At 52.8% G+C, this 115,343-nt stretch carries 101 protein-coding genes (2 of these 101 running past the window's edge); 47 read left to right on the forward strand and 54 right to left on the reverse strand.

Going from position 1 to position 115,343, the window contains the following annotated elements; all coding sequences use genetic code 11:
* Both FHP88_RS04385 and FHP88_RS04390 read left to right on the forward strand, forming a co-directional pair.
* Window positions 1-366: the final stretch of an efflux RND transporter periplasmic adaptor subunit gene (locus FHP88_RS04385; RefSeq protein WP_144357798.1), read on the forward strand. It extends 678 nt beyond the left edge of the window; 366 of the gene's 1,044 nt are visible here — the last part of the coding sequence; its start codon lies beyond the left edge, outside the window; the stop codon is at window positions 364-366.
* The gene (locus FHP88_RS04390; protein ID WP_144357799.1) at window positions 359-3,580 is read left to right on the forward strand and encodes an efflux RND transporter permease subunit; all 3,222 of its coding nucleotides are present in this window, start codon (window positions 359-361) and stop codon (window positions 3,578-3,580) included. Before FHP88_RS04385 ends, FHP88_RS04390 begins: the two co-directional genes overlap by 8 nt.
* Before the next feature lie 6 nt (window positions 3,581-3,586).
* Here FHP88_RS04390 and FHP88_RS04395 read toward each other — a convergent pair whose 3' ends face one another.
* Entirely contained in the window at window positions 3,587-4,786 is a 1,200-nt protein-coding gene (locus FHP88_RS04395) for a TraB/GumN family protein (RefSeq protein ID WP_144357800.1), read from the reverse strand.
* A 178-nt stretch (window positions 4,787-4,964) separates the two neighbouring features.
* Here FHP88_RS04395 and FHP88_RS04400 point away from each other — a divergent pair, with 178 nt between their 5' ends.
* Genes FHP88_RS04400 through FHP88_RS04410 form a run of 3 tightly spaced genes read left to right on the forward strand, consistent with a single transcriptional unit; the run spans window position 4,965 to window position 7,153 of the window.
* Window positions 4,965-5,381: a hypothetical protein gene (locus FHP88_RS04400; RefSeq protein WP_144357801.1), complete on the forward strand. Its 417-nt coding sequence runs from the start codon at window positions 4,965-4,967 to the stop codon at window positions 5,379-5,381.
* Window positions 5,345-6,487 carry an AI-2E family transporter gene (locus tag FHP88_RS04405; RefSeq protein ID WP_144357802.1) on the forward strand — a complete coding sequence of 381 codons (1,143 nt, stop codon included), beginning with the start codon at window positions 5,345-5,347 and terminating at the stop codon, window positions 6,485-6,487. Before FHP88_RS04400 ends, FHP88_RS04405 begins: the two co-directional genes overlap by 37 nt.
* Before the next feature lie 6 nt (window positions 6,488-6,493).
* Entirely contained in the window at window positions 6,494-7,153 is a 660-nt protein-coding gene (locus FHP88_RS04410) for a hypothetical protein (RefSeq protein ID WP_144357803.1), read from the forward strand.
* Window positions 7,154-7,226: 73 nt separating this feature from the next.
* On the opposite strand, the gene FHP88_RS04415 is transcribed toward FHP88_RS04410, so the two are convergent.
* Window positions 7,227-11,090: a DUF3683 domain-containing protein gene (locus tag FHP88_RS04415; RefSeq protein WP_144357804.1), complete on the reverse strand. Its 3,864-nt coding sequence runs from the start codon at window positions 11,088-11,090 to the stop codon at window positions 7,227-7,229.
* Window positions 11,091-11,349: 259 nt separating this feature from the next.
* Here FHP88_RS04415 and FHP88_RS04420 point away from each other — a divergent pair, with 259 nt between their 5' ends.
* On the forward strand, window positions 11,350-12,321 hold the full coding sequence (locus FHP88_RS04420) for a 2-hydroxyacid dehydrogenase (protein WP_144357805.1): 972 nt from the start codon (window positions 11,350-11,352) through the stop codon (window positions 12,319-12,321).
* A gap of 41 nt (window positions 12,322-12,362) precedes the next feature.
* On the opposite strand, the gene FHP88_RS04425 is transcribed toward FHP88_RS04420, so the two are convergent.
* The 4 genes from FHP88_RS04425 to FHP88_RS04440 all read right to left on the reverse strand — a co-directional run bounded on the left by FHP88_RS04425 (window position 12,363) and on the right by FHP88_RS04440 (window position 16,544).
* A complete protein-coding gene (locus FHP88_RS04425) occupies window positions 12,363-12,692 on the reverse strand; it encodes a PilZ domain-containing protein (RefSeq protein WP_144357806.1) in 330 nt (109 codons plus the stop codon).
* Window positions 12,693-12,890: 198 nt separating this feature from the next.
* Complete coding sequence (locus FHP88_RS04430) at window positions 12,891-13,544, reverse strand: methyltransferase family protein (protein ID WP_144357807.1); 654 nt, start codon at window positions 13,542-13,544, stop codon at window positions 12,891-12,893.
* 94 nt (window positions 13,545-13,638) lie between these two features.
* A complete protein-coding gene (gene ppk2 / locus FHP88_RS04435) occupies window positions 13,639-14,598 on the reverse strand; it encodes a polyphosphate kinase 2 (protein ID WP_144357808.1) in 960 nt (319 codons plus the stop codon).
* Between the two features lie 182 nt (window positions 14,599-14,780).
* The gene (locus FHP88_RS04440) at window positions 14,781-16,544 is read right to left on the reverse strand and encodes a chloride channel protein (RefSeq protein ID WP_144357809.1); all 1,764 of its coding nucleotides are present in this window, start codon (window positions 16,542-16,544) and stop codon (window positions 14,781-14,783) included.
* A gap of 110 nt (window positions 16,545-16,654) precedes the next feature.
* Between FHP88_RS04440 and FHP88_RS04445 the strand changes: the two genes are divergently transcribed.
* The 4 genes from FHP88_RS04445 (at window position 16,655) to FHP88_RS04460 (ending at window position 20,334) form a co-directional block, all read left to right on the forward strand.
* The gene (locus FHP88_RS04445; protein WP_144357810.1) at window positions 16,655-17,368 is read left to right on the forward strand and encodes a class I SAM-dependent methyltransferase; all 714 of its coding nucleotides are present in this window, start codon (window positions 16,655-16,657) and stop codon (window positions 17,366-17,368) included.
* Between the two features lie 123 nt (window positions 17,369-17,491).
* Window positions 17,492-17,746, forward strand: coding sequence for a FeoA domain-containing protein (locus tag FHP88_RS04450; protein WP_144357811.1), 255 nt, complete (start codon window positions 17,492-17,494; stop codon window positions 17,744-17,746).
* 45 nt (window positions 17,747-17,791) lie between these two features.
* Window positions 17,792-20,104 (forward strand): Fe(2+) transporter permease subunit FeoB, encoded by a 2,313-nt coding sequence (gene feoB, locus FHP88_RS04455; protein WP_260843157.1) that lies wholly within the window; start codon window positions 17,792-17,794, stop codon window positions 20,102-20,104.
* Window positions 20,101-20,334: a FeoC-like transcriptional regulator gene (locus FHP88_RS04460; protein WP_144357813.1), complete on the forward strand. Its 234-nt coding sequence runs from the start codon at window positions 20,101-20,103 to the stop codon at window positions 20,332-20,334. The genes feoB and FHP88_RS04460 overlap by 4 nt, the downstream gene beginning before the upstream one ends.
* Before the next feature lie 17 nt (window positions 20,335-20,351).
* On the opposite strand, the gene FHP88_RS04465 is transcribed toward FHP88_RS04460, so the two are convergent.
* The 3 genes from FHP88_RS04465 to FHP88_RS04475 all read right to left on the reverse strand — a co-directional run bounded on the left by FHP88_RS04465 (window position 20,352) and on the right by FHP88_RS04475 (window position 25,071).
* Window positions 20,352-20,969 carry an SPOR domain-containing protein gene (locus tag FHP88_RS04465; protein ID WP_144357814.1) on the reverse strand — a complete coding sequence of 206 codons (618 nt, stop codon included), beginning with the start codon at window positions 20,967-20,969 and terminating at the stop codon, window positions 20,352-20,354.
* Window positions 20,969-22,729 carry an arginine--tRNA ligase gene (argS, locus tag FHP88_RS04470; RefSeq protein WP_144357815.1) on the reverse strand — a complete coding sequence of 587 codons (1,761 nt, stop codon included), beginning with the start codon at window positions 22,727-22,729 and terminating at the stop codon, window positions 20,969-20,971. The genes FHP88_RS04465 and argS overlap by 1 nt, the downstream gene beginning before the upstream one ends.
* Before the next feature lie 137 nt (window positions 22,730-22,866).
* A complete protein-coding gene (locus tag FHP88_RS04475) occupies window positions 22,867-25,071 on the reverse strand; it encodes a primosomal protein N' (protein ID WP_144357816.1) in 2,205 nt (734 codons plus the stop codon).
* Between the two features lie 552 nt (window positions 25,072-25,623).
* On the opposite strand from FHP88_RS04475, the gene FHP88_RS04480 reads away from it, so the two are divergent.
* Together FHP88_RS04480 and FHP88_RS04485 are read left to right on the forward strand one after the other, a co-directional pair.
* Window positions 25,624-26,235: an HNH endonuclease gene (locus FHP88_RS04480; protein WP_144358230.1), complete on the forward strand. Its 612-nt coding sequence runs from the start codon at window positions 25,624-25,626 to the stop codon at window positions 26,233-26,235.
* Complete coding sequence (locus FHP88_RS04485) at window positions 26,232-27,113, forward strand: fructosamine kinase family protein (protein ID WP_144357817.1); 882 nt, start codon at window positions 26,232-26,234, stop codon at window positions 27,111-27,113. The genes FHP88_RS04480 and FHP88_RS04485 overlap by 4 nt, the downstream gene beginning before the upstream one ends.
* A 49-nt stretch (window positions 27,114-27,162) precedes the next feature.
* Here FHP88_RS04485 and FHP88_RS04490 read toward each other — a convergent pair whose 3' ends face one another.
* From FHP88_RS04490 to FHP88_RS04515, 6 genes are all read right to left on the reverse strand, one after another.
* Window positions 27,163-27,942 (reverse strand): amino acid ABC transporter ATP-binding protein, encoded by a 780-nt coding sequence (locus FHP88_RS04490; protein WP_144357818.1) that lies wholly within the window; start codon window positions 27,940-27,942, stop codon window positions 27,163-27,165.
* 36 nt (window positions 27,943-27,978) lie between these two features.
* Entirely contained in the window at window positions 27,979-29,079 is a 1,101-nt protein-coding gene (locus tag FHP88_RS04495) for an amino acid ABC transporter permease (protein WP_144357819.1), read from the reverse strand.
* A 3-nt stretch (window positions 29,080-29,082) separates the two neighbouring features.
* Window positions 29,083-30,273 carry an amino acid ABC transporter permease gene (locus FHP88_RS04500; RefSeq protein ID WP_144357820.1) on the reverse strand — a complete coding sequence of 397 codons (1,191 nt, stop codon included), beginning with the start codon at window positions 30,271-30,273 and terminating at the stop codon, window positions 29,083-29,085.
* A gap of 83 nt (window positions 30,274-30,356) precedes the next feature.
* Window positions 30,357-31,376 carry an amino acid ABC transporter substrate-binding protein gene (locus tag FHP88_RS04505; RefSeq protein WP_144357821.1) on the reverse strand — a complete coding sequence of 340 codons (1,020 nt, stop codon included), beginning with the start codon at window positions 31,374-31,376 and terminating at the stop codon, window positions 30,357-30,359.
* Between the two features lie 451 nt (window positions 31,377-31,827).
* Complete coding sequence (locus FHP88_RS04510) at window positions 31,828-32,298, reverse strand: PaaI family thioesterase (RefSeq protein ID WP_144357822.1); 471 nt, start codon at window positions 32,296-32,298, stop codon at window positions 31,828-31,830.
* 67 nt (window positions 32,299-32,365) lie between these two features.
* Window positions 32,366-33,157, reverse strand: a complete 792-nt coding sequence (locus FHP88_RS04515; RefSeq protein WP_144357823.1) for an alpha/beta fold hydrolase — start codon at window positions 33,155-33,157, stop codon at window positions 32,366-32,368.
* A 209-nt stretch (window positions 33,158-33,366) separates the two neighbouring features.
* Between FHP88_RS04515 and rpe the strand changes: the two genes are divergently transcribed.
* Together rpe and FHP88_RS04525 are read left to right on the forward strand one after the other, a co-directional pair.
* Window positions 33,367-34,053: a ribulose-phosphate 3-epimerase gene (rpe, locus tag FHP88_RS04520; RefSeq protein WP_144357824.1), complete on the forward strand. Its 687-nt coding sequence runs from the start codon at window positions 33,367-33,369 to the stop codon at window positions 34,051-34,053.
* Window positions 34,050-34,730, forward strand: a complete 681-nt coding sequence (locus tag FHP88_RS04525) for a phosphoglycolate phosphatase (protein WP_260843159.1) — start codon at window positions 34,050-34,052, stop codon at window positions 34,728-34,730. The genes rpe and FHP88_RS04525 overlap by 4 nt, the downstream gene beginning before the upstream one ends.
* Here FHP88_RS04525 and FHP88_RS04530 read toward each other — a convergent pair.
* Complete coding sequence (locus FHP88_RS04530; RefSeq protein WP_144357825.1) at window positions 34,719-36,875, reverse strand: EAL domain-containing protein; 2,157 nt, start codon at window positions 36,873-36,875, stop codon at window positions 34,719-34,721. The genes FHP88_RS04525 and FHP88_RS04530 overlap by 12 nt on opposite strands.
* A gap of 1 nt (window position 36,876) precedes the next feature.
* Window positions 36,877-37,431 carry a heme NO-binding domain-containing protein gene (locus tag FHP88_RS04535; protein WP_144357826.1) on the reverse strand — a complete coding sequence of 185 codons (555 nt, stop codon included), beginning with the start codon at window positions 37,429-37,431 and terminating at the stop codon, window positions 36,877-36,879.
* Window positions 37,432-37,786: 355 nt separating this feature from the next.
* Here FHP88_RS04535 and trpE point away from each other — a divergent pair, with 355 nt between their 5' ends.
* The 3 genes from trpE to trpD are packed head-to-tail and all read left to right on the forward strand — an operon-like array spanning window position 37,787 to window position 40,917.
* Window positions 37,787-39,280, forward strand: coding sequence for an anthranilate synthase component I (trpE, locus tag FHP88_RS04540; RefSeq protein ID WP_144357827.1), 1,494 nt, complete (start codon window positions 37,787-37,789; stop codon window positions 39,278-39,280).
* Between the two features lie 2 nt (window positions 39,281-39,282).
* Entirely contained in the window at window positions 39,283-39,864 is a 582-nt protein-coding gene (locus FHP88_RS04545) for an anthranilate synthase component II (protein WP_144357828.1), read from the forward strand.
* Between the two features lie 30 nt (window positions 39,865-39,894).
* Entirely contained in the window at window positions 39,895-40,917 is a 1,023-nt protein-coding gene (gene trpD / locus FHP88_RS04550; RefSeq protein WP_144357829.1) for an anthranilate phosphoribosyltransferase, read from the forward strand.
* A 65-nt stretch (window positions 40,918-40,982) separates the two neighbouring features.
* Here trpD and FHP88_RS04555 read toward each other — a convergent pair whose 3' ends face one another.
* Complete coding sequence (locus tag FHP88_RS04555; RefSeq protein ID WP_144357830.1) at window positions 40,983-41,876, reverse strand: HDOD domain-containing protein; 894 nt, start codon at window positions 41,874-41,876, stop codon at window positions 40,983-40,985.
* A 185-nt stretch (window positions 41,877-42,061) separates the two neighbouring features.
* On the opposite strand from FHP88_RS04555, the gene FHP88_RS04560 reads away from it, so the two are divergent.
* The 5 genes from FHP88_RS04560 to FHP88_RS04580 all read left to right on the forward strand — a co-directional run bounded on the left by FHP88_RS04560 (window position 42,062) and on the right by FHP88_RS04580 (window position 47,300).
* On the forward strand, window positions 42,062-42,388 hold the full coding sequence (locus FHP88_RS04560) for an AF1514 family protein (RefSeq protein WP_186297604.1): 327 nt from the start codon (window positions 42,062-42,064) through the stop codon (window positions 42,386-42,388).
* A 47-nt stretch (window positions 42,389-42,435) separates the two neighbouring features.
* Window positions 42,436-43,347, forward strand: coding sequence for a cysteine synthase A (gene cysK / locus FHP88_RS04565; protein ID WP_144357831.1), 912 nt, complete (start codon window positions 42,436-42,438; stop codon window positions 43,345-43,347).
* A 90-nt stretch (window positions 43,348-43,437) separates the two neighbouring features.
* Window positions 43,438-44,685 (forward strand): HD-GYP domain-containing protein, encoded by a 1,248-nt coding sequence (locus tag FHP88_RS04570; protein ID WP_144357832.1) that lies wholly within the window; start codon window positions 43,438-43,440, stop codon window positions 44,683-44,685.
* 4 nt (window positions 44,686-44,689) lie between these two features.
* The gene (locus FHP88_RS04575) at window positions 44,690-45,955 is read left to right on the forward strand and encodes a putative bifunctional diguanylate cyclase/phosphodiesterase (protein ID WP_144357833.1); all 1,266 of its coding nucleotides are present in this window, start codon (window positions 44,690-44,692) and stop codon (window positions 45,953-45,955) included.
* 61 nt (window positions 45,956-46,016) lie between these two features.
* Window positions 46,017-47,300 carry an HD-GYP domain-containing protein gene (locus FHP88_RS04580; RefSeq protein WP_144357834.1) on the forward strand — a complete coding sequence of 428 codons (1,284 nt, stop codon included), beginning with the start codon at window positions 46,017-46,019 and terminating at the stop codon, window positions 47,298-47,300.
* Between the two features lie 100 nt (window positions 47,301-47,400).
* Here the strand turns inward: FHP88_RS04580 and FHP88_RS04585 are convergent, their stop codons facing one another.
* A complete protein-coding gene (locus tag FHP88_RS04585; protein WP_144357835.1) occupies window positions 47,401-47,829 on the reverse strand; it encodes an acyl-CoA thioesterase in 429 nt (142 codons plus the stop codon).
* A gap of 158 nt (window positions 47,830-47,987) precedes the next feature.
* Between FHP88_RS04585 and FHP88_RS04590 the strand changes: the two genes are divergently transcribed.
* A complete protein-coding gene (locus tag FHP88_RS04590; RefSeq protein ID WP_144357836.1) occupies window positions 47,988-48,191 on the forward strand; it encodes a 2-hydroxymuconate tautomerase family protein in 204 nt (67 codons plus the stop codon).
* A 36-nt stretch (window positions 48,192-48,227) separates the two neighbouring features.
* Here FHP88_RS04590 and greB read toward each other — a convergent pair whose 3' ends face one another.
* The gene (gene greB / locus FHP88_RS04595) at window positions 48,228-48,728 is read right to left on the reverse strand and encodes a transcription elongation factor GreB (RefSeq protein WP_144357837.1); all 501 of its coding nucleotides are present in this window, start codon (window positions 48,726-48,728) and stop codon (window positions 48,228-48,230) included.
* Window positions 48,729-48,833: 105 nt separating this feature from the next.
* On the opposite strand from greB, the gene trpC reads away from it, so the two are divergent.
* Window positions 48,834-49,634, forward strand: coding sequence for an indole-3-glycerol phosphate synthase TrpC (trpC, locus tag FHP88_RS04600; protein ID WP_144357838.1), 801 nt, complete (start codon window positions 48,834-48,836; stop codon window positions 49,632-49,634).
* A 50-nt stretch (window positions 49,635-49,684) separates the two neighbouring features.
* Here the strand turns inward: trpC and FHP88_RS04605 are convergent, their stop codons facing one another.
* Window positions 49,685-50,206, reverse strand: a complete 522-nt coding sequence (locus tag FHP88_RS04605) for an invasion associated locus B family protein (protein ID WP_186297606.1) — start codon at window positions 50,204-50,206, stop codon at window positions 49,685-49,687.
* A 208-nt stretch (window positions 50,207-50,414) separates the two neighbouring features.
* On the opposite strand from FHP88_RS04605, the gene FHP88_RS04610 reads away from it, so the two are divergent.
* The 4 genes from FHP88_RS04610 to FHP88_RS04625 all read left to right on the forward strand — a co-directional run bounded on the left by FHP88_RS04610 (window position 50,415) and on the right by FHP88_RS04625 (window position 55,326).
* Window positions 50,415-52,463: an elongation factor G gene (locus FHP88_RS04610; protein WP_144357840.1), complete on the forward strand. Its 2,049-nt coding sequence runs from the start codon at window positions 50,415-50,417 to the stop codon at window positions 52,461-52,463.
* Window positions 52,464-52,504: 41 nt separating this feature from the next.
* Entirely contained in the window at window positions 52,505-53,374 is an 870-nt protein-coding gene (hslO, locus tag FHP88_RS04615) for an Hsp33 family molecular chaperone HslO (RefSeq protein WP_144357841.1), read from the forward strand.
* A gap of 31 nt (window positions 53,375-53,405) precedes the next feature.
* Window positions 53,406-54,083: an SIMPL domain-containing protein gene (locus tag FHP88_RS04620; protein WP_186297607.1), complete on the forward strand. Its 678-nt coding sequence runs from the start codon at window positions 53,406-53,408 to the stop codon at window positions 54,081-54,083.
* 193 nt (window positions 54,084-54,276) lie between these two features.
* Window positions 54,277-55,326, forward strand: a complete 1,050-nt coding sequence (locus tag FHP88_RS04625) for a GGDEF domain-containing protein (protein WP_144357843.1) — start codon at window positions 54,277-54,279, stop codon at window positions 55,324-55,326.
* Window positions 55,327-55,357: 31 nt separating this feature from the next.
* Here the strand turns inward: FHP88_RS04625 and msrA are convergent, their stop codons facing one another.
* Window positions 55,358-55,933 carry a peptide-methionine (S)-S-oxide reductase MsrA gene (msrA, locus tag FHP88_RS04630; RefSeq protein WP_144357844.1) on the reverse strand — a complete coding sequence of 192 codons (576 nt, stop codon included), beginning with the start codon at window positions 55,931-55,933 and terminating at the stop codon, window positions 55,358-55,360.
* A gap of 98 nt (window positions 55,934-56,031) precedes the next feature.
* On the opposite strand from msrA, the gene FHP88_RS04635 reads away from it, so the two are divergent.
* Entirely contained in the window at window positions 56,032-57,333 is a 1,302-nt protein-coding gene (locus FHP88_RS04635) for a TAXI family TRAP transporter solute-binding subunit (RefSeq protein WP_186297608.1), read from the forward strand.
* Here the strand turns inward: FHP88_RS04635 and FHP88_RS04640 are convergent, their stop codons facing one another.
* Genes FHP88_RS04640 through FHP88_RS04650 form a run of 3 tightly spaced genes read right to left on the reverse strand, consistent with a single transcriptional unit; the run spans window position 57,334 to window position 58,815 of the window.
* A complete protein-coding gene (locus tag FHP88_RS04640) occupies window positions 57,334-57,558 on the reverse strand; it encodes a hypothetical protein (protein ID WP_144357846.1) in 225 nt (74 codons plus the stop codon). It abuts the gene before it with no gap.
* A 41-nt stretch (window positions 57,559-57,599) separates the two neighbouring features.
* A complete protein-coding gene (locus FHP88_RS04645; RefSeq protein ID WP_144357847.1) occupies window positions 57,600-57,956 on the reverse strand; it encodes a TraR/DksA family transcriptional regulator in 357 nt (118 codons plus the stop codon).
* Window positions 57,943-58,815 carry an HpcH/HpaI aldolase/citrate lyase family protein gene (locus tag FHP88_RS04650; protein WP_144357848.1) on the reverse strand — a complete coding sequence of 291 codons (873 nt, stop codon included), beginning with the start codon at window positions 58,813-58,815 and terminating at the stop codon, window positions 57,943-57,945. Before FHP88_RS04650 ends, FHP88_RS04645 begins: the two co-directional genes overlap by 14 nt.
* 170 nt (window positions 58,816-58,985) lie before the next feature.
* On the opposite strand from FHP88_RS04650, the gene FHP88_RS04655 reads away from it, so the two are divergent.
* Both FHP88_RS04655 and FHP88_RS04660 read left to right on the forward strand, forming a co-directional pair.
* Entirely contained in the window at window positions 58,986-59,969 is a 984-nt protein-coding gene (locus tag FHP88_RS04655; RefSeq protein ID WP_144357849.1) for an ACP S-malonyltransferase, read from the forward strand.
* A gap of 270 nt (window positions 59,970-60,239) precedes the next feature.
* A complete protein-coding gene (locus FHP88_RS04660) occupies window positions 60,240-61,982 on the forward strand; it encodes an EAL domain-containing protein (RefSeq protein WP_260843160.1) in 1,743 nt (580 codons plus the stop codon).
* A gap of 12 nt (window positions 61,983-61,994) precedes the next feature.
* On the opposite strand, the gene FHP88_RS04665 is transcribed toward FHP88_RS04660, so the two are convergent.
* The 12 genes from FHP88_RS04665 to FHP88_RS04720 form a co-directional block, all read right to left on the reverse strand.
* Window positions 61,995-63,149 (reverse strand): HD domain-containing phosphohydrolase, encoded by a 1,155-nt coding sequence (locus tag FHP88_RS04665; RefSeq protein WP_186297609.1) that lies wholly within the window; start codon window positions 63,147-63,149, stop codon window positions 61,995-61,997.
* Complete coding sequence (locus tag FHP88_RS04670) at window positions 63,149-64,360, reverse strand: response regulator (protein WP_144357851.1); 1,212 nt, start codon at window positions 64,358-64,360, stop codon at window positions 63,149-63,151. Before FHP88_RS04670 ends, FHP88_RS04665 begins: the two co-directional genes overlap by 1 nt.
* Window position 64,361: 1 nt before the next feature.
* Window positions 64,362-65,945 (reverse strand): sensor histidine kinase, encoded by a 1,584-nt coding sequence (locus FHP88_RS04675; RefSeq protein WP_144357852.1) that lies wholly within the window; start codon window positions 65,943-65,945, stop codon window positions 64,362-64,364.
* A complete protein-coding gene (locus FHP88_RS04680) occupies window positions 65,942-68,128 on the reverse strand; it encodes a PAS domain-containing protein (protein WP_144357853.1) in 2,187 nt (728 codons plus the stop codon). Before FHP88_RS04680 ends, FHP88_RS04675 begins: the two co-directional genes overlap by 4 nt.
* Before the next feature lie 235 nt (window positions 68,129-68,363).
* Entirely contained in the window at window positions 68,364-68,810 is a 447-nt protein-coding gene (locus FHP88_RS04685; RefSeq protein WP_144357854.1) for a YiiD C-terminal domain-containing protein, read from the reverse strand.
* Window positions 68,807-69,457, reverse strand: coding sequence for a carbonate dehydratase (gene can, locus FHP88_RS04690; protein ID WP_144357855.1), 651 nt, complete (start codon window positions 69,455-69,457; stop codon window positions 68,807-68,809). Before can ends, FHP88_RS04685 begins: the two co-directional genes overlap by 4 nt.
* 75 nt (window positions 69,458-69,532) lie before the next feature.
* Window positions 69,533-69,931 (reverse strand): methylmalonyl-CoA epimerase, encoded by a 399-nt coding sequence (mce, locus tag FHP88_RS04695; protein WP_144357856.1) that lies wholly within the window; start codon window positions 69,929-69,931, stop codon window positions 69,533-69,535.
* 40 nt (window positions 69,932-69,971) lie between these two features.
* Window positions 69,972-70,970 (reverse strand): methylmalonyl Co-A mutase-associated GTPase MeaB, encoded by a 999-nt coding sequence (gene meaB, locus FHP88_RS04700; RefSeq protein ID WP_144357857.1) that lies wholly within the window; start codon window positions 70,968-70,970, stop codon window positions 69,972-69,974.
* 6 nt (window positions 70,971-70,976) lie between these two features.
* Window positions 70,977-72,959: an acetyl-CoA carboxylase biotin carboxylase subunit gene (locus FHP88_RS04705; RefSeq protein ID WP_144357858.1), complete on the reverse strand. Its 1,983-nt coding sequence runs from the start codon at window positions 72,957-72,959 to the stop codon at window positions 70,977-70,979.
* 136 nt (window positions 72,960-73,095) lie between these two features.
* The gene (locus FHP88_RS04710; protein WP_144357859.1) at window positions 73,096-74,628 is read right to left on the reverse strand and encodes an acyl-CoA carboxylase subunit beta; all 1,533 of its coding nucleotides are present in this window, start codon (window positions 74,626-74,628) and stop codon (window positions 73,096-73,098) included.
* Window positions 74,629-74,706: 78 nt separating this feature from the next.
* Window positions 74,707-76,857, reverse strand: coding sequence for a methylmalonyl-CoA mutase (gene scpA / locus FHP88_RS04715; RefSeq protein WP_144357860.1), 2,151 nt, complete (start codon window positions 76,855-76,857; stop codon window positions 74,707-74,709).
* A gap of 97 nt (window positions 76,858-76,954) precedes the next feature.
* Window positions 76,955-78,850 carry a propionyl-CoA synthetase gene (locus tag FHP88_RS04720; protein WP_144357861.1) on the reverse strand — a complete coding sequence of 632 codons (1,896 nt, stop codon included), beginning with the start codon at window positions 78,848-78,850 and terminating at the stop codon, window positions 76,955-76,957.
* A gap of 378 nt (window positions 78,851-79,228) precedes the next feature.
* On the opposite strand from FHP88_RS04720, the gene FHP88_RS04725 reads away from it, so the two are divergent.
* On the forward strand, window positions 79,229-80,113 hold the full coding sequence (locus tag FHP88_RS04725; RefSeq protein ID WP_144357862.1) for an isocitrate lyase/PEP mutase family protein: 885 nt from the start codon (window positions 79,229-79,231) through the stop codon (window positions 80,111-80,113).
* A 68-nt stretch (window positions 80,114-80,181) separates the two neighbouring features.
* Window positions 80,182-80,628 (forward strand): hypothetical protein, encoded by a 447-nt coding sequence (locus tag FHP88_RS04730; RefSeq protein WP_144357863.1) that lies wholly within the window; start codon window positions 80,182-80,184, stop codon window positions 80,626-80,628.
* A 2-nt stretch (window positions 80,629-80,630) separates the two neighbouring features.
* Here FHP88_RS04730 and FHP88_RS04735 read toward each other — a convergent pair whose 3' ends face one another.
* Together FHP88_RS04735 and FHP88_RS04740 are read right to left on the reverse strand one after the other, a co-directional pair.
* A complete protein-coding gene (locus tag FHP88_RS04735) occupies window positions 80,631-81,380 on the reverse strand; it encodes an OmpA/MotB family protein (RefSeq protein WP_260843161.1) in 750 nt (249 codons plus the stop codon).
* Entirely contained in the window at window positions 81,377-82,249 is an 873-nt protein-coding gene (locus FHP88_RS04740; protein WP_144357864.1) for a motility protein A, read from the reverse strand. Before FHP88_RS04740 ends, FHP88_RS04735 begins: the two co-directional genes overlap by 4 nt.
* A 214-nt stretch (window positions 82,250-82,463) precedes the next feature.
* Here FHP88_RS04740 and FHP88_RS04745 point away from each other — a divergent pair, with 214 nt between their 5' ends.
* Together FHP88_RS04745 and FHP88_RS04750 are read left to right on the forward strand one after the other, a co-directional pair.
* Window positions 82,464-82,895 (forward strand): CBS domain-containing protein, encoded by a 432-nt coding sequence (locus FHP88_RS04745; protein ID WP_144357865.1) that lies wholly within the window; start codon window positions 82,464-82,466, stop codon window positions 82,893-82,895.
* 82 nt (window positions 82,896-82,977) lie between these two features.
* A complete protein-coding gene (locus FHP88_RS04750) occupies window positions 82,978-83,640 on the forward strand; it encodes an endonuclease I family protein (RefSeq protein WP_144357866.1) in 663 nt (220 codons plus the stop codon).
* Here FHP88_RS04750 and FHP88_RS04755 read toward each other — a convergent pair.
* The 7 genes from FHP88_RS04755 to FHP88_RS04785 form a co-directional block, all read right to left on the reverse strand.
* Window positions 83,637-84,263 carry a DsbA family protein gene (locus tag FHP88_RS04755; protein ID WP_144357867.1) on the reverse strand — a complete coding sequence of 209 codons (627 nt, stop codon included), beginning with the start codon at window positions 84,261-84,263 and terminating at the stop codon, window positions 83,637-83,639. The two genes, FHP88_RS04750 and FHP88_RS04755, sit on opposite strands and share 4 nt — an antisense overlap.
* Before the next feature lie 26 nt (window positions 84,264-84,289).
* Window positions 84,290-87,283 carry a transporter substrate-binding domain-containing protein gene (locus FHP88_RS04760; protein WP_144357868.1) on the reverse strand — a complete coding sequence of 998 codons (2,994 nt, stop codon included), beginning with the start codon at window positions 87,281-87,283 and terminating at the stop codon, window positions 84,290-84,292.
* 91 nt (window positions 87,284-87,374) lie between these two features.
* Window positions 87,375-88,697: a hypothetical protein gene (locus FHP88_RS04765; protein WP_144357869.1), complete on the reverse strand. Its 1,323-nt coding sequence runs from the start codon at window positions 88,695-88,697 to the stop codon at window positions 87,375-87,377.
* A 35-nt stretch (window positions 88,698-88,732) separates the two neighbouring features.
* Window positions 88,733-89,836 (reverse strand): prephenate dehydrogenase/arogenate dehydrogenase family protein, encoded by a 1,104-nt coding sequence (locus tag FHP88_RS04770; RefSeq protein ID WP_144357870.1) that lies wholly within the window; start codon window positions 89,834-89,836, stop codon window positions 88,733-88,735.
* A gap of 90 nt (window positions 89,837-89,926) precedes the next feature.
* Window positions 89,927-90,541: a flavin reductase family protein gene (locus FHP88_RS04775; protein ID WP_144357871.1), complete on the reverse strand. Its 615-nt coding sequence runs from the start codon at window positions 90,539-90,541 to the stop codon at window positions 89,927-89,929.
* Window positions 90,531-91,706: an alkaline phosphatase family protein gene (locus tag FHP88_RS04780; protein ID WP_144357872.1), complete on the reverse strand. Its 1,176-nt coding sequence runs from the start codon at window positions 91,704-91,706 to the stop codon at window positions 90,531-90,533. The genes FHP88_RS04775 and FHP88_RS04780 overlap by 11 nt, the downstream gene beginning before the upstream one ends.
* Before the next feature lie 3 nt (window positions 91,707-91,709).
* Window positions 91,710-92,141 carry an FKBP-type peptidyl-prolyl cis-trans isomerase gene (locus FHP88_RS04785; RefSeq protein ID WP_144357873.1) on the reverse strand — a complete coding sequence of 144 codons (432 nt, stop codon included), beginning with the start codon at window positions 92,139-92,141 and terminating at the stop codon, window positions 91,710-91,712.
* A gap of 178 nt (window positions 92,142-92,319) precedes the next feature.
* Between FHP88_RS04785 and FHP88_RS04790 the strand changes: the two genes are divergently transcribed.
* A complete protein-coding gene (locus FHP88_RS04790) occupies window positions 92,320-92,922 on the forward strand; it encodes a TrmH family RNA methyltransferase (protein ID WP_144357874.1) in 603 nt (200 codons plus the stop codon).
* Here the strand turns inward: FHP88_RS04790 and FHP88_RS04795 are convergent.
* The gene (locus FHP88_RS04795) at window positions 92,919-94,583 is read right to left on the reverse strand and encodes a PAS domain S-box protein (protein WP_144357875.1); all 1,665 of its coding nucleotides are present in this window, start codon (window positions 94,581-94,583) and stop codon (window positions 92,919-92,921) included. The two genes, FHP88_RS04790 and FHP88_RS04795, sit on opposite strands and share 4 nt — an antisense overlap.
* 190 nt (window positions 94,584-94,773) lie before the next feature.
* On the opposite strand from FHP88_RS04795, the gene metH reads away from it, so the two are divergent.
* Window positions 94,774-98,466 (forward strand): methionine synthase, encoded by a 3,693-nt coding sequence (metH, locus tag FHP88_RS04800; protein ID WP_144357876.1) that lies wholly within the window; start codon window positions 94,774-94,776, stop codon window positions 98,464-98,466.
* Here the strand turns inward: metH and FHP88_RS04805 are convergent.
* Both FHP88_RS04805 and FHP88_RS04810 read right to left on the reverse strand, forming a co-directional pair.
* On the reverse strand, window positions 98,451-99,323 hold the full coding sequence (locus FHP88_RS04805; protein WP_186297610.1) for an alpha/beta fold hydrolase: 873 nt from the start codon (window positions 99,321-99,323) through the stop codon (window positions 98,451-98,453). The two genes, metH and FHP88_RS04805, sit on opposite strands and share 16 nt — an antisense overlap.
* 5 nt (window positions 99,324-99,328) lie before the next feature.
* On the reverse strand, window positions 99,329-100,477 hold the full coding sequence (locus FHP88_RS04810; RefSeq protein ID WP_144357878.1) for a helix-turn-helix transcriptional regulator: 1,149 nt from the start codon (window positions 100,475-100,477) through the stop codon (window positions 99,329-99,331).
* Between the two features lie 217 nt (window positions 100,478-100,694).
* Between FHP88_RS04810 and FHP88_RS04815 the strand changes: the two genes are divergently transcribed.
* Window positions 100,695-104,132, forward strand: coding sequence for a hypothetical protein (locus FHP88_RS04815; RefSeq protein WP_144357879.1), 3,438 nt, complete (start codon window positions 100,695-100,697; stop codon window positions 104,130-104,132).
* Between the two features lie 48 nt (window positions 104,133-104,180).
* Here the strand turns inward: FHP88_RS04815 and FHP88_RS19510 are convergent, their stop codons facing one another.
* Entirely contained in the window at window positions 104,181-104,291 is a 111-nt protein-coding gene (locus FHP88_RS19510) for a hypothetical protein (RefSeq protein ID WP_186297611.1), read from the reverse strand.
* 377 nt (window positions 104,292-104,668) lie between these two features.
* On the opposite strand from FHP88_RS19510, the gene FHP88_RS04820 reads away from it, so the two are divergent.
* On the forward strand, window positions 104,669-105,133 hold the full coding sequence (locus tag FHP88_RS04820; protein ID WP_144357880.1) for a peroxiredoxin: 465 nt from the start codon (window positions 104,669-104,671) through the stop codon (window positions 105,131-105,133).
* Here FHP88_RS04820 and FHP88_RS04825 read toward each other — a convergent pair.
* On the reverse strand, window positions 105,116-105,817 hold the full coding sequence (locus FHP88_RS04825; RefSeq protein ID WP_144357881.1) for a pseudouridine synthase: 702 nt from the start codon (window positions 105,815-105,817) through the stop codon (window positions 105,116-105,118). The two genes, FHP88_RS04820 and FHP88_RS04825, sit on opposite strands and share 18 nt — an antisense overlap.
* Before the next feature lie 90 nt (window positions 105,818-105,907).
* Here FHP88_RS04825 and FHP88_RS04830 point away from each other — a divergent pair, with 90 nt between their 5' ends.
* The 8 genes from FHP88_RS04830 to FHP88_RS04865 all read left to right on the forward strand — a co-directional run bounded on the left by FHP88_RS04830 (window position 105,908) and on the right by FHP88_RS04865 (window position 113,101).
* Entirely contained in the window at window positions 105,908-108,229 is a 2,322-nt protein-coding gene (locus FHP88_RS04830; RefSeq protein WP_144357882.1) for a hybrid sensor histidine kinase/response regulator, read from the forward strand.
* Window positions 108,229-109,107: a response regulator gene (locus FHP88_RS04835; RefSeq protein ID WP_144358235.1), complete on the forward strand. Its 879-nt coding sequence runs from the start codon at window positions 108,229-108,231 to the stop codon at window positions 109,105-109,107. The genes FHP88_RS04830 and FHP88_RS04835 overlap by 1 nt, the downstream gene beginning before the upstream one ends.
* Window positions 109,108-109,126: 19 nt before the next feature.
* Window positions 109,127-109,468 (forward strand): ArsR/SmtB family transcription factor, encoded by a 342-nt coding sequence (locus FHP88_RS04840; RefSeq protein ID WP_144357883.1) that lies wholly within the window; start codon window positions 109,127-109,129, stop codon window positions 109,466-109,468.
* A gap of 52 nt (window positions 109,469-109,520) precedes the next feature.
* On the forward strand, window positions 109,521-110,624 hold the full coding sequence (gene zapE / locus FHP88_RS04845) for a cell division protein ZapE (RefSeq protein WP_144357884.1): 1,104 nt from the start codon (window positions 109,521-109,523) through the stop codon (window positions 110,622-110,624).
* Window positions 110,621-110,821 (forward strand): SlyX family protein, encoded by a 201-nt coding sequence (locus FHP88_RS04850; RefSeq protein ID WP_144357885.1) that lies wholly within the window; start codon window positions 110,621-110,623, stop codon window positions 110,819-110,821. The genes zapE and FHP88_RS04850 overlap by 4 nt, the downstream gene beginning before the upstream one ends.
* 115 nt (window positions 110,822-110,936) lie before the next feature.
* Window positions 110,937-111,155, forward strand: coding sequence for a hypothetical protein (locus tag FHP88_RS04855; protein WP_144357886.1), 219 nt, complete (start codon window positions 110,937-110,939; stop codon window positions 111,153-111,155).
* Window positions 111,143-111,790 (forward strand): hypothetical protein, encoded by a 648-nt coding sequence (locus FHP88_RS04860; RefSeq protein WP_144357887.1) that lies wholly within the window; start codon window positions 111,143-111,145, stop codon window positions 111,788-111,790. The genes FHP88_RS04855 and FHP88_RS04860 overlap by 13 nt, the downstream gene beginning before the upstream one ends.
* Before the next feature lie 219 nt (window positions 111,791-112,009).
* Window positions 112,010-113,101, forward strand: coding sequence for an Opr family porin (locus FHP88_RS04865; RefSeq protein ID WP_186297612.1), 1,092 nt, complete (start codon window positions 112,010-112,012; stop codon window positions 113,099-113,101).
* Window positions 113,102-113,170: 69 nt separating this feature from the next.
* On the opposite strand, the gene hemE is transcribed toward FHP88_RS04865, so the two are convergent.
* The 3 genes from hemE to FHP88_RS04880 all read right to left on the reverse strand — a co-directional run.
* Window positions 113,171-114,268, reverse strand: a complete 1,098-nt coding sequence (gene hemE / locus FHP88_RS04870) for a uroporphyrinogen decarboxylase (protein ID WP_144357889.1) — start codon at window positions 114,266-114,268, stop codon at window positions 113,171-113,173.
* Between the two features lie 152 nt (window positions 114,269-114,420).
* Window positions 114,421-114,945, reverse strand: coding sequence for an iron transporter (locus tag FHP88_RS04875; protein ID WP_144357890.1), 525 nt, complete (start codon window positions 114,943-114,945; stop codon window positions 114,421-114,423).
* An 87-nt stretch (window positions 114,946-115,032) separates the two neighbouring features.
* Window positions 115,033-115,343 carry the final stretch of a 4Fe-4S binding protein gene (locus FHP88_RS04880; protein WP_260843162.1) on the reverse strand. The gene runs 1,144 nt beyond the window's last position, so the window shows 311 of its 1,455 coding nt (coding positions 1,145-1,455); the start codon falls outside the window, past its right edge; its stop codon occupies window positions 115,033-115,035.

A 115,343-nucleotide genomic window follows, 5' to 3' on the forward strand; every position in this document is an offset into this window, starting at 1 on the left:
GAGTCCGTCACCATTTTCCCCTTTGCAGACCCCTCAGGTGGGACTTTCAAGGTACGACTGAAGCTCCCTGCCGGTATCACCGACCTGTTTCCAGGTATGCTGGTAAAAACAATTTTTGAAATTGGCCAAACAGAAGCCCTGCTGATTCCCGCCTCCAGCGTGATCTATCGCAGCGAAGTAACGGCCGTCTATGTTGTTGACGCGGATAACAGACCCTTACTGCGACACATCCAGGCGGGACAAAAACGGAATGGCGACAGGATCACCGTGCTTTCAGGTCTGGATGCAGACGAAAGGGTCGCCCTCGACCCGATAAAAGCCGGTAGCTTGTTAATGCTCCAAAGCAAAGGGATTGCCAATGAGTAAGCTGGGTATATCGGGTAGCATAGCCGCACGATTTCTCACTACAGAAATTACTCCGCTACTGGCCCTGGTAGGTCTATTGCTCGGCCTCTTCGCCATTCTGGTGACGCCCCGCGAAGAAGAGCCCCAGATCAATGTTACCTTTGCCAACGTCTTTATCCCCTTCCCCGGTGCTACCGCCACCGAAATTGAAAATCTCGTCGCGACGCCTGCCGAACAGGTGCTCTCAGAGATAGAAGACATCAAGCATATCTACTCGACCTCACGACCCGGCATGGCGGTTCTTACACTGCAGTATCGAGTAGGTGTGGACCGTACGGACGCCATTGTTCGCTTGTATAATAAAATATTTTCAAATCAGGATTGGTTACCCAACAATCTGGGCGTGGGGCAACCCATCATCAAGCCGAAGGGCATTGACGATGTACCTATCGTCACACTGACACTTCATTCAGAAAATCCTTCCACCGGCGCCTACGAACTGGGTCAGGTAGCCCATGCGATTGAGGCGGAACTAAAGCGGGTACCAGGTACCCGCGACATCTATACGCTTGGCGCACCAACCCGGGTTATTAGCGTTCGGCTCGACCCACAGGCCCTGAACGGTTATGGCATTGATCTGAACCAGCTCAGGCGAGCACTCCAGTCTGGCAACAGCGTCAGGGATGATATGACGATCACCCGTGATAACCATGAGATTCTGATCCAAGCAGGAGCCTTTCTCACCAACAGTGAAGAGATCGGTGACCTGGTGGTTGCCAGCCATCAAGACCGACTGGTCTATCTGCGTGATGTAGCAGAGATCCGTCACGGGCCTGATCAGCCGGATCAATATGTCTGGCTGGGCGCCGGACCAGGCGCTGCAGAGAAACAGCTCAATCTGACCACGACCACCCCTGCAGTCACCATTGCCATTGCCAAGAAACCGGGCACCAACGCCGTGGAAATTGCCCGCGCCGTTATTGAGCGCTTCGAGCAGCTGAAAGGCACATTCATACCCAGTGATATCAAGGCCACAGTGACTCGAAACTATGGTGAAACAGCCGATACCAAGGCGAAACAGTTGATCAGCAAACTGATATTCGCCACCGCCTCAGTCATTCTGTTGGTGTTGATTGCACTGGGCTGGCGAGAGGCACTGATCGTAGGGGCGGCAGTAGTCGTAACCCTCGCTATTACACTGTTTGCCTCCTGGGCCTGGGGATTCACCCTGAACAGGGTCTCCCTGTTTGCCCTGATCTTTTCTATCGGCATACTGGTAGATGATGCCATTGTGGTGGTTGAGAACATCCATCGCCATCTGGCTCTCGGTGCCAGAAATCTGTTAGAGGCCATCCCGGCGGCGGTCGATGAAGTGGGCGGACCGACCATCCTGGCCACCTTTACGGTGATTGCCGCCTTGCTGCCGATGGCCTTTGTAACGGGGCTCATGGGGCCTTATATGAGTCCCATACCGATTAACGCATCACTCGGCATGCTGATCTCCCTTGCTGTCGCCTTTATCTTTACCCCCTGGCTAACACATAAAGCACTGCATCGGATCAGTCACAAAATCGGTGCACATGCGCCGGAAGATAACAACGCTACCTGGATAGGCCGGCTGTTTAATCACATCATGCCACCCTTCCTACAGGGAAGCCGGGGGCGAGCCATGCGCTGGCTTCTGCTTCTCTCTGTACTGGTGCTGATTGGTGGCTCATTTGCGCTGGTAGCCAACCAGTCCGTAGTTCTCAAGATGCTGCCTTTTGATAATAAATCTGAGTTTCAGGTCGTACTCGACATGCCAGAAGGCACCAGCCTGGAGCAGACAACGCGTGTGCTGGACAGCATGGGACGATACCTGGGGGGAGTCTCTGAAGTGACCGATTATCAGGTCTATGCCGGCACCTCCGCCCCGATCAGTTTTAATGGCCTGGTACGGCAATACTACCTGCGCAAAGGCGCCAATCTGGGTGACATACAGGTGAATCTGCTGGATAAGCACCTGCGAGAACGTAAAAGTCATGAGGTGGCACTCTCTGTGAGGGCGCCGCTGCAAGCAATCGCTACCCGGTTCGGCGGTAACGCGAAGATCGTCGAACTGCCACCCGGCCCCCCGGTGCACGCGCCTTTAGTTGGTGAAGTATACGGGATCGATTACACGGGGCAGATTGCCCAAGCCAAGGCGCTGCGTAACCTGTTTGAAGCCACGGCGGACATTGTCGATGTCGATGACTCGGTAGAACACCCTTCAGAGAAAATATTGCTTCAGGTCGATCGTGCAAAAGCCGCCCGGTTGGGCATCGCACAATCAGAGATTACCCGGACGCTTGGCATGCTGCTAGCCGGTGAGGATGTCAGCTATCTACACGGGGAAAATCTTAAATACGCCGTACCCATTCGGGTTGAATATCATCCGGGAGACAAAACCGATATCACACAACTGCTAACCCTGCGTATTGCCGCTGAGAACGGGCGCCACATTCCATTATCCGAGGTGGTGACACCGATAGAGACCCATCGGGCACATGCCATCTACCACAAAGATCTGTTGCCGGTAGTTTATGTCACAGGCGATATGGCGGGAGAGACTGACAGCCCGCTGTATGGGCTGTTCGCTATTTCGGATCAACTTCAACAGCAGGATGGTCTGCAACAATGGTTTCTCAGCCAACCGGAAAACCCCTATGAATACAGCCTGAAATGGGACGGTGAATGGCAAGTGACCTATGAAACCTTCCGGGATATGGGCATCGCTTACAGCGTGGGTTTGCTTTTGATCTATCTGCTGGTGGTGGCCCAATTCCGCTCCTATCTGGTACCGCTGGTTATCATGGCGCCGATTCCACTTACCCTGATCGGCATCCTGCCCGGACATGCGCTGCTCGATCGTCAGTTCACGGCCACATCAATGATTGGCATGATCGCGCTAGCGGGGATTATCGTCCGCAACTCCATACTGTTGGTGGATTTTATCAATCAGCAGGTACGCGATGGGATGGCGCTGGAGAAGGCCGTTGTACTCTCGGCCGTGGTGCGCTCAAAACCGATCGTCCTTACTGCGCTGGCCGCTATGGCGGGTGCCTTCTTTATCCTGGATGACCCGATCTTCAGCGGCTTGGCCGTGGCACTGATCTTTGGTCTGCTGGTATCGACGCTGCTGACCCTGATCGTGATTCCGGTGGTCTATTTTGCGGCCATGCAGAACCGGGTTGAGCAGATCAAGGCAACGGGGTAATTCGGATCAGCCGGCCAATCGATCAAAGATCCTGAAACCCGCCAGATAGGTACCGGCAGCAGAACCCAGAGTACTGAACAGAAACACCAGCAGCGTGCGGGAGACCCGATTACGCCACCACCCCTTGATTTCGGTAGTGTCATGTTTGAGTCTGCTGAAATCGCCCACTTCGGGTTTACGCAGATAAATCTCCACAGCCGCCGTCACCATACCTGCGCCGACTGTGGGATTGAGTGAGGTGATAGGTGCTGCAACAAAGGCCGTTAAAACAGTCAGTGGATGCGCCGCCGCAATCAATGCGCCGAGCGCTGAGAGAACGCCGTTAATCAATACCCAATCCATGATCAGTTGCCAGCCCAGTTCCGGACTGCGCATAAACCCAATGGCAAAACCGGTGACAATCAGCGCCACAATCAGCCAGGGAATTACCTTGGGCCAGCGACTTGGTACCGGCAGGTGATCAAGCTTTTCGATCACGCGCTCTGGTCTGGGCATACCCTCTGTCAGGTATTGGTTTATCCCCTTAAGGTGCCCTGCACCCACCACCGCTAGTATATTCTCAGGCGACTGCGTCTTTGCCTCCTGCAACAGCCTTGCTGCCATGTAGCGGTCACGCTCATCAATCAAGGGTAAAAAAAGATCCTGACGATCTTCCGCAAACTCGGCGAAGGTATGCTCCAGCATATCGCCCTCTTTCAGCCCTTCAATATCTGCTTCGCTAACCTCTTCACGGGAAAACAGGCTACCCAACAGTCCGGCAAACAATCCAAAGCGCTTCCACCAGGGTACGTTATGCAGCACCCGTCGGAGGGTCACGCCAATCTCCCGATCAATCAGTAAGATGGGCTTATGATGGGCCTGGGCATGACGAATGGCTGCCAACTGCTCAGCCCCTGGCTCTATACCAAACTGCTCAGCCAATCGTTGCTGATAAGCCCCTAGAGCCAGATTGGCCGCCACCATACTGGCCTTGCCTTCGCGGATCACTTTAAACAGATCCATACGGGCGAGCGCATCCGGGTCCAGGATGGCATGGTAACGGCTGGGACAGAGCTCGACCGCCACGGCATCATACTGGCCACTCTCCAGCAACGCTTCTACCTTTTCGGCACTGACACGGGAGACATGAGCCGTCCCCAATAGCGTCACCTTACTGCCGTCGATCTGTACCTCTTTCAACGGTTCCTGTTCTACGCACTCTGTCATTAATTCGCTCCTTAACCAGCGGCGCATCATAACCTCTCTCCTGTTATTTGTCTTATCCGTGCCACTGGAAAGCGTTTCTGTCCTGCCCACCGTGAACCATTTGGCTGATTGAATAATGGCCACGTACATTTTTCAGATGATCCGGGTTAAACTGCCGGGAACACATGAGGAGTAAACGATGAACGGAACCGTCCTGAGAACCGTTGGATTGCTGTTAGTGGTGGCCCTGCTGAGCGGGTGCAAAACCCTGAATATGATGCAGGATAAAAAGGAGGAGTCTCTTCAAGAGACGCTGAAGAATTACCGGACAGCCATTCGCTGGGGCTATCCCGGCCAAGCCTACAACTACCTGCACAAGGATCTTGCTGAAAAGGCCGTCATTCCCGCAAACCTGAATAACATCAGTATTACTGACTACAAGGTGGTGCAGCCACCCGACCTGGTTTCAGAAAAGCAGGCCAGTCAAACCGCTGTCATCAGCTATATCTTCGATGACCGCCAGGTTGAGAAAAGTCTGACCGATCGACAGCTTTGGGAGTTCAATGAGGAAACAACTTCATGGACCCGCATCAACCCAATCCCAGAGTATCAGTAGTGGGGGATCTGGGCCGGACACCCGGTGGTGGACGCATCCTGCTAATCACTGCAGCCTTCGTCATTGTTGTCGCCGGGATGCGGGAGGCGCAGAGTGTGTTGGTGCCATTTCTGCTCTCGGGCTTCATCGCTATCATTGCAGCACCCGCCCTGTTATTCCTGCGTGCCTACAAGGTACCCTCCATCATCGCCATCATTCTGGTGATACTCGCCATCGCCTCTACGGGCCTGTTGCTGGGGGTATTGGTAGGTAATGCGGTCGATGACTTTTCCACCCAGCTCCCGACCTATCAGGCAAAACTCAAGACCCTCACCAATGACGGACTGACCTGGCTCTCCGGCGTGGGCGTACCTGTACCCCAGGAGATACTCTCCAAGCTGCTGGATCCCGCCAAGGCAATGTCTATGGCTGCCCAAGGATTAAGCAGTTTGGGTGGACTACTGACCAACACCTTCCTGATACTTTTGACTGTGGTTTTTATCCTGCTGGAGGCCTCCAGCTTCCCAGCAAAACTCCACCGTATTCTGGATAATCCGGAGCAGTCATTCGTCCACTTTGATCAGTTCATTGAGAACATCAAACGCTACATGGCGATCAAGACCGGTACCAGCCTGCTGACCGGTATCATAATCTACGTCTGGCTGCTGGTCGTTGGAGTCGACTATCCTGTCCTCTGGGGTGTCATCGCCTTTTTTCTCAACTATGTGCCTAATATCGGCTCCATCATTGCGGCCATACCCGCTCTGCTTCTGGCATTGATTCAATTAGGTCCCGCAGGAACCGCCTGGGCGGGTCTTGGTTACATCCTCGCGAACAATTTAGTCGGTAATGTGATCGAGCCCCGCTTCATGGGCAAAGGGTTGGGACTCTCCAGCCTGGTCGTGTTTCTTTCCCTGGTGTTTTGGGGTTGGGTGCTCGGTTCGGTGGGCATGTTCCTATCGGTACCGCTGACCATGACCATCAAGATCGCCCTGGACAGTAACGACGATACCCGCTGGCTAGCTATTTTGCTTGGCCCAGAGATTGAGGATGAACCCTCCACACCCGGAAAAGGTGGCCTGCTCAAAGGCTGGCGCCTGCCCTATAAACCCAACAATGACGAGTAGTAGCTTATGCCATTGAGATTAAGTCAGATTCCAGGAAAACGTGAGCGTCACCTGATCCGCAAACAGGACAATCCACTCTTCCCTGAGGCTGAACGCACACTGACAGAAGCCATGTTAGATGAAGCTCAACGACTGGATCATGAAGAGCTGGTCACCTTCATCACTGAGTTCAGAGCCCTGGTTCATGAAGCCGTTAAATTGCCGACCAATGCAGAGAGTGAGCTGATACTCTCCATCAAGGAGAGACTGGACCAGGCTTACGAGCAGGCCTCCAGGATGGTCGATGATCAGCAGGAGACAAAAGAGGCTATTGGAAAGCTGGTAACCGTCATCATGCATGCTGTAAAAAAAGGGGCAGGCAGCGACAAGGTAGCGTTACAGGAACTTGCTGATGAAGAGGCGGCCAGAGCCGCCCATTATGCACTGCTGGATTATCCCTTGGTGGCCGACTTGCTAGACCCGGATTCTGCAATATCAGGGGCCGACTTGGCACCCACATTGCTGTCATCGACCGCTGATGCACTGCAGGCCGCCTGTTCGCTGTTTGACGGAACCCAAATGACCGCATTGATTGAAACTGCCAAACAGTTACTGGATCAAACACCCGATGCACCCGAGGAGGCGCATGGCAGACTGCAGGAGATGATTCGGCACCGGAATAACTAATCCCGGTATACCTGAGGCGGTTTAGACTTAACCCAGGTTTTCGTGTGGGCACAAAAAGGTGCCCACTCTCACCTTAGAGCAGCACCCGTTCGATACCACCTTTGAGTACACGCTCGACAAAGGTTTTTTGCCAATCATCGCCTAATCGGTTCTTGGCCAGCTCTTCCACAATGTAGGAGACTTCCAGACCCGTCTCATCTTTATACCGATTGAGCCCCTGGGTGCAGGCCGGGCAAGTGGTAAGCATTTTCACGTTGCCTTCCACTGCATGCTCATTCCCGGTGAGTTCCTTGATACCCTGCTCAAGCTCTTCCACCTTGCGGTAACGGAGCTGGCTGGCGATATCCGGTCTGGCGGTTCCCAAAGTACCTGCCTCACCGCAACAGCGATCAGACAGCAACACCTTCTTATCCATCAGCTTGGATGCTACATCCGTTGGATTGTATTGCTTGATTGGGCTATGGCAGGGATCGTGATAGAGGTATTCCGTACTATTAGCCCCTTCCAACACGACACCTTTCTCCATCAAATACTCATGGATATCCATCAGTCGACAGCCGGGGAAAATCTTCTCAAACTCATATTTCATGAGCTGATCAATACAGGTGCCGCAAGAGACGATTACTGTCTTGATATCCATATAGTTCAGGGTATTGGCGACACGGTGGAATAGCACACGATTACCCGTAGTGATCTCCTGCCCTTTAGCATATTGACCAGCGGCCGTTTGCGGATAACCGCAGCAGAGATAGCCCGGTGGTAAAACCACCTCGTTGCCCAACTCATAGAGCATGGCAATCGTCGCCAGCCCCACATCACTGAATAACCGCTCCGAACCACAGCCAGGGAAATAGAAGATGGCATCCGATTCATCCGTGACGCGGGCAGGATCACGGAATATAGGGATCATTCCGTCCTCCTCAATACCCAACAGGGCACGCGTAGTCTTCTTCGGCAACGCCACCCGAATGGGGCGCCGCACCAACTCCACGATCAGTGATTTGGGTTCAGGCTTTCCCGTAGTGCTTTTGGGTATCTGCTTACCCCGGCCTAACATGCCGGCACGTTTGAACAGTTCATGTCCCAACGCCAACCCCTTGAACCCCCACTCCAGCATGCCTTTGCGCAGGCTGCGAATCGTGCGAGGATCGGTGGTATTAAGGAATGACATGGCCGCCCAAGTACCGATATTGCGGCGCTTCTTTCCCTGTTCGGTAAGGATCTTACGCATCCGCACGGTTACATCACCGAAGTCGATATTGACGGGGCAGGGATTGAGACACTTGTGGCAGATGGTGCAGTGATCCGCCACATCATTCATCTCTTCAAAGTGGCGCATTGAGATACCGCGCCGGGTCTGCTCCTCATAGAGAAATGCCTCGATCATCAATCCGGTACCGAGAATCTTGTTGCGAGGCGAATAGAGGAGATTGGCCCTTGGTACATGGGTCATACAGACGGGCTTGCACTTTCCACAACGCAGACAGTGCTTCACATCGTCATTCAGCTCACCCAGTTCACTCGCTTCCAGGATGATGGCCTCTTGCTGTACCAAACGCAGTGACGGGGTATAGGCACTGTCCAGATTAGATCCCGGCATCAACTTGCCACGATTGAAATTTCGACCAGGATCTACCTGCTCCTTATAGGCCACAAAATCACGCAGCTTGTCCTCTTCGAGAAACTGGATCTTGGTCAAACCGATGCCATGCTCACCTGAGATCACACCATCCAGAGATTTGGCAAGATGCATAATCCGCTCGACCATGCGTTCGGACTCATGCAGCATCTCATAGTTATGCGAATGCACCGGTATATTGGTATGCACATTACCGTCCCCCGCATGCATATGCAGGGCGACAAACAGTCGTGCATCACGAATTTCGGCATGCACGGCGTTGAGACGCGCCTGCACGGCCAGCATATCCTGGCCATCGAAGATCTCGTTCAGTCGTGCCGCCACCTCTTTGCGATAGTTCTGCACCAGGTCACGCCGCAGCATCATGTCGAGCAGGCTGTCGCCGGGCAGTAATCGATTCAGCTCCTTGTCCCGCAGCAACCCCTGAAAATGTTCGGCGGGCGCCTCCAGGTTTTCCAGAATGGTGCGCCAGCGCTGTTCGGCGGTTACAACCACTTCACAGGCCGCAGACCGTTTGGCCTGAAGAATGGCGCGACTCTCTTCGGACTCTTCATACTCCTCGGGCAGGCGCAACTCAGGCATGCCCCCCTGTAGATAGGTAAGCACCGCCTGCATGATCTTCAGCTTATTGCTGATCGACTGCTCGATATTGATCTGCTCAATACCGCGACTGTATTCGGCCAACCGCTCCAACGGGATGACCACATCCTCATTCACCTTGAAGGCGTTGGTATGGGCAGAGATGGCCGCCGTTCGGCTGCGATCCAGCCAGAACCTTCGGCGAGCCTCAGGACTGACCGCGATAAAACCCTCACCTTCACGCGCATTCACCAACCTGACGACTTCCGAGGCGGCTTTAGCCACTGCATCTTCATCATCAGCGATCAAATCAGTAATCAGGACCATCTTTGGCCGTTCGCGACGGGGGGCTTTTGTGCTGTATTTGACCGCTTTGATATAACGCTCATCCAGATGTTCCAGACCAACCATCTGGACACCTTCAGCCTGGGCGATGCTGTCCCGGATCTCGATAATAGCCGGGACCGCCTTGGAGAGATCAGACCCGAAAAATTCCATACAGACTGTTCGCACATGAGCCGGCATACGGTGCAGAATGAAACGCGCTGAAGTAATCAGTCCGTCACACCCCTCCTTCTGAACACCGGGTAGTCCAGAGAGAAATTTGTCTGTGACATCCTTACCGAGACCCGCCTTACGGAAGCTGGAACCGAGCATTTCGAGGATCTGTGGCTCACCTGCCAGCGTTTTACCATCGGTCTGATAACGGCTAATCCGAAAGCTGACGTTCTCCTGTTCGTGTATTTTGCCCAGATTGTGATTCAGGCGCTCAACTTCCAACCAACTCGCATCCGGCATCACCATACGCCAGGAAGCGAGGTTATCCAGGGTCGTGCCCCACAATACCGCCTTCTTGCCACCCGCATTCATGGCAATATTGCCACCGATGGTGGAGGCGTTCTGGGAGGTTGGATCAACCGCAAAAGCCAGCCCCTGGAGAGCGGCCAGATCGGAAACCCGTTTGGTCACCACACCCGCACCCACATGAACCGTAGGCACCGGCGCCTCAACGCCCGGCAGAGATGAGAGTTCCACCTCGCCCATCTGCTCCAATTTCTCGGTATTGATGACGGCGCAATAGGGATCAAGAGGTACGGCAGAACCGGTATAACCGGTACCGCCGCCCCGTGGAATAATGGTCAGTCCGCACTCAATACAGGACTTAACAATCGCCGCTACTTCAGACTCATGGTCAGGACAGATCACCACAAATGGGACTTCAACACGCCAGTCGGTTGCATCCGTCGCGTGGGATACGCGAGCAAGCCCACCAAAATCGATATTGTCCCGGCGGGTAATTTTCGACAGCGTGCGGCTGACCTGGCGCCGCAGATCGTGGTTACGTTGAAAACAGGCGGAGAACTTCTCTACCGCGATTCGCGCAGAGGCTAGCAAGCGAATGGCTTCCTCATTACCGTTAGTGCGTGCCTCGAATTGATCCAGGCGATGCTTCAGAGCATCAATCAGCGCACCCCGGCGACCGACATCCATCAACAGATCGTCCTGCAGATAGGGATTTCGCACCACGACCCACATATCACCCAACACTTCATAAAGCATGCGTGCCGATCGGCCAGTACGCCGACTGCCACGCAGTGTTTCAATCACCTGCCACATCTCCTCTCCGAGAAAACGAATGACGATTTCTCGATCTGAAAATGAGGTGTAGTTATAGGGTATCTCGCGGATACGCTGGGGTTCAGTTGCAGCTTCAGCCATAGAATCTTTTAACTCGGCAGAGGGGGTCACTCATGGTGCCATCGATTGAAAAGCGTCTGTTTAACGGGTGACGTTCAGAAGAACCGATGATTTTAGCTCAAACTAGACAAAAACAGTAGGTCTTATCCAACATCACACCTGACAAACCCATTAAAATCATAGGGTAAGTTGAAAGTAATAATTGCCTATAAAAGAGGTCGCTCACGCCATTCATTGGTAAAATCAACGGTAGCGGAAATATACAGACCAGGAGTTCAGCATGCCACAGGCCAAAGCCGTCTTTCTCGATACCAGCACCCTGGATAAGAATGACCTGAATCTAGCCGGCCTGACCGGGACGCCCTTCGACTGGCAACTGTTTCCCAGCACTTCACCGGCCCAGACCGCCGCACGGATCAAGGGCGCACAGCTGATTGTCAGCAACAAGGTGGTCATTGATCGCCCTTTGATGGAAAACGCCCCAGAGCTCAAATTGATCTGTCTGACAGCCACAGGCACTAATAATGTCGATCTCGCCGCAGCCGCTGAGTTGGGCATTGGGGTCACAAACGTCACGGGCTATGGCACTGCTACAGTGGTACAACACACCTTCAGCCTTATATTGGCCCTCTCTACCCGCCTGATCGATTACCAAGCCGCCATCAAACGCGGTGACTGGCAACGCAGTGACACCTTCTGCCTCACTGACTTTCCAATCCGGGAGATTGCGGGAAAGTGCCTGGGTATCGTTGGTTTCGGAACACTCGGAAGGGGCGTGGCACGGATCGCTGAAGCCTTTGATATGACCATACTACTGGCACAACGCCCAGGCGGAGGCGCTCGGGAGGGACGACTTCCTCTCCATGAATTGCTGCCCCAGGTTGATATCCTCACGCTGCATTGCCCACTCACAACGGATACGCAGGGGTTGATTAGCACAAAGGAGTTGGCGCTGATGCGATCAGATGCCCTGCTGATCAACACCGCCCGCGGTGGCATTGTGGATGAAGAGGCCCTGGCCCTGGCACTCAGAGCCGGTCAGATTGGCGGCGCAGGTGTGGATGTACTGACCCAAGAACCGCCACGTGATGACAACCCGCTCCTGCAGACCGATATCCCCAATCTCATCGTTACGCCCCACAATGCCTGGGCCAGCAGAGAAGCGCGGCAGCGACTACTCGACGGCGTCACCCATAATATTCTGGATTTTCTAGCAGGGGGCACCGCTAATCGGGTTGAAGGCCATTTCTAGAAAGCAGCGGGCTTTAGATGCCCGCTTTGTTATTTTGGCGATCAGGGGAAATCAGGACCGACTTCCTCCACTGGAAGCATGCGCTCAATGCTGCAGGCAACTGCATAGCCACCCTTTTCATCTTCTGCCGCTGAGCAACGAATCACCTTCACCACCGCATGCAGGGGAGGCGTGATATCTTTGATGGGTCGTATTTCCACATTGAGGGTCGCGTCCGCATCCACTGCGCTTTCTGTGCGCAGATGCAATCCTCCCGCACTGAGATCTTTAACCACAGCATTTTGTACGGAACCAGCATCGATTACGCGATACCGAGCAGAGCAATCGACCGCCATGCGATAAAAGTCCCGCTTCTCAGAATAGTCCTGCATTACTCACCCCTGTTAAAGTTCTATCAGAGCCCAGGAACATCCCGCACCTGACCCTAAAATAACTGATAATGACACTATGCCAATTGTCGGCAAGCAAACCTGTCGATACGCTCACATCTCCAGAACAGTAATCAACGGGCAACCTCCCTAATGGGGCGACCAATTCAACCGATACTGAAGGGCCAATGATCTCTTTTTTTACTCGGATGACTCTCGCATCAGTGCCTCGGCCTCACTTTTCCTCAGATATCGCCAGGGAAGAGGGAACAGGGCAGGCACCCTGTCACGATAAGTGCGATAGCGATCGCCGTGAAAAACCATCAGTTTCCGCTCTTCTAGCCGCAATCCAACAACAAAGTAACCTGTCATCATCAAGCTGGAAATCAGAAATACCGCATCCATATCCCGCGTCCAGATAATAACCAGCCCCAAACAATACCAAGGGTGCCTAACAAAACGGTGCAGCGGAGAAATATAGAAACGCTCTTGATCCTCAACCTGACGGGCTCGTTCACGCCACTGGCGCAGACCGAGAAATTCACTGCCGTCATAATAGCGTAACGACCATGCAAAACCCGCCAGCGCTAGCAGCGCCAACCCGTTAGCAATGAACCAACCTATGCCACTCCACTGCCAAAGGTAGGGGCCCCTCCAGAGATAGATCAATAGCAGCGGGGGTAATAGAGCAATACCAGCCAACAGATTGAACATCAGGCGATAGAGCGGCATATACTGAGGCCAATGATTGGCTACCCAGTGCTTAAACTTCAATGAAGCGACAAGGGAGTGGAGCAACCCGTAGAGTATCCAGGTACCGCACACCGCCACAATTTGGACTACGCTAAGTTCCATGCATTACCGACCACGCCATCAGTGATATGCAAAACCGGCCAAAATGACCGGCTTTGCTACAAGCCCCTGCCTATGGGTGCTGTCATAATGTGAATCAATGGGTAAACTTCCCCTTCTTCAACATCTGCGCCTCCATGATCTCCAACTCCCTTGAACCTGACACCAAAACCTCGGGGTCAGGGACAAAATTCAACTTAGGATTCAGCCGCTCATAGGGCACCGCATTGAGAACCATCTTAATGGCGTTCAGCCGGGCCTTATGCTTGTCATTGGAACGTATGATCGTCCAGGGCGCATGCGTCGTATTGGTTTTACGCAGCATCTCATACTTCACATTAGTGAAATCATCCCAGCGTTCCTGGGCCTGCACATCCACCTCACTCAACTTCCACTGACGAAGGGGGTCATTTTTACGCCGATTAAACCGGCGCGCCTGCTCTGCCTTGGTGACACTGAAATAGAGCTTGATCAGAATCGTACCCTGTCGCACCAGATCCTTCTCAAAACCACTCACACCGAGCATGAAGTTTTTATACTCGTCATCGCTACAGAAACCAAACACCGGCTCAACCATAGCGCGGTTGTACCAGCTTCGATCAAACAGCACGACCTCACCACCCCGTGGAAATTGTTGGACATATTTCTGGAAGAACCACTGGGTCTTCTCATGCTCGGTCGGTTTCCCCAGAGCCACCACCCGGTAATGTTTCTCATTCATATACCGCGTGACACGGCGGATGGTGCCACCTTTCCCTGCAGCATCCCGACCCTCAAACAGAATAATCATGCGTGTACTGGTTTTTTCCAGATACTGCTGCATTTTTATCAACTCTGCCTGATAAGGCTTTAACTCCTCTTCCCGACTGAATTGGCGCAGCGCCTTACTCTTTTCGGCCTTGAGTTGAGCCACGCTCTTTTTAAGTTGCTGAACCTGGGACTCAAGCTTTTGTTGATTCGTATCTTCAACCTGGGGAGTGGGCTTCTTGGTATCAACCACACTAAGATCTGTAGGCGTTTTCTCTTCTGTTTTACTCTGTTTCTTCTCTTCAGCCATAAACACTTACCCCGTAATATAAATAGCTCCTCTTCCGGGCACCGAAACACCCAGAGCACTTAATTTAATACTACGCCTCGATACACTGAGCTGCACTTGCAACAGGCTGTTAACCGGACTTCTTTTGCGCTACATCAACAACGCTAATATTGATAGCCCAACGGTATAGAAAAAACGCCTATTCAGATTTTGTAGGCCGTCTCCACTAGGTCCCTCGTTAGAATGCCATAGACCCTCTTGATCCCAGGGGCCGTCATGCGTTCCACATAAAGCGCCTCTGCTCCACGTTGAAAAAGCGCCATCGCCTCATGCAACGTCGCTTGAAGATAGATAGGCTTACTATCCATTCGATGTGCAGGGATAGCCAGAAGATCGACCTCCTCGTCATCCGGTAGATCGACCTCTATCTGTAGATAACGGACCAGATCCACCGCCTGCATGAGACTGATCGGTCCATCATCTCCCTGTATCAGCAACCAGTCAGGTTCAGCCTTCAGTAGCTCATGGGCCTTTCCTCTGCTAAGCAAACGATCTGGCCGCGCGAAGCGTTTATGCATCACACTGGCCACACCGACACGACGCAAAGCCAGCATCACCGGGTTGGTATCAAAATCTTTTCCTATAGCCCGCAGTAAAGTAAGAAACAGCGACTGTTGCCGGAAAACCTCACTTGCCGTCAACGAAGCCACCACAATCACCAGCATTCCAGGCATGATAATTTGCGGCGAGCGGGTCAACTCCATCATAGCGGTCAACGCCGCCAAGGGTGCCTGGAGGGTTGCGCCCATCATTGCCCCCATGCCAAGCAAGGCATAGAACCCTACATCCAAGGTATCGTGATGAAACAGGGTTGTAACAACTTGACCGGTCAAACTCCCTAAGCAGGCACCCAAAAATAGTAATGGCCCAATATTACCCCCTGGTATACCCAGCCCCAGAGAGGCGATAGTCGCGAGAAATTTTGCCACTAAGACCAGCAACAACACACCGAGACCGATCTCTCCCAGCAGGGCACTGTTAACGGTGTCATAGCCAATGCCCATTACCTGTGGCACCACTGTGGCACATACTCCCAGCAATAGCCCTGCGATCAAAATACGCTGCCAGAAGGGTCTATTCATGGAGCGCTCGGCCGTTATCCTCATCATAAAGATAAACAGGGCCGCCACTGCACCCACTATCAGCCCAAGCACCAAAACAATTGGGATATCACTCAACGAACCCATAACCAGCGTCGGGATCTCAAATGCGGGTGTATCGCCAAAGACCAGTATAGAAACCCCCGTAGCGGTTACCGCTGACAGGATAACCGGGATAAAGCTGGCCAGTGAGTACTCCATCATTACCACTTCAAGTGAGAAGATCACACCCGCCAGCGGGGTATTAAATGACGCGGCAATACCCGCGGCCGTGCCACAGCCCAGCAAGGTGCGGATACTATTATTCGGCAAACTCAAATACTGCCCCAACAAACTTCCGGTAGCCGCACCCAAGAGGATATGCGGTCCTTCACGTCCCACTGAGTGGCCGCTAATAATAGCTACCGTAGCCCCAACAAATTGAAGTAACAATGCACGCAAGGTCAGATAGCCTTGATGATAGGCCATCCGTTCCATTACATAACTCACACCCAGGACTGTAGTCCCTTTGGCAAAATGATAAAAAAACCAGATGATGAACAGAGCACCTGCAATGGGCAACAGAAAGCGGAGCCAGGGAGCCAGACCCTCATAATTCTCTGACAACCCTCCGGGCAGAAAGCCGGCTTGTGTCTGTTCCACAACCACCCGGAACAGAACGATCAGCCCACCTGCCAAGAGACCCGTAAGCAGACCCAGCAAGGCCAGATGGATCAGTGCATCTGGGCGGGAAAGGTGGAGACGCATTTGATCCAGCTGCTCTGATACCCAAAGCCTGGCTCGTTGTTTCAGATTGTGTTTTCTCATTGTGTTGTCAAACACCTGGCATCATCCTATCGACAAAAGTGGAGCGTGGCGCTGATGACTCGGTGATAATAACGTCCACACCTAAACATGCGAAAAAGAGGACGCACCACATGAAGATTGACGACCCCGATAATTACCAGACTGCCACAGAACTGGACATTATTCAGCAGCTGCTCCCTCTGCAGGACAGCCTGATACTGGAACTGGGGTGCGGACGCGCTTGGATGACAAGGCAACTCGCCGAACGTTTTCACCCACGTCAGATCATCGCTACAGAAGTGGATAGCATACAGCATGAAAAGAATCTGCTGATAGATGACCTGCCGACTGTCACATTCTGTCTGGGTGGTGCTGAAGCGATTGAACAGGATGACAACAGCATCGATGTGGTACTGATGCTCAAATCACTCCACCATGTCCCGATGCCCCTGATGGCGCAAGGACTCTCTGAGATAGCGCGCGTACTTAAGCCGGGGGGAGTGGCCTATATTTCAGAACCCGTCTATGCAGGTGAATTCAACGATATCCTCCGCCTCTTCCATGATGAAAAACAGGTTCGTATCGCCGCCTTTGACGCGCTGAAAAACGTGGTGGAGAAGGGCAAACTCGAGCTGATTGAGCAGCGCTTCTTCAATGCGCCCGGTCACTACAAGGATTTTGCCGAATTTGATGACCGCATGATTCAAGTCACACACACCAACCACCAGATTGACGACATTACCTATCGGCGAATTCGCAATGCCTTCAACCGTCACATGACCTCAGAGGGCGCCCACTTCCTAAAACCCTCCCGTGTCGACCTGCTGCGTAAACCAATCAACTGATCTTGATCAGCCGGAGGCAAATTTCCATACATAAATGATGCTTTTTTTGGGTTGATCAGTTGTTACTGATATACATCGATGCTAAAGTGTAACACTAATCATTCTTATTGAGATGTAGCAGTAATGGACACCGCCCTTTCATTGGACAACCCCATGACCCTGGACCACATTCCCGCTGGTCAGCACGCCCGTATTACCAAAATTCAGGGAGATCGAGGACTGGCCCGACGCTTACTGGGACTCGGCTTACGTGTCGGTTCCGAGATCAGCGTCTTACAACAGCGCAATAGGGGCGTGGTCGTGGCCACTGCCGGAACCCGGGTAGCCCTCGGAAGCAGCGTTGCCGACAAGCTGCTGATGCAACCGCTCAATCGCTAACACCTGCCCAGTGACCGGGGCTTAAGCCGGTCAGCGGAGAAGATCGTGATCACCATCGCCCTGGGGGGCAACCCCAATTGTGGGAAATCAGCCCTATTTAACGCCTTCACCGGTATCCGCCAAAAGACTGGCAATTGGCCGGGCGTCACCGTAGACCGCAAAGAAGGACGTTTTCACCTACAGGGTGAAGATATAGCGATAGTTGATCTTCCCGGCATCTACTCTCTGGATGCCTCCTCCATCGATGAGCAGGTTACCCGCGATTACCTACTCTCCCGCGACGCTCAACTGATTATTAATGTGTTGGACGCCTCCAATTTAGAGCGCAATCTCTATTTCACCGTGCAATTACGGGAGATGGGGATTCCCATTATTGTCGCTCTGAACATGATGGATGTGGCCCGAAAGCGGGGCATTGAAGTGGATATTGAGCTGCTCAGTCAGGAGCTTGGCTGCCCGGTCATACCCGTTGTTGCTGTTACCGGTGAAGGCCTTGATCAGCTGAAACAGGCAGTCAAAGCATTGATTGGCCAGCCGGAACAATCCTTCCAGGTCACCCATGAAGATCATGTCGAGCAGGCGATCACCGACATCACGGCACAGATGCACGCTATTCCCGTACAGGCCAATAGACGCTGGCTTGCCCTCAAACTACTGGAGGGGGATGAACACGCCGAAAAAATAGCCGGCGAGTCAATCCGGCCGCTGGTCGAAACGTGGCAATCCCACATACAGGACCGGGCCGACGAAGAGGCCGACATCCATATTGCTGACGCTCGATACAGCCACGCACACAGCCTGTCACAACGCGTCATCCGCGAACGCGGCATGGTGGGAAAGACACTTTCAGACCGTATCGATAACGTCGTTCTTAACAAGGTCGTCGGCATTCCCATCTTCATGCTGTTGATGTACCTGATGTTCATGTTCACGATCAATATTGGCGGCGCTTTTATCGACTTCTTCGACATTGCCGTGGGTGCCTTTATGGTGGAGGGGGTCAATAGCCTTCTTTCAACCTGGGGATTGCCCACCTGGGTCAGAGTATTCCTGGCAGATGGTTTTGGCGGTGGTATACAGGTAGTCTCCACCTTCATACCCATTATCGCCTGCCTCTATCTGTTTCTGTCGGTACTGGAAGATACCGGCTACATGGCCCGTGCAGCCTTTGTGATGGACAGGGCCATGCGCACCATCGGTCTCCCAGGCAAGGCCTTTGTACCTTTGATTGTTGGCTTTGGCTGCAATGTGCCGGCGGTGATGGCAACGCGCACCCTGGAGAATCAACGGGAGCGCAAGCTCACCATTCTGATGAACCCCTTCATGTCCTGCGGCGCCAGACTTCCGGTCTATGCCCTTTTCGCGGCGGCCTTTTTCCCAAGCAATGGCCAGAACCTGGTATTCCTGCTCTACCTGGTAGGCATTGCCGTGGCCGTCCTGACCGGCATGATTATGCGACGTACCCTTCTGACGGGAGAGAGCAGCGGCTTCATGATGGAGTTGCCCCCCTACCACCTACCCACCCTTAAAGGGGTGATGTTACGCACTTGGGACCGGGTAAAACTGTTCATTCGTGACGCCGGGAAGGTCATCGTCTTAATGGTACTGGCGCTGAACATCCTCAATGCCATCGATACTGAGGGTAATTTTGGCAACAAGGACACCAACCAATCCATCCTCAGTGCGATGGGCAAGGCAGTCACACCAATATTCACTCCGTTGGGCATCCGCGAAGAGAACTGGCCGGCAACCGTTGGCATCTTCACTGGGATCCTGGCGAAGGAGGCCGTTGTAGGAACGCTCGACTCCATCTATACCCGACTGGCTGAGCAGGATGCTGGCGTGAGTGAAACCGAAGAACCGTTCAACATCTGGACCCGTCTCAGTGAAGCCGTTGCCACCATTCCAGAGAATCTTGCCGCCATTCGAGACAACATTCTTGATCCGCTAGGACTCGATCTGGGGGACATTAGCAACATTGAGAACGCCGCCCAATCACAGGCCGTCAGCACCGATGTATTTGGTGCCATGGCCGCCCGGTTTGATGGTCAGGCGGGTGCGTTCGCCTACCTGCTGTTCATCCTGCTTTATTTCCCCTGTGTGGCAACTATCGGCGCAATTGTACGAGAAGCCGGTGGGGCTTGGGCGGGCTTTGTGGCGATCTGGACAACCAGTGTCGCCTACTCTGCATCGACCCTCTATTATCAGGCAGCCACCTTCAGCCAACATACTACCAGTTCTACGGCATGGATTATCGGCTTGCTAGCCGCTATGGCCGCCACCTTCATCGGTCTTAGAAAATGGGGCCAGCGAGACACGGAGGCAACCGCTAGCGTTCACAAAAAGGCCGCTGCATGATCCTCTCTGACATCAGACGCTATCTTCAACAGCGACAGCAAGTCTGTCTGTCTGATATTGCCCTGCACTTTGGCGCCTCGCAAGACGCAACCCGGGGCATGCTGGAGACCTGGATTCGCAAGGGTAAAGTCAGGCGACTTGTATCACAGGTAGCCTGCGGCAGCAGTTGCGGGAAATGCGCACCGGCACAGATGGAATGGTATGAATGGATAGGTGATCGGCCACAATAATACGCCGATGCTCGTTATCATTTTTTCAGCTTGATAATCAAACTACTGATGTTGTTTTGGCTGAGTCGTGCGCGTAGCGCGTTCACTTGCCCGCTGGTGTAAGGACCGCTGCGGACCCGGTGAAAGACCTCCCCACCGTCGAGCGTGAAGCGCTGGATCTCCGCCTCAATACCCACCAACGCGAGACTCGCCTTGAGTTTGTCAGCATCCGCGTATTTACGAAATGACCCCATCTGCAGCATGTAATAAGCCGAGCCCGAAGTGGTCTTCGAATCGGCGTTCACCACAGGGGCAGCCCCTGGTTTGGTTGGCGGCGACACAGCTTCTGGTTCTGGGTCAGGTACCACAACTTCCATCTCAGGAAGGATGGTATAGAAATCAAAGCGAGGTTTAGGGGCCGTCGACTCAGTCGGCTTGACCGGATCAGGCGACACCTCTGCTGGCGCTTCAGAGTGCTTGCGCGTGACCACCGAGGGCCTTGGCTTGACGGGATCGGATGGACTCAACTTCAGCCAAACCAGCAGGCAAACAAACAACCCCACCAACAAGCCACCCACAAACCATACCCAACCCGAGACAGGCGGTTTTTTTCCTTTCCGCTGAGGGGCGACCCGACTCTTATAATCCCGCGGCATTACATCTTCTCCGGTGCGGAGACCCCCAGCAGGTTAAGGCCATTCTTTAACACTTGGCGCACGGCCAAAATCAATTTGATCCTCGCATCACGCAGTGCCACATCATCCACCAGGAACTGATGGGCGTTGTAGTAGGTGTGGAAATCGTTCGCCAGATCCCGTACGTAGTGAGTCAATTGATGCGGCTCTTCATTGAGCGCCGCATTTTCGACCACTTCGGGATAGCGGGCCAGCGTCTTCAACAGATCCTGCTCATGAGTTTCAACTAACCGATCCAGATTCTCATCACCAGCGGTGATATCCACAGAAATATCCTTTTCCGCGGCCTGTCGCAGCACACTACAAACCCGTGCGTGGGCGTATTGAACATAATACACCGGGTTATCGCTCGATTGTGATTTGGCCAGATCCAGATCGAAGTCCATATGCTGCTCACACTTACGCATCACATAGAAGAAACGAGCGGCATCTGAACCTACCTCCTTGCGCAGTTCCCGTAATGTTACAAAAGAGCCCGAACGGGTCGACATCTGTACCCGATCGCCACCACGATAGAGAATGGCAAACTGAACCAGCAGCACATCCAGCCGGGACGGATCATCGCCGACGGCCTGCATGGCAGCCTTGACCCTTGGGACATAGCCATGATGATCGGCGCCCCAAACATCAATAACCCGCTCAAAACCGCGTTCCAACTTGTCCATGTGGTAAGCGATGTCAGAGGCGAAATAGGTGGTCTGGCCATTATCCCTGACCACTACCCGGTCTTTCTCATCACCAAAATCAGTAGACTTGAACCAAAGTGCGCCGCCTTTTTCATAGACATGGCCGGAATCACGCAGCCGCTGCAACGTTTTGTTAACCGCGCCAGAATCCGTCAGGCTGCGCTCGGAGTACCACTCCTGATAAGTCACACCAAACAGGGCCAGATCATCACGTATGTCATCCAGGATGGTATTCAGCGCCAGCTCAAAGACATACCGATAGCGGTTATCTCCCAACAGACGCTTGGCTTGTTCAATCAGACCATCGATATGCTTCTCTTTGTCACCACCGGCGGGTTCATCGTCGGGAACACCGTCAAACACCTCGTCGGCACCGTGGCGGTAGGCATCGGCATGCTCGCGATGCAGGGTGGCCGCGATATCCCAGACGTAATCTCCACGATACCCATTGGCTGGAAAGTCAAAAGTCTCATCACAGAGCTCCAGATAACGTAGCCAGACGCTGGCCGCCAGGATATCCATCTGACGCCCGGCATCATTGACGTAATACTCCCGGTGTACATCATAGCCGACCGCCTGAAGCAGATCGGCCACTACCGCGCCATAAGCGGCACCACGCCCATGGCCCACATGGAGTGGACCGGTTGGATTTGCCGATACAAACTCAACTTGCACCCGCTTCCCCTGACCGAGTGTGCTGAGTCCAAAACTATGACCCTGCTCCAACACTTGGCTGACCACACCCCGGTAAGCGCCCTCTTGCAGGGTGAAGTTGATAAAACCAGGCCCGGCAATCTCTACCTTCGCGATGATGTCGGACGCGGGTAGGGCTGCTATCAGTTTTTCCGCCAGGTCTCGCGGTTTGCAACGCGCGGCCTTGGACAGCACCATCGCCACATTACATGCGAAATCGCCATGACTTGGATCTCGGGTACGCTCAATGATCGGCTGCGGAATCTGATCCTCACCAATAACACCCTCGGCGGCGATCGTAGCCAGGGACTGCAAAACCAGTTGCTGTATCAGGTTCTTCATTATTTACCTAAAACGGAAAATCGGGAAACGGGCTAGGATACAACAAAGCCGCTGCCAGGGTAACTGTCCGAGGAAAAACAGGGTGGTTTGCTAAGATGGCAAATGAGCGCTTTCTCTGTAAACCGAAGAAATAACGCCTAAAGCATCTCCTGCGGATCGACATCGACAGACCAGCGGACACGGCGGGCAGATTTCAATGACGCCAGCGAGACAACCCACTGTGCGAGCAGGCGCTGTAAATCACTTCTTTGGTGTGCCTGCAGTAATAGATGGGCTCTATAACGCCCTGCACGGCGCTCCATCGGTGCCGGTACAGGCCCCCAAAATTCCACACGCCCGTTAGCAAGAGCAACTCCCTGCTGATGCGCCTCATCAAGGAAGACCCTTGGGGCGGATTCTTGGGGCGCTTCAGCCCGTAGCAGGACTTGATAACTGAATGGCGGAAACGCTGCCGATTGACGCTCTGCCAGCGCCTCAGAGGCAAACGCGTCATAACCACGTCGGATCAGCAGTTGCATCATAGGGTGATCAGGGTGTCGGGTTTGGATCAGTACACGCCCTGGTTTTTCCGCCCGACCTGCGCGCCCGGATACTTGCACGATCTGCTGGGCCATACGCTCAGCCGCACGATAGTCCGCACCAAACAGACCCTGATCCACATCCAGAATGCCGACTAAGGTCACATCTGGAAAGTGATGCCCCTTGGCAAGCATCTGGGTTCCCAGCAGGATTGAGTACTTACCTTTTCGAATACCCTCAAGCAACTTGTCCAGACTGCCCTTGCGCCGTGTCGTGTCCCGATCGATACGCACAATTCCGATCTCGGGAAATAGCTGCGACAACACCTCCTCGACCCGCTCTGTTCCCTGACCCAGAGAGCGAAGATCATCCGCGCCACATTCAGGACAGTGCGGATCCAATCGCCGCTGGGAACCACAGTGATGGCACCAAAGAATGTTGCTTGATCCATGCAGCGTCATCCTTGCATCACAACGCCGACACTCGGCGACCCAACCACAATCATGACAGGTCACTATCGGCGCATAACCACGCCGATTAATAAATAACAGCGCCTGATTACCCGCTTGCAAAGTCCCCCGAATCTGTTCAATCAGTAACGGCGACAAGCCAGCCTCCAATCTGACAGATCGAATATCCAACAGGTCCATCTGCGCCAGCTTCGCTTCACCTGCTCGACTGGTGAGCTTCAAATGGCCGTATCGTCCACTCTGTGCATTATGCAGGGTCTCGAGCGAAGGCGTTGCCGAACCCAGGATCACCGGACAATCACCTCGTTGACCCCGAATCACCGCAAGATCACGTGCTGAATAACGGAACCCATCCTGCTGCTTATAGGAGAGATCATGCTCTTCATCGACCACGATAAGACCCAGCCGGGGGAGGGGCGTAAACAGGGCCGAGCGGGTCCCCAACACCACCGTCGCATGACCTAAACGCGCAAGATGCCAGGCCTGTTCTCGCTCAAGCGCTCCTAATCCGGAATGCAGCACGGCCACACCCTGACCTAATCTCGCTTCAAATCGGCGAATGAGTTGTGGCGTCAATCCAATTTCAGGGACCAATATCAAAGCCTGCCGTCCCTTACTGATCACCTCGTTAACAAGGGTTAAATAGACCTCTGTCTTGCCACTGCCCGTGACACCATCAAGTAGATAAGCACCAAACCGACCCAGATCAACCGCGTCAACAGCCGACTTCTGGTCACTATTTAATGCATAAGCGGCACTCTGCCCCCTCGAAGCACTCGATTCGGGGTCATCATGCTCGAGCACCTCTACCCAACCTTTCTGTTGCATAGCCAGCAATGGAGATCGATAGGTGTCGAGCTGATGGGCTAAATGCTCTTTAGTGAGTCCATTTGTGGACTCTTTTAGCAGCGCAAGCAGTGCAGCCTGTTTCGGTGCACGCTTTAGAGAAGAGGCCTGTTGCAGAAGACCCAGATCAGTAAGATGCCAGCGCGTAGTTTTTACCGATGCGGCGGGTTCACCTTTACGAAGGCGTACCGGCAAGGCATTAGCGATCACCTCGCCGACAGGATGTTGATAATACCGACCAGCCCAGATCAGGAATTCCAAGTCAGCCTTCATAAAGAGGGGGGCCTGATCGAGGATAGCGTGCGCTCGCTTCAATCGACGGCCCGCTATATTACCTTCTGTCAATAACTCCAGAAGGATCCCACAACGATCACCACGACCAAAAGGCACACTTACCCTCACGCCAGGCATGAGCGATTCTGCCAGCGTGCCATCTGGTGGAAGATAGTCAAAACTATTGTATAAGGGCGCCGGTACAGCAACCCTCAGTATCAGTTGATCTGGCATGGCGAGATGCTACCTGACTCTCAACCTTTTCACACTCATTGCAAGGGATCTGATGAAGATTGGCGAAAGTGAGCCCACCGTATAGATGAGACTTGACGAGCTAAAAAACGCTAACTGCCTAACAGAAAAGAGGAATTTGATTTATCCACAGAACCTGTGGATAACTCTGTTAACAAAACATTGGAACGGGCTTACAGCCCACTAATTTCTTACTATTTCGTTAATCTGACAAAAAAATGACCGACAAACACAACACTAATAATATCAACAAGTTATGCATATTAAGAAATACCTAATATAGCAAGCCATCCGTTATTGGCTATAAATTAGTTTGCTGCGCTGCAACTGTGCATAACAACACCTCATTTTCACTCCGATCAACTTTTGTCAAGCATTATTGAGACAATCACTCGATTTTTTTGTCTGATTCAGTGAAAGCCCACAGAAAACACTTTTTCGCATAACACCAAAAGTTGCTTTATAGGAAGAGGGGCTATTTACAACAATTACAAATCTATGCTAACTAAACATGCAGTGATCAGGGCTTTTGAAATGGAAGGCTTCCAACAACTGATATTACGTACCGACTTGGCAGGTATGCCACTTGAATGGGTGGACTACCGTGATGCCGTGCGTCTCCACTTTCTCAATCAGATTGCCTACACCTGCGGTAAAGTCATCTATCACATTCACGGCGGCATCAATGCACAGACAAACCTACAAAGCTGTGTTGACGTCAACTCAATTATCGCAACACAAGGTAACAGCCGTGCACTTGAGAAGATGCGCGAAGATTACCAACCCCCCCTGAATAACCACACCCTATTCCAGCGCGATGGGCACCTCTGCCTCTACTGTGGGCAGCACTTTCCCAAGCGCCTGCTCTCTCGTGATCATGTGCGCCCCCTCAGTCAAGGCGGACCTGATCACTGGAACAATGTAGTGACCGCCTGCCTCCGCTGCAATAATCATAAGGCGGGCCGAACCCCGGAAGATGCCCATATGGAACTGCTGGCCATTCCATTTATCCCTACCCACGCGGAATACATCTATTTACAGGGGCATAATGTCCTGGCCGATCAGATGGAATTTCTTCGTGCTCACTTTCCACGCAGTAGCCCACTACACACCCGGCTTACGCAAGAACAAACGATTCCACTGTGACAAAAGCGCTCTGGATCTCGATCCTTCGGCAGATAAATAAGCACACCGGCACTCATCCCTGTAATTTCACCACACAGATCATTAGTGGCGGTTGTATCAACGAGACGATAAAGCTCTCTACTAACCATAAAGATTACTTCGTAAAACTCAACCGGCCTGCCCGTCTGTCCATGTTTGAACGCGAGTCCGAAGGATTAAAGACCCTTGCGGCTAGCCAGAGCATTCAGGTCCCGAAGGTAATCTGCATGGGCATTGCTGAGCAATTCGCCTATCTGGTGCTGGAATTTATCACAATGTCCAGCCGCGGCAGCGCGGAACAAGCCGGACGACAACTCGCATTGATGCATAGCACGATTTCAACCCAATATGGAGAAATGGCGACCAACTACATCGGCAGCACTCTGCAGATAAACGCATCGTGCGATAGTTGGCCTCGCTTCTGGCAACAGAATCGACTCGGCTATCAACTCAGGCTTGCCGCCAAACAGGGCTATGGAGGAAAACTGCAATCACGCGGAGAACGGCTTCAAGAAAAATTACCCGAACTGATTGGACACGTCCCGCCAGCCTCCTTGTTACACGGCGATCTTTGGTCTGGAAATCTGAGCTATCTCACCAATGGAGAACCCATCATTTTTGATCCGGCAGTCTATTTTGGGGACAGGGAGACAGACGTGGCTATGACTGAGTTATTCGGAGGATTTCCAAGACGGTTCTACGACGCCTACAACGAAGCTTGGCCACTCGAAGCAGGCTATAAAACCCGCAAAACGCTCTACAACCTGTACCAGATCCTCAACCACCTCAATCTTTTTGGGGGAGGGTATGAACAGCAGGCCATCGCTATGATTGATCAGTTGCTGGCTGAGACAGGCTAGGCACTCTCACCATCGGCACACTACAGGCCGATGGTGAGCTGCCTACAGGTTAGTGTTGCAATATCTGACTCAGGAAAAGCTGAGTACGATCAGATTGGGGATTATTAAAGAACTCATGGGGTTCATTCTCTTCGATAATCTCTCCACCATCCATGAAGATCACCCGATTGGCCACGGTCTTGGCAAAACCCATCTCATGGGTAACACAGAGCATGGTCATGCCACTCTCAGCCAACTCGATCATGGTATCCAGGACTTCCTTGATCATCTCCGGATCAAGCGCAGATGTCGGCTCATCAAACAGCATAATATTGGGATTCATGCAGAGACTGCGCGCAATCGCCACACGTTGCTGCTGCCCCCCGGAAAGTTGTCCGGGATACTTTTTCGCCTGCTCGGGGATCTTTACCTTTTCCAGATAACGCATGGCAACCCCCTCGGCTTCTTTGCGCGGCATCTTGCGCACCCAAATCGGGGCCAGGCAGCAGTTTTCCAGCACCGTCAAATGTGGAAACAGATTGAAGTGCTGGAACACCATCCCCACCTCTTTGCGCACCTGATCGATATGCTTCACATCATCGGTCAGCTCGGTGCCATCAACAATGATCTGCCCTTGCTGATGCTCCTCCAATCGATTGATGCAACGAATCATGGTCGACTTGCCGGAACCTGAGGGACCACAGATAACGATCCGCTCACCCCGCTTAACCTCCAGATTAATATCCTTCAGCACATGAAACTGGCCGTACCACTTGTGAACTCCACGCAACTGTATAGTCACGTCATCACTTGCATGTGATGGGCTGCTGGCGTTGTCGGTGTTAGACATAGCGTGTCTCCAACTCGTTAATCTTATTCATTAAGGTTACCGGGCGTGGCCGGTATTTAGTTTCTTTTCAAGGGACATACTGTAGCGGGACATGCTGAAGCAGAAGATCCAGAAGATCGACGCAGCAAATACGTAGCCCTCAATCGAATAGCCCAGCCAATCCGGGTCTGCAAAGGCCTGTTGGATAATGGCCAGCAAGTCGAACAAACCAATGATCAATACCAGCGTGGTGTCCTTAAACAAGGCGATGAAGGTATTAACAATACCGGGAATCACCAATTTCAGCGCCTGGGGCAAAATGATGAGTCCCATACTCTTCCAAAAACTCAACCCCAACGCCTCAGCCGCTTCATACTGTCCTTTTGGAATAGCCGCTAGACCTCCTCGAATCACCTCAGCCATATAGGCGGACTGGAATAGAGCAATACCGATCATGGCTCGCAATAGCTTATCGAAATTGGTCCCCTCAGGCAGAAACAGAGGCAACATCACAGATGACATGAACAACACAGTGATCAAGGGCACACCACGCCAGAACTCGATAAACACGACGCAGACCGATTTCACTATGGGCATCTTGGATCGTCGCCCAAGGGCCAACACGATACCAAGCGGTAGTGACGCCACAATGCCTACTCCAGCAAGGATCAACGTCAGACTGAGGCCGCCCCACTTGCTGGTTTCAACATGAGTCAGCCCAAAATTCCCACCTGAGAAGAGTTGAAAGGTGATGATAGGGTAGAAAATCAGAATAAAGGCCGCGAGTCGCCCTTTGTGTTTAAAGCGTTTGATAAACAGCGGTATAGCCAGCACAACCAAAAGACCAAAAGCCAGATTGATTCGCCAATATTCCGCTTCAGGGAAAAAGCCATACATAAACTGGTTTATTCTGACTTTAACAAAAACCCAGCAAGCCCCTGTTCCCGAGGCACATGCCTCCCGGGTATCGCCCACCCAAGTGGCATCAAGAAAAATCCAATTGATCATTGGCGGGACAATCAGATAGATCAGATAGAGGGCAAATAGACTTAACGCTGTATTTAGCGGCGTGGAGAAAAGGTTACTCCTGGACCAGCCTATGACACCGACAATATTGGCGGGAGGGGGCAGGTCTGGGTGGGGTGTATGTACCGACATAGATTACCTCTCCACCAGTTGAATGCGCTTGTTATACCAGTTCATAAACATAGAAATACTCAGGCTGATTGCCAGATAGACCGCCATGGTCATCGCTATAACCTCAACCGCCTGCCCGGTCTGATTCAGCGTAGTACCAGCAAACACGGCAACCAGATCAGGATAGCCGATGGCCGTTGCAAGTGAGGAGTTCTTAGTCAAGTTCAGGTACTGACTGGTCAACTGGGGAATAATGACACGTAGTGCCTGGGGAATAATAACCAAGCGAAGCGTGGAACCAGGGCGTAAACCCAACGCATGGGCCGCTTCTGTTTGTCCATGACTTACGGCCAGAATACCGGAGCGTACCGCCTCTGCAATAAAGGCACCTGTGTAAATACTCAATGCCACTAACAGTGCCGCCAGCTCAGGAATGATGACCATTCCACCTGCCATATTAAAACGCTGTAGTACTGGAAAATCCCAACTAAGGGGCATTCCCATCACCAGGAAAGCAAGGAGTGGTAGCCCAATCACCAGGCCAATCACTGTCAATACCGTGTGAAACTGCTGTCCAGTCGCCTCTTGTCTTTTATGTGCCCAGCGGGCAATAAAGATACTGGCAACAATCGCTACCCCCAAGGCAAGCATCACCAACCAAAAACCCTGCTCATAGACAGGGCTCGGCATATAAAGCCCGCGATTACTGAGGTAAAAGGTATCGTTCAAAATAAGACTTTGCCGCGGCCCGGGAAGTGGACGAAGCACAGCAAAGTACCAAAACAGGATCTGCAGCAGCAGAGGAATGTTGCGGAACACCTCGATATAGACCGTAGCAAGCCGGGAGATGATCCAGTTGCTGGATAGCCTTGCCACACCCATCATAAAGCCGATAAGGGTAGCAAAAAAGATACCCAGACCCGCCACGAGCAGGGTGTTTAACAGACCCACCAAGAAAGTGCGGCCGTACGTATAAGTCTCATCAAACGGGACCAACGTCATTAGAATGCCAAAACCAGCCTCCTGATCCAGGAAACCGAAACCGGTACTAATACCCCGCTGTTCCAAATTGTTGAGTGTATTCTGGAAGATGGTATAGCCAAAATAGCCTATACCTACCACTAATAGAATCTGAAAGAAAATCGACCTAACTGCAGGCCGTCTCCAAAGTGCCGGTTTAGCCGGTAGCGACACGGCCCGTTGTTCATCCGCCATAAAAATACCTTCAAGGCAGTTAAAGCAAGTAAGCCACAGGGCAGTGTTACCCCGCCCTGTGGCTCCCTAAGCGTGCATGATGATTAACGGATCGGTGGTGCGTACTGCAGCCCACCCTTGTTCCAGAGTGCATTCTGGCCTCGGGCAATCTTCAGCGAACTTCCCTGGCCCACGTTGCGCTCGAAAGATTCACCGTAGTTGCCTACCTGTTTGATGATATTGGCAGCCCAACCATCAGCGAGTCCCAGCCCACTGCCCTTGATACCTTCCTGTCCCAACAGGCGACGTACGTTTGGATCATCGCTAGACATCTTGGCATCGACATTGCCTGAAGTAATGCCCATCTCTTCTGCATTTACCATAGCGAAGAGTGACCAGCGAACAATCTTGTACCACTCATCATCACCCTGTGCCGTAACTGGGCCCAGTGGTTCCTTGGAGATGACTTCAGGCAGAACCGTTGCACCATCGGGGTTACCGAGTTTGATACGCAATGCATAGAGCTGTGATTGATCAGAGGTCAGTGCATCACAGCGGCCGGCATCAAAGGCCTTAACTGTTTCATCCGAGGTATCGAATGTTACAGGCGTATATTTCATGTTATTAGAGCGGAAATAATCTGCCAGGTTTAGCTCGGTGGTCGTACCTGCTTGAATACAGAAAGAGGCACCATCCAACTCAAGTGCACTCTTCACACCCAGTTTCTTGGTAACCATGAAACCCTGGCCGTCATAGTAGTTAACGCCAGCAAAATTCAGACCCAGGGAAGAGTCGCGAGTCAGCGTCCAGGTCGTGTTACGGGAGAGCATATCGATCTCACCGGACTGCAGCGCGGTAAAACGCTCCTTGGCAGTTAGCGGAGTGTATTTAACCATATTTGCATCGGCGAACAGTGCAGCTGCAACAGCGCGACACACATCTACATCGAGACCCGACCAGTTGCCTTTTTCATCGGCATTGGAGAAGCCAGGAAGGCCAATACTCACCCCACACTGCACAAAACCTTTCTTTTTTACAGCGTCGAGCGTTGCGCCTGCAAAGGCATTGGTAGACAGAGTCGCAGTCAGTGCTACTGCGGAGGCAATTACATGAATCTTCTTCATGGTACAGTTTTCCCCTTTTGAGAGATTATTTAGTTACATCGGATTGATGCATTCCGGCACATACAGCGATTAGCCTACTTCGAACCGATCCTCCTCGATATCGAAGTCAACATGCCACTAGCCACAATAAAGATCAGACGTTTATCCAAAAAACATGAAGTACTGATGTTCAAAATAGCCAAGTCAAATAAACTCTAGCCCTCTCTCAAAGGATCTGCAAGCCTATTAACACTTTTTAACAACCGCTAGATGTGTTGCTTTGCAACATAATTTAGCAGTGCATATATAAGGTGTAAATTCTGTGAATTTTTCTTGCCTGGAAGAAAAAATATTTTCGCGATGAATATAACGACTTATTTTAGCCGCGCATTTTTTAGACTTACATCAATCCCCCACCACAGGATATCCGTCTGATTCCATAAAATTTTGAGTAAGTGGTCACTCTGCTGCCCTAAGTAGGGTTAGCCTCGACAGCCATCAGTGTCTGCAGAGCCGTCGCACAGAGTCGCTCTTGACCCCGGTCAACAGCCAGCACCTCAATTTCGGTAGTGGTGAGGGATCGCCCTGATCTGACCACCCGCCCCCGGCCTATCAGCTTTTCGCCCCGACCAGGGGCAATAATATTGGTTTTATACTCAACCGTGACGATCCACATACCCTCAGGCAGTAGACTCCAGCCAGCAAAGCCACCCGACACATCTGCCAGTGTAGAAATCGCACCGCCGTGAAAATAGCCATGGTTCTGGCTGATAGCTTGGCGATAGGGAAGATGTAACTCACAATATCCAGGTTCGATAAGAAATAACTCCACGCCGAGGGAGCGAAGCATCGGCTGCCCTTCAAAGGCCTCTCTGACCTGATTGGCATAATCAGGATTGCGTGGTTCAAAGAGAAGGGAATCGCTATGGCGGGCCTTTTTCATCACTGTCTGCTCCAGAGGGGTCTGGATCAACCATAGTTCACGTTTACGTTAACGTCAATAACACACCTCACTGCCTGATCTGCTCTCCCGGCGCCACACGCCCGATCCAGGATTTAACATGGGCCACCAAGGTGTCATCCAACCCCGAAAAAAAGTGGTCAGCTCCCTCAACCTGCACCTGCCTATAGTCTTCATTTTCCGCTTGCTTGGCAGCGGCCAATCGAGCCGTCACACTGTTCAGAACCGGATCGATATCACGACTACCATAAAGATCAAACAGCGGTATTTTTAATTTTGCCAAATCGGCCAACGTACCTTGGTTTGGATCTCGGTTACTCACCGGCAGACCCACCACCACAAAGGCCTTCAGCTCCTTGGGGGCACCCTGTGCAAGATAGGCCGTTCCCATCACAGCCCCCAAACTGTGTCCGATCAACACCATATTGGTCACCCCTTGCTGCTTAAGAAACTCCACCGCTGCGGCTATCCTCGGAGCGGCCTCCGGAATCAGCGCTTGATATTGACTGTCTGAGGCATCCGATGCGGCAATTGGCATCTGAATCGAAAGGGTCTTCCAACCCGAATCAGGCAGCTGGGATCGCAGTGGGTTTATCACTTCAATCCAGTCAGGATGAGCCCCCCTTCCATGCAAAATGATAGCGCCCCCCTGGGAAGTACGGGTCGTCTCCTGGGCATAAATAGCCAGAAAATCTATGTCGCCGTCTTTTAGATTGATGGAATCACCCACCAGCAACGCATCCTTAATTTCGTTCGCCATTCTGGCTTCACGCATTAAATCAGATGCCCAAAGAGGTGTAACTGCAAGCAACGCCATAGCCACGAGATAAAATTTACGCATATTGGGTACCTTGATCCTGAAGTAACTTGATCTACACCATTCTAGCCTTTAACTAGCACACTGGGTTCTTAAGATTATTTTATGGCTACTATAAATAACGTTTCTCAATCAATATCTTACAAAATTTATTAATGAAAAACACGGATTGTTGAGGTAGAGTGCCACCATTCAAACTTTAAAGACCTTCGAGTCCAAGCGGGAGAAGCTCCATGACCGATTACAAAATAGCACCGTCCATCCTATCTGCTGATTTCGCCCGCCTGGGAGAAGAGGTCGATAATGTCCTCGCAGCCGGCGCTGACATTGTGCATTTTGATGTCATGGATAATCACTATGTGCCCAACCTGACTATTGGACCACTGGTCTGCGAGGCCCTGCGTAAACATGGCGTCACAGCCGACATTGACGTCCATATGATGGTCAAACCAGTCGATCGCATAATTCCGGATTTTGCCAAGGCCGGCGCCACCTATATCACTTTCCACCCAGAGGGCAGTGAACACGTGGATCGTTCACTCCAGTTAATCCGTGATCATGGCTGTAAGTCTGGCCTGGTGTTTAATCCAGCCACACCACTCAGCCATCTGGATTATGTACTGGATAAGATTGACATGATCCTGATCATGTCAGTGAACCCTGGTTTTGGTGGACAGAGTTTCATCCCCGCCGCCCTGGAGAAACTGCGTGCCTGTCGCAAACTGATTGATGATTCCGGACTTGATATCCGATTGGAGATCGATGGTGGGGTGAAGGTTGATAATATTCGTGAAATTGCAGAAGCAGGCGCCGACACCTTTGTCGCAGGCTCCGGCATCTTTGGTGGCGCGAACAGCTCTGACCCTCATATCTACGACACCATCATTGGACAGATGCGTGAGGAGCTGGCAAAGGCGTGAATGCACTAGCGATAAAAAAGCCCAGCCTGATCCTGTTCGATCTTGACGGCACCCTGGTTGATAGTGTCCCTGATCTCGCTTATTGCATTGATGGCATGATGGTACAACTGGGTCGGCCGGCCTGGGGGGAAGCCCGGGTAAGAGAGTGGGTTGGCAATGGTGTAGAGCGCCTTGTTAAACGTGCCCTGATTGGCCAATTGGAAGGCGAACCGGACAACCAGGAATACCAGCGGGCACTCCCCCTGTTTATGGATCTCTACACGGAACACAATGGCAAACGCTCACAACTCTATCCTGGCGTAAAGAGTGGACTGGATCAGTTACGACAGCGCGGATTTAATCTGGCCTGCGTGACCAATAAGGCCGATCAGTTTACCCGGCCACTACTTAAGGCACTGGGTATTTACGACTACTTCAGTCTGATTACCAGTGGCGATACCCTACCTAAGAAAAAGCCCGACCCGATGCCACTGACCCATACTGCACAGCATTTTCAGCTAAGCCCTGATGAGTCACTCATGATTGGCGACTCATCCAATGACGTAAAGGCCGCCAGGGCGGCGGGCTTTGGCATCATCTGTGTACCTTATGGTTATAATCACGGTGAGGATATCAATCTCTCCAAACCAGATGCCGTGATCCAGTCCATTGCACAACTAGACGCCCTATTGGTATAGATAGTCTGAATCAAGAAATTGTCGCACATCCGCTGCCGGCATAGGCCTGCTGATCAGGTAACCTTGTACCTGATCACAGGCAATTCGTTTCAAATAATCCAACTGCTCGACGGTTTCACACCCCTCTGCAATGACGGACAGTTTCAGATCGTGGCTTAGATTCACCACCGCCTGAACAATGATAGCGGCATCCTGATCTTCACAGGCGCTGGTGACAAAACTGCGGTCGATCTTCAACACATTAATGGGAAATCGATTGAGATAATTAAGACTGGAGTATCCTACGCCAAAATCATCAATGGTCAGAGTAAAACCAAGCCGCCTGAGGGACTGCAATGCATCCATAGCGGTCTCAAAGTCTTGCAGTAGTACACTCTCCGTAAACTCCAGTTCAATAAGCCTCGATGGAATGCCATGCTTATGCAGATGCCCAACCAATGTATTTTCGAGATCAGTCCTAGTCAGCTGAATCAAAGAAATATTGATCGCCACCGGCATATCATCGTAACCCTCAGCACGCCATTGGGCGATCTGCCGACACGTCTCGTCGATGACCCATTCACCGATGGGCATAATCAGACCGGTCTCCTCTGCAATAGGTATGAAGCGGTCGGGAGGTACGGCCCCATGTTCGTGGCTGTGCCAACGAATCAAGGCTTCAAACCCCACAACTCGATGTGAAATCAGATCCAGCTTAGGCTGGTAATAGAGCTGCAGTTCCTCACGTTCGAGCGCCGCTCTTAGGCTGCTCTCGAGTGAGAGGCGGCGCGCTGCCCTAAGGTCCATAGTGGCATCGAAGAACTGAAAGTTATTACGACCCCTACTCTTGGCCTGATACATAGCCAGGTCAGCATGCTTCAATAACACATCCACATCAGCGGCATCATCCGGGTATAGACTGATCCCGATACTCGCTGAAATTGACAATACATAGCCACTTACATGGAAGGGCGCCCTGAGTACATTTAGCACCTTTTCTGCTACCTGTGATATGAATTCATGCTGTTCAATCTCTGCAACCAACAGAACGAATTCATCACCTCCCAAGCGGCAGACTGTATCCGTTTCACGTATTACTGAACTGAGTCGCTCAGCCACCAGTTTCAATAACTGATCACCTACCTGATGCCCCAGTGAATCATTAATGGTCTTGAAACGATCCAGATCCAGAAACAGTAAAGCCACTTGCTCAATATGACGCCGCGCCTGGGCAATCGCCTGGACAATGCGATCACACAGCAACAGGCGATTGGGAAGATGGGTGAGATGATCATGAGTGGATTGGAATTCAAGCTGTCGTATTAAATGCTGACGATCAGAGATATCATGAAATACAATTACCATACCGATCGTGCCAGCCTGGCCACCTTGAATCGGTGTCAACATCCCCTCAATCACACAAGGGGCCCCGTTAGTCTGTAACAGCATGGCGGGGCTTGGCATAGCCACAGACCGTTTATCCTTGAGTGCCTGGCGCAAAAAATCGGCATGTGAGTGCTGCGATATCTCATCGACCAATTTCAGCACTTGCTCTAACAATTGGCCCTTGGCTTTATACTGCGATAAACCGACCATCTGCTCCGCCACTTGGTTCATGTAGGTGACACGTCCCTCTATTGAGGTAGCGATCACCCCATCACCAATAGACCCCAAAGTCACCTGAGCCCACTCTTTCTCCTCTCTCAATTTCGTGGCAAGTTGAGTGGTATCATCCAGTGCCGCTTTGTTTGATTTAAACAGCAACAGAAAATCGGCCGCCGGATCATGCAGTGCAAAATCATTAAGTTTGAGGCCGAACTGTTTTAACTCGGTATTGGCATGCAACCATGGAGAACCGATGAAATAGAGACAATCACTCGACTCATCCAGCATCATCTGACCTTTTAAAAAAAGATCCTGGACATCAAGTGAACCTATAAGAAATAGCTTGTGTGTACTGCTGCAGATTTCCAAAAAATCCAAGGCCACTTCCGGCCGTTGAATACGAAAGGCACGACTGAAAGATTTACCAATTTCCAATCCAGGGCAATGCCGGCACAGGCTTCTTCCCGCCTGCACGACTTCCAGTTTCCGATTCAACACCAGATGAAACGGGAAGGCCTCGGCAAAGAGGTCCGCTGAAAGCCCGAAATCAATTGCGGACATGCTAGTCACGTATGGTCTTGGTAATGCGGAATGCGTCGTGATCAGCGCCCTCTTCCTTGCACTGTGTTCGCTCTATTGAGACGGGTGTATCAAACATCAAACTGAGTCCTTCCAGTAATCCCACCACCATGGGTGCTAACCCAGCCCGCTCACTGTAGTAGTGCAATTCCAGGCTCTGTTCCGTCACATCAGTACAACTGAAAGAGGGTGGCTGAAGGTTGGGGTAGATCAAGCCGACCCGGGAATGAAGCTCGTCGAGGTTAAACAGAAACTCCCACAGCGATGATCCGGCTGCATCAAGGATTTCGCCATAGCCTTCCCGCCCCGTGTACTGGGGCCAAAAGCGACCAAAATCCCCCAGAATCCGATCGGGTGATTGCTCTAATACCTTACTGGCGGCCGCTACCAATCGGTACGAGATATCGTCCGGATAGGCTTCCATCCGTACAAACACATCGATATCAACGTCGGCCTCGTGCTTAATACGTTCCCAGACATCACTGCCATAGGCCTGGGTTACCAAGTCCTCAATGGCACGATTGACAAGCCCATACATACCAACCTCCTCTCATTTTCGCTTTACCGGTTATGTACTGCTGCGTCAGTGTTGTGTTGGGATCAAAGAATTGCGTTGATCAATAGCCAATTTCGCCCTTAATAACTGCTAGCGACCGACATAAGAGGCACTTTAATTTTACAGAAGAATGAGTCAATCAACCCATCCACGCTGACGGTCTGCCAAGCGAAACTGGATACTTCCGCCAGAATCGATTATCTTTAGCCTACAAATCAAACAGCAATAAGCGTTTCCTCATGTTCCAGCACAATACGCAAAATACAGGCACCCGATGGCGTTGGTGATACTCGCGCCCTGAAACCCTATCGTTTGCTTTACTTTTGTGGAGAGGAGCATGACTCCGGAACAGTTTGACCTTTTGGCCGCCGAAGGCCACAACCGCATCCCCCTTATGTGTGAAGTGCTGGCGGATCTTGATACCCCGCTAAGCGTCTATCTGAAACTCGCCAACGAACCTAACTCCTATTTATTGGAGTCTGTACAAGGTGGTGAGAAATGGGGCCGTTACTCAATCATTGGCCTTCCGTGTCGTACCCTGTTGCGGGTCCACGGGCACACCGTCACCATTGAAACCGATGGCCAGGTAACGGAAACCCATGAGGTGGAAGACCCACTTGCCTTTATCGAATCCTTTCAGCGGCGTTACCGGGTAGCCAGCCATCCTGATCTGCCGCGCTTTACTGGTGGGCTTGCAGGTTATTTCGGCTACGACACTATTCGCTACATCGAGCCAAAACTGGCCACATGTCCCAACCCGGATCCTATCGGCACACCCGATATTCTGCTGCTCGTCTCAGATGAAGTGGTGGTATTTGATAACCTGCGCGGACGACTCTACGTCATCGTCCATGTCGACCCAAGTCAGGGAGGCACATTCGAGTCAGGTAGAAAACGGCTGCAGACAGTCGTGGGGCGCATGCGAGAGTGCCTCCCCGATCAACCGGCAAGAAAAAAACGCCATATCAGTGAAGCCGATTTCATATCAGGATTCACCGAAGAGGGGTTCAAGCAAGCCGTAGAGCGCATCAAGGAGTACATTCTGGATGGCGACTGCATGCAGACGGTTATTTCACAGCGCCTTTCCATCCCCTATCACGCACAACCCCTTGACCTGTATCGGGCACTGCGCGGGCTCAATCCAAGTCCCTATATGTATTTCTATAATCTGGGTGACTTCCATATCGTGGGCTCTTCACCAGAGATCCTGACCCGACTGGAAGACGGCGAAGTGACGGTCAGACCTATTGCAGGTACTCGCCGCCGTGGCCATACAGATGCAGAAGATCTGGCCCTTGAAAAAGAGTTACTGGCAGACCCTAAAGAGCTCGCCGAACACCTGATGCTAATTGATCTGGGACGTAATGATGCCGGTCGTGTCGCCAAAACCGGCACAGTAAAACTCACCGACAAGATGATCGTGGAGCGCTACTCCCACGTCATGCATATCGTCTCCAATGTCACGGGTGAACTGAAAGAGGGCATGGACGCAATTGATGTACTACGCGCCACTTTCCCGGCCGGCACGGTCAGCGGCGCGCCGAAGATTCGCGCCATGGAGATCATCGACGAATTGGAGCCGGTCAAGCGGGGCATCTACTCCGGCGCTGTGGGCTATCTCTCCTGGAATGGCAACATGGATACCGCCATTGCCATACGCACAGCCGTTATCAAAGATCAGCAACTGCACATCCAGGCGGGTGCCGGCGTTGTCGCCGATTCACAACCGCAGCTTGAATGGGAAGAGACCATGAACAAGGGGCGCGCCGTATTTCGTGCTGTAGCACTGGCCGAAGCCGGCCTTGAAAGCAACAGCTGTGGAGAGGCCTAGTCATGTTACTGATGATCGACAACTACGACTCCTTCACCTACAACCTGGTTCAGTATTTTGGTGAGCTGGGGGCTGAGGTCAAGGTCTACCGAAACGACGGCATCACACTGGATGAAATCGCGGCGCTTAAACCGGATCACATCGTCATCTCGCCCGGACCCTGTACACCCAACGAGGCCGGAATATCGGTGGCAACGATCAAGCGCTTTGCCGGACAGGTTCCCATTCTTGGCGTCTGCCTGGGCCACCAGTCCATCGGCCAGGCCTTTGGCGGAAAAATCATTCATGCCCGTGAGGTCATGCACGGCAAGACATCGCCCATCTACCACGCCAACACCGGCATCTTCAGTGGCCTGAATGATCCTTATACCGCTACACGTTACCATTCCCTGGTGATTGACAAAGAGACCCTGCCGGATTGCCTGGAGATCACCGCCTGGACCCAGGATAGTGAAGGACACATGGATGAAATCATGGGCATTCGACATCGCGAGCTGAATGTACAAGGGGTGCAATATCATCCAGAGTCGATCCTGTCTGAGCACGGACACGATCTGCTGCAAAATTTTCTTGAAGGCAAATAGCGAAAACAGCAAACGATAGAGGGACAACGAATGGAGATGCCACAGGCAATCAATCAGGTACTCGCCCACAAAGATCTCTCCAGCGAGGAGATGACCAGCGTGATGCAAACCATCATGACCGGAGGCGCTACTGCGGCGCAGATCGGCGGTTTCCTTATCGGTCTCAGGATGAAAGGGGAGTCGGTGACCGAAATCGCTGCAGCCGCCTCAGTGATGCGCAAACTGGCCAGTGGCGTCTCTATAAGCGACCTACCCAATACCGTGGATATTGTAGGTACTGGCGGCGACTCATCAGGCACGTTCAATATTTCCACCGCCTCGATGTTTGTAGCGGCGGCGGCCGGCTGCAATGTGGCAAAGCATGGGAACCGGTCAGTCTCCAGCAAATCGGGGGCCGCCGACGCTCTTGAGGCCGCAGGTATCCGCCTGGACCTGTCACCCACGCAAGTTGAGCAGTGCGTACGCGAAGTCGGTGTCGGCTTCATGTTCGCACCGGGTCATCATAGCGCCATGAAGCACGCGATTGGTCCCCGTAGAGAGATGGGGGCACGTACGATCTTCAACGTACTGGGGCCACTGACCAATCCGGCGGGTGTACCCAATCAGCTCTTAGGTGTCTTCAGTGAAGAGCTATTGGAGCCATTAGCCCACGTCTTGCAAAAACTGGGGAGTCGCCATGTCATGGTGGTTCACTCCCGTGACGGACTGGATGAGATCAGCATCGGCGATCGCACGGAAGTGGCCGAACTAAAAGGAGGTCAGGTAAGACGGTTCAGCATCCAACCTGAAGACTTCGGCCTTAAACGCACCCCTATCAATCAACTGAAGGCCGCTGATGCAGCGGCAAGCCTCACTATTATTCGCGGTGTACTGGATAATCAGCCTGGCCCAGCCAGAGACATTGTCCAACTGAATGCGGGCGCGGCCATCTATACCGCGGGCATTGCCAACACATTGCAAGAGGGGTTCCAAAAGGCCGGAGAAGCCATTGAGAGCGGCGAAGCACGTAACCGCTTGGATCGTCTGGTTATCTTAACGCAAAGTTTTGACTAAAGAACCGCCGCCTGCCTTCCATTGGGCAGGCGGCGTCCCACCTTAAAATAGCAAAGGCCCATCGACTAGATAGCGCTATCATCCACGGCAAATATTCGATACATCGCCTCGATCATTTCGCCCGAAACCGTGTCTGTGACCCTCTCAACCTGACGCTGATCCAATCCAGTCAGATCCCAGGCGGAAGGCGTAATTTTGTCAAACATCTGTCCCAGCAGGAGATCGGTATTCAAGCCGTGAGTAATCCAGGCAGCAATATGCAAAACAGCCACCTCTTTGCCGATATCCTCACAACTTTCGGGCCGTTGCAGATAGGCAAATGAGTCAACGAAACTCTGCGGCAGTTTCCATAACTTCATCAACTCCATACCAACCTCATTGGAATCACAGCCGATCAATTCCCGCTCTTTGGCAAACAGGACCAGCAGATCATCACTCGATTCTGCCAAAGCCTGCCGTGACTGATCAGGAAAGCGGCCGTACATAATCAAATGACCAATATCCAGCAACAAGCCCCGCACAAACAGGCTTTCGTTGTTTCTCAAGCCACAAGCCTTCGCCAACTCACGGGCCAGAAAGCCGCACATGACGCTGCGGTACCAGAAAGTACTCATATCCATCAGCTCGTTCGGCACCCCATCAAAGGCCTGGGCAACACTGGTCGCCAACGCCAGATCATGAATCGCCTGAGTACCAAGGATATTGGCCGCCCGGGTGATGGTATCCACCTGCGAGGGCAGACCGTAGTAGGCACTGTTGGCAATCCGCAGCAGGCGTGCGGCCAAAGCCGGATCCAGCGAAACGACATCTGCCACATCCTTCATGCTGCTATCTTCTGAGGCCATCACCTCCTGGAGTCGGATATAGGCGGCAGGCAGTGAGATCAGCGTCAGTGAATCCTGCACCAGCTGTTGTGAGCTATGTAACGTATGGGGTTGTGCACTACTGTTGGTTGACATGCTTATCTCCTGCCTTATCCTAATATCCCAATGTGTAATAGCGGCCGCTGCTGGTAAATCCTTTGTGCGGAAAGTCTCATTTCCACAAGTTGACTAAAATATAGCAGCGAATCATCCCATTCGTCTGTAATCGAATGGCCCAAGGCCATGCACATTCGCCATGAATAACCAAACCAGGAGTCATTATGGCAACAGGACACTGTAATATCCCTACCACACCCGATTACACCAATGTCACCCTGCTAACGCTTGATCCCGCTAATCCACCCCAGAACTACCTAGATGCGATGACCCTCGCAAACCAGGAAGCGGAGCACCGCATTGGCCCGCATATGTTGCTCTCCTGGTACGATCGGGATCGTGATTTTGAGTCACCACAGCACGCCAGTGAGTGCCATGAGAACAGCGCCATTCCCGGTTATGTCGATTATGCCCTTTATCGTGGCGCCACCTTACGGATTGATTTTCAGCAGGGTCGTTTTGTCTTTTTTTACCTTCCCGTCGATCTCTGAGGCCTAAATAGGCTATTATCGCGGCTGTTTCTCAGCCGGCCATCTCCATGAAATACGATAATATTCTCCAGACCATCGGTAACACCCCTGTCGTCCGCCTTAACAAAGTAAGCGATATACTCGCTGCCGAACTCTGGGTCAAACTCGAGTCTTTTAACCCCGCCGGCTCTGTAAAGGACCGTCCAGCACTGAACATGATTGAATGCGCAGAGCAGCGTGGCAGCCTGAAACCGGGTGACACCATTATTGAACCGACCTCCGGCAATACGGGTATTGGTTTAGCCATGATCGCGGCAGAAAAGGGCTACCCTTCTGTATTTGTCATGGCGGAAGATATGAGCGAAGAACGTAAAACTATCCTGCGTGCATTTGGCGGAAAGTTAGTTCTTACACCTGCGGAGAAAGGGACCAAGGGCGCCATTGAAGAGGCAAAAAAGCTTGCCGCCGAAAATGGCTGGTTTTTTGTGGGACAGCACTTCAATCCGGACAACCCCGGAGCGCACAAAAGCACAGCTGATGAGATCTGGGCTGACTTTGGTGACCAATTGGATGCCATTGTCTGCACCACCGGCACCGGCGGTACGATCTCGGGAATTGGCAAATACATGCGCCAACACAACCCGGTGATACAGATCATTGCCACCGAACCGGCCGACTCGCCCATCCTCTCCCATGGGATCGCCTGCAAGCACAAGATCATGGGCACTGCACCCGGCTTCATTCCAGAGACACTGGACACCCACATCTACAATCAAATTCTGCAGATCACCACCGAAGAGGCCTACGAGACGACACGCTTTCTGGCCCAGAAGGAGGGCATCTTTGCCGGGATCTCCTCTGGCGCAGCGGTAGCCGGCATGATCAAGGCCGCAAAAGACGAGGCCTACCGAGGCAAGATACTGCTGGCAATGTTACCGGATACGGGTGAGCGTTATTTGAGTACCGATCTTTGGATATGACACCGTAATAAAGGTTATGACCACACTGCCGACATACAAAGGAGTTACCGTCAATTATCAAATATTCATGCTGCTAGCTGGAATCAGTAGATGGGAATAACCACACTTACAGTGCACGTCAAAGATCTTCAGCCTGGCATGTACGTATCAAGCCTGGATCGCCCATGGCTGGAGACGCCCTATCCTATTCAGGGCTTCATGATTCGCTCTGGCAAAGATCGCGAGCGCCTTCAACAGTTTTGTGAGTTTGTATATGTCGATGTAGTTAAAAGTCGCGCCAACTCGATCCCGAAACGGATTATCGTGGACAATGAAAAAGCCACATTGCCATCAGATGCCGCTCAGATTTATCAACTCACGCAGCGCGATCGAATTCCCTATGAAAAAACCACCTCACGTGAGAGCGAATTAGCAGACGCAAGTACATACTATGATCAGGTGGGCAGCACTTATAAAACGCTATTACAGGACGCCGAAAACGACAAACAACTGAACATTCCTGTCCTAAAAAAATCAATTGCCCCGATGGTCAAGAGCATCATCCAAAACCCGGATGCCTTTATCTGGCTTACCCATCTGAAGAGCCTGGATAACTATTCCTATCATCATGCTGTAAGCTGCGCTGTCTGGGCCGTTGCTTTTGGCCGACATCTCGGGCTTCCAGAAGCGCAACTTAATTCTCTGGCCACAGGCTGCTTTCTATTTGACATTGGCAAAACAAAACTACCTAAATCCCTGCTAAGAAGCACAAAGCGCCTTACTGTCGAACAGTTTGAAACGGTAAAACAGCATGTATTGTTCGGAATTGAGTTAGTAAAACAAACCCGAGGAATCAGGCAAGAAGTATTCGACATGATTCGGACACATCATGAACGGCATAACGGCAGTGGCTACCCCTTAGGGTTAAGCAGAGACCAAATTCCCCTGTTTGGTCGGATAGCCGGTATTGTTGATGCCTACGACGCGATTACCTCACATCGCCCCTACTGCCCCCCCTTGCCGGCCTATGAAGCAATTGAAGCACTCTATCAGTGGCGAGGTGTAGACTTTCAAACTGAATTAGTCGAACAATTCATTCAAGTGGTTGGCATCTACCCTGTCGGCAGTCTGGTGGAGCTAAGCAATGCTTCCGTGGCGGTGGTTATCGGTCAGAATGAGCACTATCGTCTTCGACCCAAGGTTATGGTTTTGTTAGGCAATGATAAAAAACTGCTGGAAGAATTTTATGAGGTCGACTTGCGGGAAGGACTAGATAACGATGACGCACCCAGCTTAACAATATCCAAAGGCCTACCCCCCGGGGCATATAACCTCGATAGCAGCCACTATTACTTCTGATCACATGTATCAAGTGAACAACCAAACCCTAAGCCCCCACGATTTTTTAGAACACCTGACCAACTTTATATCCCAGTCAGATACTAATTGCGCCCTGATGCTGGTCACACTGGATGGCATGCAACATGCTGCATCACTTATTGGCGCACTCAACGCTGAACGAGAAACCCTTTCACTGCTCAGCAGATTGGGCAAAGGCCTACGGCCTGCAGACACTGTCTTGCGACTGGGTCGGTTTGAATTCGCCATACTACTTTCTGGTATCCTGAATCGGGGTCATGCGGTACTAGCTGCTAATAAAATATCTGGGATACTGGGCAAACCAATCATCATAGATAACAAAGAACGAAACCTACCTTTTTCTGTTGGCCTCGCTCTCTCACCAGAACATTCGATTAACCCTGAAAAATTATGGCAGCATGCTGATCTTGCGGCTATTACTGCCAGACAAAATCAAGAACCCTACAGACTTTTTAGCTTTAATGACGCTGCTGATGTAATAACTCACTGGGACATTGAGAGCGACCTGGAGCGTGCCATAACAAATGATGAATTCTCCCTCCACTACCAACCCAAGTTTTGTACAAAAACCAAGCAGATAATTGGCGCAGAGGGACTCATCCGCTGGCACCACCCCACACATGGAATAATTCCTCCTGACCGCTTCATTCCGGTCGCAGAAAAAATAGGGGTTATTTCGAAACTGACCTGGTGGGTATTAAACACAGCTCTGAGAGAGAGCCGCCAATGGGGCAATAACGCCAAAAACATGTCAATAGCTATCAATATTTCTGCGCTGGACCTAATGGATAAGAGTTTTATTAAGTCTGTATCTAATGCTACGGGTCTGTGGAACATACCACCTGAATTATTAACACTTGAGATAACAGAAGGCGCGTTAATGAGAGACATTGCTTTCAGCGCCAACATTCTCCGCAAGATTAGAGAGCATGGCATTAAGGTTTCCATAGATGACTTTGGAACCGGCTACTCCTCTCTCGCCTATTTCAAGCAACTACCAGCCGATGAGTTGAAGATTGACCGCTCATTCATTCTAAACATCCTTAACGATGAACTGGATCAACATGTGGTCAGCACCATTATTCAGATGGCCAAGAAAATGAATTTGGATACCGTGGCAGAAGGTGTCGAATCAGCCAGTGTCCAGAAAATCTTAACCGAACTTGGGTGTGACACCATCCAAGGCTATCATATTGCCAAGCCCATGCCTCAACAGGATTTCATTGAATGGATTTCAGAACGCGCCTAGACAATTTGTAAGTTGGCTATCTACTACGCAATACCATTACTTACGAAATGAGATTCATGACATGATCAACGCTGAATCAACCTACCTTCAACAAATGGCCGAATTGGGTGAACTGCAATCGGTTACCTGTACAGAAAACATTGTAACTGTCGACGGTGCCAAGTTGCTGCCAAAGGGCGCCAGCATCAATCGCAAGGTTATTGAGCGATTGCTACACCATAAGCTTCTCAAGCCGATCGATTTCACCACTCAAATTGAAGATGCCGTTGATCACAATACCCTCATCACGCTAGGGCGGTCCCTGATGGAGCGGACCAGTGAAATGGGCAGCATGGTACGCATGATGCGAAGCAAAGGTTTTGTTGAGCAAAGCTGTAAACGTATACATCTTGAACTGCCCATTCAAAACAAACTGACCGTCGCCCAAAAACTTCGCCCCGAACTCCTCGAACACAGTCTGCGTGTCACTCTGGCGATTACCATTCTTGGCGAAGAGTTAGGACTACCTGAAAAGGAGTTAGAGATCCTGGCAACGGCGGGTCTACTGCATGATATTGGCGAACTTCATCTTGGGGTTGGTGACCTACCACTTGATCAAAATCTCGATCTGGATCACTGGCAGCAGGTACGCAGCCATCCCTTGGTAGGTGCTACGATACTCAAACAATTTCCGGCTTATACGCCCCATGTCGTCAGGGCCGTCCAGGAACATCACGAGCGACTCGATGGCAGTGGTTACCCACAGGGGCTAAAGGCGATCCGAATCAGCCGCGCTGGGCGCTTGCTGGCCTTTACTGAACTCGCCATTGGTGCCTTGCGTAAATACTCACTCCGACAACTCAGCACCATAATCAAGACCAACCTGGATGCACTTGACCCGCAACCCGTCTCTGTCTTTCTACAGGCCCTTACCCTGTACGAGAACAGCGGTAAATCACAAGCCGCCGAAATACACGCAAATAAGGTCACCTCATTGTTCGAACTGGTTTCTAAATTAATCTTGGCTGCAGAAAAGATTGTCCAAGATAGAACGCCCGAGCAAAAAACCAGCGAACCCTGTTTGCTCGATTCTGAACTGATCAAGTTTAATCAAGCCATGTCGCGCGCGGGATTTGATATACACCAAGTCACAGCATCTATGGCGATGATTGGCGAGGATCAGGAGTCACTGAGTGAGCTAGAAGGACTGCTTAAGGAGACGCTTTTCCAATTGCGGCATATGTTGTTAGAGATGCAGCGTCGTTTCAGCGAGACTCATTCGGATAGTCCCGATCGTGCCGCCATTCAGCAGTGGATCAAAGAAGCTGAACAGAACCTCAATACCGCCGCTCAGCTTTTTGCCTAGTTATGGCAGCGCCAATCACAGCATAAATCAATCACGCATCGTAAAACCACCGGTGTAATATAGGGCTTCAAATCGACACTTGGCTTTAGGAAAGCCTACCTCAACTATCCCGTAGCATCACCTCGCGAATAAAACCGGGTACCGGCATGGGCTGCTGGGTCTCTCGATCCACATACACATGCACCCAATGACCGGTCGCCGCCGCTTCCTGTTCACCCTTACGAAACATGGCAACGGCATAGACCACACTGGTACGGCCAACCTTGATCACACGCAATCCAAGATCCAGCACATCGGGAAAACTGACAGCCTTGCGAAAACGGCAGAGACTCTCGGCGGCGTAGGGAATAATCGCGTCTTTCATCCAGTCCAGACCCGCTTCAGTCAGATACTGGACAATCAGCGCCTCGTACAGACGGTAGTAGATGACGTTATTCAGATGACCAAATTGATCGTTATCGTTCCATCGCGTTGGGATGGTATAAAAATAGCGGTAGTCATCGCGGTCGAGCCATTCGTTATTGATCATGGAGCGCCTGCTTTGTATCGATCATTCCGTAATTAGTCAGTCACCCGCACTAATCACACGAACCCTGGATACTATTCCTTGAAATGAGGGCTGCAAAGAATAGTCTCAATTGATACCATCTGGCAAGCAGTATGACTTAAAGCCCAGAGGATCACATCATGCCTTACGTTAATATCAAGATTACCAATGAAGGGGCCACCGCAGAACAAAAGGCCACACTAATAGAAGGGGTAACTAAACTGCTACAGGAGACACTCAATAAAAATCCTGCGACTACCGTGGTGGTGATTGAGGAGGTGCCAACCGATAACTGGGGCATGGGTGGAAAAACGGTCACCGAGTGGCGAAAGACCCAAAAATAGCGTTATTTCGAAGCACCCAACAGGCTGCCGGGTGCTTCATTCACAATCATAGGAAACGGACACCACCCAATAACACCGCGTCCCTGCAGGGGTCTGCACCACTATTTCATCATCCAGCGACCGCTTCAACAAGGCTTTGGCCATCGGTGCGTCCATGCTGATCCAACCTCGAGTCGGATCAAATTCATCCGGCCCAACGATCCTGTAGCAGACAACTTCACCGGCATCATTCTCAAGCTCAACTGAGGCTCCAAAGAATATCTGCCGGGGATTGGTCGGTGCAGATTCCACTATCTTCAGATCCGGCAAGCGTTTCTGAAGATAACGAATTCGCCGGTCCAGCTCGCGCAGCTCTTTCTTTCGATAAATATATTCGGCATTTTCTGAGCGATCACCTTCAGCCGCTGCTGCTGATAACGCCTTGGTTACCTCACGACGACGTATCCAGAGTAATTTGGACTCTGACTCCAATCGCTGGTATCCCTCCCGGGTAATATAGGGGGATTGTTTGGGTTGGGGTGGACGGTAACGACCCATGGCCTATGTCACTCGCTATTTTGTGTTTCATGGTAGATGGTTAAATCACTTCAAAGAAAGTGTAAACTATGTGGCCTGTACTCTGCTTGATCGAGAAGCTGTCCCATGAGCAATACACCCGACATCCTGAAAAAAATCATCCGCCGCAAGCTGGAAGAGATTGAAGCATGCAAAAAGCGCTTACCTCAAGCGGCGCTAATTGATCGGCTAAAAGACAATGAAAACCCCACTCGTGGATTTGCCCAGGCTATCGCCGATAAACTCGCTCAGGGAAAGGCGGGGGTGATTGCCGAAATAAAGAAGGCCTCTCCAAGCAAGGGTATCATTCGCGCAGACTTCAAACCCGCAGAGATTGCCGCAAGCTACGAAAAAGGTGGTGCAGCCTGCCTCTCCGTGCTCACTGACATCGATTTCTTTCAGGGCAGTGACGAATACCTCAAACAAGCCAGGGAAGCTTGTGCCTTGCCGGTTATTCGTAAAGATTTCATCATCGATCCCTATCAGGTCTATGAAGCCAGACTCATCGGGGCCGATTGCATTCTGCTGATCGTCAGCTGCCTAACAGATGATGCCATGATTGAGCTGAATACGCTGGCCCATCAACTTGATATGGATGTACTGGTGGAGGTCCATGATGGCGAAGAGCTGAAAAGGGCATTGCAGCTCAACAACCGGCTGATCGGCATCAATAATCGCAACCTGCGTACTTTTGATGTCTCACTGAATACCACGCTGGAACTGTTGAATCGTATCCCCGGAGAGCGCATTGTGGTCACCGAGAGCGGCATAGTGACGCCTGAAGATGTTGCGCTCATGCGCAATCATCAGGTGAATGCCTTTCTGGTGGGTGAAGCGTTTATGCGTGCTGACCAACCCGGGGAAAAGCTGGCCGCGCTATTCCAATAAAAGACCAGAATAGCGCGCTGTACCTAACGGGAAGAGGCTCCCTCTCAAACTCACTTTTTGAGGGAGTCGTTGGCGGCCTTAAACCCCTTCAGTGATACCGCCAACTTTATTCCTTTGCCCTGCGCATTGCCAAAAGCAACAAACATCGTTTCACCCGTCTCCATTGCCTCCAAGGTCGCTTCATCCAACAACAGGCTGGCTCGGCACCCATTTGCAACACAAATCTTGTAAATTGCTTTAGTCATTTGGCCGCTTTCTCCAATCTGCATCTGCACCCCGGCTTCCAAAGCCACGCCCAGCGGCGTGGTAAACACCATAACTGGACTGGTTCCTTTGGGTGGATACCCAACTGTAATAAAAAGGATTACCTGATTATTCTCTTTGATATTTAGTTGCTGAAAAAGAAAACAGACATCATCCCCACCTTCTTTCGGTGTGTCACAGCGACGCCCCCAGTTATCAAAATTCTCTATTTTGCCCTGCTCTGCAGTCTCCCCTTCCGCCATGATTGGGAAAGGCAGTAGCAGCGCAACCAATACCAACACCAAAATCGCATATCCACGTTGCAACATATTCATTACTCCAGCGCCGCATCCATACGCGACTTATCTGTCTCACCGTCCAAACTGCGGTACAACACATCATACTGCATACCAGCGCTTCCTGGGGAGTGAATGACAAATAAACCGGCAGATACCCACTATTTGATCCAGCCTATTCCACAATACAACTGAGTCGTTTAGTCTTGCACACGTCTTTCACTTTTGCATCAACAGCCGTATGAAACAGAGCTACCCACTTGATCGTATACGTAATATCGGGATCGCCGCGCATATCGACGCGGGCAAGACCACGTTAACTGAGCGTATCCTCTTCTACACCGGGGCACTCTACAAAATCGGTGAAGTGCATGATGGCGACGCCCACATGGACTATATGGCGGAAGAGCAGAGCCACGGTATCACGATCACATCGGCACTCACCAAGGCACACTGGAACGACCACCTGATACAGATTATCGATACCCCGGGACATGTGGACTTTACCATTGAGGTGGAGCGCAGTATGCGGGTCCTGGATGGCTGCGTGATTGTACTGGATGGAGTACGCGGTGTTGAACCACAGACAGAGACCGTCTGGCGGCAACGTTCAAAATTCAATTTGCCCTCACTCTTTTTTATCAACAAAATCGACCGTCCAGGCGCCGACTTTGACCATGTCATGCAGACCATCGGTAAGCGGCTGGGGGCAAAACCCCTGCCCGTTACCCTGCCACTGCACAATGAGCATACCGTGATCCACCTGATTGACCGTACCCTGATCGAGTTTAGCGGTGAGCATGGTGAGCAGCTCAGGGTAAAACCTTGTGATGACTCGGACTGGGAACGAGTGGCGGGATACCGGGAAAATCTACTGCTGGGCATAGCCGAGCACGATGAGGCGTTTGCCGATCAGGTTCTTGCAGGCGACGAGCCGTCACCAGCAGAGACTTGGGCGGCTCTGAGAATTGCCACACTGAAAGGCAATGTCTGCCCCTGCTTCGGAGGCTCTGCACTGCGTAACCTGGGTGTTCAGCCATTAATTGAAGGCATTATTAAGCTACTACCTTCACCTCTGGAACGACCCGCAGCCAACGCCTTTTTACCTGATGAATCAACAACTCAGGTTGAAATGATCAACAATCAGCCTCTGGTAGCGCTCGCGTTCAAGGTCCAGATGTGGGACGGAAGGCGACATGTGTTTACGCGTATCTACCGCGGTCAACTGAAGCCGGGCGACCATGTCCGCTTTAGCAAACCGGATGGCACTGTTATTACTGAGCATGTCGCTCGAATCTTTGATGTCGATGCGGCAAAAAAGAGCCGACTGGATCTGGCCAACGCCGGAGATATTGTACTACTGGCCGGCTTACGGCACGCCTCAACCGGGGACACGCTTTGCCATCCGGATCATCCACTCTTACTGGAGCGCATTGACACTCGGGAACCCGTACTCAGCCTCGCCATTGAACCCGCCTCTTCCAACCAGGAAGATAAATTCCTTGAAGTCATGGAAAAGCTCCAGGAGGAAGATCCGACGCTGCAGTTTGGAGAAGATCCCGATACCGGGCAAAGCCTGCTACGGGGTATGGGTGAACTGCATCTTCAGATTATCGTTGAGCGCCTTGAGCGGGAGTACAACCTGGAGGTACGAACAGGCAAACCGGCCGTTGCACTGCGCGAGACAATCACACAATCCACAACCGCAACCCATCTATTCCTACCACCCGCCGATCTTTCACGTAAAGAACAGCTGAAGGCGCAGGTCACTGTCGCTGTTGCACCCCTCCCACGAGGTGCCGGGATCACACTGAACCTGACGCCCTCTGTACTGCCTGAAGGGAGTCAACTAACACCTCAACAGCAGGCCGCGCTAGACCAAGGAATTAAATTTGCATTAGGCGGTGGCCCATTGGAAGGGACACCTCTGCAAGACCTGGAGGTAACCGTTCAACAGGTTGAGCTATTTGGCACCCAATCAACACCCGATGCGCTCACATCGGCCACCGCCCGCGCACTGCGCAAGGCGCTGGAGAGTGCAGCACCAGCCCTCCTTCAGCCAATCATGAAGGCTGAAATCGTAGTTCCGGAAGAGAATTTAGGATCGGTATTGGGCGACTTGCAATCTCGACACGCTATAATTCAGGACACTGAGCGTACAATTGAAAGCGCCACCATCCACTGTGAGGCTGCACTGGCCAGCTTGCTGGGATACACCACAGAGCTACGTAGCATGACCCAGGGCAGGGGGCAGTTTAGTACCCAATTCGAGCGTTTTGATATCTTCTGAGCTGATATCAAATTTACACAACCTTAAGTACCTTCAGCATCATGCACAGTCAGGATCAACTCACACGGTTTTTATTTGAAGCACACAATGTGCGCGGCGAATTTGTACAGCTGGACGCCAGCTGGAAGGCTGTCCTGGAAAGACACCCCTACCCCGCAGCAGTCAGTCAACAACTGGGACAGGCCATGGCGGCTGTTGCATTGCTCTCGGCCACCATCAAATATGAGGGTTCACTGATTTTACAGTCCCAAAGCGATGGCCCCCTAAATACCCTGGTAGTCCAATCCACCAACCAACTTACCCTCCGGGGACTGGCCCGCTGGACCACCGATCTGCCGAAGGGCAACCTATCTGCCATTTATGGCTCCGGCCACATGACCTTGACGGTGACCAACCAGGGTTCAGCGCGATTTCAGGGCATCGTAGAGCTGGCGGGAGATAATCTCGCCAACGCCCTGGAAAACTACCTATGCACCTCCGAGCAACTGGCATCAAGACTCTGGCTAGTGGCAGATGAAGGACGGGCAGCCGGTTTATTGCTGCAAAAACTACCGACCGAGCAAGAACACGAAGAAGATTGGGAACGCGTCTGCCTGTTGGCAGATACCGTCACCCAGGACGAAATGCTCAACCTACCTGCCCAGACACTGCTGCACCGCCTCTTTCACGAAGAGGATATCAGGCTGTTTGACCCCATGCCGGTAGCCTTCCGCTGCAGCTGCTCCAGGGAGCGGATCAGTAATACGCTGCGTTCTCTGGGAAGAGAGGAGCTCTTTTCGATTATTGAAGAACAGGGTGCGATTGAAGTGGACTGCGATTTCTGCAATAAGCATTATCACTTTGACGCTATCGATGCAGAACAACTCTTCATCGATGGCATACCGGTTGATGGATCAGATAAAACCCAATAGTCTGGTCTTCACATATTCAGGAGGTGAAAGGATGAGACGACTGTTTATACTACTAGCGCTTATGTGCAGCCTCACCGCCAATGGCGAAAACTTGCCACTCACCTATGAGCGCATCAGCCTCTCCGTATCAGCCGGAGAAGAGGTTGAAAACGATACACTGATCGCCACTCTCTTCTCACAAAAGGAAGGCAATAATCCGGCACAGCTGGCCACTCAGGTCAATCAGGATATGCAGAAGGCCATTGCAGCGGCAACTCATTACACGTCGGTAAAGCTACAGACGCTCGACTACACCACCAACCCCATCTACCGTAACAACACCCTATCAGGCTGGCGTGTCCGCCAATCGATACAACTGGAAAGCCAGGACCCGGTAGCCATCAGTGAACTTATCGGCAAACTCCAGGCGTCCCTGAGCGTGGCCAGCACCCACTACACCGTATCACCCGCCAAAAGAGAACGCGTGGAAGAGGGGCTGATTGCCCAGGCAATACAATCTTTCAAGGCGCGGGCCGAGCTGATCACTCATGAGATGTCGAGTCAGGGTTATCGCTTGGTCCATATGGATATCAACAGCAGTCGATCAGCTCCCCGTTCTTATGCCATGCAAGGCATGGCCCTCAGGGCAGAAGCAGCACCCAGCCTTGAGGCTGGCACGCAACGTGTTGAGGTACACATCAGTGGCAGCATTGAACTACAGATAAAATAATCCACAAAAAGAGTGCTCATATGTGATTGAGTTGGCACTCTGAAAAGAGATAAAAAGACCACATATAACCGGTAATTGTGTGAAAATGCACAATTACACCAGTGATATCCCACGGAAAGGATCTATTTTCTGCCAAGGCCGGCCATCAGCAAGGCATTCATTTGCAGCTGAACAACAATAAAAGGTCGAAAAAATGGATGCTAGAAGAGAGATGAACCCCTATCCGGATGACTACCCCAAGGCATCTGAGCACCTTCGCCAAGCCCTGGCTCTCCTATCCAAGCATCAGATTCCACCCTCACCGTTAAATTATCGCATCGGTTACGATGTGACTGCCGGGCGAAATGAAAAGCTCAAGACCGAGCTGACGCATCATCTATCCACCAAGGTCGAAGCCACTTCTGACGAAACACTCTGGGAGCTGTACACCAAGCACTTTATTCAGGATGACGAGGCGCTGGATGAGCTGAGAAAAGAGCTAAGAACGGTTGTCACCTCACTTCAGGACGAGTTCAAACGGGCGGGTGGCGACATTACCGGGTATACCACCACCCTGAATCGATTTGCCGGCATCCTGGATAATGAGTCATCTCTTGACCGGATTACTGATGAAGTACGGCAGGTGATCAGCGACACCCGCAACATGGAGCAATCACAAAGCCGGCTTGAGAATCAAATGGCCCATGTGGTGAGTGAGATGGAAGCCATGAGGCAGGAGCTGGAGCAGGTTCGTCAGGAGTCACTGACCGATGGCCTGACGGGCATCGCCAATCGCAAGGCCTTTGACACCACACTTGAGCAGACCCTAAGGATCGCACAGGACAATAATCACGCCACCTGCCTTTTGCTGGCAGATATCGACCATTTCAAGCGCTTCAATGATACCCACGGCCATCTGGTGGGCGATAAGGTATTGAGATTCGTCGCCTCAACACTCAAGCGCTGTATAAAAGGTAAGGATACCGCCGCACGGTTTGGTGGCGAAGAGTTCGCCATCATCCTGCCCAATACCGATTTGGCCGGCGCCCACTCCGCTGCGGAACAGATCCGCAACGAAATCTCATCAGGAACCTTGATCAACAAGAATCGTGGGGAGGCCTATGGCTCCATCACCATCTCCATTGGCATTGCCAAACTGGGTAAGGATGATCACCCACTCGATCTGATTCGTCGCGCCGATCAGTCACTCTATCTGGCTAAAAATCGCGGACGAAATCGTGTAGAGTTTGCCGGCGCGAATTGAACTCTCAGCGGTAAGAACAACCCTCATCGAATCAGGCGAGACCGGCAGGACAATCCACCCCGGTTCCGCCTAGGCCGCAATAACCACCAGGATTCTTTGCCAAATATTGTTGGTGATACTCTTCCGCATAATAAAAGGGGGGCGCATCGATTATCTCTGTGGTAATCGTCCCGTACCCCCTTGCTGACAGCGCCTGTTGATAGGCTTCTCTCGTCTGCTCCGCCTGCTCCTTTTGTGCCGGCGTGTAGACATAGATCCCGGATCGATACTGGGTACCCCTATCATTACCTTGGCGCATCCCTTGAGTAGGGTTGTGACTCTCCCAAAAGAGGGTAAGCAGGTCACGATAGGAAATCACATGGGGATTGAACAGGAGCATCACCACCTCAGCGTGGCCCGTAGCGCCGCTACAGACCTGCTCATAGGTGGGGTCAACCCGATCTCCAGCAGCATAGCCTACAGCCGTTGTATAAACCCCTGGCGTCTCCCAAAAACGGCGCTCCGCCCCCCAGAAACATCCCATACCAAACATCGCCTGTTCCAGGCCATCGGGAAAGGGTGGTAATAGGGGATTACCATTCACAAAATGCTTGTTGGTAAGCTGCATGAGCACCTCCAGAGGTATCGAGCGACACCCGTTGACGACTACAACGCCAGAAATCTGGGTTATAGTAGAATTTAACCCGAGTGAGTCAGGATACTGCCTTGAGCAAAGAACGCCAACCTAACAACAAAAAAGAGCATTTCAGCATTTTTGGCCCCGCCATCCTGTTGGTGCTGATCGGCTTCATTCTTACTTACCAGTTTGTTCAACCCGCCCCACCGGATCAAATCCGCATCGCCTCAGGCCAGAAGGAGGGGGCCTATTACCTGTTTGCCCAGCAATATCAACAACGCCTGCAACAGGAAAATATCCATCTGGATATCATCAATACGGCGGGTTCCATCGAGAACATTGAGCGACTGAAAAGCGGCGAGGTAGAGGCCGCCCTGATTCAGGGCGGAACCACTTCCACAGACAGCACAGAGGCTGACCTAAGATCTCTCGGAAGTCTCTACTTTGAGCCCATCTGGGTTTTCCATCGAAAAGAACTACCGGTAGCGCGCCTGACAGACCTGTTCAATAAACGGATCGCTATCGGTGCAGAGGGAAGTGGCACCCGCGCCCTAGCACTGCAGCTATTGGCCGATAATGACATCAACCCAAGCAACACCCCATTGTTGACGCTGAGTGGCAGGGCCGCCGCCGACGCCCTACTTAACGGCGATATAGAGAGTGCCTTTTTTGTTGCATCCCCAATGTCACCCGTGGTTCGCGCCCTACTGGATTCTGATCAAATTCAACTGATGAGTTTTGAACGTGCCGATGCCTACACAAGAACCCATCGATATCTGTCATCGGTAATTCTCCCCGAAGGCGTCATCAACATGCGGCGTAATCTGCCCGGGCAAAAGACCATTTTGCTTGCTGCCAGCGCCAATCTCGTGGTTCGAGAAGCGCTCCACCCAGCCTTGAAAGATCTGCTGCTACAGGCCGCACAAAAGGTACACGAAGGGGGTGGCTGGTTTGAGGAGAATGGACAATTTCCGGCACCTGATTACCTGGTCTACCCATTGAGCAGCGAGGCTGAGCGGTTCTATAAATACGGGCCGCCGTTCCTGCAACGATACCTGCCATTCTGGGCGGCTACGCTGGTTGATCGCCTGAAGGTGATGCTATTGCCGTTTCTCGCCTTGATGATCCCGCTTTTCAAGATCATGCCGCCAATCTATCGCTGGCGCATGCGCTCACGCATCTACCGTTGGTATAAAGAGGTGCTGGAAATTGATCACCTACTATTTCTTGAAGATACCGATCTGGGTCAGGCGCGGACTGCCTTAGAGCGGATCGAATACGAGGTATCCCATATCGAGATACCGCTCTCCTATGCAGAAGAGTTGTATGACCTGCGACTGCATATCAGCCTGATCCAGCAGAAGCTGGAACGCCTACAACCAAAAACCTGATCAGTCGAGTGCTGGGCCTAACAAAAACCCAAGACTGCGGAATCCGCTGGCCTCTAGCGCGTCTTCTATATCTTCCCAGGTAAAGTCCGGATTGGCCTCTTCAGCCGCGGCAATAACGCCTGTGGCATGCCGAAACGCCTCATGTGATTCCATGTCCTCGGGAATACTCACCAGCCGGATCTTTTCTGGTTCCTTGCTGGGCAATACCATAACCGTTGCACTCATCTGCGCTGACTCCTCATCCCGTTGGGATGTTAGATTGTTTATTAACCCGGACCTTTCTCAAGTGCACTGGCACAACCAATGCAAAGAGGCTGTGCCGGATCGACTGCCAGACGATTCTCTGCAATGGCTTCACCACACTCTACACAAAATCCATACTCGTCCGCCTTGATGCGGCTCAACGCCTGGGCAATACGGGATAACTCCTCAGTGCGGCGGCGTTGACTCTCCTGGGACATCGCCTGCTGCTGCAGGGCATCCATTCTGGACAAACGCCCGACACGAGTTTGGTCCAACTCCACTGTATTGGCCGCCTCATCGGCTGTTTCCGCCACACTGATCAACTCAGCCCTGCGATCAATCAGGCGCTGCTCATAGCGGCGCGGATCAATCTCGGCCATTAATCGCACTCTGCATGGCGATCACCCGCTTCGCTTCTTCGACATGCAGGTTCTCAACCAGACGCCCATCCACGACGCAGACCCCTTTGCCTTCCGCACTGGACTGCTGCCAGGCAGTGACTATCTTCTGTGCCTGCATTAACGATTCATCCGAAACCCCAAACAGCCGATTGGCCATCTCTATCTGCCGGGGATGGATCAGGGTTTTACCATCAAACCCCATGTTTCGACCCTGCTCACAGGCCACCTGAAAACCATTGTCATCCTGCAGATCGAGATGAACCCCATCCAATATCTCCAGGCCATGTGCCCTGGCAGCCAGCACGCAGAGCCCCAATGAGGTCAAAAGCCCCTCACGTCCCGGCGTATGCAGCACTCGCATCTCTTTGGCAAGATCCGAAGTACCCATGACGATCACCTCCAGACGCGGATGAGCCCCGGCAATCTGGTCAATCGACAAGATCCCTCTCGGTGTTTCCGCCATAACCCAGAGCGGCAATTCGGCCGGTGCGCCAGCGGCATCCAGCGCCTCGAGTGCTTCGAGTACAGCCTCGGCGCTCTCCACCTTGGGCAACAACACAGCATCCACACCCGATCGTGCAACAGCCGCAATATCGCCTGCACCCCATTGCGTCTCTAATCCATTGACCCGGACCACCCGTTTCCGATAACCACAGTCCCCTGTAGTCAGGGCCTTAACCACGGTATCCCGCGCTTCGCTTTTTGCCTCGGGCGCCACGGCATCTTCCAGATCCAGTATCAGGCAGTCGATGGGCAATGAGCAGGCCTTCTCCAGTGCGCGGGCATTGACACCGGGGGCATAGAGAACAGAGCGAAGCGGGGTATAAGATTGGCTCATTACTGGGTCATCCGAAAAGCTATCCAAATCAAAACGGGCATCAACAAGCGCCCACAAAAGGAAGACTCTATCCTACCGTAACCCCGGTCAGGAACAAGGGCAAAGCTTGTCCTGATTTATATAAATGTCTATCCTTCCAGCTCGCATTATTACCTGGAAAGAGAAGCACCATGTCAGACAACGAACAACGCGTCATCTTTGTATTCCCCGGCCAAGGCTCACAGTACACTGGCATCGGCAGTGATCTCTGTGCCGAATTCGCCTCCGCCCGACAGGTCTATGAGCAGGCCAGCGATGTTCTTGGCTATGATATGGCCAAACTCTCCTCTGAAAATCCAGACGACCAGATCAATCTGACCCGCTTTACCCAGCCTGTACTACTCACACACCACATCGCCTGTCTTACCGTCTACCGAGAACTGGCCGCCGACCCCTTGATCCCTGCCGCCGCCGCGGGCCACAGCCTGGGTGAATACAGCGCCCTGGTAGCAGCCAATGCCCTGAGTTTTGAAGATGCCCTTCGCCTGGTCGCCAAGCGCGGCGAACTGATGGGTACCTATGGTGAAGGTGAGATGGCTGCCCTGACCGTTGACCTGGAAACGGCTCGGCCACTGGCAGACAAACACTTCTGTGGCATCGCCGGCCTTAATCTTCCTGATCAGACGGTAGTAGGGGGCGCTGGAGCAGATCTGGATGCGCTGGCAGCGGAGATGGAACAGCTGATGCCCACCAAAAGGGCTGTGCGCCTGAAAACTGAGGGCGCTTTCCATACCTACTACATGGTCGAAGCCGCTCGCCGTTTCAGGGAATCACTGGCAGAGGCCACATTTGCACCCGCTGAGCTCAAGGTACTCTCCAACTACACGGGGGGTTTTCATGAGGATAATGCAGAGAGCATTAAATCCAGACTCTTCTTCCAACTGTTCCACCCGGTAAACTGGGTCGGTTGCCTACAATCGGCACTGGATGACGGCATCACGCTCTTTGTTGAATTTGGTGGCGGTATCGGCACAGGGGAAGGCCCCTCCGAAAAACGCCCCAACCTTGAAGGCATCATCAAAAAGTATACTCGCCGCAGCAAACCCAAGCCCGACTACTTGCCAGCCATCAACCTGGAAACCATCAGGGCCGCGGCAGGCATCACTGCCGATTAGCCGTGGAATGGCTATTCCGGCTGATCAGATAGCCGGAATAGCCTCAGCAAACCTGCCGACTATCGGATAAACTGCGCCGACCAGCGCCGCCAGCCCAAGCACTGCGGCCATTCCCAACTATACTTCACAGATAAAATACCTGATTGATTACACGGTGTAATAGATGAATACAGATAACCAAAAAAAATGTATTAAATCTTTTCGCCTTGCGGCCGTTAGTAGGTAAAGGCATGTCTATGCTGCCACAACTTTATAGGGAAGAGACTATCTGTGTCTGAACGCATCCTCCTAGTCGATGACGAGCCGTTTATCCTCTCCGGTTACAAGCGTGGATTAGGCAAGCAGTTTAATCTGGACACGGCCACCAGCGGGGCAGAAGCCCTGGAGATGTTCAGTCAGCTTGATGACGAGTCCTATGCCATCGTGGTCTCAGATATGCGAATGCCACAGATGGACGGGGTTGAGTTACTGAATCGTCTGGCCACTGAGTATCCGGATACCATTCGTATCATGCTTACCGGTAATTCAGATCAGCAGACCGCCATGGATGCAGTCAACCAGGGCCGTGTCTATAAATTTCTGACTAAACCCTGCTCTGCGGCCGATCTCAAAACCACACTCGAAGAAGCCTTAACACTGTACCGTGCCGAACAACAGAAGCAGGCACTATCAGAGCATCAGGCCATTGCGGTGGAACACCTCAGCGCCAAACTGTCCCACCAGTCACGCCATGACATCCTGACCGGCCTTGCCAATCGCCTGGCATTTGATAAACGTCTCACGGCTGCCGTGGAAACGGCCCGGCAGGAAGGACGGACACACGTCTTCTGCTATCTCGATATCGATCACTTTCATCGCATTAATGACGCTTGCGGCTACACGGCGGGCGATGAGCTTTTGCGTCAGCTCGCAGGGCTGTTATCACATCATCGCCGTAGCGGCGATATGACCGCCCGGCTGGGTAGCGACCAGTTTGGTCTTATCCTGGGTGATTGCTCCTTGGAAGATGGGCAGAAGATTATTCAAAAGCTTCACGAGGAACTCAAACAGTTCACCTTTCACTGGGAAGAGGCCAGCTATGATCTCAGCGTCAGCATCGGTCTGCTCCCTATCGATAGTCAAAGCGAGAGTAATGCAACCCTCTTCAGCGCGGCAGAAACGGCCTGTAATGTCGCCAAAGACCAAGGCCGCAATCGCATCCATATCGGTAGCGCCCAAGATGCCACACTGACTCAGCGCCTCAGTGAGATTCAATGGATTAACCGGATCAATCGGGCATTCTCAGAAAATCGCTTCTTGCTTTATTACCAAACCATTGTGCCGATCAATCCAATTGAGATGGAGGGAGATCACTACGAAATCCTTATTCGCATGGAGGGTGATGAGGGGCAGATTATTCCACCCGGAGAGTTTCTCCCTGCAGCGGAGCACTATCACCTCTCACCACAAATTGACCGATGGGTAATTCGTAACATGATTGGCTGGCTCGATGATCACCCCGATCAGCTTGAGGAGCTCTCTACCTGCTCTATCAACCTCTCAGGCCTCTCGATAGGTGACGAGGAGATGCTGGACTTCATCAAGCACACCCTGGCCCAATCGAACGTTCCGCCAACAAAAATCTGCTTTGAAGTGACCGAAACCGCAGCCATTGCCCATCTGGATGCGGCAATCTTTTTCATGCAGCAACTGAAGGCCATTGGCATTCGTTTCTCGCTGGATGATTTCGGCACAGGCCTCTCCTCTTTTGCCTATCTGCGGACCTTACCGGTCGACTTCCTTAAGATTGATGGCATGTTTGTAAGGCAGATCGACCGCAACATCATCGACTGGACCATGGTTAAATCCATCAACGACATGGGCCAGATCATGGGCAAGCAGACCATCGCAGAGTTTGTGGAGAACGAGGATATCTATAACCAACTGAATGAAATTGGTGCCAATTATGCCCAAGGGTTTTTGATGAGCAAACCACGCCCCCTCTATGAAAAAGAGGGCTTGGTTTTCGAGTAAAAACACTGGATTTTAACTGGCTGGCATTGAAATCTTTATCGGTTCTTTGATCATATGTACATGATGGTAATTGATTAGTCGTTCGATCATCGCTGCGGTTAGCTTCTGTCCGGCCGTGATCAGTGCATGGCCTTCGGCCGTCTCTATAGGATTTATAAGCACTGCGCCAGCCTTCAGGTCGACGACCCTGACATGGATCGGTGGGAGTAGTTTCTCCTCCTCTTCCATTGCCATCAAAAACCAGCCCACCGTCTTCAGGACCTCGGGATCATAACGGCCGGGGCGACCTCCCATCTGTTTCAGCGCAGCAGAGGTTGAGACACCCCGCTCTTCCTGTGCGGCAAGATCATGCAACACCTTCAGGATGCGACTTTCCAGCGGAATATCTTCACCCACAACAGTATCTTTAGGGAAACCACTGCCATCAAAGTTTTTACCCTGATAGTGGACAATGCGCGCAACCTGCTCCAACCGGGGAATGTTTGCCAACAACTTGCTGCTGGTCTCCGGCAGACGCTCGATCACCATCAGCTCAGCCGGCTCCAGATCTTTATGAGAGCGAACTCTCGCCAGGGTTTGAGGCGGGAGTGTCACAAAGGCGATCTTGGAGAGCATCGCTGCCATCTCGATATCCCAGGTTGACATCAAGCGCATAGCCCGTGCGATTTCACGTGCAGTTTCACGCAGCGTGGTCAGTTGTCCAAAGACCTCTGGTGCCACCATAGAAAGGATATCGGTTAACAGTTTTATCGAGCCATTGACTGTTCCTTCCAGCAACTCCTGCTCAGACTTGATCAGTCGATACTGCTCAAGCGCTGCATTGACTGTATCAATCAGAAAATCTACCGGGCAAGGCTTGGTCATAAAACGGAAGACTGAGCCCTGATTGACCGCGTCTATTGCTGTCTGTTGGTCCGCATTACCGGTAAGCATCAGGCGTACGCTGTTAGGGGAGAGTGTCTTGACCTCTTTGAGAAACTGAACACCATCCATCTCCGGCATGCGCATGTCGGAGACAATCACAGCAAACTCTTCACTTTTTTTAATCAGCTCCAGGCCTTGGGGGCCACCCACGGCTGTTTCAACGACATACTGCTTTCTAAGCTGACGTTTGATGCCGTTGAGGATGTTCTCTTCATCATCAACAAACAGTACCCGGGCCGCCATTATTCCACTCCCTCCATTAGCTTCACATGCAACGCCCTCCATTCATCCAGCCGATTGCTGACGCCGGAGGCCTCCAGATAGGCCATATCAAGACCGGCAGGTTGCACCGCCGCGTCGGTAGATTTACTGGACGCCAATACGTCTGCCACATGCACCGCCAAGAGTGGAGAAAAACCGACATGCTCTGCAGACTGGGGATCATGGTGATAGGCCACCGCCTCTACCAGGCTCTCAGGCAGGGCCCACAGTCCCAGCAGGTAGGCACCCACTCGCCCATGATCGGCATGAAATATCTTCCGCTCAATGGCCACCATCTCTGCCTTGCAATCTTGAACCTCTTGATAAAACTGCTTGTACTCTTCCGGCATGCCCTGCGCCAGTATCAATTTGCCGATATCATGCAGCAGACCGGCCAACAGGCAGTCTTCCAGCGTCTGCTTATCCGCCCCCATTGACTCAGCAATGCCCTTGGCCAGCAGTGAAACATACAGACTGTGTTTATGCAGTGCCTCCAAGGAAAAGTTGCCAATATTCAATTTTTTGTCATCAAACTGCAGGAAGATGCCGGCAGAAAGCACCAGGCTGCGCAGTGTTTCCGTACCCAGCATGGTGGCAGCCTGGACAGGATTGGAGATATGTCGTCCCACACCAAAGAAGGCCGAGTTCACCATCTGAAGAATCTTGGTGACCATAGCCGGGTCCCTGCTGATCACCTCGCCGATCTTCTGAACGGTCACCTGGTCTGACTTTAGCAATTCTGTCAACTCAACATAGAGGCTCGGCAGGGTAGGCAGGGCCTTAATCTGTGAGACCAGCGTCTGCAGGCGCACATCGCCCACCAGTGATTTGAGCCGCAGTGAACGATTTATCACCTGCTTGATGACATCCGCATCGCAGGGTTTGGAGAGGAATTGGTGTGCATAGGGTATCGCCTTGAGGATCATCGCCTCATCGGAATGACCCGACAGAATGATGCGGACCATCTCTGGATGGAGCGCTGACAACTGCTCAAGTAACTCCGCGCCACTCATTCCCGGCATGCGCATATCCGAAACTACCACATCAAAACGGTCTCCTTGTGTCAGCTTCAGCGCCTCTTCACCCGATGGCGCAAAATGCATATCCCATTCATTGCGTTGACTTCTCAGGGAGCGTTTCAGCCCATCCAACAGGGACTGCTCATCATCAACAAAGAGAATCCTGCTTTTCATCTCACACGTCCTTACTGTTATTCGCTAACGGTAACTGAAGGGTGAACAACGTCCCCTCACACGGCCGACTATCCACCGCAATCTTCCCTGCATGCTTGTCTACTATAACCGAATAGGCAATCGCCAGACCCTGGCCACTCCCTTTGCCTACCACCTTGGTCGTAAAGAAGGGGTCAAAAATCTTGGATACCAGCTCTTGAGGAATCCCTGTTCCATTATCCTCGATAGACACGACTACAAAACGCGGTTGAGTCTGCGTGCTAATCTTGATCAATCCCCTGGCACCTTCTTCTGATTCACATCGCTCCTTTATAGCATGAGCCGCATTGACAATCATGTTCAGGAAGACCTGATTCAACTCCTGGGCATAGCCCGGCACCATTGGCAGCGACGCTTCTAACTGGCACTCTATTTCAGCAACGTACTTCCACTCATTGCGCGAGACTTCCAGCGTGGTTTCTAGTGCGCGATTAATATCAACCAGCTCTTTTTCACGCCCGCCGGGATGAGAAAACTCTTTCATGGCTGAGACAATATTGGCAATGCGTGAAAGCCCTTCCTGGGATTGACTGAGCGACTTGGGTATCTCCTCCAGCAGATACTCCAAGTCAATCTCCTCTTCGAGTTCACGCACCTGCTGAACACTCACCCTACCATCAACGGCGCCCTCAAACAGACCTCGCTCTGCCTTGCGGAGCGTCTCAATATCCTGAAATGCCTCCTGCAGAAAACGATTATTGTCACCCACAAACTGAACCGGTGTATTGATCTCGTGGGCAATGCCGGCCGCCAGCTGTCCTATTGACTCCAGCTTTTGTGCTTGACGCAGCTGCACCTCCATGGCGTTGCGAGCCTTCTCTGCCAACTGCTGCTTGATCAGTGCCTCTTCCAGGTCCTGGGTTCGACACTCCAGTGCTGAACGATCAAGCTGTGCCTCCAGATACTCCGCCACCAAACGCAGGCCCTGCGTCCCGACCAGTACCGGAAAGCTCACTGCCAGTATAGAAAACAGCAGCACCTCGGGCTCTTTATGGATACCCGCGACGAACGCCGTACTCGCCGCAATCGGGGTCCACATGAGCGCTAGGTAAAACAGCCAGTGACTCTTCTCTTGCGTTTGCGTGCCGACGGCAATGCTGGTCGCGGCCACTGTGCAGAGAAACACCAGCATTGAGAGAGGATCACCCTCATGGGTCAGAATAATCAGTCCAACATACATCCCCCAACTCAGCGCATTGATGAGGCTGAATATCTGGTACCGTCGTTTGGGGTGGTCAATGGCAGCATCTTCTGACACCGCCAAACGCCTGCCCATCAAAAATTCTCCAAACCCCGCAAAAATCAGTCCCAGCGAGGGAAGCCAGAGCCAGTCCATATGCTCACGGATATCGGCACTGACCATGATCAGAAGGATCGCCACGGCAGGATAACCCAGAGGGGCCACACCGGAACGCTGCCCCATATCGCGGGCAATCCGCCCCTGCACCAAGCGCTGTTGTGCGTCAGGCAGATGATTCAGTTCATCGTGAAGCTGAAACCAGTTCCTCTCATCATGCAGGGCAACGGATTGCACCATAGTCGTCATCCATCCTGCTCGACGCTGAGCACGGCGCTACCAATAGACGCGTCAGTCGTATTCTGTTCCAGGGGCAGAGTCACCACAAAAACAGCGCCACCCTCGGGGTTATCCTCTACCTGCAGATTACCGCCATGTCGTTCAACGACTGTTGTATAGGCAATGCATAGCCCCTGACCCGTGCCCTTGCCAACCACCTTGGTCGTAAAGAACGGATCAAAAATTCGCCCTTTGATCTCCTCTGGAACGCCGGTACCGCTATCGGAGACACGCACCTCAATGAAATCTTCCTGACGACGTGTCGAGATGCCAATCACACCCATTTGAGCGTCACTCTTTTTCAAGGCATCGCCAATCGCATGGGCCGCATTGACAATAAGGTTGAGGAATACCTGGTTGATCTGATCCGGGACACAGAGGACCTTGGGTAAATCATCGGCCAGATCGAGTTTAATCTCGGCCACATACTTCCACTCATTTCTCGACACCTCCAGGGTGGTCTGCAAGGCCCGGTTGATATCCATCTCCACCTTATCGACCGCACCTGGATGGGAAAACTCTTTCATGGCACTGACGATCTTCGCAATACGCTCTACGCCTTCAAGTGACTGATCCACGGCCCGTGGCAACTCCTCACGGAGAAACGCCAGATCAATCTCCTCCTCTTTATCCTTCACCTGCGCAATTATGGGCGTCAAATCTGCGCCAGACTCAACCCCATGGATCAATTGCTGGTAGACATCAATCAGTGATTCCAGGTCTCCCACCGCCTCCTTGAAAAACTGCGTATTGTCACCAACAAACTGGGTGGGGGTGTTGATCTCATGGGAGATACCAGCGGCGAGCTGCCCGATCGATTCCAACTTTTGGGCTTGTCGCAACTGTACCTCCATCAGCTTCTGCTCCTGCTCAGCCTGCTTGCGCTCAGAGATGTCGCGCATAATACCAATCACATGCCACTGGCCCTTGAGCTGCAGGGCAGAGATGGAAAGCTCAATGGGAAAGGGCTCTCGTCCCTTTCTAAGGGCTGTCAGTTCAATGGTCTTGCCCGCGGAACGGTCTCTGCCAGAGGTGGTGAGTTGAGCAACTAAACGGGCAAACTCATCACGACTGGCACCCGGTTCGATCCAGTCATCCAGTCGCTGCCCAACAATATCTTCAACCTGGAAACCAAACATTGATTCGGAGGCCATATTCCAGAAGACAACCTCTTCATGCTGATTGACCATCACGATGGCGTCTTGGGCTGAGTTGGCCATCGCCGAGAATTTTTCTTCACTCTCCTTCAAGGCAGCCTGGGAGCGCTTCTCCTGTGAGTTATCCCAGTACATGCCAAACACACCAATCACCGCGCCAGCCGAATCCCGCAGCGGTGCCTTCAGGCGGTGATAGGACGACTCTACACCCTGAATGATGCGCGTCGTATCCTGTTCCAGTATCTGCCCCGTCTGCATCACATGCTGATCTTCCCGAACAAACCGCTCTGCCTCCTCCTGTGGATAGAAATCCGTGTCAACGCGACCCGATATGTCGCCAGTCTGGATACCCAGATCCTTGGCATAGAGGCGGTTACAGGAAACATAACGGGACTCAGCATCTTTATAGAAAAGACGTTGCGGAAGGTTTTCAATCAGGCTCTGATAATGAGTCTCCTGCTGCTCTTCAAAACGCTTTCGCTCTATGATGCCCGCCATCACCAACGCAGCCGCCTCTAGAAAACGCACTTCACGCTCATCTCGCTGATGACCGTCAGGCAGATAGAGGACCATGACACCCAGAACCTGCTTACCTGACATCAGCGGCACATTGTAGTGTCCGTGGGGTTTAATCCCATCAAACACCGTCTCATGGCGATCATCAATATGGGCGGCATGGATGATCTCCCCCTCGACGACCGCACGACCACAGAGACAGTGGCCATAAGGCACACGATGACACAGGGCTTTAAGTGGCTCATCTAGATTCCGCTCTACCAGTAACTCCAGCTCCTGGGTCTGTTGATTGGCTAGAAAGATCGCCCCTGAGGGGAGCAAGGCAGAAAAAGGGGATGTCAGGGTAATCACCAGTGCGTCCTTGAGACAGTCGCGCAATGAGCGATTGGCCAACTGAATCTGCAGCAGCAGGACTAAAACCAAGTGCAGACCACTCTCCCTGGCAGCCAACTCCCAATCTGTGTAACTTTCATCACTCATCGATCAATCCCTCTGCTCACCCATAGTGAACAAACAGCCAATGGTAGCCTTCCTCCTAAAGCTATCGGCAGCGTAGTTTATTCCTTAACTACAATCAGTTACCGGATCTCTGTAGACCAGAGCATGCCAGTGTTACGTTGTAAGAGACTATAGTCGGAAAAGGCGGAGAGAAATGAGTAAACGAATGGAATGCCTTAGGTTGACATTAAAGAAAGGAGGGGGTGAATCAACTGCCTCAGAGTGTGGCCGAGTAGCTTCCTACAAATTTCACCGCCACACCCTTATTCACCAGGATCTCAGCTGTCAGTTCGATTCGACTGCGCTTACCCGCCCTGAGATGCTCAATAAAAGTCTCGAAACTGCCATCTTCAGGAAGGCGGCACCGGGCCATAATTTCACCCCGAACCGGCAGACGATAGCTGATCTTGGCGTCACCCAGGACACTGTGGGCCTGCAGACCTGCATCCTCATATTTCAAATGTAGCATGCCCCAGCAGACCACTGCACAGATGCTGTAGAGACTGCCGCCAAAGGCCGTACCATGAATGTTGATATTGGGTTCAAAGTCAGCCAGAAAAACCAACTCGCGCCCGTCGTGCTCTTCAACCCTAACTCCCATGGTGCGAGTGAGTGGCACCTCCCTGTGCAGGGTCTCTTCAAGCAATGCCAGACGCTGTTTCATCTTGTTCTCTTGGGGAGGTGGCGATAGACATCCGGCACTTGCCCTGCCGCCTCATAACTGACCCCGAGGTCACGCAAGATACCGTCACGAATACTGTAGATCCAACCGTGAACCGACAATGGCTGGCCGCGACTCCAGGCATCCTGAACAATGGTGGTATGAGTCAGGTTGGCCACTTGCTGGACAACATTAAGTTCACAGAGAATATCGACCCGCTCCTCCTGGTCGACACAATTGGCGAAGCGCTCTTCATAACTGTAATAGACATCCTTGATATTACGGATCCAGTTATCGATCAAACCGAGAGGCCTATTCTGTAGAGCGGCAGCTACGCCACCGCAACCATAATGACCACAAACGATAATATGCTTAACTTTGAGTACATCGACGGCGTATTGCACGACCGAAAGACAATTGAGATCGGTGTGTACAACCATATTGGCGACATTTCGATGGACGAAAATTTCGCCCGGTAACAGACCGGTGATCTGATTGGCCGGCACCCGACTGTCAGAACAGCCGATCCAGAGATACTCAGGAGATTGCTGCTTCGAGAGCTTGTCGAAAAAATTAGGGTCCTCCGCTTTGATGCGGGCAGCCCAGTCGGCGTTGTAATCAAACAGCTGATCAATAGAGGCCTTAGTCATAATCTCGTGCATACTCAGTAAAAAGGGCGACGCAAGAGTATCAACTACATTAAATCAGATGACAACCGGACAAGCTCAGGCCTGCTCCAACTCCACCAGCGTGCCACAAAAATCTTTCGGGTGCAGAAACAGCACGGGTTTGTTATGGGCGCCTATCTTGATGTCACCCAACACCCGTGCGCCAGCTGCCTGCATTTTTGCGGCAGCAGCCTCGATATCGTCCACCTCATAACAGACGTGATGCACGCCACCCCCTGGGTTTTTTTCCAGGTATTTGGCGATAGGCGAGTTTTCACCCAAAGGATAGAGCAGCTCGATTTTTGTATTCGGCAACTCCACAAACACCGTGACCACACCATGCTCGGGCAATTCCAGCGGTGCTGAAACCTTCGCACCCAGGGTATCGCGATAGATGGCCGTGCCTGCTTCAAGATCCGCTACCACAATGGCAACATGATTCAACTTACCAATCATTTTTCATTCCTCATCAATCGTCAGACAACCGGACACACCCTTAATCCAATGGCCGTCGATTATTCTGTAAAAAGGCATCCAATAGCTCTGCAGCTGCCACCGTGGGTGGTTTAATTCCTGCCGTTACGGCCCGCTCAAGCTGCGGGATAAGACGGGCTACCTGCTGATCTGAGCGCAATGCAGAGAGCAGACTCTCAGCGGTTTCGGTCCACATCCAGCTCTTGGCCTGCTGTGCCCGACGCTGCAACAGTTCACCGCTGGCAGTGAGGGTTTCCCGATAACGAGTGACCACATCCCATGCCTCGGCAATACCCCGCTGCTCCAGTGCGGAACAGGTCTTCACCGGCACCTGCCAGTTGCGGGTACGTGGATGGAGCAGTCTAAGGGCATGGATATAGTCACTGGCAGAGTGGTTGGCGGTGGCCGACAGATCGCCATCGGCCTTGTTCACCAATACCAGATCGGCCAGCTCCATGATGCCCCTCTTGATCCCCTGCAGGTCATCACCACCGCCGGGCAGCAGCAACAGCAGAAACATATCGGTCATATCCGCAACCGCGGTTTCAGACTGGCCTACACCGACCGTCTCAACGATGACCACATCAAAACCAGCCGCCTCACACAGCAGCATGGTCTCCCGGGTACGACGCGTAACACCACCCAGCGTCTTGCCTGCCGGGGATGGCCGAATAAAGGCCTCACGCCGCCGCGACAGCTCCTCCATGCGGGTCTTGTCACCCAGGATGGAACCGCCGCTCAGTGCCGAGGAGGGATCAACCGCCAGTACGGCCAGCTTGTGGCCCCGCTCCAGGATGTGCAGTCCGGCCGCTTCAATAAAGGTCGACTTGCCCGCACCGGGCACACCGGTTATGCCAATACGAATGGAATTGCCCGCATGGGGTGTCAAACGCTCCAACAGAGCGATCGCCTGCTCACGATGATCTGCGCGGGTTGATTCCACCAGAGTGATCGCACGAGAAAGGGCTCGCCGCTTGCCCGCAAGGATATCGCGGGCAAGGGTTTCAACATCAAACGTCATCCGGAATTACTCAAACTCGATGATGACCTGATCAACCTTCAGACTGTCGCCCGCCTCGGCCTTGACGCTGGCCACGACACCATCCTGACTGGCGCGCAGGACGTTCTCCATCTTCATCGCCTCAACCACCGCCAGCTCTTCACCGGCCTTCACCTCCTGACCCTCTACCACCGAGACCTTGACCAACAGGCCCGGCATAGGTGAGAGCAGGAACTTGGAGAGATCCGGCGCCTCTTTCTCCGGCATCAGGGCATGCAGTTCAGCGGCACGTGGTGTCAGCACCAGGGCATCAATCTGATTGCCGCGATGGAACAGCCTGAGCCAAAGGCCACTGCGTTCCACCTGGAAGGTGGCACTCTTTCCATTGATAGTACTGTGCAGCAAGGGCTGACCAAACGCCCACTCGGTGGAAACCTGATAACTGTTATCCGCATAGGTCACCTGGTAACCATCATCTGCCGCGACTACCGTAACGGCATGCTGTTCACCACCGATAACCACGACCCATTCGTCATTAACTCGACGCTCATGCCCTTGCAGCTGGCCACTCATACGTGCCGCCCGATCCATGTATTGACGATGAATCATGGCTGCAATCACAATCGATTTGGCCGGATCATCCTGGGGAACACAGGAGGCATCAAAACCATCCGGATACTCTTCCGCGATGAAGTTGGTCGTCAACCGGCCCTCGATGAAACGGGGGTGTACCATCAGCGCATTGAGGAAGCTGATATTGTGCCGTACGCCCTGGATACAGTAAGCGTCGAGTGCATCCTGCATGCGCACAATGGCTTCATTTCGTGTCGCGCCATAGGTGATCAGTTTGGCGATCATCGGGTCATAGAACATGGAGACTTCGCCACCTTCATAGACACCGGTATCCACGCGAACGTTTTCACCTTCTGGTGGCTCATATTTCACCAGACGACCAATAGAGGGGAGGAAGTTGCGGAAGGGATCTTCTGCATAGACCCTTGACTCCATCGCCCAGCCGGTCAGTTTCACATCCGCTTGCTTGAGCGGCAGCGCTTCTCCATTGGCGACTCGGATCATCAACTCAACCAGATCCTGCCCCGTTACCAGTTCGGTAACCGGATGTTCTACCTGGAGCCGTGTATTCATCTCCAGGAAGTAGAAATTACGCTTGGCATCCACAATGAATTCAACCGTACCAGCAGAGCGATACTGCACCGCCTTTGCCAGCTTTACCGCCTGCTCACCCATCTCCTTACGGGTAGCCTCATCGATGAAGGGCGATGGGGCCTCTTCAATAACCTTTTGATGACGCCGCTGAATAGAACACTCGCGCTCACCTAGATAGATGACATTGCCGTGGGTATCCGCCATCACCTGAATTTCGATGTGCCGGGGCTCCTCGATAAACTTCTCAATGAAGACCCGATCATCACCGAAGCTGGAGCGGGCTTCGTTGGTCGCACGCTCAAAGCCGTCGCGACACTCGGCCTCGTTCCAGGCCACACGCATGCCCTTACCACCACCACCGGCAGAGGCCTTGAGCATCACCGGGTAACCGATCCCATTAGAGATCTCTACCGCATGCTCTGCATCTCGCACCACATCGGTGTAACCGGGAATGACGTTTACACCCGCCTTTTCGGCCAGGTTTTTGGAGGTGATCTTGTCGCCCATGCTGTTGATGGCCAGCGTGGCCGGTCCAATGAAGGCGATACCTTGTGCTTCCAAGGCCTCACAGAAGACGGAATTTTCAGACAGAAATCCGTAACCCGGATGTACCGCCTGTGCACCGGTATCTTTACAGGCCTGGATGATGCGCTCCATCACCAGATAACTTTCGGATGAGGGCGATGGACCGATATGTACCGCCTCATCAGCCATCCTCACATGCAACGCCTCGCGGTCTGCATCGGAATAGACTGCCACGGTCTTGATACCCATCTTGCGGGCACTCTTGATGACCCTGCACGCGATCTCGCCACGGTTAGCTATAAGTATTTTTTCAAACATATTTTATGTCTCTGGGTGTTAGCCGCGAATGAACGCGAATGGGTTACCCGTAGGGTGGGCACGTCGTCGGTGCCCACGCGGTATCGGCCTGTTGCCGCATCTGCGTGGGCACAAACAGCGTGCCCACCCTACTTGCCTACAACGGAATGTTGCCGTGCTTGCGCCAGGGATTTTCCAGCTCCTTGTCTTTCAGCATGGCAAGCGAGCGGCAGATACGTTTACGGGTACTGTGCGGCATGATGACATCATCAATAAAACCGCGGCTACCCGCCACAAACGGGTTGGCAAACTTCTCGCGGTACTCATCCGTGCGTGCGCTAATCTTCTCCTGGTTCCCCAGGTCCTGGCGGAAGATGATCTCTACCGCACCCTTTGGACCCATCACAGCGATCTCTGCAGTCGGCCACGCCAGATTCACGTCACCGCGCAGATGCTTGGAGGCCATCACATCATAGGCACCACCATAGGCCTTGCGGGTAATCACGGTAATCTTTGGCACGGTGGCCTCAGCATAGGCGTACAGCAGCTTGGCACCATGCTTGATGATGCCGCCGTACTCCTGGCTGGTTCCCGGCAGGAATCCAGGGACATCCACCAGGGTCACCACGGGAATATTGAAGGCATCACAGAAACGCACAAAACGGGCGGCCTTCTTGGATGAATCGATATCAAGACAGCCCGCCAGGACCATCGGCTGATTGGCGACGATACCCACCGTGGAGCCTTCCATACGGCCAAAGCCGGTCAGGATATTGCCGGCGTAGCCTGGCTGAATCTCAAAAAAGTCGTTGTCGTCAACGATTTTTTTGATCAGCTCCATCATGTCATAGGGCTTGTTTGGATCGGTCGGGATCAGCGTATCCAGTGACGGAATCTTGCGATCCGCCGGATCATCTGTTGGCCAGACAGGCGGTAGCTGCCGATTATTCGCGGGCAGGAAGTTGACGAAACGACGCAGCATCAGCAGTGCCTCGACATCATTTTCAAACGCCAGGTCGGCCACACCCGACTTGGTGGTATGGGTAACCGCACCACCCAACTCTTCCGCCGTAACCGTCTCGTGAGTCACGGTCTTGACCACGTCTGGACCTGTCACAAACATGTAGGAGGTGTCCTTCACCATGAAGATGAAGTCCGTCATGGAGGGCGAGTATACTGCGCCACCGGCACAGGGACCCATGATCATGGAGATCTGCGGCACCACGCCGGAAGCCAGTACGTTGCGCTGGAACACATCTGCATAGCCCGCCAATGATTCAACACCTTCCTGGATACGGGCACCACCGGAGTCGTTCAAACCAATCACCGGCGCACCGACCTTCATGGCGTGATCCATCACCTTGCAGATCTTTTGTGCATGGGCCCCAGAGAGAGAGCCGCCGAATACCGTGAAATCCTGGCTGAATACAAACACCAGTCGACCGCTGACCGTGCCGTAGCCCGTCACAACCCCATCACCTGGGATCTTCTGCCTCTCCATGCCAAATTCTGTGCAGCCATGCTCAACGAACATATCCCACTCTTCAAACGAGCCAGGATCCAGGAACAGTTCGATACGCTCACGCGCGGTCAGCTTGCCCTTGGCATGCTGGCTTTGGATGCGCTTTTCTCCACCCCCATTAACTGCGGCAGCACGCTTCTCATCGAGCCGGCTAATCATATCTTGCATGAAACTCTCCTCAAGCTTGGACAGTGGCCTGCGCCACCTGACACCTCCCAAAATCAGGGAGGGGTTTATTCTTGTTAATCAGTCACCTTGGCGCCGACGTATCAGCGACAACATCTCGGCGGCAGATGCCGGTATATTGGTGCCCGGACCATAGACCGCCGCCACGCCCATATCCATCAAGGCTGGATAATCCTGCGGGGGGATCACGCCCCCACACACCACCAGAATATCTTCTGCGCCCTCTTCCTTCAGCGCTTTGATCAATGCCGGGACCAGGGTCTTATGCCCTGCTGCCAGTGAAGAGACGCCCACTACATGGACATCGTTCTCGGCCGCCTGCCTTGCCGCCTCTTCCGGTGTCTGGAACATGGGACCTATATCCACATCAAAGCCCAAGTCAGCATAAGCGGTGGCAATCACCTTCGCTCCACGATCATGCCCGTCCTGGCCCATCTTGACCACCAGCATGCGCGGACGCCGTCCCTGCTCCTCTGCAAACGCAGCAATCTCTTGTTTGATCTGATTGAATCCTTCATCCCCGCCATAGGCGGAACCGTAGACGCCAGAGACCGAACGGGTAATCGCCTTGTGACGATTGTAGACAGTCTCCAGTGCATCCGAGATCTCGCCTACCGTAGCACGGGCACGGGCAGCATCTACCGCCAATGCCAACAGATTGCCGCTCCCCTCTTTGGCGGCCTGAGTCAGCGCAACCAACGCCGCCTTGTGTGCGGCCTCATCCCGATTGGCACGAATACGCTGCAGACGTGCCACCTGTGACACACGCACAGCGGTGTTATCGATATCCAGTACATCAATCTCAGGCTCTTCGGCCAGCTGATATTTATTGACGCCGACAATCACCTCTTCACCGCGATCAATACGAGCCTGGCGCAGAGCCGCCGCCTCTTCGATACGCAGCTTCGGCATACCCGACTCAACGGCCTTGGTCATACCACCCAGCGCTTCCACTTCATCAATCAGCTTGCGCGCCTCTTCAACCATGGAATTGGTCAGGCTCTCGACATAGTAGGAACCCGCAAGTGGATCGACTACCTTGGTGATACCGGTCTCTTCCTGAATCACCAGCTGGGTGTTGCGAGCAATGCGCGCCGAGTTATCGGTCGGCAGGGCGAGCGCCTCATCAAAGGCGTTGGTATGCAGGGACTGGGTGCCACCCAGGACAGCCGCCATCGCTTCGATGGTGGTACGCATCACATTATTATAGGGGTCTTTCGCGGTCAGGCTGACGCCGGATGTCTGGCAGTGTGTGCGTAACATCTTGGAGCGCTCATCCTTCGGCTGAAAATGCTTCTCCATCAGCTCGGCCCAGAGCAGACGTGCAGCACGTAGCTTGGAGGCTTCCATGAAGAAGTTCATGCCAATGGCGAAGAAAAATGACAAACGCGGGGCAAACTGATCCACATCCAAGCCTTTGGCCAGGGCCGCCCGGACATACTCCAAACCATCGGCAATAGTGAATGCCAACTCCTGTACCAGGGTCGATCCGGCTTCCTGCATATGGTAGCCAGAGATCGAAATCGAATTAAACTTGGGCATGAACTCGGCTGTATAGGCGATGATATCCGCGACAATACGCATGGAGGGTTCAGGTGGATAGATATAGGTATTGCGCACCATGAACTCTTTCAGGATGTCATTCTGCAACGTACCCGCCAGCTGCTCGGGCGAAACACCCTGCTCTTCTGCGGCAACAATGTAGCTTGCCATCACGGGTAACACCGCACCGTTCATGGTCATGGAGACGGATACTTTATCCAGCGGGATACTGTCGAAAAGGATCTTCATATCTTCAACAGAATCGATGGCCACACCGGCCTTACCCACATCACCCAGCACCCGGGGGTGATCGGAGTCATAACCGCGATGGGTGGCCAGGTCAAACGCCACCGACAGACCCTGCTGGCCGGCCGCCAGATTACGCTTGTAAAAGGCATTGGACTCTTCGGCTGTAGAAAAGCCCGCATACTGGCGAACCGTCCAGGGACGACCCGCATACATCGTCGCGCGGGGACCTCTGAGATAAGGGGAAAAACCAGGCAGACTGTCACCACTCTCCAAACCAGCAACATCTTCTGCAGTATACAGTGGCTTGATGCTAATACCCTCAGGGGTATGCCAATCCAGAGACTCTAACGGGCGTCCACGCAGCTCTTTTTCCGCCTGTTTTTTCCAGTCTTCCAGGGTTGGTTTTGGCTTATCGGCCATGGCAAATCACTCCCGAACAGAGGTGCAAGGCACCCCTGCTTCATTGTCCACCGGCAGGCGAACCTGCCGGAACGTTAAAACACGACTCGATTGAAAATCAGTGCTTCTGGGCGTAGCCGATACGAATCAATGCCTCAGTGATCTCATCTAAGATTACTGGATCATCAATGGTGGCCGGCATCTTGTATTCCTGGCCATCGGCGATTTTCTTCATGGTACCGCGAAGAATCTTTCCCGAGCGGGTCTTCGGCAGACGCTCAACGACCACTACTTTCTTGAAGGCCGCCACTGGACCAATCTTCTGGCGCACTAACGCAACCAACTCGGCAACCACTTCTTCTTCTGATCGATTGGCACCGGCCTTGAGGACCACCAGCCCTACGGGAAGTTCGCCTTTAAGCTGATCAGCCGCACCAATGACACCACATTCAGCTACATCAGGGTGAGAGGCCAACACCTCTTCCATACCGCCCGTTGATAGGCGATGGCCCGCCACGTTGATGATGTCGTCAATACGACTCATGATCCAGAGATAGCCGTCTGCATCTTTATAGCCTGCATCACCGGTCAGATAATAACCTTCGGTGGCACTCAGGTAGGACTCAACAAAACGGTCATCATTCTGCCAAAGAGTCGGGAGACAACCGGGAGGCATCGGCAGCTTGATCATGATACGGCCGATCTCGCCGGCGGCTTCTTCATTACCGTTTTCATCCAGGATACGTACATCATAGCCCGGGACGCAGACCGTGGGAGAACCCGGCTTAACCGGCAACTCTTCGATACCCAGACAGTTGGCCGCAATGCCCCAACCGGTTTCCGTCTGCCACCAGTGATCAATTACCGGTACTGCGAGCTGTTTCTGTGCCCACTCCAGGGTATCCGGGTCACAACGCTCACCCGCGAGGAACAGTGCCTCAAAACCGGACATGTCGTATTTCTTCAGGTAATCCGCTTCCGGGTCTTCACGGCGGATAGCACGGAATGCGGTCGGCGCGGTAAACAGGGTTTTCACCTTATGCTCTGAGATCACACGCCAGAAAGCGCCAGGATCGGGCGTTCCAATGGGCTTGCCCTCAAAGAGAATGGTGGTTGCACCCTGCAACAGGGGTGCATAGACGATATAGGAGTGTCCAACCACCCAGCCCACATCAGACGCCGCCCAGAACACATCACCCGGATCGACGTTGTAGATATTCTTCATGCTCCACTTCATGGCAACGGCATGACCACCATTGTCGCGCACCACGCCCTTGGGTATACCAGTGGTGCCCGAGGTGTAGAGGATATAGAGCGGATCAGTAGCCGCCACAGGGACGCAATCAGCAGGGGTTGCGACAGCGGCAGCCGACGCCCAATCCACGTCACGACCCTCCTGCATGGAAGCAGTTGCCTGTGGACGCTGGTAGATCACGGTATGCTCCGGCTTATGAACGGAGAGCTCAATCGCTTCATCTAACAACGGCTTATATTCGATCACCCGACTGCCTTCGATACCACACGAAGCTGAAACCATCACCTTTGGCTTGGCATCATCAATTCGGGTCGCCAGCTCTTTGGAAGCAAAACCGCCAAACACTACCGAGTGGATTGCGCCAATGCGCGCACAGGCCAGCATGGCGATGGCTGCCTCTGGAATCATGGGCATATAGACAATAACCCGATCACCCTTGACCACACCCTGGTCACGCAGTACGCCCGCGAACTTTGCAACGGCATCACGCAGCTCGCTAAAACTATAAGTTTGCTGTGTACCCGTAACCGGGCTGTCATAGATCAATGCAGCCTGATCAGCACGTCCATTATCGACGTGACGATCAAGGGCGTTGTAGCAGGTATTCAGTTCACCGCCGGTAAACCAGCGATAGAAGGGCTTATTACTCTCATCGAGTACCTTATCAAATGGCTTATGCCAGTCGATGGCTGCGGCCTGCTCTCCCCAAAAACCTTCAGGATCTTCCATTGAACGTGCATAGATCTCTTCGTAGCTCATAAGTCTCTTCCACTGTTGGTGGTAATTACTCAGCCTGAGGCAACCTCAGACCATGCCCAGATGTTAATTGCTTCGCATAGATTACGTTTACGTAAAGGAAAAAGAAACAGCTAAATGCTTATTTACTTGGATTATTTTCAAATAAACCGGATATTTTATGGTATTCCCTAATAACTGCGAATTACTTTGCAATCACTCTTTTTCTCTGTAAACCGAGAGAAGGAAAAATCAGCACCATGTTCCCAAAAACAGAGACGGTTTTAAATAGTTTTAATCAATCCCCAACACTTCTTGTCCTGTAAAAATATAGCAAAGATAATTACCCAGAGAATTTTTTCACCGTTACTACCGACTTATCCTCACCACCGGACTACCAATATGCCCGCAAACACCTCCGCAACCGACCAGCTGCGCCATCTGCTCAACACGCCCGGACTGATTACCATGCCCTGCTGTTTTGATGGACTGAGTGCCCGCCTCATTGAGCAGGCCGGCTTCCCTCTCACCTTCATGAGTGGCTTTGCAACCTCCGCCGCACGCCTCGGCATGCCGGACACGGGCCTGATCTCGTACGGCGAGATGCTTGATCAAGGGCGCAATATTTGCGCAGCCGTCTCCATCCCCGTTATTGGTGATGCGGATACCGGTTACGGCAATGCCATGAACGTCAGACGAACCATAGCAGGCTATGCCGCAGCCGGATTTGCCTGCGCCATGATTGAAGACCAGGAGAGCCCCAAACGCTGCGGCCACACCCGCGGCAAGCAGGTGGTCAGCCGCCAAGATGCACTGACTCGAATCAAGGCCGCTGTGGATGAGCGGGAATCCGGAAGCGATATCCTGATCATGGCGCGCACCGATGCACGACACGATCACGGCATGCAAGAGGCACTCTGGCGTTGCCAGGCCTTTGCGGACCTCGGCGCGGATATCATATTCCTGGAAGCCCCACACAGCCGTGAAGAGATGCAACAGTTCTGCACCACCATACCAGGGTATAAAATGGCGAACATGGTAGAGCAGGGCGACACGCCACTACTACCACCCGCAGAGCTCGAAGCCCTTGGCTATAAGATAGCGGCCTATCCGCTCACCCTACTCAGCAGTGCAGTACAAGCGATGCAGGAAGCCCTGATCACCTTAAAAGCGGGAAAGGATGCCGGCAACCTGCTGCCTTTTGCCGAGCTACGCAAGGTCATTGGATTTGATGCCTATGATGATCTTTTGAATCAGTACCCCCAAGCGACGCCGAAATCACAGTAAGCATGGGTGCATTTTTTGGTGTTATGCTCAACCGACAAACTGATCTCACAGAAAGGCAGTAAATTCCCATGAAGTACTTGTCACAGCGTCTAATACTCGCCGCTTGCTTAACCACCTTCCTAACCTTGCCCGTAATTTCACAGGCAGGCACGAGCGGCGAACTCATCGGCGCGATCTTCAGCGAAATCGAAAAAAACACCATTGAAGAGTACTACCGGGGCCGATTTGGTAAACCGGTTGCAGATCATAAAAAGTCAGGAAAAAAACCTAAAAAACAGAAAGGCATGCCACCTGGACTGGCCAAGCGTGAGTCACTTCCTCCCGGCCTGGCCAAACAACTGGAGCGCAATGGACGCCTGCCACCGGGCCTCGAAAAACGCGACCTTCCGGATGGGCTGGATAAACTTTTGCCGCCCAGACGTCACGGACAACAGCGCGTCGTTGTGGATAATGATGTACTCCTGATCGAAACGGCCACCGGTTTGATTCTGGACATTCTCAAAGACGTCTTCTGAGCCTACTCATCCCCAGGAAGATGCAGCACTAACGACACCCGGCGATTGCGCGCACGCCCCTCTTCGGTCTCATTATCGGATAGGGGCTGGGTATCCGCATACCCTACCGCCCGCATACGCTCCGAGGCTATCCCTTGACTCAGCAGAAACCGTAATACACCCGTTGCACGCTGCGCCGACAACTCCCAGTTGGAAGGGAACTGCGGTGTGGCAATCGGACTTGAATCAGTATGCCCTTCAATCGACAGGGTATGATCACCCGCACTGGACAAGAGCGGCACCAGCTTTACCAACACCCCCTCTCCCTCCGCAGTCAACTCTGCGCGACCCAACTGAAACAGAATACTCTCACGGATCTGGATATTAACCTGGTTGGCCGATACCGTAACCTCTATAGAATCGGCTAGGCCCTGGCTCTGCAGGGCACTGCGAAACTGCTCCTCCATCTGCCGCTCTGACGCTATCTCCGCAGGTTTATCTATTGCAGCCTCCTGGTTCTTACGCTGCAGTACCGGTTCAACCGGTGCCGTGACCTGCCCCCTGACGGCTACAGGGTTGGAGAGCGTTCGGGTCAGAACCTTGTAGTCCTCTTCCGAATAGGTCGAGTAGGCCAGCAACAGCACAAACAGACTGAGCATCAGGGTCATCACATCCAGGTAGATGATCAACCAGCCGCCATCACTATCGTCCGGCAGCGGCTCCTCCTCCCATTGTGGAGGGGGAGGAAGATGGGCGCGTCGACGCTCTTTCAACGCCGCTCCTCGCGCTCAGGCGGGGGCACTTCTACAGTCTCAGCCTCAACACGCTCCTCAATCTCTTCCAATGAAGGGGAGTGAATCTCATCCTCATACTGTGCCACAAAGGAGTTCAGGGTCTCACGAATAAAACTGGGACTGCGCTTTTGCCCGAGCATACTGATCCCTTCCAACACCATATACATCAACATCACTCGCTGCTCTGTCCGGCGCTCTAACTTGATGGCCACGGGTTTGAGTAGCAGGTTTGCCAAGATAATACCGTAGAGCGTGGTGGTAAGGGCAATACCCAGATTCAGACCGATCACTTTAAAATCAGCGCCATCCATCGCCTGCAGCATATTCACCAGTCCAAGCAGTGTACCTGCCATACCGAAGGCAGGAGCAAAGGTAGCCATAGAGCGAAAGACCTGCGCCTCACCCCACTCCTGACGGCGTAACTTGAAGATACGCCACTTGAGCAGGGCATCGATATCACTGGTAGGAATACGATCGATCACGAGCTGTATGCCCGTACGTAGAAAAGGATTGTTGATGCGTGCCATCGCATCTTCAATGGCCGCCAGCTTGCCATGCCCCAACAAGATGGATACCCGCACGATCTCTTCAATCTCACGATCCACCGGAAAATCATGATGTCGCCAGATCACGCGGAAGCTGCGGTAGACTTGTCGCAACTCCTTCATGGGATAACTGATAAAGGTGGCCGCGATCGTGCCGCCAATGACGATCAGTAAACCGGGCAGATTGAGAAAGACCCCAGGCTCTTCTGCTGATAGCAGCACCGAAAGAATGATCAGCACCATCCCTGTAACAATGCCCACCAATGTAGAGCTGTTAAGATCCTTTCGCGGTATCAACGCCATACAGCATCCCCCATCAACCCACACTCCAGACTGATCGATAATTATTCCATGAATTACAGGACGTTAGATAACTATAGCGCCATTCCCCCAGCGAATCCACGAGAAGCAAACATCGCAGAGACGGGGATTTTCTGTTTTACTTAAGAGGAACCCGGCCCGACCTGAGACACCCAATCATGTCCGGGCTCGCCAAAAGCCAAAGGAGGACGCAGTGATGACATTAAACGATGTATTACAAAAAAAGCCCGGTGGCGTTATCACCATCCCAGCAACGATGGATCTGCTGGAGGCTATCAACACCATGTGTGACCACAAAGTGGGTGCCCTGCTGGTCAAAGCGGAAGATGGGTCATTGCATGGCATCGCAACGGAACGTGACATTTTACGTTTCTGCTCATCCAGCAAAGGCAAACTGGAAGGCGCCGTCATCAATGACGCCATGACCCACAAATTGATTGTCGCAAGTCCAGCCACCACCGTTGAAGAAGCTATGAGCCTCATGACTGAACACCGTTTCAGACATATCCCTGTGCTCGACAACGATACCCCCATCGGCATGATCTCTATCGGTGATCTGGTCAAGGCTCGCCTAAAAGACATTACCGTCGAGGCGACCTATCTCAGAGAATACATTAACTACTCCTAATCCGAACCTTACGACCTGGAGTGAGTCGAAGTACCGGCAGTACTCACCCCGGGAATGAACCCATTCATCACTGGTTAGACCCATGAAAAAAACGAGCACCCACGCCCTTTTCTGTTTACTCCTCATCCATTTTTCGGCGCCACTTCAGGCCGGCGGCCAGCAAGTTTTTAAAGAGTACTTTGAAGCCCTCCCTGTCTTTTGGGAGCGAATTTATCCAAAGGGCGGTGAAACACTCTATTGCGGGGAGAAGTTTGGCTCATACCATGGACGCAGCATCAATATTGAACACGTCTTCCCAATGGCCTGGGCCATGCGGGATCAGGGCTGTCGCAGCAGAAAGTTGTGCCGGGAAAGTAGCCAACGCTTCAATCAGATCGAAGCGGACATGCATAACCTCTATCCCGCGCTCGCTGATATCAACAAGGTTCGTAGCAGTTTTCCTTTTGCCATGATTCCAGGTGAACATCGGGATTTTGGCCGCTGTGACTTTGAATTTCATCCTCGTCAACGAGCCGTGGAACCGAGACCAGCCAGTCGCGGAAACATTGCCCGCGCCATGCTCTATATGGTTGATACTTACGGACTCTCTCTCTATAAACGCCAGGGAGAGTTGATGAAAAAATGGAATAGGGAAGACCCGCCGGATGATGAAGAGCGCAGACGGAACAATCTGATCGAAAAATATCAGGGAACCCGGAACCGGTTTATTGATGATCCCAAAGCGGCAGCGGCTATCCGCTTTTAAGGCTGGCGGATCAATTCATTAACCTGCGCCACGACCAGTGTCGGATCGGTATAGCTGTAACGAAGACGGTGATAGCTACCCGCACATTCCAGTATCAGTGAAGGAAAACCTTCGGCCCCAATCGATCGACCTTGGGCAATCTCCTGCTCAAGCTGCCGTTGAGTCTCACTATTATTCAGCGCCAAAGCGAACGCCTCCCGGTTCAACCCAAGCTCACTGGCGAGTAAGACAAGGGTTTCATCATCAGAAGGATTCATGGCACGCAGATAATACGCCTCCTGTATCGCCCTGATCATGACAGGCTCATGGCGGCCTCCCTGTAGCCGTGCCGCGATCACAGCACGGCAGGCGGGGTAGGTCGACCGTCGGGGCTGACACCGGGTCCAGAAATCAAAATTAAAGTGCGTGCCAGGTACCCGTTCGGCAATCTTTTTCCAGGTATCCTGAAGGAACACTCTCATCTCCTGCGGCATTGGCTCATCACTATCCGGGGCCAATCCACCTAGTAGCGTTTTCACCTTTACCTGAGCCGGCAACGCGTCGATGATCTGTCCATATACCGGCCGGAAAGCCCAGCACCAGGAACACATGGGGTCGTGGACGTAATAAAGATTAATGCTCATCGCACATCCACCAAAACAGTGACTGTTTATACTGTCCCAACCGACACCTCAACCCGGTTTTTACCCGCCGATTTGGCTCTGTAGAGTGCCTCATCTGCTCGCCGAACCAAATCGTTCTCACGCTCACCCGATTGATAAACGGCCACGCCAAAACTCGCCGTCAACTGCTCGGCAGCTGGAAAAGAGTGTATGGAGACCCGTTCGCGCAGTGACTGGGCCAATTGGAAAGCACCCTCCACATCCGTCTCCGGGCAGATAATCAGAAACTCTTCGCCGCCCCAGCGACCGAGCGTATCGGTGGCCCGAATACCTGTCTTCAACACTCTCGATATCTCCACCAGCACCTTATCACCCACCGGGTGTCCAAATTGATCATTGATCCGTTTGAAATCATCGATATCCAGCATGATAACGGAGAAACTCAGTCCGTAGCGCTGGGCCCGCCGGATCTCTTGACTGAAAACCTCTTCAAGCCAGATTCGATTGTAGACTTGGGTCAGCCGATCAGTAATCGACAACTGCTCCAGCTCTTTGGTTTTCTCCAGCAGCAGCTGATTTTTTTTCGCCGCCTCAGCATTTGCCATCTGGATATCCCGGTTGAATCGGGCAAGACGACGGTTCTGATAGATAAAAAAGGCCAACACGAGAAGAACACCCAGTAGTATCTGGCCAATCAGCAGGTAGTTAACGCTTGATACATACTCCACAGATATCCACTTGGAATAGATCTTTTGCCGCTCTTCTACTGTTGTCGCACGTACCGCCTTATCAATAACAGAGTAGAGCAGGGAATCATCATTTCGCACAGCCATGCTCAGCTCACGTATAAACTCAGTCTTACCCGCAATCTTTATGTCTGGATAACCCAACTCACGGATCGCATACCCAATAGTTGGAGCGGAATCAACAAAGCCATAGATAGCCTTGGAGCGCACACGCTCCAGGCCATCCTGTATACTATCTACCTCCACTAGATTGAGGTCCGGATAGCGCTGCCGCAGCGTCTTACCAATGGCGTAGCCCTTCACAACACCCAGTCGTCGATCCTTGACCTGTGCGATGTTTTCAACAAACAGCTCTTCGGTCCGGGTAGCAATGACAGAGGGGAAATTGATGTAAGGCGCAGTAAAACGGAGAAACGCCTCACGCGCTGGGGTTTGTGCAGCCAGCGTGAGAACATCACAGTTACGTGCTTTGGCATTTGCCAGGGACTCATCCCAGGTAGCGGTCGGCACCAGTTCCCAGCGAGTATCCAGCCGGGCTTCCAGCAGCGCGACAAAATCAGCCGTCATGCCCACCAGTCGCCCCTGTTTGTTGATCGCTTCATAGGGCATCCAGTTTGGGGTGACGCACATTCTAATCAGCTTGCGCTGTTTCAGATAGGCCCGCTCACGATCAGAGAAAGCGACATCCGAGAGGTTCCCGCCTTGCAGCTCCAAATTCCATTTCCGCTTGAGCCGATCAACCTCATCCTGCGTTACCTGGGTGATCGCACGATCCAGCAATTCATGCAGAATCGGCCGGTCACTGCGCACCGCCAAACCCTCATCCGATCGTTTCAAGGCATTGTCATTCTGTACAGGAAAAGTCTTCAGATCAGACAGGAAGTTCTGCTGTATCAGACTACGCATTACCGGGTGTGACATAATGGCGGCGTCCACCTCTCCAGATGCCACCGCCTCTAATGCAATAAGATGATTGTCATAGGCCTTTAGCTGCATCTTGGGAAAGCGAAGTTTCAGGAGTGACGCATAGCGATAGCCTTTAATGGTCGCGACCCGCATCGTCCTCAGCGCATCCAATCCCGAGACACCCTGCAACTCCTTGCGAATAGCCACGCCGGTATAAGTGGAGAGAAACGGCTGGGTAAAACGGGCATAAGCACTGTGCTGCTCCCCCCCAGCCATTGCTACAATCAACTCAATTCGACGCGCTTTCAGTTGGGCAATCGCCACTTCACGGCTCTGCCCTACGTCATAGTGAATCTCTATCCCTATCTTATCTGCAAGCAGGTTAGCATAGTCGACCGCATATCCGGTCACACGCCCCTCTTTGAGATAAAGGAAAGGACTATAATCCTGCTCCACATGGGCTCGTATTACCGGATTCTCCCGGAGAAAAAGGCGCTCTTCCTGACTCAGCTCCATTCTGGGAACAGTATCTCGTGCACCCCAACGGCGTTGGATAGCAACCAACTCCTCCTCTGTGATCAGCGTCATCCCCTTTTGCAAGATATCCCTCAGCCGTTGATTTTCCTTATTTACGGCCAAGCGCATGATGCTGGAAAAGCGCTCATCCCGCACTTGCGCTGCCAGCACAAGATTGGGAATAAAGTTTTTCTGTAGCAGGTAATCAAGTACACCGACCATGCCGACAGTCGCATCCGCCCGCCCAAAGGCTACGGCTTCAAGACACTCCAGACTATCCCTCACCAGCAGCAACTTGATATCCGGATAATAACGCTCCAGCAACTCCTGCCAGAAGAAACCCTTGGGAATCACTACCGTCTTGCCACGCAGATCGTCAATACCCTTTACAACAGCGCCATCTTTGCGTGTATAGATGCTGGCTGCTGCTATCAGGTATGCGTCGGTAAAGGCCAGGAATTCGCGGCGCGCCTCGGTGCTGACAATATTCAGCATCACATCGATCTTCTTGGCATGAATCATCTGCATGAACTCATCCCAGCTGGGCCCGGTAACATACTCCACACGGAGACCTGTCTTCTCCGCCAGCAAATTCATGTAATCGATGGAGTAACCTTCAGGCCGCCCATTCTGACTGAAATTAAACGGAGGCCAATCGGTTTCATTATGGACACGTAACGCCGGCTGGGCCGCAATAAAGGCAAGATCGTCAGATGAGAAAGGTGAAGAATCCGTTACCCCTGAACCACTCTCTGATGCTGCCTGGCTTAAACAGAGCGTGGGCAGACAGAGTAACAACAGCGCGCACAGCAGTCTCCTCAACCGTCCTATCGAGCTGGGTCTTTCTGCATCCTGCAAAGCACCTCGCAACATAATGAATCCCTGCCTTCTGGCGGGTAAGCGTTGGGCAAGACCTTTAGGTCTTGACGTTAAAGCTATGGAGAGCAGCCATCTGGCATCGCGACTATTCGGCCAACGCCGCCGCTACTCGCCTGAGTACCTCTACACGTTCAATTTTGCTGGCCTGAATATAGAGCGTCATTTTTCCCCCATGCAACCGCTGCTCCAGATCCAGCTGGCCATTTTTCATCGCAACCAGTACACCTTGTTGCGGCTCATCCCTGTCCGCAGCAAAAACCCGCACATCGCGACCGATATAGCGCTGTAGCTCTCCCACGGGGGTGGCAATATAGCGGGTCCTTACCAGCTTAACGGCTGAACTACCCTTTGCTTGACCTTGCACACCCTTTTCTGGACCAAGCGCAACCCCGTCACCAAACAGTGATGCCAGCTTTTCACCGCCCTCAGGGAGGGTAAAACTGAGATCCGAAACAGGTTGCCCATTGATACTGGCATTAACTCCTAAAACCCGCAGCAGATCCTGTGGTTTATAGGCCGACAAGATCCCCGGATCAATGGCCCCCTCGGGCGACAGCGTGATGCGCAACTCGCCAGGCTGAGTCAATAAGTGTCGCAAGGTAAACCGGATACCCTCACCAGGCACAAACCCAATATTCTTTACAAAATAACCAGGTTCCTGATTGAACAGCGCACTGACAAACGAAGACCTGTCTTGCCCTGCTTGTTTGGCACAGGACTCAATGACACGCTGTGTATAGCCCTGATCCACTTGGTAACGGACGATCATCTGTTTTATTTGAGGTATCGCCCCACTGACTAACGTTCCCGGCTGAGGAACGCCGCTAATACTCATCTCCATACCGAAATTCGAAAGGCCCGCCATGGCATAGTCCATGACAAAATTGATTTCACCGGCCCTCTGACTATAGTCGTAGCGTAAACTCGCATCGGCTACCAACTGTTGAAAGCCCAGTTGCTCCACACCGGTCTGTGCTAGCAGGCCGCCCAGGCTACACATCGCATGCGGCTGGCCAGCCACTTTCAATCCAAAGGCGTCGAGATAATCACTCCCCATTGGAATACGCATGCGGCTTACTGAAAGATGCAACTGCTCGGGTGGCTGATTCATGTTAAAACCACCCGCCACATCCAGCAGAAATGCCACGCCGCGCCCTTTGAGTTCTGCCTGATCTATCGTCATTCCAGTAGCCGCACCGATCGGTGTAGCCTTAATGTCAGCCACGGATATAGCACCTGTCAGGCTGGTCTCGATAGCACCATATTTCAAGGTTGCGACAGGTGCAGCCAGGGCGACTATACGATCCAGCCCCTGCTTGACCTTAAAGTAAAGATAGCCCTTCACCCCGCCATAGGCGACCAATCCAATTACCATTGGAACGAGCAGGGCATTCTTTAACTTCACCATTCACCTCCAGCCATCTTATCGATGCGTTTCCCTGATCAGGGCCTATCTTCTGGCCGCCTTGCCAGAAAGGCCTTTCCTTGCGCCATCAACTCAACAAAGCCTTTTTCATCGCCATCCAGGACACGACCTGCCACTTGGGTCACGGCATTCAACAGTGTCACCAACGCCCGAGGGGTGTGCGTATTCAAGGATTGGATTTCGAAATAGAGATAGGGATTCTCTTCTGCCACGTGACTGGCTACATCCATCTGCGCATCAAAGGTGCTGCTGGAGAATTTGGCCAATCCTTCCGCCTGTTCACCGCTCTGAGAGAGCGCATTAAAGAAAGCAATGTTGACCGCATGCGAAAGTCCCAGCACGTAAGCCATGGCATGGTCATGATCATCCAGTGACATGCTAACCTGCTCGGCCATCGTTGAGTTAAACAGTTCCCGTACGGCGGCTGTCGCCTCTGCAACACCCAGATCCACAAACACCACGTTGCGCCCTGACAGTAGCTCCGTATCAGGTCCAAACATGGGATGGATAGACGTTACACGACAACCCGCTGCCACGAGATTATGCAGCGCAGGGTCCAGTGGCCCTTTGAGCGAACTGATATCAAAAATAATCCCGTCAGGCCTTCTGACAGCCAGCTCATCCAGCAATATTCGAGTCTCTTTGATGGGCGTGGCAATCACGATCATATCTTGGCTAAGATCGGTATCACCCAAAGAACCGTAACAGCGATAACCTGATGCGCCTCCTTTGGGATCACAGATCTCAACGCTGTAGCCCTGTGCAGACAAAAAACGCACAAACCACTGCCCCATCTGGCCGGCTCCCCCTATCACCAGTGCGCGCTTACCACTACCAGTCTTCTCAGAGGTGACTTTATCCAACTCCTGTGCGGCCAATGAAGCCCTAATCAATAGACGGAACATCTCTTCGCCGATATCCTCATCCACACCTACGCGACGTGCCGTCTGTCTGGCAAGATTCAACACATCTTTTTCCCGCGCATAGTCACGAGTGCCCTTGCCGGCAGATGATTTAACCCGACCAATTTCAGCCACAATCGCCTGACGACGGGCAACCATCTCCAACAACTCAACATCAAGGCAGGAGAGCTTCTCTCTCAGCGCCTGTAGATCCTTCATCGCTTTTTCCTAGCATTTGGTGTCAGCAATCGGGTAGGCCCGATACCGGCCTATAATGACTATATCGACACAACTCATTAATTCTGCAGATTAATCGGGCCTGACCAGAGTAATGATCTCGCCACCAGCAAAATATTCCCTGGCACCCAACCGGCCGAGTGGATTGAGTCTGTCAGCATGAATCTTGAGTCGACCCTTTGCGTCCGTTTCTGCGACTGTATCATCGATATAGAGATGCGTCAGGCGGCCAAAGATCAGTGCCTGCGGGACAGGGCCCAGCTCTTTCACCTCGTATAACTCACAGGCCATCGCCAGACGACAATCCGCCAGCCTTGGTAAACGGGAGCCAGGGAAATCCGCAAGCTCAAGGCCCAGCGTGTTCACTTCGGATAAACCGGCCGGCAGGGTTGCCGAGCTCTCATTCACCTGATTGATCTGCTCCACACTGGGCAGATGCACCACAAAAGAGGAACGTGCCTCGATATTGACCCGGGTATCTTTAGGAGTGCCATCCGGCTTCTTGCCCAGCGAAAGCATTATCAGCGGCGGATCGCTGCAGACGGCGTTGAAATAGGAGAAGGGTGCCAGATTGAAGTCACCCTCTGGGTTTTCGCTCAACACCCAGGCAATAGGCCGAGGGATGATCGCCTGGGTCATGGCAAAATAGGTATCCGTAGTACTCAGTTGAGCAAGATCAACAATCATAGGTAAGGTCCATACTGATCAGGGGAACGTGCATCTCATTGGACGACAGGCCGCCATGCACACCGATATGACTGAGCGGCCGCTCTCCCGGCATTTCGCTCGTCAGGATATAGTTCTGCTTCATGACCAGGGCATAGTGACCAATTCGATCATGCAACCGGGGGTGGGGCTCCCCCAAGCCAAACACCCCCTCTGCGAGGAGCTGTTCACTGGAAAACAGGGTGGTCGCCTCACCTAACTCCTGGTTGACGTAGGATTCAAACGCGTCCTTCCGATCAGGATGCACATAACAGAACGCCAACCGGGGCTCACCACACAACGGCATCATTAGGGTATCGGCAAGCACCGGGTGATCTGACAGCCGCAGAGTATGCTCAGGCTCGGTATCGACAAAGCCATGGTCGGCGGTTACCAGCACCAGGGTGTCGGTTCCTCTGAGACGCTCCGTCATATGGGCAAAGGCCTGGTCGAGCGTCTTCAGATGCACGGCCACCTCGCTGCTTCCCACACCATGCTCGTGTGCGAGGCTGTCAAATTCAGGCCAGTAAGCATAAATAAAATTACGTCCCTTAGCCGAATTCACGGCACCTTGTATCCCCTTGAACATCCCCTGCATACCACCCCGGTAGGGGCGGATCTTGCCCTGCCCAGTAAAGGCGCGATTAAAGGTTGATCCAGCTATCCAGTCCGGAATCACCAGATGACTCTCTGCTGACAGGCGATCATAGATGGGCGTAACACCGCTGAGTTGGCGCGGATGCAATATTCGCTCATCAATCGGCATACGACCCAACCGGGTGGTGTAGGGCAGTATGGTCAAAACCGAGCCGACTTCAGCAAAATAGGTAAACCAGCCGGTCAGTCCATGCTGCTGCGGTGGCAGCCCACTCAGGAAAGTGGGGATCGCCGAAGCCGTAGTCGAGGGACAGACCGACGTGATTGAACCAACAGTATTGTGGAACAGGGTCGAATCGGGTGCCTGATCCTTGAGGTACTGATAGCCCAGTCCATCCACCACCAGCAACACCAGGTTGCGCACGCCGCCCAGCCGTTCACTGTCTAACCCAGCCAGTGGCACATAACCGGACTCCCAGCCCCCCATTGCAAGCGCAATGGAGGACATCAGATTGGCGATACTGCCGCCTTGGTAATCAGGAAATAGCATAAATTAGGCGGCAACCTCTACCAGTTCCAACTCAAAAGTAAGCGCCTTGCCTGCAAGCGGGTGATTGCCATCCAGCGTTGCTACGGCTTCATCCAACTCGATTACAGTCAGGCGAAAAACCTGGCCATCTGGACCTTGCGCCTGTAACTGGACGCCCAGCGCCAACTCAATCTCAGCCGGAATCTGCTCACGTTCCACTTGCTGTACCAGCTCTGGTTGATGTTCACCATAGGCTTGGTCAGCCGGAATATTTATCGTCTTGGTTTCACCGACCTGCATCGCTTCAATGGCCTGCTCGAAACCCGGAATCACCTGCCCTTGACCCAGGGTAAATTCCAGCGGCTCACGCCCTGCTGATGAATCAAACTGAGTACCATCTTCCAGTGTACCGGTATAGTGAACTTTGACCTTCTGGCCGAGTTGAGGTGATGACATATCCGTCTCCAAGTAATTTACGTAGTGTCAAAATGCAGATCAGACAGCTTCCGCTAATCTGCGCATGTGATTGCAACCACGCACGAGTACACGGCTAACAACCATAATCCTCTCAAGTGAGGACACAGAGCGTTTATGATGGCATGATTTCCCCATCATTTCCGCACCCAATACCGTCATGCCATTGAGAGAATCAAAAAAGGCCTCCCGTAATCAGGCCGTTCTACGCTATAAAAAACAGCGTCAAAGAAACCTACTGGCCAAACCAGGTCCCCATCAATTTGTTATTGTAATGGATCACCTCAAGGCCGGATTTAACGTCCCGAAGATATTCCGCAGCGCCGAGGCATTTGGCGCCCAGGAGGTCCACCTGATTGATATTGGCATGTTCGATCCAGCACCGGGAAAAGGCTCATTCAAAAAAGTACCCGCCCGCTTCCTCGACAGCTTTGATCAGAGCTACCAGGACCTTACAGAGCGAGGCTACACCCTGTTCACTTTAGAGGCCGATCAAGGCGAATCGCTCTATGCAGCCACACTGCCAGAGAAATGTGCCTTTGTATTCGGCCATGAAGAGCGGGGGATCAGCTTTGATCCGGATAATTACCCAGAAATACGCCGCCTCACGATACCGCAGTTTGGGCAGGTAGAGAGTCTCAATGTCAGCATTGCCGCCTCCATTGTAATGTACGAATATGTGCGGCAACAGGGCGACAAAACGGCCGTCGTCCAGCCACCCAGAAGTGAACAAAAAATACGCAGGAAAGGAGATTCCAACTAGTTTTCAGTACGCTCTTCGCGCTGCCTTCTAAAGATCACCACGGCCCCAGGTAACTCCCCATTGGCGATTGGATAGGCTGAATACTCCACCGCCAGGGCTGCGCCTTCGGCATGCCAGAACAGCCCCTCTTCACGCCCCCGCTTGCCGTTCCGACAGGCCGCATAGAGTGCTGAGTCTTTTTCAGGATAGGGCTGATTACCCTCCCGGGTATGTTGAACCAAATCGTGAAATTTACTGCCAATTAATTCATCCTTCCTGTAGCCCAACATCTCCAGAGCGGCAGAATTGGCAAAAGTACATCGACCCAGACCATTCAGTCCACAGATCCCGTCACCGGCCGACTCCAACAACAGCTGTAGCTGATGATGCAGATGGGTCAGTTCACGGGCCGTCTCTTTCTGATCGGTTACGTCAAGACCAATACCACCGACTATGACCTCATCACCCTGCAATCCTGTAATGGGGAAACGTATCATTCGCCAATGGCTGGGACGCTCATCCCAGGGGTGAACCTCTGTTGATTCAACCGGGCGCCCCTCCTCAAGCACCCTGATCTCCTCCTCCTCCCTGACATCAAGGTCCCGCTCTGGCCAGATCTCTGTAGATTGCCGGCCAATCACGTCCGCCTCGTGCAAATGATTCGTCTGCTCCCAGACCGGGTTTACAAACAGATATTGGCCTGTCGATGACTTCATATAGGCGATACCCGGCAGATTACGCATGAACGCGGTAAAACGTTCATTCATCTCTCTGATCTCACCGGTTTTCAGCGTGACGCTGCGTCGTAACAACAACACTCCTACCGCGAGCATCACCATCAGCAACAACAGGAACAACAAAACCCAGAGTAGCCACTCAGGTATTTCCAACGCCATGGAGTCACCAAACCACTTTTCCTGGAACTGGTAAAACTGAGAACTACGGTCTCCCTTCAAACGGGTCAGATGATAATCAAGACGCTGCATGCGCTTGGCGTTAGGAATCTGTCCATTCAGGGGTGAAAGGGCAATACGAATCTCTGCCGGATTAAATATCACCGACGATTTTATCAAGGGATACTGCTGAAAGCCGGCCAGATCGAATGATCGAGGAATCAATCCCGCATCTACCGGTCCATGATCAACCCAGGCCAGGACAGACTCATAATCACTGACCTCAAGAAAACGTACTTGTATATCAAAGCGCGCCGCCAACTCCTTAAGATCTGCAAAGTGTGGGTCGCTGGAGAGTGCTACAACGGTCTTGCCGGCAAGATCCAACGGTGACTTGATGGCGTCTTTTCCGGCCATAACGATCTGGCCCCAGTTAACATAGAGACTCTCACGGTTGTAATCCAAGCGCCGCTGCTTCGCCTCACTCGAGGAGATGGGCGTGAGCATCTGGATCTCCCCCAGCACCAATAGCTGATTACACTCATCCCAGTTACAAGGGACATATTCAATCTGCCACCCCTCTTCACGGGCAATGAGATTCATCAAATCGATGATGAAACCAGAAACATGTTCAGTATCGGCAACCTGAACCAGGGGGGGTTTATCATGGACACCGATGCGAATGGTTTCAGCCGCACCCACGGCATTCGCCAGCAAGAGTGCCGACAGAATCGGCAATGCCCACTTTAAAATACGGTTTATTATTGGTTCATTTACCCACCAGCCCATCGAAAAAGTGTATCCCGTTCTTGACCAAAGTGGGATAACTTCTTATTCCTTTCGGGATTAAATCGCAACAAAAGTGCATTTTTCATAGAAAACACCCGTTATTAACCAAGAAAAACACTACAGATTTTCCCTTAAGGGCACAGCACACTATAATGTGCCGCTTTCTCCAGATATTTTGAGTCTCGAATTCATGAAACGCCCAGACGACACGACTGCTCAACTGCTCTCCCTATTGCAACAGCGCATCCTCATTCTGGACGGCGCAATGGGCACCATGATCCAACGACACAAACTGACTGAAGCCGATTATCGCGGTGAGCGCTGTGCCGACTGGCCCTCTGATCTGAAGGGAAACAATGACCTGCTCTCAATCACCCAGCCTGAAATAATCAGCGGTATTCATCAAGCCTATCTGGATGCTGGTGCGGATATCCTGGAGACCAATACCTTTGGGGCCAACCGTATCTCGATGGCAGATTACCAGATGGAATCGCTCAGCTACGAGATGAACGTAGCCTCTGCCCAACTCGCACGAACGGTCGCTGATGCGGCCAGCACGGCAGACCGACCCCGCTTTGTCGCCGGCGTTCTGGGCCCGACCAACCGCACCTGTTCTCTGTCACCGGATGTGAATGACCCCGGTTTTCGCAACATCACCTTCGATGATCTGGTGACAGCCTATGCCGAGGCAACCCGCGGACTGATTGAGGGCGGCAGTGACATCATTCTCATCGAGACCATTTTCGACACCCTGAATGCCAAGGCCGCCAGCTTTGCGGTTGAGCAGGTGTTTGAGGAAGACCAGGTTTCTCTACCGGTGATGATCTCCGGCACCATCACCGATGCCTCTGGACGCACCTTGTCTGGACAGACCACCGAGGCCTTTTATAACTCACTGCGGCATATCAGGCCGATCTCTATCGGACTGAACTGTGCACTAGGCCCCGATCAGTTGCGCCAGTACGTCGAAGAGATGTCACGCATTTCCGAGACCCATGTCTCTGCCCATCCCAACGCCGGCCTGCCCAATGAATTTGGCCAGTATGACTTGGGGCCGGATGAAATGGCCACCCAAATCAGGGAGTGGGCCAGTAGTGGCTTTCTGAATATCGTCGGCGGTTGCTGTGGCACCTCGCCGGACCATATTCGTGCTATTGCCCAAGCGGTGGCCGACCTGCCGCCACGCCAACTGCCCAAGATCGAGAAGGCCTGTCGACTCTCAGGGCTGGAACCTCAGACCATCACGCCTGAGAGCCTGTTCGTCAACGTGGGTGAGCGCGCTAATGTCACCGGCTCCGCCAAGTTCAAACGCCTGATCATGGAAGAGCAGTTCGACGAGGCACTGGATATCTGTCGGGAGCAGGTTCAAAACGGCGCCCAGATCATCGATGTCAACATGGACGAGGCAATGCTCGATTCCAAGGCCGCGATGACCCGCTTCCTCAATCTGATTGCATCCGAGCCCGATATATCCAAGGTGCCGGTCATGGTCGACTCCTCGAAATGGGAAGTGTTGGAGGCCGGGCTGAAATGCATTCAAGGTAAAGGTGTAGTCAACTCCATCTCCATGAAAGAGGGCGAAGACAACTTCATTCGTCAGGCACAACTGCTGAAACGCTATGGCGCTGCCGCTGTCATTATGGCGTTTGATGAAGCCGGCCAGGCCGATACCCTGGAGCGTAAAGTCGCGATCTGTACACGGGCTTACAAACTACTGACTGAGCAAGTCGGTTTTCCTCCCGAAGATATCATCTTTGACCCTAACGTCTTTGCCATCGCTACCGGCATCGATGAGCACAATAATTATGGCGTCGACTTTATCCAGGCCACCCGAGAGATCACCCGCACCCTGCCCCATGCCCTGATCTCAGGCGGCATCTCCAATGTCTCATTCTCTTTCCGGGGCAATAACCCGGTGCGCGAGGCGATACATGCCGTGTTCCTCTATCACGCCATTCAGGCTGGACTGACCATGGGTATCGTCAATGCCGGTCAGTTAGCGATCTATGACGACCTTCCTCAAGAGCTGAGAGAGCGGGTGGAAGATGTCGTATTGAACAGACGCCCGGATGCCACCGAGCGCCTACTGGAAATTGCCGAAAAATATCGGGGCGATGGCAGTACCAATGAAAAGAAAGAGGATCTCAGCTGGCGTGAATTACCCATCAAAGAGCGCCTTGAACATGCCCTGGTAAAAGGCATCACCGAATATATCGATGAAGACACTGAGGCCGCCCGACAACAATCGAAACGCGCCCTGGATGTCATCGAAGGCCCTTTGATGGATGGCATGAATCGGGTCGGTGATCTATTTAGTGCCGGGAAGATGTTCCTGCCACAGGTGGTCAAATCAGCCCGGGTTATGAAACGGGCAGTGGCCTATCTGGAACCGTTCATTCAGCAAGAGAAAAGTATTAATGCGGCGCCAAACGGCAAGATTCTCCTGGCTACGGTAAAAGGCGATGTCCATGACATCGGTAAAAACATTGTTGGAGTAGTCCTTCAGTGCAACAGCTATGAAGTGATTGATCTGGGCGTGATGGTGCCCGCCGAGACCATCTTACAGAAGGCGAAGGAACATAAAGTCGATATTATCGGTCTTTCTGGATTGATCACCCCGTCACTGGATGAGATGGTGCATATCGCCAAGGAGATGGAGCGTCAGAATATGCAGATCCCGCTCCTGATTGGCGGGGCCACCACCTCACTCATTCACACGGCGGTAAAAATACACCCCGGCTACAGCGGTCCGTCAGTCTATGTGCCGGATGCCTCTCGTGCAGTCGGTGTGGCCAGCACGCTGCTCTCTGCCGATAGGCGGGATGAATACATCAACAGCCTGAAGACCGATTACGCGGAAGCGCGTGAACGCCGTGCCAATCAGCAACAGAACAGAAACCTGATCCCCCTAGGCGAGGCGCAGTTGAATCGCCCCCCCATCGACTGGGCGAGCTATCAGCCACCAGCCCCCCTCAAACCCGGCATCCATCTGCTTAAGGACATCAATCTGGCAGAGCTGGTCCCCTACATTGATTGGACCTTCTTCTTCCATGCCTGGGAGTTAAGAGGAAGTTACCCGAAGATCCTGCAGGATGAGGAGAAGGGTGTCGAGGCACAAAAACTGTTCAACGATGCTCAGGCGATGCTGAAACAGATTATTGACGAGCACTGGCTTCAGGCCCATGCCATAGTCGGCATTCTGCCGGCGAACAGCGAGGGGGATGATGTTACCGTTTATCAGGACGAATCACGAGATCAGGTTGCGACCCGCTTTCACTTCCTACGCAAACAGGGTAAACAGCCAGCCGGACGTTACAACGACTGTTTGGCGGACTTTATTGCACCCAAATCCAGCGGGCTGAAGGATTATATTGGCGGCTTCGCCTGCAGTGCCGGCATCGGCATTGATGAAAAGGTCGCAGAATTCGAGGCCAACCACGACGATTACAGCGCCATTATGTTGAAGGCACTGGCAGATCGGCTGGCGGAAGCACTGGCTGAACACCTCCATCTACAGGTACGCAAACAGCTCTGGGGCTATGCCCCGGATGAAGCACTGGATCACCGCGCCCTGATCAAAGAGCAGTACCAGGGCATCCGTCCCGCCATCGGCTATCCCGCTTCACCCGATCACACCGAAAAGCGCATCCTTTGGGATCTGCTGGATATCGAGGCACAAACCGGTATATGGCTGACCGAATCGATGGCCATGGTCCCCACGGCTGCCGTCAGTGGACTCTACTTCAGCCATCCCGATGCACGCTATTTTGCGGTAGGCAAAATGACCAAGGACCAGATTGCCGATTATGCCAACCGCAAACAGATATCACTGGACGAGGCCGAACGCTGGCTAGCGCCTAACTTGGGTTATGAGCCCGCTTGAGTCTGATCTGAAAGCTGGCGAAGGATCTCCTCCCAGTGACTGAAGCGAAGCAGATGCCCGGCCTCAGGCATACTATGCAATTCAGCGGTGGGTAGCTGCTTCGACAAAAAAGATGTCATGGCAGGCGGGACACTATGATCTTTTTCACCCTGCCAGAGGGCAACCGGCATCGCTATACCGGACAGAAGATACGCCCAATCAGTCACCAGGAGCGCCAGATCACTTATCAGCCCAGCACCCCCCTGTTGCAGAGCACGCTGGGTATTTTTCCCGAGAATTTCACACAATTCCGGCTGACTCGATAGCAGCGACTGATCGCAGGCGGCCAGCCCCTGTATGAAATGGGCTGTCATTTGCTCAGGCATAGTGGCCAACGGCGCTATGGCCGACTCTAACTGCACCAAGTCTTGCCGAGCCAACCGAATCATCTCCTGATTGGACACAGACATCCCCTCGAAACAACCCGGACTGTCATACGGGGCCACACTTGATACCAGGATCAGACGGCGCACTCTTTTCGAGAGCTTGTGTGCCGTTGCAATCGCAAACGCACCGCCCGCCGAGTAGCCCAGTACATCGACACAGGGAATTCCCAGGTGATCCAATAGAAACGCCACATCCTCCGCCCAGCGCTCAAAACTGTAAGCCGGATGCGCCTCAGACCCCCCGTAGCCTGGGCGCTCAGGGGCGATCAGGCTCACGGCATTTAACTCGGCCGCACACGCGCCCCACGCCACCTCATAGGCCGAGCCCGGCATGCCATGACAATACAGCACAGGCCTACCCCGAGGCGCGCCGGATAGTGAATAACTGAGGTTGCGGCCATCCGCTAACTGGATACGGTCAAAAGTGGGCATCCGATTCATAGCACCAAGGGAGATAAAGTAGCTGTGATCAGGCTCACCAGTTCACCTTGACGCCCAGTCCCGGTCTTTTGATAGATCGATTTGAGTTGGCTCCTGACGGTATGCTGGCTAGAACCCAGTCGCTGGGCAATACGCTTTAACTCCAGCCCATTGGCGATCAGCTCGGTAACCCGCGCCTCAGCCGGGGTTAAGCCAAACAACTGACGCAAACGATCATGACAGAAACGCCGCTGTTCGGCAGGGGATCCGATATAGAGAATTGCGGCTGTTCGCTCCGTCGGACACCAGAACGAGGCCGTTTCCCGGCTTACGGGTACTCCTAGCAACACCAGGGGCTGATGGTTTTCAGGATCACCCAACAAGCGAAGGGCATTGCTCCCTGGGTGATCCCGGCCCATGCCCATCGCCACCACTTCCGATACCAGTCGCCTTAATGCCGCTTGCTCGTGTCCAGCACAGGCCTTCAATTGCCCCCCAGAGATATCCAGCGGATAGTCACCCGAAAGCGCCTGCTCGGCACGCTTATTGGCCCACAGCAGGGCCCCTGACTCGCTCAACAACAGAACGCCAATCTCAAGTCGATCCAGGGCCTCACAGCTCCCCGCCACAAGGGCATCTTCACGGGCCAACAGACGGGTCAGGTCGGCTGCGCGCTTGAGGTGAGGTGCAATCGAATGAAGCAGTTGTCGATCATGTTCATCAAAAGGGCCACGCTGCCGTGAGCGCTGGATACCGAGCAGCAGTGCCCGCTGCGAGTCTCGCATCACAAAGCCACCGGCGGCATAAAAGCGATCCGTGTGCCGAAAAAAATCACTGTAGAACTCGCTCTGAGCATACTCCCTATCCGATACCGCATGATGACTAAGTTGCATCCCTATCTGCGGCTGTCGACGGAGTAACCGGTAGAAAGGATCAACCTGAATAAAGTAGTCCCGATAGCGCCGATTCTCCTCATCGGTAAAGTTCCAGGTCGCGCTATGGGAGAGTGACGGCTGCGTCGTATCGAGTACCCGCAAAGCCGCAGAACGACCATCCAGATGGCCGGCAAGATGTTCCAAAAACTGCGGCCATAACTCCGGCTTCAGCGCAGCATCATAGAGTCGTCCCAGAAGATCGGCGATCTCCGGGCCGGTGGTTTTTCCCATGAATTTATCCTGTTGAGGTAGCGAGAGCGTCTGGCTATCCGGCCAGTCAATAAAAGGATATACCCCAAACAGGGGATGCCCGACAAGCCCTTTTGCCACATACTCGCTGCCGCCCTCCTGGGCTCATGAAGAAAGCGGCTGGACGCCCCATTTGAACCTGACAAATATCACCTATTGCGGGGCAATTATTGACGCCGTAACGCCATCGGAGAGATGAATGAAACGATTGACACTGGTTGCACTGCTCATCACGGCAACCCAATTGACTGGTTGCATCGGCATGGCAGAGTTTGTTGCTGAAAACGCCATGGCCCCTGCCTCCAATGTAAGCCAGGCCGAGTACAACGTGCTGGCCAATGCGCGAGTACAGACGACACCACCCAACATCAGGGCCTTTGAGTCCGCCAAAAATGGCGACCCCTATGCGCAGTTTCTCTACCAGGCCATGAGTAATTGGCAAAACACCTTCAGAGGCTTGGGGGGCTCCGCAAAAACACCGCAAGAGCAGGCCGCGTGGCTGACTGAGACAGAAGCCGGCAAGGATCTGTTTATCCGTAAGTTCATGGAATTCCAGAGCCAGGCCGAAGCCGAAAAATCCTGGCGCGACCATCTGGCCCAGCAACGGGAGGCGGCAGCACTCTCCCGGACATTGGCGAATACACTACCCAACGCTCAGAGCGCTCAACGATCAGAACCAAGGCGCCTGGTCTTAAGCACCGGAAACAAAACCAGGGTCAGTTATATCAGCACGGCAAGTGCCAGCTACACCTTTGAAGGGCGTGATTACCAAGCCTATGACCAGCAATTGCAAGCGCTTTTGCAGAGCGTAAGGGGCCTGATGGGCGGGCGTGGCGACTGGCTTGCCTATGATCAGGCCCAGGGTGATGGCGGCCATATCATTCGCTATACCTATCGCTGGCAGGAAGGTGGCATGCGCACCGATTTTCACGAACTGGCACTGGCGGTTAATGCCAGTGCCCCCAGCGAATGGAGCCCCGATTTCAGCATCCTCTTGAGTGTTACCCTGACCCAGGTCGACAGCGTAACCGAGGGCGCCTACAACTGGCGGCGCACGGCCCAGTCCACCGAGGCCGCAACAGCCCCGCCGGCAACGAAACAGGTGGCGTCGTTTTTGCTCAATAGCATAAACGTGCAGGCCACACCCCCAGCGCAAAGCTCAGCCGCGCGCCGTGCGCAGCATACCCAGGCGGCAGCCGAAATGAATCCTCAGCGGCGCATCGATCGCTTCCACTTTCAGCCTTGGGTACCGCAGGTGAACCTCGACCGCTGCAGTGGCAGCCAGTCCAAATCGAGTTGCCAGGGCACGGTGCACTTCGACGACGGCGCGCGCTTCGAGGGAATGCTGCAGCTCTACAGCCACAAGGGCCTCAATCACCTCTTTATGCATAAGGGCAAGCTCACCTGGGCGGGCGGCGAGGTGGCCGAAGGCGTGATTCGGCCCGACCAGCCCTTCAAGCTGGAAAAGAGCGACTTCCACTTCCAGTCCGCCGATATCAAGCAAGGTGACAGCCCACTCTATATCCGTCACCAGGGCGCGCACTGGGCGCCCAATCTCGAAGCGGGCGGTGTCTTCAGCAACAAGGCATTGCGACTTAATCCGAGCATTCGCGGCTTCGCGGTGCTGAACGGCGTCACACGTTTCACCACCCCTCAGGCCGAGTCGCCGTCGGCAGGCATGATCTACGATCTGTTGACTCGCGACAGCCGGGTGGGGTCGTTCTTGGGTCTCGTGTCGGCCGAGAAGCGCGCCACGGGGTACCGGCCAGATGACAGGAACACCTACGCCTTTTCGATCGATGGTCCTTACAAAGACGCCTTCCTGGTGCGCGACCAACGTGGGCGCATCCTCGCCATCGAACACTACATCAAGGGTAAACAGGTGGCGGAATTTCCCCTTGCCGGGTTGAAGGTGTGTCAGGGTCTGAAACTCGGTTTGGTTGCCCCTGGCCCGCTGGGAGAGAGCGGCGAGTGGCACGCGGCGGATTGCACCGCCCAGGGCGAGCGCAGCTATCTGCGCCTCGCCGTGGAGAGTCTAGCTGCCCATCGGGCGACGCTCTCGCTGCTCCAGGTGCAGGGTACCTGGCAGGGTAAGCGGTTTGTACCCAACAAACTGTCCCAGCTGGAAATCGAAGAGGGCCTTGTCAGCGCGCTGCGCCAGGTGACGGGTGGCTGGCAGCGGGTGGGCAAGACCTGGCAGCTGGCGGGGGATGCGCGTTGCGTCTACGATGTAGATTCCCAAGATGAATACGCCGACCGATCCGAGCCAGCGCCGTGTCACTTCGCCAACGGCGTTCAGGACGACGCGGCGTACCGGGACCGGGCGCAAACCGCCGAGCGGGGTACGCAGTACTGGCGCAAGACCTACTGCACAGAACTCTACGACCTAGCCTCGAAGGCTTACTACCGAACACTGGGCAGCTATCGAGACTATTGCCAGCGGGATCTGGCCTACTTTGGCCGCCGCATCAACGACTGGTCCAAGTACTATTACAGCTGGTTGATCGGCGGTAGCCCGGAGAAGGACTTCAAGGGGCAGTTGGCCTGCTACGATCGCAAACTCAACAGCGCGACAAAGGCACGCCATGGCGACGGCTCCCTGGATGAGGCCGAATTCGCGCTTTGGGCATTCAATGTGCGTCTTGAAGATGATCCGGGACTCGCCTACTGCGAGTTGGGGCCGGTCGAAGAGCGGATTGCTGAGACTCAGCGCATGCAGCAGGCCATGCAGGCCGAACGCGACGGATTTGCCTCGACGCGCGACACCTATCGGCGCATGGGCGATCAGTACCGGACAGCCAAGGCCAACAAGCAGAGGCAGATGAGCCTGAACCTCAACAGCTACATCGTGAACCGCCTCTCCAACATCGGCAACGACGCCCGCGCCGCCATGAACCAGGCGACCGGGTGGACCCGGCCGTGGATGGCCGAGGCGCTCGCCAACGACGCGCGCCAACGCGAGGCGGAGGTGGCGGCAATGCAGCAGCGGGCTCAGAGTTGGCCGCAGCGGGCGCCTGAGCCACCCGCGCAAGCGATTAGTAAGCCGAAATACACGCCGTTGGGCGCGGGGGTCAATAACAAGATCGTGATCAATGGCCCCGGCTACGCCTGCTACGACCCTGAGAACCGCAACTGCAAGCACGGTGAGACCATCGTCCCGGATGGCAAGGGAGGCTGGAAAACGCTCGATGGCAAACCGGTGGGTCCGCAGGATACGCAAACCACCACGGCCGCGCTCGATCAGAAATCCGCGCCAACTGTTCCGGCTGTCGCACCAGCCAACGGTCGCCCCGCCGGCATGGAGCGCGAAGGGTTGCCCGGGAGTGGTCGTGCTTCGCCTGCAGGGGGTGCCACGGCACCCAGTGCCGGCGGAAAGGTGGCGCTGGCCGCCTGCTGGCAAAATTCGGCGAAGCTCTGGCTCTGTGATGGGCCCAACCAGAATCTCGTCACCGGTTACAAGACGGTCGAGGAGGCCATGAAGTTAGTCTCTTGTCCTGGGGGCGGCTACGTGGACACGATCGTCGGCAGTGGCGGGTTAAGTGGCAAGCGGATTCAGATCTATCGCTGCGGGAGAAATCTCGCTTCCTATGATCGCGATATCCGCATGAAACCCGACTACGGTCGGCTTCCTTATTGAGTCGAGATCATTCGAGTGCCCCGGTGGCTTGACGCCGGGGTGCTCGTCTCAATCTTCAAGATAGGTGTAACCTCTGAGTCCGGCCCCAAATTCACCGAGAAGCTGTTGTACCTCTGCGGTGAATAGATCAGTCGCGTCAGCACAGCATCCTGGATGCAACCGGTAGTTTTTGGGCTTACTGATTTCGCCCTATGACTGCGCACCCCGCGAATGGAGGCCCGATTTCAGCATCCTTTTGGGCGTTACCCTGTCCCAGGTCGACAGCGTAACCGAGGGCACCTACAACTAGCGCCGCACGGCCCAGCGTTAATCCTGAAACTCATTTAAAAACAGAAAATTTAGGTGAACTCTAATCTCGCCTAGAACACAGCCTGCGTCATTAAAAACAACGTTTCGTCACTAAATGGCGACCGCTCACAGCGATCACCACTCGTACTTGTTTGGCTTTTCACTGCAAAAGAAGAGGTTGACGCGCCGCGATAACGACAATAGATTCAACACTCATAACTAGAGTGACGGACACCTGAGGAGGGGTCATGCTGAAAGTCGGTGATAAAGCGCCGGAGTTTGCACTGCCTAACGCAGATCTAGAGAAATCAGAACTCGGCGACTACCTGGGTAAAAAGAATCTGGTGCTCTATTTCTATCCTAAAGACAACACGCCAGGCTGCACGATTGAGGCCTTAGAGTTTTCTGATCTGATGGATGAGTTTCAGGCGGTAGCGACGGATATTCTCGGCGTCAGCATGGATAATTGCCTGAGCCATGGTGACTTTCGGGACACCAACGGCCTCACGATAGGCCTGCTCGCCGATATCGACGGCACGCTCTGTCAGGACTATCACGTCTGGCAGGAGAAAGAGGCCCATGGCGAGAAGCGCATGGGCATTGTGCGTTCAACATTCATCATCGATAAGCAGGGAATCATCCAGCACGCCCTGTATGATGTTAAACCGAAGGGACATGCCCAGAAGATCTTGGAGTTAGTCCAGGCACTCTGACCCCCATCCGAGCCGATCAAACAGCTCGGTTATTTCACTGTCAGGGCAAGATTGCAGCGATAAGAGTGTGCCACTGTAAGGATGAATAAAACCAATATCTGACGCCATCAACAGCAGACGATAGACACCAAACTCATCACGAAATAGCTGATTATGCTTACCATCCCCGTGGGTGGTATCACCCACAATGGGATGGAAGATATGCTTCATATGCTTGCGTATCTGATGCATCCGCCCGGTTTCTGGCGTGACCTCCACCAACGAGTAACGTGCCGTACTGTACCGCCCTACTGCAAAAGGCAGTTCAACCGTGGCCAGTCTGCGATAGGATGTCACCGCTTGCTGGAGAGGCCGCCCCTCCTCTTCCTGCAAGGGATAATCAATCCGATCCGATTCACAGATAAACCCTCTCACCACCGCCAAGTAACGCTTTGATACGAGTCGTTGTTCAAACAACCCCACCAAACGACGTGCGGCATCGGAATCCAGGCCGAACACCAGAACACCCGACGTTGGACGGTCCAGGCGATGCACCGGATAGACTCGACGGCCGATCTGATCACGTAACTGCTGCAGTACAAACTGGGTATCTTCTGAGATGCGAGTTCGATGCACCAGCCTGCCTGCCGGCTTATCGATGGCAACGTAGTGATCATCCTGATAAATAATTTTAAGTTCACCCATCAGTACATGTTACCTGTTTCCAGGCCGGCTTTGCGGTTAATATCACCCCTAGGTAATATGCTAGGGAGATGCATCCAAGCCTAAAAAATCATGAAACTTCGCACCCAGATACTGCTGTTCTTCTTTGCCTTTGCACTGACACCGCTGCTGATTGCCGTGGTGATCAATCTGCCATTGGTGCTGGAGCGCATGGATCTGTTCTATCAAAAAGCCCATCTACAAAATCTGCGCGCCGACTTCAGAGATCTCGACCAGCACCTTGCCAGTCGTCATGAGATGGTGCGACTGCTTGCAAAATTACCTGAACCAGGCGCTGTATTGGGACAAAAAGGCGAGGAGAACAGTAGCGACAACATTGATTTGGCCCGGACACGCTATCTCCAGTGGATCAATCAGATATTGCGCGAACAATTAGATATTGTTCAGATTGTCTTCCTTGATCAACAGGGTGACGAAAAGTTCTGGCTGGATCGTAATCTTGAGGATCAATCCTGGCGCCCCACCATCCAACGACCTACCCGCGCCTCACCTGAACTGATCAAAGCGGCATCACAGATAGACCCAGGGGGCGTACTGGTCAGTGCATTAAGTGTCAATCCAGAGGCCGGCGCACTCGACCCCCGACACTTCATGAATCTGCGACTGATCACCCCGATATTTGGTCATGACTCCAAACAAGCCATTGGCGCTGTCATGCTTACCATCGATGTTGGTGGAATTGCGCGCTCCTATCGCAATACCTTTTGGGTCAATAGCGACGGTCGGTTTCTGGAGATTCCTGATCCCAATGCACAGACCGGGAACGCCTTCGAGCGCTACCCTGGACTCGCATCACTGTTTACCGAACAGAAACCTGCACTCTGGAAAGGCGCAAACCAACAGATTATGTGGGTACCTATGTTCCGAACTGAGCAGGCCCAATCCCTCTGGGTTGGTCGACTGGTTGATCCCTCGCCTATTGCTGAATTTCGCTGGACACTCACACTCCGCGTTCTGAGCATTGTCTTTCTTTTGATGTTTGCCACCTGGCTCGCTTCTCGCTGGTTGGCAAAACGGGCTGAACGTCTGAGTCGTGAGCTTATTGATGGTATCCAGAAGATTCTGGAAAATGAGGAGCACGTTGCCTTCAACTGGAAAGGCCCCCAGGAGTTAAAACGTCTGGGCGCCAATCTCTCCCGACTGGCAGAGGAACATGGCAGGGCTTCCAGGGAGCTGCGCGTTCATGCCAGGGAGCTGGAGGAGTCCAATCGCTACAAATCCCAGTTCCTGGCCAATATCAGCCATGAACTAAAAACCCCCCTCAACTCAATACTCCTTCTCTCCAAGCTGTTGGCAAATGCCAAGCAGGGTCTTACGGAAGACCAGCTCAAACAGGCCAAGGTAATCAACGAAGCAGGGGCCGATCTTCAGGCCTTGATCGATAATATTCTCGACCTCTCCCGGATTGAAGCACGACGTACTCCACTCAATCCTGAAACGGTACAGATCACACCGCTTCTGCAGAGCCTGAAAGAACTGATCCAGCCACAATTCGATGCCAAAGGCCTCGTCTTAACCCTGCATATCAATGACAAGGCGCCACAACAGATCACCACCGATCCAGACAAACTGCGTCAGATCATCAAAAACTTCCTCTCCAATGCAGTGAAATTTACCGCCCAGGGTGAAGTCAGCATTCAACTTGACCCGGCCGCAGAAAACCGGGATTTCGTGCTGCAAATAAGTGTCACAGACAGCGGAATTGGCATCCCTGTGGAGAAACATGAAGAGATTTTCGAGGCCTTCAAACAGGCCGATGGAGCCACTAATCGCCGTTATGGTGGCACAGGTCTTGGCCTCACGATTAGTCGGCAACTTGCCCGACTGCTGGGCGGTGATATCACGCTGCACAGTACACCGGGGCAGGGCAGCCAGTTCAGTTTGTTACTGCCACAGGAACTCCCTACTCAAACCGAAAACGCTGAGTCAATCCGCCTGGAAAGCAAGCGCCCCTCTATCACTGCCGAGATAGAACCGACTACAAACCAATATCTCGGCAATCATCCTTTATTGGTAGTGGATGCCAACCTGAAGAATCTGTTGCAACTCACACCCATGTTGGAGCAGTCTGGCCTGCGGGTAACCGCTGCCGAGGACGACAATGAGGCTCTGGAGGCGATGGCAGAGGAGAAATTTGCCTTGGCCTTGATCGACATCACTCTCCCCTGTGACAACTGCTGTGATACGATCAGAACAATAAAGCAGGCACAGCAGATTCCTGTCATCGCCATGATTTCGGGTGAAAACGACGAAACCATGGAAAAGTGTTTGGCGGCAGGCGCCGATGCCCTGTTGCAAAAACCGATTAATACCGGGCAATTGAATGGTCTGCTACTCCAATTTCTACCTTCAGAAGCAGTCGAAACTGAATGATGAATCGCTATAGTGGATTTACACTCCTGGCCGTGGATGACCACGAACACAACCTCTTCACGCTGCGCACCTTGGTGCAACAGCATATGGATGTGACCATCCTCGAAGCAACCTCAGGCCAGCAGGCGCTGGATATCGCCTTGAGTGGCGCCCCGATCGACCTGATTATACTTGATATACAGATGCCCGAGATGGATGGCTTTCAGACGGCATCGATGCTGAAGATTCGCAAGAAGACACGAGACATCCCCATCATCTTCCTCACCGCTGCCTTTAAGACCCAAGAGTTCCAGCAAAAAGGTTATGAGGTCGGTGCCGTCGATTATCTACTCAAGCCCATTGATGACAACCAACTCATCAACAAGATCAGTACCTACTTTAGGTTGATTGAAAAAGAGCGGTCACTCAATCTAATACTGGAGCAGAAAGTTGCCGAACGTACGGCTGAACTGGCCCATGCAAAACAGCATCTGGAAAACATCATCACCTATATGGGCGAAGCACTGCTGGTGCTGAATCCCGATGGTAAAATTATGGAAGTTAATCCAGCCCTGCGAAAGATGCTGGGATACAGTGACGAAGAGCTTTTAGGCATGGGTATCGGGGATATCTTTGAAGAAGAAGAAGACGAGCAAGCCGGTGCTTTTATGGGTACTTGGCTGGAGGCGTTGATTCGGGTTGGCGCACTAAACAAGATTGAAGCACGCTTCATCACCCGTGATGGAAAGCGCATCCCGATACTTTTCTCTCGTACGGCGGTAAAAAATGAAGCGGGAAAAATCAGCGATATCTTATGCATTGCCAAGGATATGACAGGCTATATCCGGCAGGATGAGTCATCAGGCGATAATACCATTGACGCGGATGCACTCTCTTGAGTTGTAACAGGAGTTAATCATGAGCGATCCAAACGAACCCATTGTAGAAAATGAAGATACCAGCCTTACTGCGAATGCACTGAAGGCGATGGCCCACCCTTTACGGTGGAAAATCCTCTGTTCACTGGGGGATGCCGAATTGTCGGTCGGCGAGATTGTTGAACGCACAGGCACATCACAAAGCAATATATCGCAACACCTGGAGCAGTTGCGTAACAAAAATATTGTCGTCTCCCGTAAAGAGGCCAATCGCATCTACTACCGCATCCGCAATGGCCAATTACTGACGCTGATAGGCACCATGCGTACCGTGCTTTGCCCCGCCAATCTGGATGAGCGATATCCAAAAGACGAAGAGTAGTAGTCCCGTTTCAGGCTAGGCAATCAGTAGGCGATTCCGGTATTCTTGCAGGATGACACCCCAGCAATATTACCAGCATCAACTTGAGCAATCTGAAGTGATTGCCGACCCAGATCAAGCGGCCGCCGTCACTGAACTCCAATCGCTCTACGACAGGCTTCTTCTGCCAGTGACACCGGCACCAGAACCCGACCTGTTCAGTCGATTTCTGAAACGTAAAAGCACCCTTCAACCCACACCGGTAGCGGGCGTTTATCTATGGGGCGGCGTCGGAAGAGGAAAGACCTGGCTGGTTGATCTCTTCTACAACCAACTCCCCTTTACAGAAAAAATGCGGGTGCATTTCCACCACTTCATGCGTGATACCCATGAGGCGCTAACCCGCCATAAAGGGGTAAAAAATCCGCTCGAAAAGGTAGCCGAAGAGCTGGCATCCCGCACCCGCATTCTCTGTCTGGATGAATTTATTGTGACCGATATTGGGGATGCCATGATTCTGGCCCAGCTCCTCAAGTCACTGTTTGATCGAGGAGTTACTCTGGTCACCACATCCAATACCGAACCTGACAACCTGTATAAAAACGGCCTGCAACGCAGCAGCTTTCTCCCCGCAATTGATTTGATCAAGCGATTTACACGGGTCATAAAACTGGATGCAGGCACTGACTACAGACTGCGCTATCTGGAACAGGCTACGGTCTATCACTCACCGCTCAGCCCCCTCGTCAAAGAGCGGCTAAATGACGAGTTCGAACACCTCGCCCCTGAACCTGGAGAGAGTGGTGGCACCATCACCCTTTACGGGAGAGAGATACCGGTCAAACGGAAGGCCGATGACCTGATCTGGTTTGATTTTCTCTCAATCTGTGGGCCACCGCGTAGCCAGGCTGATTATCTGGAGTTAGCGCGCTGTTACCACACAGTAATGATCTCGGACATCCCTTTACTCACATCAGATCATGATGATGCGGTAAGGCGTTTCGTTTTTTTAATTGATGAATTTTATGATCGGGGTGTCAAACTGATTATCAGTGCAGCGGCCATGCCGCAACAGCTTTACCTCGGTGAGCGCCTTGCTTTTGAATTTGAACGGGCGGTGAGCCGCCTGCAAGAGATGCAGTCACTCGAATACCTGTCGAGGGAGCACAAGGCATGAATGATGAACTGATCGAGTTACAAAACCGCATTGCCTTTCAAGAGGATGCCATTCACCAGCTGACCCTGACGGTCAGTCAGCAGCAGAACCAGATCAATACCTTAAAACTCGCCCTCCAGGAATTGCACAAGCAGATGCGCAACCTGGAACCCCCTGAAGATGGCCATGGTGGCCACGAAATCCCACCCCACTACTGATCTCGCTCCAGCCTGACCTACCCACCGTTTAAATGAACGGGGGTGGTTAAATATCTTGACATGCGAATGATAATGATTATCATTCGCTTCAGAATAAGGCAATTGGAGAGACAACATGCGATGCATCATAGATGCCTGGCTGGAACGGCGTGATCCCTGCTTACGCCTGCTTGATGCCGATACAGGGAAAGAGATCCTACGTTGTGGCACTGGCTGGATAATACCGCTGCTGGAGAGCGGCGAACTCTCACTGGATGATATCCAGGATGAGGGGCTCAGCTACGGCGAGCGGCTTGGGCTCTCCCTAGAGGGGTCTACGGCGTGTGCGATCTGAAGAAAAAATATTTTATACCGCCACAGACCAAACCCTGTCGTCGCTTGAAAATCTGGGAGGTAGACAGAAGTTACCACTGCGCCATACTCGGCACCTGCCTGACACTGTCTGAACTCCATAAGATCATTCGGCAATCCGGTATCATCCTGGCCCCCAAGGCCTCTGATTACGACGCACACCGAGCCTTGGTCTCAGTTTCTGGACAGGAGGGTCGCAGTGCACGCCTGCTCACCCGCTTACTGGATAAAAAGTACCAGCGCACCGTAGTCCAGTTGATGCGTCTTTCAGACGACAAGTCACTCCACAGCGTTTGGCAGAACGCCATGAAATCGGGTGATATAGCCGGCCATTTCTGGGCCCTCGTGACACACCCGCTGGTCGGTGAAACACTCATGGATCAGATTTATGGGGAAGTCCACATGCTCTCCCACCTGGTGGGGGCCTCAAATAGGGCGGACCTGAAGCGACTGGCGTCTCTGGAAGAACGCGTCGCCTTTTTAAATAGAGGCTACGCGAATAAGACCAACATCAGCCTTGCGCTGATCCCACTGAGAAGCTCAGCCTGTCCGCCTTTGCCAAAGAGCTCTCTAATATCACGACCAATTAACACTGAAAATGATCGGAAATCATTATGAAAAATGCAGTCAATGACCACACAAATTGCCGGTCACCAGGCCATACCTCCGGCCTGATTCTGGCCACACTGATTACAGCCGGCATTCTACTGACCGGGCTGTCCAGCTTCTAATCCGCAAAATGCCCCCACCGTCAATTGGAACAATTGTCCAATGGTAGCGGCGATTCTGCGACTTATTCTTTAACCATTATTTAAAACAATCTCACAAGGGGAACACGTGAAAAAGCACACGCTAGCACTCTCACTACTGACCATTTTGGCTCCACCCATAGCCAGTGCGGACAACCTTTCAGATGCCTTCAAGAATGGCACCGTAAGTGGTGACCTGAATCTTTTTTATAAAGGGATCGACAACCGTACCACCTCGGACTCAGGCTACGGCACAGGCTTCCTCGGCCTTAAATATGAAACCGCTCCTTTGAACGGTCTACAGCTGGGGCTGGCCTTTCGCCACGGCAGTGAGATTGATGAGGATAATCCAGGCGATTCCGACGAAGGAGTGGGCACCCTCGTGACGGAGGCCTATATCAGTTATCAAGGTGATCAGTTTGGTGCCAAACTGGGTCGTCAGGAGATTGACCTGGAGTGGGTAGCGGACTTCCATGAAGCCATTACCGTTACCACTAGCGCCCTGCCCAATACCGATCTGACCGCCGGTTTCAGCCGCAGTTTTGCGGTAGCCAATGAAGATGAGCTTAATCACTCATTTGCCGACATCAGCGATGATGGGGCCTATTTCCTGGATGCCAAGATCACACCTATGGAAGGGTTAACGCTGAACCCCTACTATGTCCATGAAGATGAGATCTATAATGGGATCGGCCTTAAAGTCGAGTATGAGCACACCTCAGGTCTTGGTATCACCGCCCACTATGCAACATCTGATGTTGATGTAGCGGGTGAAAATGATGGCAACATCCTCCACCTGGAGCTACGGGGAACACTGGGCGGGCTTGCACTCAAGGCCGGCTTTATCGACACGGATAAAGACGGTGGCGTGGGCCATTTCACCGACCTGGGTGAAAACATCAAACCACTGGAAGAGGGTAACCAGGTCTACGTAACCGACGCCGAGACATTATATCTCGGCGCTGAGTACACCTTTGGATCTGCCACCGTGGGCCTGATGGTGGGCAATACCGATTATGCTGGTAATGCCGATGAGCGTGAGATTGACCTAACCCTGGCCTATGATCTTTCCAGCCTAGCTGACAATCTAAGCCTGAACATGCTGTATGCCAATATCGACGCCAACAGCAGCAGCGCCGACTACGAAAAGTTCACCCTGATGCTCAGTTACGGCTTCTGACAAGTCGAAAAAAACCCAGCCACTTAAATGGCTGGGTTACAGTTCATCTTGTTAATGACCCGTAAGCGATCAATCACTACCCCAGCTTTTTCCCTTCACCCCAGGGCTATGATAGGCCTCACTCAGTTCATGAACGGCATCAACCAGGACACCCGCATGTTCCGGGTTTACATCCGGATGAATACCATGACCGAGATTGAAGACATGCCCAGGTCCGTGACCATAGCTCGCCAACACCCGGCCGACCTCCTCACGAATACGTTCGGGTGCCGCATAAAGGATACTGGGATCTACATTACCCTGTAGCGCAACCCGATCTTTCACGCGTACACGGGCATCGGCCAGGTCAGTGGTCCAGTCAACTCCCAAGGCATCGCAACCGGTTGCCGACATCGCATCAAGCCACTGGCCACCACCTTTAGTAAACAGAATCACCGGCACCTTGCGCCCGTCACTCTCCCGCACCAGTCCTTTGACAATCTTGTCCATATAGGCCAATGAAAACAACTGATAGTCCCGAGGACTGAGTACACCACCCCAGGTATCAAATACCATTACCGCCTGTGCACCAGCCGCGATCTGTGCATTCAGATAGCTGATTACAGATTCGGCCACTTTTCCCAAAAGGGTGTGCATCAGATCCGGACGATCAAACATCATCTCCTTCACCTTGGCGAAGTTCTTGGTGCTGCTCCCCTCAACCATGTAGGTGGCCAGCGTCCACGGGCTGCCAGAAAAACCGATCAGGGGAACACGGCCATCCAGTTCACGGCGAATCGTGCGTACCGCATTCATTACATAGCCCAGATCATCTTCCGGGTCAGGCACGCCCAAGGCGTTTACAGCGGCTTCATCCTGTACCGGATGCTTAAATTTTGGTCCTTCTCCCTCGGTAAAATAGAGCCCAAGACCCATCGCGTCGGGGATTGTCAGGATATCGGAGAACAGAATCGCGGCATCCAGAGGAAAGCGCTCCAGCGGCTGCAGGGTGACCTCACAGGCCAGCTCTGGATTCGTGCAGAGATCCATAAAGCTACCCGCCCTGGCACGCGTTGCCTTATATTCTGGCAGATAGCGGCCGGCCTGGCGCATCATCCAGACGGGCGTCTTATCTACGGGTTCACGGAGCAGGGCTCGGAGAAATCGATCGTTTTTCAAGCTGGACACAGCAGGTTTCCTTTTTAGACACAATGAGACACACCGGCCTGCGTTGCCGGTGAGAGGGCGAGTTTACACCGAAATCGCAAATGAAACACGGCGCCATTGAATATCAAGGGCGCCGTGATGACTACAAATGATCGGTTTGACCAAATAATCGCTTAATAGTCGCCTTTTTTTCCTACACCAACAAAGGCAAAATCCCACTCCAGATCAAACGGTGCCCACCAGGCACCTACACCCGTCTCCTTATCGGTATGGCGGTAGAAGCCGTTATAGGCCGGGGGCTTGATATGGTATTTGAGATGATACTTACCCGGGCCATTAAGCTTAATGTTATCCGCATAGTGGGGACCATCCGAGGCCACCATCGGCATAAAGTGGCCCGTGGTGGACCAGTCTTCACCTTGCTTGGTGATGGTGTAGCTAATATCCAGATAAGGCATCCATTCGCCTTCGCCAAATCCATTCTGATTACCCTTGATGGCGTGAATATCAGCCTCCAGGTGAATATCAGCCTTGCTCATTCCCGGTAACATCGGCTCCATCATCGTTGGCTGCAGATAGACGGCCGCGATCTCCATCCCGTTCAGCTCAACAGGGTCCCCGATTGGCTGCTCACCCGCCAAGGCAACACCACTTCCAAACAGTCCGGCCAGCGCCAGATTCACCATTTTACGCTTCATGTATGACTCCAATTATCATATAGTAATGCGACTTATTCGCGTTTATTGATAAAAAATTACCCGCTCCGGACACCCGCAGCGGGGTTCTTACAATCCAAACACCGCTGGCCACCAAGCAAGACCAACGGCACAGCTACCTAACACCCCTGGCAGCAACGGGAGCCAGAGTGAATTCAAGGCGACACCCTGATTGATCAGTATTCTCGCCCCCAGGTAGAGACTCCAAACTAGGCCGACCAAAAACAGCCCAGCCTTTAAATAACCCACTGTTTCCTGCGACAACCCTAGCTGGGTAAGCGGGGCAAAAAGTTCGCCCCCCAGCCCCAGAATCAGTGACACCATGGCAACGGGCGCATATTGATAACCCAGTTCAACAAATCGTTCTGAAACACTAAGGT

This window comes from Sedimenticola selenatireducens (assembly GCF_007625115.1).
Taxonomy (GTDB): domain Bacteria; phylum Pseudomonadota; class Gammaproteobacteria; order Chromatiales; family Chromatiaceae; genus Sedimenticola; species Sedimenticola selenatireducens_A.

Excerpts from the sequence above, each read along its gene's own strand:
- FHP88_RS04405 (WP_144357802.1), top strand. The coding sequence starts at position 5,345 with ATGGACCCGCATCAACCCAATCCCAGAGTATCAGTAGTGGGGGATCTG.
- msrA (WP_144357844.1), bottom strand. The coding sequence starts at position 55,933 with ATGCAGCTTACCAACAAGCATTTTGTGAATGGTAATCCCCTATTACCA.
- FHP88_RS04840 (WP_144357883.1), top strand. The coding sequence starts at position 109,127 with ATGAGCGATCCAAACGAACCCATTGTAGAAAATGAAGATACCAGCCTT.
- cysK (WP_144357831.1), top strand. The coding sequence starts at position 42,436 with ATGAAATACGATAATATTCTCCAGACCATCGGTAACACCCCTGTCGTC.
- argS (WP_144357815.1), bottom strand. The coding sequence starts at position 22,729 with ATGAAGAACCTGATACAGCAACTGGTTTTGCAGTCCCTGGCTACGATC.
- trpE (WP_144357827.1), top strand. The coding sequence starts at position 37,787 with ATGACTCCGGAACAGTTTGACCTTTTGGCCGCCGAAGGCCACAACCGC.
- FHP88_RS04605 (WP_186297606.1), bottom strand. The coding sequence starts at position 50,206 with ATGTTGCAACGTGGATATGCGATTTTGGTGTTGGTATTGGTTGCGCTG.
- FHP88_RS04410 (WP_144357803.1), top strand. The coding sequence starts at position 6,494 with ATGCCATTGAGATTAAGTCAGATTCCAGGAAAACGTGAGCGTCACCTG.
- scpA (WP_144357860.1), bottom strand. The coding sequence starts at position 76,857 with ATGGCCGATAAGCCAAAACCAACCCTGGAAGACTGGAAAAAACAGGCG.
- FHP88_RS04875 (WP_144357890.1), bottom strand. The coding sequence starts at position 114,945 with ATGAAGCGTAAAATGGTGAATCTGGCGCTGGCCGGACTGTTTGGAAGT.
- FHP88_RS04625 (WP_144357843.1), top strand. The coding sequence starts at position 54,277 with ATGGATGCTAGAAGAGAGATGAACCCCTATCCGGATGACTACCCCAAG.
- trpD (WP_144357829.1), top strand. The coding sequence starts at position 39,895 with ATGGAGATGCCACAGGCAATCAATCAGGTACTCGCCCACAAAGATCTC.
- FHP88_RS04705 (WP_144357858.1), bottom strand. The coding sequence starts at position 72,959 with ATGTTTGAAAAAATACTTATAGCTAACCGTGGCGAGATCGCGTGCAGG.
- FHP88_RS04775 (WP_144357871.1), bottom strand. The coding sequence starts at position 90,541 with ATGATTGTTGATCTTGCTCAACTGAGTACTACGGATACCTATTTTGCC.
- FHP88_RS04755 (WP_144357867.1), bottom strand. The coding sequence starts at position 84,263 with ATGAGCATTAATCTTTATTACGTCCACGACCCCATGTGTTCCTGGTGC.
- FHP88_RS04655 (WP_144357849.1), top strand. The coding sequence starts at position 58,986 with ATGTCAGACAACGAACAACGCGTCATCTTTGTATTCCCCGGCCAAGGC.
- FHP88_RS04420 (WP_144357805.1), top strand. The coding sequence starts at position 11,350 with ATGCCACAGGCCAAAGCCGTCTTTCTCGATACCAGCACCCTGGATAAG.
- metH (WP_144357876.1), top strand. The coding sequence starts at position 94,774 with ATGAAACGCCCAGACGACACGACTGCTCAACTGCTCTCCCTATTGCAA.
- FHP88_RS04795 (WP_144357875.1), bottom strand. The coding sequence starts at position 94,583 with ATGGGCTGGTGGGTAAATGAACCAATAATAAACCGTATTTTAAAGTGG.
- FHP88_RS04730 (WP_144357863.1), top strand. The coding sequence starts at position 80,182 with ATGAAGTACTTGTCACAGCGTCTAATACTCGCCGCTTGCTTAACCACC.
- FHP88_RS04640 (WP_144357846.1), bottom strand. The coding sequence starts at position 57,558 with ATGAGTGCAACGGTTATGGTATTGCCCAGCAAGGAACCAGAAAAGATC.
- FHP88_RS04425 (WP_144357806.1), bottom strand. The coding sequence starts at position 12,692 with ATGCAGGACTATTCTGAGAAGCGGGACTTTTATCGCATGGCGGTCGAT.
- FHP88_RS04460 (WP_144357813.1), top strand. The coding sequence starts at position 20,101 with ATGATCCTCTCTGACATCAGACGCTATCTTCAACAGCGACAGCAAGTC.
- FHP88_RS04465 (WP_144357814.1), bottom strand. The coding sequence starts at position 20,969 with ATGCCGCGGGATTATAAGAGTCGGGTCGCCCCTCAGCGGAAAGGAAAA.
- FHP88_RS04415 (WP_144357804.1), bottom strand. The coding sequence starts at position 11,090 with ATGGCTGAAGCTGCAACTGAACCCCAGCGTATCCGCGAGATACCCTAT.
- FHP88_RS04825 (WP_144357881.1), bottom strand. The coding sequence starts at position 105,817 with ATGGGTGAACTTAAAATTATTTATCAGGATGATCACTACGTTGCCATC.
- FHP88_RS04770 (WP_144357870.1), bottom strand. The coding sequence starts at position 89,836 with ATGAAGGATCTACAGGCGCTGAGAGAGAAGCTCTCCTGCCTTGATGTT.
- FHP88_RS04390 (WP_144357799.1), top strand. The coding sequence starts at position 359 with ATGAGTAAGCTGGGTATATCGGGTAGCATAGCCGCACGATTTCTCACT.
- FHP88_RS04820 (WP_144357880.1), top strand. The coding sequence starts at position 104,669 with ATGCTGAAAGTCGGTGATAAAGCGCCGGAGTTTGCACTGCCTAACGCA.
- FHP88_RS04765 (WP_144357869.1), bottom strand. The coding sequence starts at position 88,697 with ATGGTGAAGTTAAAGAATGCCCTGCTCGTTCCAATGGTAATTGGATTG.
- FHP88_RS04850 (WP_144357885.1), top strand. The coding sequence starts at position 110,621 with ATGAATGATGAACTGATCGAGTTACAAAACCGCATTGCCTTTCAAGAG.
- meaB (WP_144357857.1), bottom strand. The coding sequence starts at position 70,970 with ATGACGTTTGATGTTGAAACCCTTGCCCGCGATATCCTTGCGGGCAAG.
- FHP88_RS04440 (WP_144357809.1), bottom strand. The coding sequence starts at position 16,544 with ATGAGAAAACACAATCTGAAACAACGAGCCAGGCTTTGGGTATCAGAG.
- FHP88_RS04650 (WP_144357848.1), bottom strand. The coding sequence starts at position 58,815 with ATGAGCCAATCTTATACCCCGCTTCGCTCTGTTCTCTATGCCCCCGGT.
- FHP88_RS04585 (WP_144357835.1), bottom strand. The coding sequence starts at position 47,829 with ATGATCAATAACGAATGGCTCGACCGCGATGACTACCGCTATTTTTAT.
- FHP88_RS04725 (WP_144357862.1), top strand. The coding sequence starts at position 79,229 with ATGCCCGCAAACACCTCCGCAACCGACCAGCTGCGCCATCTGCTCAAC.
- FHP88_RS04555 (WP_144357830.1), bottom strand. The coding sequence starts at position 41,876 with ATGTCAACCAACAGTAGTGCACAACCCCATACGTTACATAGCTCACAA.
- FHP88_RS04450 (WP_144357811.1), top strand. The coding sequence starts at position 17,492 with ATGGACACCGCCCTTTCATTGGACAACCCCATGACCCTGGACCACATT.
- FHP88_RS04685 (WP_144357854.1), bottom strand. The coding sequence starts at position 68,810 with ATGAAACAGCGTCTGGCATTGCTTGAAGAGACCCTGCACAGGGAGGTG.
- FHP88_RS04580 (WP_144357834.1), top strand. The coding sequence starts at position 46,017 with ATGATCAACGCTGAATCAACCTACCTTCAACAAATGGCCGAATTGGGT.
- FHP88_RS04570 (WP_144357832.1), top strand. The coding sequence starts at position 43,438 with ATGGGAATAACCACACTTACAGTGCACGTCAAAGATCTTCAGCCTGGC.
- FHP88_RS04710 (WP_144357859.1), bottom strand. The coding sequence starts at position 74,628 with ATGCAAGATATGATTAGCCGGCTCGATGAGAAGCGTGCTGCCGCAGTT.
- FHP88_RS04745 (WP_144357865.1), top strand. The coding sequence starts at position 82,464 with ATGACATTAAACGATGTATTACAAAAAAAGCCCGGTGGCGTTATCACC.
- greB (WP_144357837.1), bottom strand. The coding sequence starts at position 48,728 with ATGGGTCGTTACCGTCCACCCCAACCCAAACAATCCCCCTATATTACC.
- FHP88_RS04545 (WP_144357828.1), top strand. The coding sequence starts at position 39,283 with ATGTTACTGATGATCGACAACTACGACTCCTTCACCTACAACCTGGTT.
- trpC (WP_144357838.1), top strand. The coding sequence starts at position 48,834 with ATGAGCAATACACCCGACATCCTGAAAAAAATCATCCGCCGCAAGCTG.
- rpe (WP_144357824.1), top strand. The coding sequence starts at position 33,367 with ATGACCGATTACAAAATAGCACCGTCCATCCTATCTGCTGATTTCGCC.
- FHP88_RS04835 (WP_144358235.1), top strand. The coding sequence starts at position 108,229 with ATGAATCGCTATAGTGGATTTACACTCCTGGCCGTGGATGACCACGAA.
- FHP88_RS04645 (WP_144357847.1), bottom strand. The coding sequence starts at position 57,956 with ATGGCCGAGATTGATCCGCGCCGCTATGAGCAGCGCCTGATTGATCGC.
- FHP88_RS04395 (WP_144357800.1), bottom strand. The coding sequence starts at position 4,786 with ATGACAGAGTGCGTAGAACAGGAACCGTTGAAAGAGGTACAGATCGAC.
- FHP88_RS04810 (WP_144357878.1), bottom strand. The coding sequence starts at position 100,477 with ATGGGAAAAACCACCGGCCCGGAGATCGCCGATCTTCTGGGACGACTC.
- FHP88_RS04490 (WP_144357818.1), bottom strand. The coding sequence starts at position 27,942 with ATGTCTAACACCGACAACGCCAGCAGCCCATCACATGCAAGTGATGAC.
- FHP88_RS04740 (WP_144357864.1), bottom strand. The coding sequence starts at position 82,249 with ATGGCGTTGATACCGCGAAAGGATCTTAACAGCTCTACATTGGTGGGC.
- FHP88_RS04610 (WP_144357840.1), top strand. The coding sequence starts at position 50,415 with ATGAAACAGAGCTACCCACTTGATCGTATACGTAATATCGGGATCGCC.
- FHP88_RS04475 (WP_144357816.1), bottom strand. The coding sequence starts at position 25,071 with ATGCCAGATCAACTGATACTGAGGGTTGCTGTACCGGCGCCCTTATAC.
- can (WP_144357855.1), bottom strand. The coding sequence starts at position 69,457 with ATGACTAAGGCCTCTATTGATCAGCTGTTTGATTACAACGCCGACTGG.
- FHP88_RS04515 (WP_144357823.1), bottom strand. The coding sequence starts at position 33,157 with ATGCGTAAATTTTATCTCGTGGCTATGGCGTTGCTTGCAGTTACACCT.
- FHP88_RS04790 (WP_144357874.1), top strand. The coding sequence starts at position 92,320 with ATGCCATTGAGAGAATCAAAAAAGGCCTCCCGTAATCAGGCCGTTCTA.
- FHP88_RS04805 (WP_186297610.1), bottom strand. The coding sequence starts at position 99,323 with ATGCCCACTTTTGACCGTATCCAGTTAGCGGATGGCCGCAACCTCAGT.
- FHP88_RS04750 (WP_144357866.1), top strand. The coding sequence starts at position 82,978 with ATGAAAAAAACGAGCACCCACGCCCTTTTCTGTTTACTCCTCATCCAT.
- mce (WP_144357856.1), bottom strand. The coding sequence starts at position 69,931 with ATGATTGGTAAGTTGAATCATGTTGCCATTGTGGTAGCGGATCTTGAA.
- FHP88_RS04785 (WP_144357873.1), bottom strand. The coding sequence starts at position 92,141 with ATGTCATCACCTCAACTCGGCCAGAAGGTCAAAGTTCACTATACCGGT.
- FHP88_RS04665 (WP_186297609.1), bottom strand. The coding sequence starts at position 63,149 with ATGGCGGCCCGGGTACTGTTTGTTGATGATGAAGAGAACATCCTCAAC.
- FHP88_RS04830 (WP_144357882.1), top strand. The coding sequence starts at position 105,908 with ATGAAACTTCGCACCCAGATACTGCTGTTCTTCTTTGCCTTTGCACTG.
- FHP88_RS04680 (WP_144357853.1), bottom strand. The coding sequence starts at position 68,128 with ATGAGTGATGAAAGTTACACAGATTGGGAGTTGGCTGCCAGGGAGAGT.
- FHP88_RS04445 (WP_144357810.1), top strand. The coding sequence starts at position 16,655 with ATGAAGATTGACGACCCCGATAATTACCAGACTGCCACAGAACTGGAC.
- FHP88_RS04530 (WP_144357825.1), bottom strand. The coding sequence starts at position 36,875 with ATGTCCGCAATTGATTTCGGGCTTTCAGCGGACCTCTTTGCCGAGGCC.
- FHP88_RS04480 (WP_144358230.1), top strand. The coding sequence starts at position 25,624 with ATGGAAGGCTTCCAACAACTGATATTACGTACCGACTTGGCAGGTATG.
- FHP88_RS04400 (WP_144357801.1), top strand. The coding sequence starts at position 4,965 with ATGAACGGAACCGTCCTGAGAACCGTTGGATTGCTGTTAGTGGTGGCC.
- FHP88_RS04510 (WP_144357822.1), bottom strand. The coding sequence starts at position 32,298 with ATGAAAAAGGCCCGCCATAGCGATTCCCTTCTCTTTGAACCACGCAAT.
- FHP88_RS04675 (WP_144357852.1), bottom strand. The coding sequence starts at position 65,945 with ATGACGACTATGGTGCAATCCGTTGCCCTGCATGATGAGAGGAACTGG.
- FHP88_RS04815 (WP_144357879.1), top strand. The coding sequence starts at position 100,695 with ATGAAACGATTGACACTGGTTGCACTGCTCATCACGGCAACCCAATTG.
- FHP88_RS04855 (WP_144357886.1), top strand. The coding sequence starts at position 110,937 with ATGCGATGCATCATAGATGCCTGGCTGGAACGGCGTGATCCCTGCTTA.
- FHP88_RS04505 (WP_144357821.1), bottom strand. The coding sequence starts at position 31,376 with ATGAAGAAGATTCATGTAATTGCCTCCGCAGTAGCACTGACTGCGACT.
- FHP88_RS04535 (WP_144357826.1), bottom strand. The coding sequence starts at position 37,431 with ATGTATGGGCTTGTCAATCGTGCCATTGAGGACTTGGTAACCCAGGCC.
- FHP88_RS04500 (WP_144357820.1), bottom strand. The coding sequence starts at position 30,273 with ATGGCGGATGAACAACGGGCCGTGTCGCTACCGGCTAAACCGGCACTT.
- FHP88_RS04560 (WP_186297604.1), top strand. The coding sequence starts at position 42,062 with ATGGCAACAGGACACTGTAATATCCCTACCACACCCGATTACACCAAT.
- FHP88_RS04430 (WP_144357807.1), bottom strand. The coding sequence starts at position 13,544 with ATGGAACTTAGCGTAGTCCAAATTGTGGCGGTGTGCGGTACCTGGATA.
- FHP88_RS04590 (WP_144357836.1), top strand. The coding sequence starts at position 47,988 with ATGCCTTACGTTAATATCAAGATTACCAATGAAGGGGCCACCGCAGAA.
- FHP88_RS04720 (WP_144357861.1), bottom strand. The coding sequence starts at position 78,850 with ATGAGCTACGAAGAGATCTATGCACGTTCAATGGAAGATCCTGAAGGT.
- FHP88_RS04760 (WP_144357868.1), bottom strand. The coding sequence starts at position 87,283 with ATGTTGCGAGGTGCTTTGCAGGATGCAGAAAGACCCAGCTCGATAGGA.
- hslO (WP_144357841.1), top strand. The coding sequence starts at position 52,505 with ATGCACAGTCAGGATCAACTCACACGGTTTTTATTTGAAGCACACAAT.
- zapE (WP_144357884.1), top strand. The coding sequence starts at position 109,521 with ATGACACCCCAGCAATATTACCAGCATCAACTTGAGCAATCTGAAGTG.
- FHP88_RS04780 (WP_144357872.1), bottom strand. The coding sequence starts at position 91,706 with ATGCTATTTCCTGATTACCAAGGCGGCAGTATCGCCAATCTGATGTCC.
- ppk2 (WP_144357808.1), bottom strand. The coding sequence starts at position 14,598 with ATGGCTGAAGAGAAGAAACAGAGTAAAACAGAAGAGAAAACGCCTACA.
- FHP88_RS04670 (WP_144357851.1), bottom strand. The coding sequence starts at position 64,360 with ATGAAAAGCAGGATTCTCTTTGTTGATGATGAGCAGTCCCTGTTGGAT.
- FHP88_RS04620 (WP_186297607.1), top strand. The coding sequence starts at position 53,406 with ATGAGACGACTGTTTATACTACTAGCGCTTATGTGCAGCCTCACCGCC.
- FHP88_RS04495 (WP_144357819.1), bottom strand. The coding sequence starts at position 29,079 with ATGTCGGTACATACACCCCACCCAGACCTGCCCCCTCCCGCCAATATT.
- FHP88_RS04575 (WP_144357833.1), top strand. The coding sequence starts at position 44,690 with ATGTATCAAGTGAACAACCAAACCCTAAGCCCCCACGATTTTTTAGAA.